Below are 103,686 nucleotides of genomic sequence, written 5' to 3'. Positions count from 1 at the left end.
GTAGCGTTCCCGCCTCGCCTCGCACATAAGACCCCGACTCGCGTACTCCACGCCCTCGAAAACCCACCTGCCCATACATGACTCCCGCCACCCGGCCAAGCGTTGCAACGATCACTAGAACCCGCCCCTCGTCGTGAGACGACTGAGGGGGGGAGCTCCAACCGGAAAACTCCCCTCAGTCTCACTTCGCTCGACAGCTCCCCTCAGCGAGGGGAGCCGATTCATATCGGAAAGCTGTCGGCGGGGAATAGGTGGGTCACGACCGTAGGCTTGGCCGAACGGCCTTGAGTGTGTCGAGACCCACCTATTCCCCGCCGACAGCGCCAGCTACGCAACAGCGCCAGCTACGCAACGAAGTCAATTACGCAAATCAATCAGCTCCACAACGACACAATCACCATGTAGATGGCGACCATATGGCAGGCGTATCCGGCGACGGTGCCGCAGTGGAAGATCTCATGGAATCCGAAGATGCGCGGCCAGGGATCGGGCTTGCGCAGTGCGTAGACGATGGCTCCGAGGATGTAGCACGCCCCGCCCGAGCACAGCAGGATCACCACGGCCGGACCGGCATACGGGGAGTTCCAGAACAGCATCATGAACGCCAGGCCGTAGATGCCGAAGACGATGTAGACCACCGTGTACAGCCATCGCGGCGCATTGATCCAGATCACATGGATGATGAGCGCCACCAGGGTGCACGTCCACATCGAGATGATGATGAAATTGCGCCAGAACGGCTCCAATGCGAACGAGACCGGCGTATAGGTGCCCGCGATGAGCAGGAAGATGTTCACATGGTCGATGCGGCGCAGCACGTCCGTCACGCGCGGGCTCCAATCGCCCAGATGGTAGGCTGCGGAATTGGTGAACAGCACCAGCGAGGCGGTCATGAACACCGCGCACGCCCACTTGAGCCCCGCGCCCTGCGCCAGGCAGATGAGCACGATGCCGGCCGCCAGGGACAGGGGAGAGGCTATCGCGTGGATCCAGCCGCGCATGAGCGGCTTCGGCCGGCCATGCACGTCCAGACGGATCTTGCGCTCCACTTCCGCGGGGGCGATGCCCTCGACCTTCAATGCATGGTTCTCCGCCTTGGACAATGCATGCCGGGCCTTCACCTCGGCCTTGGCGCGGATGGCCTCGGCCTTGAACTGTCCCCTGGCACGAATCGCGTCCGCCTTGGCCTTGAGCGCCTGCTCGCGCGCCTCGATGGCCGCCTGGCGCTTCGCCTCGATCTCCGGATCGGACCAGTGGGGGCGTCCGTCCGTCGCGGTCCGTCTGTCATCGTTCGTTGATGCCATTGTTCCCCCAATCGTCAGGACTCGCGGAGCGTTGCTTACGCTACCGTAACCTACGTTAACGTAACTTATCTGTTTGTCAATAGCGACTCACGTGAACCCTATCACCTCCGTGAACACTTCGGCCGCTCCCGCCGGCGGTGGCGATACGATGGAGCCAGGAGAGAACCGAAGAAGAACCAAGGGGTTTGACATGGTGTATTGCACCGAATGCGGCTTCGCCAACAACGACGGCGACGCCTTCTGCACCCAATGCGGCACGCCGCTGGAGCATCCGGACGCCGGTGCGGCACCGTCCGCGGCGGCCGCGCCGGATCGCACGCTGGTGGAGCCCGCCGCCGCACCGCAGCGATACGCCGCTCCCGCACCGCAGGCCGCCGCCCCAGCGCCCGGCGTGGTCCCGGCCCCGCCCGTGGTCGGCGCGCCCACCGGACCCATCAACGGCACCACCGCACCCACCGTGCCGGCAGCCGCCGTACCCGGCGCTCCGGTCCCGCCCGCCAACGGCGCGCCGGCCCAGCCTCAACGCAAACGCTCCACGGCCATCATCGTCATCCTCATCGCGCTGATCTGCGTGGTATCGCTGGTCATCGGCCTGTTCGTCACCCACAGCATGGGACTGTGGGGAGCAAACCAGTCCGCGCAGACCACCCAGACCGCGAGCGGAACCGATGACCAATCCAAGGGCGGCACCTCCTCCAAAAGCAAGAAGCAGTCCGAAAGCGAGGCGGACAAGACCAAGGACGGCGAAGACAAGCAGGACACGAAGAGCGAGGAAGCGGAGGAGACCGGGCCGGTCATCACCTCCAGCCAGCTTTCCGAAATCGCCGACTCCTACTCTTCCTCGGACGTGGCCGTCTCCGCCGTGGTGATCGACGACAAGGTCGCCAAGGCCAAGTCCTCCGAGGACGCGGTGATCGCCACCACCGCGCAGTCCGGCAAACAGTTCGTGGCCGCCGGCCTCTACCTGCCCGTCTACCTGGCCGCCATGGACAGCGGCAACGACGACGCCAAGGCGCAGGCCGCCACCATGATGAGCACGATGGACAACGCCTCCGGCAACAACGCCGCCGCCGCGCTCGGCGGATGGGACGCCGTCAACTCGTGGGCCTCCTCCCACGGCTACAGCGGCACCACGTTCTCCCGCAACTACGGCGACGTGGCCGCCAGCAACAACGGCTACGAGAATTACAGCTCCTCGCGCGACGCCGCGCTCATGCTCGCCTCCGTGGACGCCAAGGGCGGCGCCTCGCTCATGAACGTGGACATCGCATCCGAAGGCGTGACCATCCCGTCCGGCATGACCGTGCACGCCCACCGCGGCCAGGGCATCCAGGACACATGGAACTACTTCGCCATCGTGGAGGCCAACGGGCACAAGGCCGCCGTGGCCGTCACCACCCAATACCAGGGCAAGGCGGTGGCCGCCGAACTGATGAGCAAGGTGCTCGCCAGCGTGGACGCCACCCTGAAGCAGTGACCGCCATGGCACGTCATCAACGTCACCGCGCGCCACGTCCGGCGCGATCCAAGGCCGTGACGATCGGAGCCGCCGTGGCGGTCGTGGCCGTCATCGTGGCTCTCGCCGTCACCTTCGGATGGTGGCTGCCGAACAGACGGACGGCCGGCGGCGACGGGGGAGTGCGATCATCGCAGACCCTTGGAGCCATGTCCGCAACATCCGGCACATCCGCGGCCGCGGACGCCGCGACGGGCGCAACCGCGAAGCCTGCCCACGGCACGCTCGACCGCGAGTCCACGCCCCGGCCTGATACGCGCGATCTTGAGGCCGAGACCCGCATCGCCAATGTCAAGTCCGCCCTTGAATCGACGATGCCGGCGAGCGGCGGCACCTGGTCCGCATACGTCGAGGACCTCGGCACCGGCAAGACCGTGAGTCTCAACGAACAGCCGATGGTGGCCGCCTCGGAGATCAAGCTATACGTGATGCTCACCGTGTACGACCGGCTGGCCGCCGGCACCCTCAACGCCGGCGGACAGAACACGGATGTACTCCTCAACCAGATGATCACGGTCAGCTCGAACGCCGCCACCAACCAGCTCGTGCAGATGATCGGCGACGGCGACATGGCCACCGGCATCAATCGGGTCACGGAAACGGCCGCGAAATACGGGTACGCCTCCTCCAAACAGCTGCGCGCGCTCTCCGACTCGGGCGCGGACGGCACCGGCACCGAGAACTGGACCTCCTCGGCCGACTGCGGCAAACTCCTCGCCGCCATCTACCGCGGCGAGCTGGTCTCGCCCGAGGCCAGCCAGGCCATGCTCGGACTGCTCGAAGGCCAGACCCGGCGCAACAAGATCCCTTCAGGCCTGCCCGCAGGCGTCCAGGTGGCCAACAAGACCGGCGAACTGGCCGGCGTGGAGAACGACGCCGCCATCATCTGGGGCAAGGCCTCCGATGGGTCCGCACGCGACTACGTGCTCGTGGTCATGACCTCCGGCGTGAACTCGGCGACCGCGCAGCAGGCCATCGTCGAAGCCTCCTCCGCGGTCTATGCGGCGATGACCTCCTGACGCGCGTCCGACGGCCGTATCCTGCGTATTATGGTGCGCATGGCAGATTTCTCTCATATCCTCGCAACGCGCCCCGATTTCGATGACGAAGACCGCGAATGGCTCCACCATCTGGTGGCCGACTGGCAGGTGATCGCCGACCTCAGCTTCGCCGACCTGCTGCTGCTCGTGCAGGATGGTTCCGGCAGGTACGTGGTGGCCGAACAGTGCCGTCCCTCCACCGTGATGACGCTCCGTGGAGAGGACGTGGTGGGTGAGGTCATGCCCGAGGACATGGCCGGCGAACTGGACGCCGCCATGCAGTCCAGCGTGGTGTTCCGCTCCACCGTGCTCAGGACCGTGGGCAAGGCCACCGTCTGCAACGTGTACGCGCCGGTGCGTCACAACGGCAAGACCCTGGGCCTGGTGGTGCGCGAGACCAACATGGCCACACGGGAATCCAACGGCCGATACGAGTCCGAAAGCATCAACGCCGGCAAGCAGCTCTACGAGATGATCCCGCGCGGCCAGTTCCCGTACCAGGACTCCGTGATGAGCCAGCGCCACATCGCGCGCGTGGCGGACGGCTTCATCGTCCTGACCATCGACGGCGTGGTGCGCTACGCCTCGCCCAACGCCATCAGCTGCTTCCGCCGACTGGGCCTGCTGACCACCATGCCCGGCCAGTACCTGAGCGAACTGGGCACCCAGCTCATCAAGGAGAACGATTCCGTGCCCGAGACGCTGCCGCTGGTGCTTTCCGGCAAGGCCGCGGTCGATTCCGAACTCAGCGCGAACCGTTCCGCCGTCTCCATGCGATCGCTGCCGCTGTTCGACAACAACGGCCGTGTGGGTGCCATCGTCCTGTGCCGCGACGTGACCGAGCTGCGCCGCCGCGAGCAGGAGCTGCAGACCAAGAACGCCACGATCTCCGAGATCCACCATCGCGTGAAGAACAACCTGCAGGCCGTCTCCGCATTGCTGCGTCTTCAGGCGCGCAAGACCAAGTCCGAGGAGGTCAAGAAGGAGCTGCAGGAGGCGCAGCGCCGCGTGCAGACCATCGCCATGGTGCACGAGGGGCTGAGCCAGACCGCGGACGAGATCGTGGACTTCGACAAGGTGATCTCCAACCTGCTGCGCATGGCCGTGGACCTGGCCACCATGAAGGACCAGCAGATCGACATCAACTTCATGGGCAAGTTCGGCATGATGCCCGCCCAGGACGCCACGCCGCTGTCGCTGGTGCTCACCGAGCTCATCACCAATTCCGTGGAGCACGGTTTCGAGGGCCGCAAGGAGGGCCACATCGTCATCTCCGTGGGCCGTTCCGGCTCCAACCTCAACGTGGTGGTGGAGGATGACGGCACCGGCCTCGGCTCCGAGGAGCACAACGGCATGGCCCGCTCCTCCGGCTCGGGCCTCGGCACGCAGATCATCAACACGTTCGTGACCAACGACTTCGGCGGTTCCGTGCATTGGGAGCCGCGTCGCGAGGGCGGCACCCGCGTGGTCCTCGACATGAAGCTGCGCGCCGCCCAGGACGAGTAGGCATTCCGTCGTGGCTCTCCGGCTCCTCTCTCCGGAGGGGAGCCGTCGCCCTTCGAATGGGGGAGCGGCACGGCGTGTGACATGCCGTTGAAGAGGCGAAAATGACCGGCACTCCACATATGCGAAGACCCTCCCGATCAGGGGAGGGTCTTCGCATATAAACCTTTGGAATACGTTCGCCGATCAGATCTGCATCTGCATGGCCTGGGAACGGCGGGCACGCATGGCGCGGCGCTTCAGGGCGCGGCGCTCGTCCTCGCTCAGGCCGCCCCACACGCCGTAATCCTGATTGGTGTCCAGCGCGCACTTCAGGCATGCGTCAATCACCTTGCAGGTACGGCACACGGCCTTGGCCTCTTCGATCTGCTGGTAGGCTGCCCCGGTGTTGCCCACCGGGAAGAAAAGCTCCGGATCCTTGTCACGACATGCGGCCTTGGCTCGCCAATCAAAAGCGCTGCTCAATGCTTGCCTCCTTGTTTAAAGCCTCTGGCTGTTGTTGTTTCTATAAGCCCAGATACAAGGTAACCACGAACCATACCGTTTTTCAAGAGTTTTCGCCCAGAAAGTGACGACACGCCACGCCCTGCGACGCCGGTCCGCGACGCCGTCGCATCAGGCGGCGCACTGCACCAGACAGGCCGCGGCTCCCGTGACCAGCACCGCCCTGCCCGGCGTGTCCAGATCGCGCTGGCCGAGCGAGGACAGCAGATTCGAGGGGATGCCCGCCGTCAGATCCGCCGTCCGTTCGCCGCAGGGGAACACGATGCGCGTCACGCAATGCTCGGGCACCCGTACGTGACGGGCGGTCGTCACCGCGAACACCACGGTGACGGCGGCATCCGCCAACGCCTTGCGGAATACGTCCGCCTCATCGCCGACGTTGAACGGGTCGAACAGCTCGTCGGCGTCATCGACCACCCACACCAGTCGCGGCGGATGCGGTGCGTCCGGCCTTTCCGCGGCCGCCGCGCCGAAGCCGTCGCCGCCCCGCAGCAGTTCGGTGACCCGCTCGCCGCGCCGCATCATGCTGTGCCTCACCATCAGACCGTCCATGCCGGCGGCGGAACGGGCGAGCATGGTCAGCACCGTGGTCTTGCCGCGACCGTGCGCGCCGATCACGCCGATGTTGCCTCCCGCAACCGGGACCGTGGCGTCGTGCAGGGCGATGCCGTCATCCGCAAGGCCGAACCACAGCCGATCAGGGAACCGGTTGCGCGCATGCCCCACGCGGACGGGAGCCGGCACCCGCATGGGCAGCGGCGCGGTGAACAGGGCAGGGGTGGGCGCGAATCCCATGAACCGTTGCGCCAGCGACACCTGCCGGCAGCAGCGGGCGATATCCCCCACCGGGGCGCAACGCAATGCCGTGACCTGTTCGCCGTCGTTGCAGTACGCCGAACCGGGCAGCGTGGGCGGGATGGACGCGGCCCTGCCATCGCCCAGAAGCTCCGTGGACTGCATCGTGTCGCGCACCCGCAGGCAGATGTTGATGGCCATGTTCGCCTTCATGTCCGCGTTGACCTGACCGAGCGGGTTCTGCGTGCAGGCGATGAGATGCATGCCGAGCGAGCGACCCAGCGAGGCGATGCGCACCAGACGGCCGATGTAGTCCGGCAGCTGGTCCTTCAATGCGTGGAACTCGTCGATGACCACCATCAGGCGCGGCGGCGGCAGCGGCATGTCCCCGATATGCGCGGCGTGATGTTCGGCGGCCAACCGTTCGCGCCGGGTCAGCTCCGCCTCCAACGCGCGCAGGGCGCGGGCCGCATGCGCCAGGTCGAGGTCGCACACGTTGCCCACGGTATGCGGCAGCTGTTCGAGTGCGCGGAACGCGGAGCCGCCCTTGAAATCAAGGAACACGAAATTGAGCCGGTCCGGGCCGTTGCACGCGGCCAACGCCAAGCACCAGCTCTGCAGCAGCACCGACTTTCCGGAACCGGTGGTGCCCGCCACCAGCGCGTGCGGCCCCTGACGGACCAGATCGAGATCGAAGCGGCCCTGCGCGGCGACGCCGAGCGGTACATTGAGATCCGCCGGGCCTATCCAATGGTTGACGATGGTGCGCCAGGGCAGCCGGTCGAAGCCGAGCATCGCCTCGATGGGCTGCGAGGTCATCGTATGGAAGGCCACGGTGCCGCCGGTGTCGTCATCGACGGCGGTGGGGCGTGGCGAGGCCGCGGATATGGATGGTGATGCGGTTCCGGCTGGGTCCGGCGATCCCCAGGGCAGGGCGATGAGTACCGAGGCCAGGCAGCCGATGGCACCGGGCACCACCATCATGGCGAACATCCACTGGCCCTGGACGATCATCACCATGATCATCATGATCTGGGCGAACAGGGGCGCCGCCATGGCGAAGACCATGAGTTTGGCGCGCGGGTCCTGGACGGTGCCGTTGCGTGCAGTGGAGCCGGGACGATTGGAGCGTCGGCCGGAACCGTGACGGTTGCGCCGTTCATGGCGAGGGAAGGGGGTGCGTCGTTGCTGTGCATGTCTTGACATGCCTTCCAGCGTGAACCGATTCAGGCGTTCCGCGCAAGCCGAACCGGCCTATGTGGTTCCAGCTTCCGCGCTGTTTTTGTTCTGGCTCCCTTCTCCGAGGGGAGCTGGCAGCGAAGCTGACTGAGGAGGAGGCCTACGCGGGATGATGAGCTCCCCTCAGTCGCCTACGGCGACAGCTCCCCTCAAAGAGGGGAGCCAAGAATGGGGGCGTGCCAATCTTGACCTAACCGAGTCGAAAGAGCGCCCCTTAGCTCCACTCCGTTCGCTCAAAGAGGGGGCCGGAAACTCCTACTGGCAGAAGCCGTGCGTCAGCTTTCGGCGAGGGTGCCGACGGTACCGGCGGCATGCGTGCCGGCCGCGAGCTCGCTGAACAGTTCGGTGTTCTTCGCGTCATCCAGCAACACGGAGGAGCCCACGCCGTCCACGTAGTAGTCGGGATCGGACCAGTACACGCTGCCGGAGATGCCGTTGCTGCCGGTGGCGGCCTTGAACGCCAGTGCCATGGACAGCAGGGTGAACGGCGTGGTCTTGTTGTCCACGGTCAGCGAATCCAGTCCGGCGCTGGCCAGCTTGGAGACCTTCGCCGGGTTCGTCAGCGTCTGCGCGCTGGATGCCTTCTTGACGATGGCCGCGATGACCTGCCGTTGGCGCGCGTTGCGGCCAAAGTCGCCCTGCGCATCCGCATAACGCATGCGGGAGAAGGACAGAGCGGTGGCGCCGTCCGCCGTATGGCAGCCGGCCTGCCAGTTGAGGCCGGAGTAGGCGTCCTGAACGTCCTGGTCGTAGCACAGTTCGATGCCGCCCAGCGCGTTGACCACTTCCTGCAGTCCGCCGAACTTGATCTGCGCCACATGGTCGATGCGCTGACTGGTCAGGGTCTCGATCTCGCCCACCAGCGCCTTGTTGCCGGCGAACTGGGCCACGGAATTGATCTTCATATACTGGCCGTCCACGTTCATCAGCGAGTCGCGGGGGATGGAGATCAGCGAGCTCGCGCCGCTCTTGGGCTTGGTGAGCACCAGGATCGTATCCGTGCGGTAACCGGAGACATCGTCCACGCCGCCGTAATCGGTGGAACCGTCGCGCTCGTCCGAACCCAGGATCAGCCATGTGGAGGCGGGCGTGTCGGCGGAGTCGGTCAGCCAATCGGCCTTGTTCAACCGGCCATTGACCCACGTCCAGGCGCCGAACACGGACACCACGAGCGCCGCGACGAGCACGGCCACGGCGATGGCCGCGATACGACCGGCACGGTGACGGGGGCGCACGGCGCGGGCCATGCCGGCGCCGGGGGAGATGGACCCACGCCCTGCGCGCAGGGAAGCCGCGGCCGGACGGCTCATCTGAGGATCGGCCGGAGTGGATGCCGGGCGCACGGCGTTACGGGAGGAACCGGAGGAGCGGCGCGCCCGAGTCGGGGCGATGCTCTGCGGCATGGCGTCGCCCGGCGTGCTGCGGCGGGCCGCACGACGCGCGTTGGGGGAGAAGCTGGGCGGCGGGGTCGCCGCACCCACGGCATGCTGTGAGGAAGACGTCACGGAATCGGCGGAACCGCCGTTGTCGGGTGTGATGGAACGTGCGGAAGAGGCCTCGGCGGCATCGTCGCCGCTTCGACGTGCGCCGGAGGACCCGGTCGCACGAGAACGCGCCGGAGCGAAGGACTGCGGTGCGGAGGCGGAGGGGCGCTGACGGCGACCGGCGGAGGGAACGAAGCTCGGCGGATTGATATTCTGGTCCGCTCCACTTGTTTCCTGCGTCATGCAATCCTCCACATACCGTCGAAAATGTCTGAAAGCCACTTTGACACAGTGCCCGGCGAACAGGCCAGACGGGTGCGGTTCCTTCGCATGACCGGCACATACACGGCACATACCTGGCGCATATCTCACGCATGCCCGCCATGGAACCCGCCCCGCCGTCCGCCGCGGCCAAGGCCCGGACGCAACCGAACCCGCGCCCGGCGGCACAGTGCGGACAGTCACACGCTTATAGCACAATTTCTCATAAACAGGCGTAATGACACGAGACACCATTTGACAAAAACACGGCGGCATGAGTGTAATGTAACCGTCAAATTTTGAAATGCTCGAAGGCAAGGAGAGTCGCATGTGGGGTGTGGTCGACGATTCCGCCGAAGAGCAGTGGAACGAGCTATGGGGCCTGTTCAAGCCGGACGGCGACGTCTCATGGCAGCACAAGGCGCTGTGCGCGCAGACCGATCCCGAAGCGTTCTTCCCCGAAAAAGGCGGCTCCACCCGTGACGCCAAGCGCGTGTGCGCCAAGTGCGAGGTGCGCGAGCAGTGCCTCAAGTGGGCCATCGACCATGACGAACGCTTCGGCATCTGGGGCGGCATGAGCGAACGCGAACGCCGCCGGTACAAGAAGAGCCACCGCGAACAGGCGTAAGACGCGGGGTGGATCATCCTGCGGTTGCGTGCCCTGCATGGCATGCGTCCATATCCGGTTCGTCCCTGACGGGCTTCACGGTGATGCCGTATCCCGTGGTCGGCCGCATCGGTCAGGTTCCGGCGTCTCCTGGCGTCTCCTGGCGTCGAATGTGAGCAAATCAAGGAATATGAAGGCATTTGCCGCCATTCACGGATACTCGGCGGTGGTGCCTATTACTCTGGGGGTTTATGAGTCCGACAGGTAACAGCGATATTCAGCAGGCTCTGGCCGAAGCCATGGCATCCAGGCCGTACACGCACCGGCAGGATGTCGACGCCGGCATAGCGGCCGTGATCACCGTCGAGGAGGACGCCCGTTTCCTTGCGGCCACACTGCGGGCCCTGCTCACCCAGAACGTGCTGCCGGGCGTCATCATCATCGCCGACGCCACCGACGCCACCGGCGCCACCGGACAGCCCGTCAGAACGTCCTTCGAGGTGATCCCCTCGCCGGCCGGCCCGGTCATGGCCATGCCGCAGGCCAAGGAGGTCAGCGTGCAGATCGTGCGGGCCAAGGGTGCCCGTTCGTTCGGCGACGCCGTGGACAAGTCTCTCGATTACGCCGAACTCGACCCCGCGACCCGTGCGCTGTGGCTGCTGCACGACGATTCGCGCCCCGCGGACGACACCTGTCTGGAACGGCTGCTGGAATCCTGGCGCAACACGCCGGGCGCCAACGTGCTCGGCTGCAAGCAGTGCGACTGGGACGGCAAGCAGCTGCACAACGTGGGCATGTATGCGGGCCGCCACACCGTCCACTCCCTTGTGGTGGACGGCGAACCCGATCAGGAGCAGTACGACGGCCGCCAGGACGTGTACGCCGTATCCCTGGCCGGCGCGCTCGTCTCGCTGAGCACGTTCAAGCGGCTCAAAGGCATCAATCCCTGGTTCACCACCTACGGCGAATCCCTGGACTTTTGCCGTCGCGTCTGCCAGAGCGGCGGCCGCGTGGTGATCGTACCGCAGGCGCAGATCGCCCATCGCCGCGCCCGCTACGAAGGCGTGCGCACCCGCGGCGGCGAGGCGCTCAACTCCCACCACACCATCAGCCACGCCATGACCGTGGCCCGCGCCCAGCAGCGCTACCTATACACGGACATGGCCATGTCCTCGTGGATCCCGGTATGGCTGTGGCGCTTCATCCGCAGTTTCGGCATGGCACTCGCCATGCTGTTCGGCAAGAAACCATACGGCGCGTGGATCGAGCTGTGCCTGCCGTGGCTGGCACTGACCTCCATCCCCGGAGCCATGCGCTCGCGCAGGCTGGTGGCCCGCCAGTCGAAGGTGCCGATGTCCTCGTTGCAGGTGCTCGCCGCCGACCGCCGGCAGATCGCCCAGTTCCACGACCGGCGCGACGCCTTCATTGCCCAGCAGGGCGTGGTGCTGCTGAGCCCGCTCGAACGCGCTCATCTGCGCAGCCGCATCATCCGCCGATGGTCGTGGGCCATGATCATGGCGCTCGTCTCGTTCCTGGGCATCATGGCCATCCACTGGCCGGTGTTCCGCGCCGTGTTCTCGGACGGTTCGCTGTATTCGAACGCGCTGCTGCCCACCGGCGCGAGCTTCCACCAGCTGGCGCAGGCCGCCACCACACCGTGGGTGTTCGGCTCCGGCATCGGCATCCCCGCGCCTCCCACACCGTGGCTGCTTGTACTGATGGTGGCCTCCCTGTTCACCATCGGCCATGTGGGCGCGGCACTGTCGCTCATGCTGTTCGCCGCGGCCCCGCTCGCCGCCCTGTCCTTCTGGGCGTTGGCGGGCATCTTCACCCGTTCGGACGTGGTCCGCGTGCTCGGCGGCCTCCTGTGGGCCTCCTCGGGCATCATGTTCGGCTGGTACGCCGGCGCCGACCTGCCGATGCTCACCGTGCTGGTCTTCCTGCCCGCCGCCTTCGCGTTCGTGTTCCGCGCCGTGGGCATGTACCACACCGAGGATCCGTTGAAGCCGCGCCCCTCCGTGCAGGCGGCGGCGTTGTCCGCCCTGTGCTTCATCCCCGTGGTGGCCGCCGAACCGCAGCTCCTGCTGGCCCTCGTCGTGGCGTTCGTGGCGTTCCTCATGTTCGTGCGCCGCAAGCGCGCCACGCTCCTGCTCATCCCCGTGCCCGCCGCGTTCGCCGTGGCCCCCACCCTCGTCAACTCGGTCCGGTACGCGCATCTGGGCTCATGGCGTCAGCTGTTCGGCGACATCATGGTGCCCTCCACGGCATCCAACGGTTCCCCCGAGGCGTTGAGCCTGCTGCAGGTGGCCCAGCGCGCGCTCGGATGGAACCCCCTGTCCCCGCACATGCTCGACCTGGCCATGGCGCTCCTGTTCCTCATCGTGACCGTGCTCGCCATCGCCTCGCTCGTGTTGCCGTTCGCCCTGCGCGCCTCCCGACTCATGTGGGTGGTCATCGTCTGCGGCGCGGCGCTCGCGCTCGTCTCCTCGCGCGTGGCCATCGACGTGGACGCCGGCGGCCCGGTGGCCGGCTCGGCCGAACCCGGCATGCTCCTGATGATGATGGGCTTCCTGGCCTGCGTGTGCCTGGTGGCCGGCGGCGCGGTGAAACGCTTCCACCCCCTGCACTCGAACGCGCAAGGCGAGATCGAGGCGCCGGCGCGCGACCGTCTGCGTCCGCTGATCGTATCCGGCCGCATGGTGCTCGCCGTGGTGCTCGCCGGGTGCGTGGCCATCCAATGCTGGTACGGCCTCGAACGCCACCACAGCGAGGGACTGGGCGTCTCCCGCTCCGGCCTGCCCATGGTCACCACCGACTACCTGGCCTCCGGCGAGGACCACCGCGTGCTGGCCATCAGCGCCCAGACCCGCAACGTGGTCGATTACTCGGTGATGCGCACCTCCCGTGGCGACCTCATCGACAGCTCCCCGGCCCAGCGCGTACGCCTGCTGGACGGTGAGCATGACGAGATCGACCAGACGCTCGCCAAAGCGTGCGCCACACTGCTGTCCAATCCGGACGAGGATGCCATCGCCACCATCAGCCAGCTCGGTTTCGGCGGCATCTACGTGGTCTCGGACGGCGAATCGGCCACCACGGCCACGCCCTACGAACAGCTGAGCGCCAACATCGCCGCGTCCAACGGCACCCAGGCGCTGGTCAGCACCGACGCCGGCACCTATTACCGTCTCACCCTGCGCTCCGCCGCATCCCAGAACGTGGACACCTCATGGCAGCAGCGCACCCAGAACAGCAGCTGGCGACGCGCCTGGCTCATCTGCCTCGCGGTCGTGCTTGCCCTGTACTGCCTGGTGGCCCTGCCGCGCCGACGCATCATGGACGGCTTGGAGGAGGAAGCATGAGCCGCAAAGCAAGGAAATCAACGTCATCCGTCCCCAGGCGCGTCATGCGCGTGGTGACCGGCATCATCACCATGATCGTGCTCATCGCCCTGTTCGCGGCCCTAATGGTTCTGCCCGGCCCGAAGTCGCTGATCGACCGCGTCCAGGCCACCACCGACGCCATCGACCAGACGGTCAGCCCCACCCAATCCGAAACGTACTGCCCGGCACCCATGGCGCTCGCCGATTCCGGCACCTACGGCGACAGCGAATTCCAGGCCACCGTGGGCAATCTCGCCACCCAGGCCCGCTATGCGGCGTTCGGCTCGGTGTACAGTGCCTCCGTCGCCGCGTTCGGGGACGATTCGGCGTCCGCCTCCGGCACCGTGACGCTCAAGGACGACGATGCCACCGACGAGGATCAGGTGAAGACCGGTTCCGAAAAGATCAGCCAGGGCTCCCGCCTCATCGACACGCACATGCTCACGGCCGAGGCCGGCACCGGCGCCGCCGGCTCCATCGCCTCCTGGGCCAGCGACGGCGACCTCAAGGGCGTCTCCGCGGCCTCCTGCGTGGCCACGGCCCTGCGCCAGTCGTTCCTCCTGCCGTCCACCGCCACCGGCACCACGCAGCAGCTCATCGTGGCCAACCCCTCCACCAAGCCCACCACCGTGGACGTGTCCGTGTGGGGCTCCAAGTCCGCCGGCAAACTCACCATGTCCACCCAATCCACGCTGACCGTGCCAGCCGGCGGCGAAAGCACGCTGGAACTCTCCGCGGCCGCCACCGCCCAGGACGGCCTGTACGCGACGGTCTCCAGCAAGGAGACGCCGATCGCCGCCGTGGTGCGCGTGGTGAGCATGGACGGCCTGACCTCCAAGGGCTCCGACTTCGCCATGCCGCTGGGATCCGCCTCCAACGCGGCCGTGGCCCCCTCGGTGAACGAGGGGGCCACGGCCACTGCCTACCTGTTCGCGCACGTCGATACACGCACCGAACTGTCCTGGATCACCGCAAGTGGTCTGGTACGCGCCCAGGATGTGACGGTCAAGGCGGGCCAGGTGTCCGTCGTGGATCTGGGCGACGCCCCCAAGGGAGCGTTGGGCGTGATGTCCACCGCCGAGGACAAGTTGTTCCTCACCGTCAAGACCACCCGCTCCGGCGACGGCGAACAGGCCGATTTCGCGCTCGTCAACGCCTCCCAGCCAGCGGCATACGCCGGACTGGCATTGCCGGACGACGTGACCGGAACCATCACCCTGGCCAACCTGTCCAACAAGGAGACGAAGGTGACGATCCGCGCGTACGACGCCAAGGGGCACGCGGTCAAAAGCCGTGACGTGACGCTTGGGGCGAACGCCGCGCAAGCCGTCAAGGCCTCCGATCTGTCCGACGGCGACGATGCCGCGGTCGTGCTGATGGTCGAGGATCAGAGCGAGCAGGTGGGCTGGAACGTGCGGCTAACCCACGACGATCTGGGCGACGGCAAGGTAGCCGGCCTTGCCGCCCTTGGTCCGACCGCGCTCGTGCCGTCCATCGCCCACGTCTGGGCCCGCAACGACTCCACCATCGTGCGGTAACGGGCGGATCACAGGCCCCAGTCGGGGTCGATCTCCTCGGGACGACGCCCGTACAGTTCCGCCAGACGCGAGACCAGCTCGTCTCGGATCGCCAACTGAAGTTCCATCTTGGTCGGCGCCTCCGTCTGCAACGGCATGCGATACAGCACGATGCGCGCCGGAATGCCATGGCTGGCGGGGAAGCACTGCGACGTGAAATTCGGCTCCGTCTGCCAGGGCGTCGGGTCGGAAGGCGGCACATCCTCCACCGCGAACTGCAGCGGGCGCACCAACTGCGGCCACGCCTCACCGAGACGGCGCACCTGCGCGGCCACCATGTCGTCGAACATGCCGGTGCGGGTGCGGTAACGGGGCAGACGAGTGCCGAACATCGGGGTGCGGGTGCCGCGTCCGTGCCGGTTCCGGTACACGCGGGCGTTCCAAGGCGGTTGAAGCATGGTTCCCACCATAGGCCAAGGCGGCGGCAATATGCGTTAGAATCGGTGCATTGGATACTCGCGTGAGGAGGACACGGGGATGATGGTGCGCTCCTGGACCGAATGCGATCTCGACGAACTGTGCTCGCGGGCCAAGGTGTTCGGCTTCGACCTGGACAACACGCTCGCCAGTTCCAAACAGCCCATGAAACCGCCGATGATCGAACGGTTCAGCGCCCTGACCTCATGCGCCACGGTGGCGCTCATCTCCGGAGGCAGCATGGCCGTGGTCACCTCCCAGGTGCTCGACGTGCTCGCCCCCACAGCGAACCGCGCCAATCTCCACGTCATGCCCACCTCGGGCTCGCGCTACTACCGGTGGGACGCGGCCGAATCCCGATGGGGACTGGTCTACTCGCACGACCTCGACCCCGAAACCGTGGCCGCCATCGAATCCAGCCTCGAACGGCACGCCCGTGAACTCGGCCTATGGGAGGCCAAGACATGGGGGCCGCGCATCGAGAACCGCGGCAGCCAGATCACCTTCTCCGCATGCGGCCAATACGCGCCGGTCGAGGTCAAGCAGGCGTGGGATCCGGACAACACCCGCAAGCACGCGCTCGCCGAAGCCGTGCGCGCCGACCTGCCCGACCTGAAGATCCGCGCGGGCGGATACTCCAGCGTGGACGTCAGCAAGCACGGCATGGACAAGGCCTATGCCGTGCGCTCGCTCGCCGCCGCCCTGAACATCGACCCCGGCCGGATACTGTTCACCGGCGACCGCATGGGACCGGGCGGCAACGACTATCCCGCCGTCGAGGCCGGAGCCATGGGCATGCGCGTGACCGACCCCCAGGACGCCCTGGGACTGATGGACGCACTGCTCGCCCGACTGCATCCGGGCCACGGCTTGTCATCGTCGAGATAACGGCGTCAGGTCAGAACCATGGTCACGCGGGCAGACGGAAGACGACATCGCCGGATGCGGGGGAGCGGCGGGGTGCTGCCGCATGTCTGGCCCGCGATACGGGACGTGCTCCTGCCCCGCGGATGCGCCGGATGCGACAGGCCCGACGAGGTGCTCTGCCCCGATTGCCGCGCGTTGTTCGACGGCTGTCACGAACGGGAACTGCAAGGCCGCACGTCCGGTTCGGCCTATGCCGCCGCCATCTATCAGGGATTCGCCCGTCACGCCATCCTCGACTGGAAGGACCACGACGACGTGGAACTGGACGGGCCCTTCGCCGAGATCATCGTGGATCTGCTGGGAAGGTCGGGTCTGCCGGAAACACTGTCCGAAACGTTGCGGCATGCCGCATCCCACGGCCCCGTACTGGTGGTTCCCGCGCCATCCTCCCGCCAATCCACGCGGCGGCGTGGCAGGCGCCATCTCATGCCGCTGGCCGAGGCGCTCGCCGACGCCCTGTGCGGCATGGGGGTGGACGCCGTGCCGGCTCGGGTGCTGGCCAGCACCGCGGGCGGCGGCCGATCGGTGCAGCAGGTCTCCTCGGCCCAGCGCGCCCAGCGCATCGGCGGGCACGTCGAAGCCATTCCCCTCCCGGACAGGCCGTTGCGGGGCGCGGTGGCGGTATTGGTGGACGACATCATCACCACGGGTTCCACATTGCGTCAGTGCATGGCCTCGTTACGTGGGGCCGGTGCCGTGCCGGTCGGCGCGCTGGCCCTGGCCCACGCCGTGGTACGCTACGGATCCGATGAGGAGGACGATCCGTATACCTCTGGAACATCCGGGGACTCCCGCACGGGAAACGCATCGACCGCCACGCCCCAGATGGGTGGACATAGCCCGTTCGGCGCCATGTAATCGGGGAAACGTAGGTTGTCGGCGTGCAGAATGGTGCGTGAGCCGCGTATCAGCAGCCGTTTGACGGCCAGCTCGCCGTCCAGCACGGCCACCACCACATCGCCGGGCAGGGGAGTGCGCGACCGGTCCACGATGAGCAAGTCGCCATCCCGGATGCCGCCGTCTCGCAGATTATTGCCATCGTCGGCATCCGCATTTTCGGGAATGCGCATGGAATCACCCGCCATCTGCACCACGAACAGCGAATCCCGCACATCGGACGTCCCCGACACCACACACCCCCAAAATCGAACGTATGTTCGATTCTATCGGAAAGCATGTATAAACACAGTGGCTCTGTCAAACCGGTATTGACAGAGCCACTGTGCTGGTGCTTCGCAACGGGTGTCTCACCCTTCGGCGATGTGGTATTTCGGCAGGGTGATCTCGAAATCGGCGCCGCGCACGTCATCCACCACCTTGACGGTGCCGCCGTGGAGCTGCGCCGCCCAGCGTGCGATGGACAGGCCCAATCCGGTGCCTCCCGACTCCGTGCCGGGGCCGGTCTTGCCCTTGACGAACCGGCGGAAGATGGCGGAACGGTCGGCGGGGGCGATCTGTGAGCCGAAGTTGACCGCATTGGTCACGATGGTGCCCATCGTCTCGTCCTCATGGGCCTCGACCAGTACGGTGGTGCCGTCCGCGGAATGCTTGAGCGCGTTGGCGATGATATTGGTGAACAGCTGGCGCAGGCGGTCCTGGTCGCCCTCCATGGTGATGTCGTTCGGCACGTGGACCAGGATGTCGTGCGCGTGGCCGCCGTCCGCGATCTCCAACGGTTCGATGGTCTCGTCCAGGAAGTCGGCGAAGTTGAACCGCTCGACGTTGAGACTCGCGGCGCCGGCCTCCATGCGGCTCAGATCGAGCAGGAATGCGATCAGGTCGGACAGGCGCTTGGTCTGGGTGAGGATGCTTTCGAGATTGGCCGGCGTCGGCTCGGTGACGCCGTCGGCCATGTTCTCCACCATCGCCTGCAATGCTGAGACGGGCGTGCGCAGCTCGTGGCTCACGTTGGCGATCATGTCCATGCGCATCTGGTTGGCGTGTTCGAGCTCGCCGGCCATTTCGTTGAACGAACGGGCGAGCTGGCCCACCTCGTCATGACGGACCTGGTCGATGTCCACGCGCACGCTGTAGTCGCCGTCGGCCATGGCCTCGGCCACGTCGCGCATCTGGCGCAGCGGAGCGGTGATGCCGCGGGAGAACACATAGGTGATGCTCAGGGCCACCACCAGCGTCAGCGGCATGGCGATCCAGCCGGACCAGCCGTATTTGAGCAGGATCCAGCACATCGCGAAGGCGATGGCGGTGGCCACCACGATGAGCGCGCTGAGCTCGAGTTTCAGGGAGGAGAAAAAATCAACCGGTTTGGTGTAGCGCTTCAGCGCGTCAAGCCGGGATTTCGGTGTTTGCTTTGCCATGGATAAATCGAATCAGCCGTTTCGTCGTACAACAGAATGCACCGGGCCCGTCGGCGAGGACGAACCCGGTGCATCATCGAATCACAATAGGGAGGCAGGCGCCGTCGTTCATGCGGCGGGCGGCTCGAAGGCGTAGCCCACGCCGTGCACGGTGCGGATGGTGTCTGCGCCGAGCTTGTGACGCAGGGCCTTGACGTGGCTGTCCACCGTACGGGTGCCGGAGGCATCCACCCAATCCCACACCTCTTCGAGCAGCTTCTCGCGGGTGAGCACGGACTTCGGGCGGCGGGCCAGCGTGGCCAGCAGATCGAACTCCGTGGGGGTCAGATGCACCTGCTGGCCGTTGACGGTCACGATGCGCTGGGCCGGATCGATCACCATGGACCCGAAATCGAGGATCTTCTCGTTCTCGGAGTTCTTGGCGATGACCTTGGCGCGCTCCACGCGGCGCAACAGCGCCTTGCAGCGGGCGATAAGCTCGCGCATGGAGAACGGCTTGGTCATGTAATCGTCCGCACCGGCGCCAAGGCCGATGACCTTGTCCGCCTCGTCGTCACGGGCGGTCAGAATCAGCACCGGCACCGGACGTTCGGCCACGATGCGCTTGGTGGCCTCCAGACCGTCCATCACCGGCAACATGATGTCCATGATCACCAGATCGGGACGCAGCTGGTTCGCTGCCTGCACGGCGGACGCACCGTCGCCGGCCACGCGGGCCGTCCACCCCTCGGCGGTGATGCGCTGGGCGATGGCCGTGGCGAGCGTGGGCTCGTCCTCGACCACCAGCACCGTGTGCGGTGCCGAATTCTGACGCGCTGTGGTGTTGAGCATAAAACCGGTTACCTTTGTCCTTTCGGTGTTGCCCTATCAGTCCTCTTCCGGTTTCAAGAATACAACTCCGAGGGCCGGCACGGTGATGTTCACGGAGAACGGACGGGAGTGGTACTCGCCCTCGACCGCCTCGACGGTGCCGTTGTGGATGCCGGAGCCGCCGTACTGGGCGTCGTCGGTGGTGAACACCTCGGTCCACTTGCCGCCGGAGGGCAGGGCCACCTTGTAGTCGGACCAGGCCTCGCCGGAGAAGTTGACCACCACGGCCAGGGTCTCGCCCTTGGAACCGATCCTGAGGAAGCTCAGTGTGTTGTGGTCGGCGTCATCGCTGGTGAGCCACTGGAAGCCGGCCGGATCGAAGTCCTGGCTCCACAGGGCCGGGTTGGCCTTGTAGAAGGCGTTGAGGTCGCCCACGAAGTGCTGGATCTGGCGGTGCTCCTCCCAGTTGAGGCAATCCCAGTCGATGGAGGCGTCGTGGTTCCACTCGCCCCACTGGGCCAGCTCGTTGCCCATGAAGGACAGCTTCTTGCCCGGGTGGGCCCACTGGTAGGCGAACAGGGAGCGCACGCCGGCCATCTTCTGCCAGCCGTCGCCCGGCATCTTGCCGTACACGGAACCCTTGCCGTACACGACCTCGTCGTGGCTGATCGGCAGCACGTAATGCTCGGAGTAGGCGTACACCATGGAGAAGGTGATCTCGTTGTGGTGCCACTTGCGGTTGATGGGCTCCTCATGCAGGTACTGGAGGGTGTCGTGCATCCAGCCCATGTTCCACTTGAGGCCGAAACCGATGCCGCCGGCGGAGGTGGGGGCGGTGATGCCCGGCCATGCGGTGGACTCCTCGGCGATCATCATGATGCCGGGGTTGTTCTTGTAAGCCGTGGCCGTGGCCTCCTTGAGGAAGTCGATGGCCTCGAGGTTCTCGCGGCCGCCGTAGATGTTCGGCCTCCACTGGCCGGGCTCGCGGCTGTAGTCGAGGTAGAGCATGGAGCTGACGGCGTCCACGCGCAGGGCGTCGATGTGCAGGTCCTCAAGCCAGAACAGGGCGTTGGCCACCAGGAAGTTGCGCACCTCGTGGCGTCCGAAGTTGAACACGTAGGTACCCCAGTCCGGGTGCTCGCCGCGCAGCGGATCCGGATCCTCGTACAGCGGGGTGCCGTCGAAGCGGCCGAGCGCGAAGCCATCCTTCGGGAAGTGGGCGGGCACCCAGTCCATGATCACGCCGATGCCGGCCTGGTGGAACTTGTCCACGAGGTAGCGGAAGTCGTCCGGGGAGCCGAGGCGGGAGTCCACGGCGTAGTAGCCGGTGACCTGGTAGCCCCACGAACCGGAGAACGGATGCTGGGCCAGCGGCATGAACTCCACGTGCGTGAAGCCCTCCTGCTTGACGTAGTCCACCAACTCGTCGGCCAGCTCGCGGTAGGTCAGGCCCTTGCGCCAGCTGCCGGCGTGGACCTCGTAGATGGAGACCGGGCCGTTGTTCGGGTCGGTGGTGCGACGGTGGTTCATCCAGGCGTCGTCCTGCCACTCGTAGTCCGATTCGGTCACGATGGAGGCCGTGTTCGGCGGGACCTCGTGCTGGCGTTCCATCGGGTCGGCCTTCATCTCCCACTGGGAGTTGGCGTTGAGGATGTGGAACTTGTAGTGCTCGCCGGCGCCGATGCCCGGAATGAAGATCTCCCACACGCCGGAGGAGCCGAGCGCGCGCATGGCGTGGCGGCGGCCGTCCCAGCCGTTGAAGTCGCCCACCACGCGCACGGCGTGGGCGTTCGGGGCCCACACGGAGAACGCGGTGCCCACCACCTGCTCGCCGGGGGTGCCGTCGGCGCCGCCCATCGGATCGTCATAGCGCAGCACGTGGGCGCCGAGCACCTCCCACAGCTTCTCGTGGCGGCCTTCGCCGAACAGGTAGGTGTCCATGTCGCCGAGGGTGGGCAGGTAGCGGTAGGGGTCGTCCTCGACGATGGTCTCGCCGTCCTCCCACTCGGTGCGCACGCGGTAGTCCGGGACTCCGGGCTCGTCGGGGGTGCCGGCGGCGGGCACGGTGGTCACGAACACGCCGTTGTGCTCATGGTGCATGGGATACTCGCCGTCCTGGGTCAGGACGGTCACGGCCTTGGCGAGAGGACGCAGCACGCGGATGGTGACGGTGTCGGCATGCTTGCCGATGCCGAGGTGCCCGCCGAGCACCGCGTGGGGGTTATAGAATTCAGCATTGCTCACCGAGTCCAGTTCGCCGGAGGCGACAGGCACGATGACGGTATCTTCTTTGATCGTTTCTTTAGCCATGCCCCAAAGTGTACTTGTGTTAACGAAGGAAACGCTACATTGGCGCGTCGGGGAATGGCGTGTTGCCGCCGTTTTTTCGTTTTCCCCCGAATGTGAGCGTTCTCAAAGGCGAGGTCCAGGGCTTCTGGCAAAATTATTCGAGTTTTTGTGTGTAAGCCGATCAGTTCTCGGAGGATACATGTCTTACAAAGTCGGCGATATGGTCGTCTATCCGCGTCATGGTGCAGCCAAGGTGGAGGCCATCACCGAACGGACCGTCAAGGGAGTCACCCGTCAGTACCTGCAGCTGTCCGTGCTGTCCTCGGACGGTCTGGTCATCAACGTCCCGGTCGACAACGCCAAGAAGGTCGGCGTGCGCGACATCGTCTCCGCATCCGAGGTGGCCAAGGTCTTCGAGATCCTGCGCACCCCGATCGTCGAGAAGGAAATGAACTGGTCCCGCCGTTACAAGCTGAACGTCGAGAAGATCGCCACCGGCGACGTCAACAAGATCGCCGAGGTGGTGCGTGACCTCGCCCAGCGCGACGTGGACGAGCACGGCCTGTCCGCCGGCGAGAAGCGCATGCTCACCAAGGCCCGCTCCATCCTGACCTCCGAGATCGCGCTGTCCGAGAAGATCGACGAGACCGAGGCCCAGCGCCTGCTGGACGTGAACCTGGGATACGAGCCCGCCCAGCCCGGTGACGAAAAGCACCACACCGAGGAGCCCGAGGAGGCCGCCGCCGATACGCTGGCCCGCATCGAGTCCCAGAAGAAGTCCAAGAAGAAGTGAGCAGTGATCGCTTTGACCCGGTTCCGCGCATTGCGGGCCGGGTTTTTGCTTTTCGGAGAACCGCGCCGTCGAGAGGAAAATGTCCATGGACAACATCAATCCGATGATTCCGGCGATCCCGATGATCGGCCAGGGATTCGACGCCCACCGTTTCGCCGAACCTGGTTCGGGACGCCCGTTGTGGCTGGCCGGCCTGTTCTGGCCGGTGCCGGAGGGTGCCGATGCCGCACAGGCCGCACGTTACGAGGGCATCGAGGGTGATTCGGATGGCGACGTGGCCGCCCATGCCCTTATCGATGCACTGCTGTCCGCGGCCGGACTGGGGGATATCGGCTCGCTGTTCGGCGTGGGCTCCGGTGCCCATGGTGCCGGCATGCATGGCACCGATATGCTGCGGGAGACGGCGGATCATCTGAAGGAGCGCGGATTCACGCCGGTATCGGCGTCCGTGGCCGTGATCGGCAACCGGCCGAAGATCGGTACCCGGCGTGCCGAGGCGGAGACCGCATTGTCGGAGGCCGTCGGCTGCCGTGTGTCCGTGACCGCCACCACCACGGACCGCATGGGTTTCACCGGCCGGGGTGAAGGCATCGCCGCCATCGCCAGCGCCCTGGTCGTTCGCGGCTGATCGGCGACATACCGAATACGAGGGTGTCCCGCTGAATCGATGTCAGCGGGACACCCTGGCATGTGTCGGTGGTTCGGGACTGTTCGTTCAGCGCGCCTTCAGTGCGGCGGCGCCCTTGGCGATGGCCCAGAACAGGGTGGACAGCGTCACGATGATGAAGCTCGGGGGAGCGGGGAACATCGCGGACAGCACCAGTCCCAGCCAGATCGCGGCGAGGCACAGGACGCTCGCGATGACCATGGCCTTGAACGGCGAACCCGCCAGGATGTTGGCGGTGGCAGCCGGCGTGATGACCAGCGCGAAAATCAGCAATGTACCCACGGCCGGCACCGCGATGGTGATCACGCCGGCCATGATAGCCATGAACGCCACGTTCATCACGCCGATCGGCACGCCCTTGGCCTGCGCCACCTGCTCGTCCAGCGAGCTGAACAGCAGCGGACGGTAGATCACTGCCAGCAGCACGAGCAGCAGCACGTTGAAGATGGCGAATCCGATGATCTGATCGGTGGTGATGGTCAGGATCGAACCGAACAGGATCGACTGCATCTGCTGGGATGCGGAGCTGGACAGTCGCGCGAAGAACAGGCCCAGACCGGTCGCGAAGGCCAGCACGGTGCCGGTGGCGATCTCGCGTTCGGAGACGCGCTTGCCCAACGCTCCGATGACCAGTGCACCGCCCAATGCGAACACACCCATGCCCAACGAGACCGGCAGTCCCAGCAGCACCGCACCGGTGGCTCCCGGCAGGCCGATGTGGGCCAAGGCGTGCGCGGCGAATGTGGAATGGCGCGCAATCGTGAAGTAGCCCATGACGCCCGCGGCCAAGGCGATGAACAGCCCGGCCACGAAGGCATTGGTCATGAACGGGGCCGTGAGCGTGCCCATCCATTCGGGATCGAACGAGAAATCGATGGTGCTCATCGTGCGCCTGCCTTTCCCGCGCCGGGCGCGGATGCCGCGGAATCATGGGAATGATGATGCATTTGCGCCACCTCGGTGGCCGAATGCATGTCCTGCACCTGGTCGAGCGGCTCGTCCGGGGTGGGGGTCACGAACATGTCACCCTGCGGGGTGGTGACCACCTGCACCTGCGTGCCGTACAGGTGGGTGAGCAGATCGGAATCAAGCACCTTGCCCATGTCCGCGTAATGCGGGTGGCCATCCAGCAGGTAGACGGCTCCGGTCAGGATCGGCAGCAGCATGTTGAGGTCATGCGCCACCACCTGAATGGTCATGCCGAGCTCGCGGTTGAGCTTGGCGAGCACATGCACGGCGGCGCGCTGGCTGGCCAGATCGAGGTTCGCAAGCGGCTCGTCCAGCATGAGCAGCTTGGGATCGCACACGAGCGCCTGGGCGATGGCCACGCGCTGGCGCAGGCCGCCGGACAGTTCGGAGAGACGGTATTTGGCCTTGTCCGCGATGCCGGTGAACTCCATGGCCTCACGCACCTTGGCCTTCTGTGCCTTGGTGACCAGGTGGATGCCGAAGCGCGTGCCGGTCAGGCCCAGCAACACCGACTGCTCGGCGGTGAGATTGGAGTCGATGTCCGAGGCGTAGCTCTGCGGCACATAGCCGATCTGCGCGTTGCGTTCGCCGGCCGGACGGCCCAGCACGGTCAGCGAGCCGGCGGCCAGCGGCAGCAGGCCCAGCTCGGCCTTCATCATGGTGGTTTTGCCGGTGCCGTTGGTGCCCACGATGGCGGTGACCGATCCGGTGGGGATGGCGAAGGTGCCATGCTGCCAGATGATACGGTCGCCTCGACGCACGGCGGCGTCACGGAAGACGATGCAATCGGATGATTCGCTCATAAGGCCGATTGTGGCAAATGATGCTGACAATCGTTCTCAATATCGGTTTGACGGAGGCCAACAAAAAAGCTCCCCTCGGCTTGACGAGGGGAGCTTGCGAGTCGGACACGGGCTACTTGCCCGGATCGGTTTGACCTTCGTTGGAAGGCACCTGCGAATCGGCGGAGGAGTCCGTGTTGTTCTGCGAATCGTCCGTGGACTGGTCGTCCTTGGAGGTGTCGGACTTCGTGGCCTTGCATTCGCGGATGTAGGTGCGGGTCTTCGAATCGGTGCTGGAGGAGTCCGAATCGGTCGACTCGCCGGAGGAATCGGTGCTGTCGCCGGCATCGGTGCCGTCGCTCGATTCGCCGTTCGTGGAGGCATCCGCGCCATCGCCATCGGAGGAATCGGTCTCGTCCTCCGAGGTGTCCTCGCAGCCGTAGCTCGGATCCACGGCATCGATGATCGTGTTGACGAGCTGGTTGATCCAGTCGTCCAACGTCTCGGAGTCCGTGGGCATCTGCTCGGTGACATCCACCACCGGCACGTCGGAACGGCCGGCTGTGCCCGTGATCATGTTGGTCGCGTCACTGGTCTCCTGCGTGTTGTTGAGCAGCACATCCACCTTGCGACCCTCGATGATCTTCTGGAACGACTGCAGATCGGCCGGGGCCACCTCGCCGCCGGAGGCCTGCGACTGCGCATAGCCCTTGGGGGTGGAGTCCTCGAAACCGAGGTCCGCCATGAGGTAGTAGGCCACGGGTTCGGTGGCCGCGTAGGTCAGGTCGTCATGGGTCTTGGTGAAGTCCTCGGCCCAGCTTTCCAGCTGTTTCTCGCCGGCCTGCCATTCCTTGAGACGCTTCTGGAAATCGGCCTTCTTGCTGGGCAGCGCCTTGATGTAGGCCTCGGTGATCTCCGTCGCCATGCCGGAGCGGGCGTCCTTGGAGAACCACAGATGCGGGTTGTCGCCCTCCATCGCGCCCACCACGGATGCGGCGGAGACGATGGTGGTGGACTTGGTGAGCGACTTGGTGGCCCAGGCATCGTAGCCAGCGCCGTTGGCCACCACGATCTGCGCCTTGGACAGCTTGGCCACGTCCGAGGTCTTCGGCTCGAAATCGTGGGCGTCCACGTTGGTGGAGCTCATGATGGACGTGACGTTCACGTCGTCGCCGCCCAGTTCGGACGCCAGGGAGCCCCACTGGTTGATGGAGGCCACCACGTTGATCGGTCCGGTGGCCTTGGAGGAGGTGTCCGGGTCGGACTTGGTCTCGGTGTCGGCGGTGTTCTGGGTGCCGCATGCGGCGGCGGTGAACAGCAGTGCCGCGCCCGCGGCGGCGGCCGCAAGTCGCGTAAGTCGAGTGAATCGGATACCCATGGCGTGCCTTCTTCGTTGAGCTGCGAAACAAAACGGACTTGTTTCAACAGTAGCCTATCGTTGCGAATAATCACCGAAAACCTACAGGAAGGGTACCGATGTCCACAAAAATCGACGGCAAGCAGGTTGCGGCGGATATCAAGGCGAATCTCGCCGAGCGAGTGGCCAAGCTCAAGGCTCAGGGCGTGACGCCGGGCCTCGGCACGCTGCTAGTGGGGGAGGATCCCGGCTCGGTCAAGTACGTCGCCGGCAAGCATGCGGATTGCGCCGAAGTGGGCATCAACTCCGTCAAGAAGGAACTGCCCGCCACCGCCACGTTCGAGGACATCGCGCAGGCGGTCAAGGAACTCAATGAGGATCCGGCGTGCAACGGCTTCATCGTGCAGCTGCCGCTGCCCAAGGGCATCGACCAGAACGCCATCATCGACCTCATCGACCCGGCCAAGGACGCCGACGGCATGCACCCGTACAACCTCGGCGAACTGGTGCTCCACGTGCGCGGCGACATCACCACGCCGCTGCCCTGCACGCCGCGCGGCGTCATCGAGCTGCTGGGCGCCTACGACATCGACCTGAACGGCAAGGAGGTGTGCGTGCTCGGCCGCGGCATCACCATCGGCCGCACCATCGGCCTGATGCTCACGCGCAACGCCGTGAATGCCACCGTGACCCTGTGCCATACCGGCACGAAGGACGTGGTCGATCACATGCGCCGTGCGGACGTGATCGTGGCCGCCATGGGCTCCGCCGGGTTCGTCACGCCGGACAAGATCAAGGACGGCGCCGTGCTGGTGGACGTTGGTGTCAGCCGCGTCTTCGACGAGGAGGCCGGCCGTTACCGCATCAAGGGCGACGTTGACAAGGCCTGCTACGAGAAGGCCTCCGCCTACACGCCGAACCCCGGCGGCGTGGGCCCGATGACCCGTGCCATGCTCCTGGCCAACGTCGTCGAAATGGCCGAGCGCTCGCTGTGATGCGTGATTAATCAAAACGGGATGCGGAGGCAGAGGTGCAGGGTATGCGTGTCTCGACCGTAAGCAGCGAAGGCGTGCGCTACGCTGTGCGAGCGTACGCCGGAGCGATGGCTGCTGAGCCGTGAAGTGGACAATCCTGTGGACTGTCCATAGGCGAAGTGAGCAGCTATGCTGCGAAGCCGACGGAGTCGGTGCCTTGAGTGTGTCGAGACACGCATACCCTGCACCTCTGGCGGTCAGAATGCTTGTCCAGCCGCGACACACCCGGATTCCTCTAGGAAATTTGGCCATAGATGCCTGTAATCTAGATATTTGTGCGCCCGAAAGGTGCGCAGATAACTTAATACCGAGCAATTATCCATCCATCTATTAGAAACCATATATTTACATGGCAGAGAACAACACTGAAGTCGCCAAGGTCGCCATCAACGACATCGGCACCGAAGAGGACTTCATCAAGGCAGTCGATTCCACCATCAAGAACTTCGATGATGGTGATCTGGTCGAGGGTACCGTCGTCAAGATTGATCACGACGAGGTCCTGGTCGACATCGGCTACAAGACCGAGGGTGTGATCCCCTCCCGCGAGCTTTCCATCAAGAAGGACGTCGATCCCGACGAGGTCGTCAAGGTTGGCGATCCGATTGAGGCCCTTGTCGTCACCAAGGAAGACAAGGAAGGCCGTCTGATTCTGTCCAAGAAGCGTGCTCAGTACGAGCGTGCCTGGGGCGACATCGAGAAGATCAAGGAAGCTGACGGCGTTGTTGAGGGCACCGTCATCGAAGCCGTCAAGGGCGGCCTCATCGTGGACATCGGTCTGCGTGGCTTCCTGCCTGCTTCCCTGGTCGAGATGCGTCGCGTCCGCGACCTCTCCCCGTACATCGGCCAGAAGATCAAGGCCAAGATCCTTGAGCTCGACAAGAACCGCAACAACGTGGTCCTGTCCCGTCGCCAGTACCTCGAGGAGACCCAGTCCGAGGTTCGCGAGACCTTCCTGTCCCAGCTCAAGAAGGGCCAGATCCGTGAGGGCGTGGTGTCCTCCATCGTCAACTTCGGCGCCTTCGTCGATCTGGGCGGTGTTGACGGCCTGATCCACGTCTCCGAGCTGTCCTGGAAGCACATCGACCACCCGTCCGAGGTCGTCAAGGTCGGCGACAAGGTCACCGTCGAGGTGCTCGACGTCGATCTCGACCGTGAGCGCATCTCCCTGTCCCTGAAGGCCACCCAGGAGGATCCGTGGCAGCGCTTCGCTCGCACCCACGTCCCCGGCCAGATCGTCAAGGGCAAGGTCACCAAGATCGTGCAGTTCGGTGTCTTCATCTCCGTCGAGGACGGCATCGAGGGCCTGGTGCACATCTCCGAGCTCGCCAACCGTCACGTCGAGAACCCGGAGACCGTGGTCAAGCCGGGCGAGACCGTGTTCGTCAAGGTGATCGACGTCGATCTCGATCGTCGCCGCATCTCCCTGTCCCTCAAGCAGGCCAACGACTCCGTTGACCCGGCTTCCGAGGACTTCGATCCGGCTCTGTACGGCATGCCGGCCGAGTACGACGAGCAGGGCAACTACAAGTACCCCGAAGGCTTCGACCCGAACACCAACGAGTGGATCGCTGGCTACGAGAAGCAGCGCGAGGAGTGGGAGGCCCAGTACGCCGCCGCTCACGAGCTGTGGGAGGAGCACAAGGAGTTCGTGGCCAAGGAGCTGGAGAACGCTGCCGAGTCCGCAGCCGCCGACGGCCAGGGCCCGAAGGAAGAGAAGCCGGTCGAGGAGACCTCCAACTACTCTTCCGCCGCGCCGACCACCGGTACCCTCGCCGATTCCGATCAGCTCGCCGCCCTGCGCGACCAGCTGCTCGGCAAGTGAGTTGCCGCTGGCATAACGCCTAGCCTGTGAATGAAACCCGGTCCGTATGGGCCGGGTTTCTTCGTATTAGCATGGCACTTATGCTGAGAATCGGATTGACGGGCGGCATCGCCGCAGGCAAGAGCACGGTGGCGGCGCGATGGCGCGAACTGGGTGCGGTGCATATCGACTACGACGCGCTGGCCCGGCGGGTGGTGGAACCCGGGGGAGAGGCACTGCCCCGCATCGCCGAGGTGTTCGGGGCCGATGCCCTGAACCCGGACGGCACGCTGAACCGGCCATGGATCGCCGACCATATCTTCGGGCGCGGGGCGGAACCGGGTGCCCGCGAACGGCTTGACGCCATCGAACACCCGTTGATCTACGACGAGGCACGGTGGCTCGAGGCGAATGCCGTCGTAGGTGCGGAACGCAGCGAAACGGATACGCCCGGTTCGCTGATCGTGGTGCATGACGTGCCGTTGCTCGCGGAAGTCATCAATACGATTCCCTTTGATTTCGACCACATCGTCACCGTCGAGGCACCCGTCGACGTGCGTGTCGAGCGCATGGTCACCGATCGCGGCATGACCCGCGAACAGGCCCAGGACCGCATCCTTCACCAGTCGAGCGAGGAGGACCGCCGCGCCATCGCCGACGTCGTCATCGACGCCACGCGCCCCTTGCCGGACATGCTGGCACAGGCGGATGCCCTCTACCGGGTTTGGGCTTTGTCCATGCGATGACGGCCGTGCCATACCACGCCGGCCACCGGCCACCGGTCGAGTAGACGAACACATGTTCGAAGCCTCGCGTAAGATAGGGCCCATGGGATTCAATATCGAGCGCGCCGACCGGCCCTTCGTCGTCAAGTCACCGTATGAGCCGTCCGGCGACCAGCCGCAGGCCATCGCCGAACTCGCCGAACGCATCGAGAACGGCGAGAACGACGTGGTGCTCATGGGTGCTACCGGCACCGGCAAGACGGCCACCACCGCCTGGCTCATCGAGAAGCTGCAGCGCCCGACCCTCATCATCGAGCCCAACAAGACCTTGGCCGCGCAGCTGTGCGCCGAATTCCGCGAGCTCATGCCGGACAACGCCGTGAGCTATTTCGTCTCCTACTACGACTACTACCAGCCTGAAGCGTACATCCCGCAGACGGACACGTACATCGAGAAGGACTCCAACATCAACGACGATGTGGAGCGCCTGCGCCACCAAGCCACCGCGAACCTGCTCACCCGACGCGACTGCGTGGTGGTGGCCACCGTCTCCTGCATCTACGGTCTCGGCACGCCGGAGGAGTACGCCGGCCGCATGCTCTTCCTCAAGGAAGGCCAGGAAATCAACCGCGACGACCTGCTGCGCCAGTTCGTGGCCATGCAGTACAAGCGCAACGACATCGCCTTCACCCGTGGCACCTTCCGCGTACGCGGCGATACGGTCGAAATCATCCCCGTATATGAGGAACTGGCCGTGCGCATCGAGTTCTTCGGCGACGAGATCGACCGCATCTCCACCCTTCATCCGCTGACCGGCGACGAGATCGCCCACGAAACCGAGGTCCACATCTTCCCGGCATCCCATTACGTGGCCGGTCCCGCACGCATGGAACGCGCGCTCAAGACCATCCGCGAGGAGCTGGACGAGCGCGTGGCCGAACTGCGCAAGCAGGGCAAGGAGCTTGAGGCCCAACGGCTCAACATGCGCACCACGTACGACCTCGAAATGCTCACCCAGGTGGGCGTGTGCTCCGGCGTGGAGAACTATTCGCGGCATTTCGACGGTCGTGCGTCCGGCACCCCGCCGCACACCCTGCTCGACTTCTTCCCCGACGATTTCCTGCTCGTCATCGATGAATCACACGTCACGGTGCCGCAGATCGGCGCGATGTACGAGGGTGACGCCTCCCGCAAGCGCACGCTGGTGGAGCACGGCTTCCGTCTGCCCTCCGCGATGGACAACCGCCCGCTCAAATGGCCCGAATTCCTCCAGCGCGTGGGTCAGACCGTATACCTGTCCGCCACTCCCGGCGACTATGAGCTGGGACTTTCGGACGGCGTGGTGGAGCAGATCATCCGCCCGACCGGCCTGCTCGATCCGAAGATCGACGTGCGTCCGGTCGAAGGCCAGATTGACGACCTGCTCGCCGAAATCAAGGAGCGCGTGGCCCGCAACGAGCGTGCGCTGGTGACCACGCTCACCAAGAAGATGGCCGAGGACCTGACCGACTACCTGCTGGAACGCGGCATCAAGGTGGAGTACCTGCACTCCGACGTGGACACGTTGCGCCGCGTGGAGCTGCTGCGCATGCTGCGCGAAGGCAAGATCGACGTGATCGTGGGCATCAACCTGCTGCGCGAGGGCCTCGACCTGCCCGAGGTCTCGCTGGTGGCGATCCTCGACGCGGACAAGGAAGGCTTCCTGCGCTCGTACCGCTCGCTCATCCAGACCATCGGCCGTGCGGCCCGCAACGTGTCCGGTATGGTGATCATGTACGCCGACGAGACCACCGAGGCCATGCGCAAGGCCATCGACGAAACGGACCGCCGCCGCGCCAAGCAGATGGCGTACAACCAGGAGCATCACATGGACCCCAAGCCGCTCATCAAGAAGATCAGCGACGTCAACGACATGCTCGCCAAGGAGGACGTGGACACCCAGACCCTGCTGGAAGGCGGCTACCGCAACGCCGGCAAGGCAGGCAACACGCATCTGGGCGTGCCCACGCTCGACCCTGCGGAGGCGGACAAGCGCCACGAGGAGATTCTCAAGGCCGGCCTGCCGGCGCAGGACCTGGCCGACCTCATCCGCCAGCTCTCCGAGCAGATGCACACCGCCGCCGAACAGCTCCAGTTCGAGCTCGCCGCCCGTCTGCGCGACGAGATCCGCGACCTCAAAAAGGAACTCCGCCAAATGACCGAAGCGAATAAGTGACGCCCGTCAACTCCATAAATTAGGGTAGTGAGGCATGGCAGAAACCCCTCTTGCATTTGAAATCATTACCTTTGTAGTGCTCGCGCTGTTCTTCATCGTGGACCTGTTCATCATCGGACGCAGGCCCCACGTGCCCTCCACCAAGGAGTGCGTGCAGCACATCGCCTTCTTCGTGGTGATGGCGTTGATCTTCGGCGGATGCATCTGGTTCTTCGCCGGATCGAAGCCGGCCATCGAATTCTATTCCGGCTGGCTCACCGAATACTCGCTGTCCATCGACAACCTCTTCGTGTTCGTCATCATCATGTCGAACTTCGCCGTGCCCAAGCAGATCCAGAAGTACGTGCTGTCCGTGGGCATCACCATCGCCCTGATCTTCCGCGGCATCTTCATCCTCATCGGCGCGGCCCTGATCACCCGCTTCACCTGGGTGTTCTTCATCTTCGGTGCATTCCTCATCTACACCGCCCTGAAGCTGGTCATCGGCGGCGACGAGGACGAGGAATACCATGAGAACGGCCTGATCCGCACGCTGCGCAAGGTCATCAAGATCTCCAACGACTACGATGGCGAGAAGCTCAGGACCACCAAGAACGGCATCCGCTACTGGACCCCGATGCTCATCGTGTTCCTGACCATCGGCACCACCGACGTGATGTTCGCCTTCGACTCCATCCCGGCCATCTTCGGCCTGACCAAGGATCCGTTCCTGGTGTTCACCTCCAACGTGTTCGCCCTGCTCGGTCTGCAGCAGCTCTACTTCCTGCTCGGCGCCCTGCTGGACAAGCTGGTCTACCTGCCGGTGGGCCTGTCCGTGGTGCTCGGCTTCATCGGCGTCAAGCTCATCATGGAGGCGCTGCACGGCAACACCCTGCCGTTCATCAACGGCGGCGAGGGCATCCACTGGGTGCCCGAGGTGCCCACCTGGCTGTCCCTCGCGGTGATCGTGGTGGCAATCGGCGGCGCGGCGCTGGCTTCCGTGATCAAGATGAAGAGCATGAACGAAGTCGAAAAAGCCTGAAAACGCAAAGGAAACTGCGGGCCAAAACCTAGCCGCCGCAACAATGTGAGCGCTCACAACACACCGGGCGAAAAATTTGTCATGCGGCGGCCTGCGCTAGTAAACTGTATTGCGGCAAGTGAGGCATTCAGCCTCGGAACCACAATGAAAGAATAGGCAGGCATTCATGCGTAAAGCCAAGATCGTTGATACCATCGGTCCCGCTACCGAGGATTACGACAACCTTCTCAAGCTCGTCGAAGCCGGTATGGACGTTGCTCGTCTGAACCGCTCCCACGGCACTCCTGAGGATCACCTCCGCGTCTACAACAACGTGCGCAAGGCCGGCAAGGAGACTGGTCGCAACGTCGCCGCTCTGGTCGACCTCCAGGGCCCGAAGATCCGTTGCGGTTGGTTCAAGAAGAACGCCGAGGGTGAGGACAAGGTTCAGCTGCAGCTTGGCCAGGAGTTCATCATCACCACCGATGACATCGAGGGTGACGAGCACATCACCTCCACCACCTTCAAGGGCCTGCCGGGCGATTGCCACCCGGGCGACCCGATCCTCATCGACGACGGCAAGGTCCGTCTTGAGGTGACCAAGGTCGAGGGCAACAACGTGCACACCAAGGTCGTCGTGGCCGGTCCGGTGTCCTCCCACAAGGGCATCAACCTGCCGGGCGTGGCCGTCTCCCTGCCGGCCCTGACCGAGAAGGATGAGGCCGACCTTCGTTGGGCCATCCGCACCGGTGCCGACATCATCGCCATGTCCTTCGTGCGTTTCGCCACCGATATCGACCGCGCCCACGAGATCATGGACGAGGAAGGCCGTCGCATCCCGATCGTTGCCAAGATCGAGAAGCCGCAGGCCCTCGAGAACCTCGAGGAGATCGTCAAGACCTTCGACGGCGTCATGGCCGCCCGTGGCGACATGGCCGTCGAGTGCCCGCTGGAAGAGGTCCCGCTGGCCACCAAGCGCATCATCGAGCTGGCCCGCCAGTACGCCAAGCCGGTCATCGTGGCCACCGAGGTCCTCGGCTCCATGGTGAACTCCCCGGTTCCGACCCGTGCAGAGGCCTCCGACTGCGCCAACGCCGTCCTCGACGGCGCCGACGCCACCATGACCTCCAACGAGACCGCCGTCGGCAAGTACCCGGATGTGACCGTGAACACCATGGCCCGTATCTCCGGCTACGCCACCGACCACGGCTTCGACCGCATCCCGGAGCTCAAGAACCTCGACATGTCCTCCACCGGCGCCGTCTCCTCCGCTGCCGTGGACCTGGCCGACAAGCTCAACGCCAAGGCCATCGTCGCCTACACCCAGACCGGTTCCACCGTGCACCGCGTCTCCCGTGAGCGTCCGGCCGCCCCGATTTACGGCATCACCAACAACGAGCACACCTACCACTGGCTTGCTCTGTCCTGGGGTACCGAGGCCTTCTACGTCACCGAGGACTACCACGACAAGTCCCGCAAGGACCTCATGATCTACACCGACAAGGTCCTCAAGGACGCCGGCAAGGTTGCCGACGGCGACAAGATCGTCATCCTGAGCTCCGCCCAGGGCGATCACCAGCCGGGCCGCACCGACTCCATCTACGTCCACACCGTCGGCGCCTGCGACTGATTTCGGTTGCAAGTCCCACGGCTTTAGACCGTAGGTAACAGGAAGCCTCCTATCCGATCGGGTAGGAGGCTTCCTTTGTATGCGACCGCGTGTGATGCGGCTTTGGCATTGTTTTTTGGGCATTCCTTCCTCGGCTCGGTCCCGTTCTGTTCGACAGGGGAGTGCGGGGAGGAATGCCGGAGACGTCAGTCGTTCAGCTGCATCAGGCTGCCGCTCTTGAGACGCAGGATGGCGATGATCGTCTTCGCGTCCACGATCGTGCCGTTGAGCACCATCTGATAGGCGTCGTCCACCGACGTCAGACGGACCTCGGAGCGCGGCGTCTCCGGGCCGATCTCCTGACGCTTGGCCGGCGTCAGATCGGTGGCCAGATACAGCGAGGTGTGCTGCGTGGAATAGCTGGGCGTATTGAGGAAGCGAGCGAACTGCGTTATCCGGCCCGCCTCGTATCCGCCCTCCTCGACGAGCTTGCGCTTGGCCAGATCCTGGGTCGGCTCGGCGGAATCCACCGCATGACCGCCGGGAATCTCCAAAGTCCAGCGATGGCTGGCCAGACGGTACTGCTCCACCAGCGGAATCATGCCATCCTCGGTCAGGGCGAGCACGCCCACGGTGTCGCCGACATTGCCGTAGAGGCAATACCTGTCGAACTCACCTCCGTCATTCGACTCGTAGGAGACACGGTCGATGCTGAAGTAATGCGTCTTCGCGATCTGATGGCGTGAAGTCTCCTTGACGGGAGAGGGACGCCACGGGTCGAACTGACGGTACGTTTCGTTGCTCATATGCCCTCCTCATGACAGCATTGCGTGAAACCACCTTCATTGTAGGTCCACGAACGGTTACGGGAACGGACAACACTCAGGCCGTATGACCGGATGATGCCGGCCGGAAACCCGAGGACGACCCCGCCGGACCGGAGCTGACACGCCGCGCAAACCCGCCCGGCACAGGCCCGCGCACGCAAAGCGTGTCATTACCGGCGCAGGTCCTCTTGATATGCTAAGCTCTCCAAAGTGCCTTGGGCAATGCCCCCGTATCCCAATTGGTAGAGGAAGCAGCCTCAAAATCTGCGCAGTGTGGGTTCGAGTCCCACCGGGGGCACATTTCAATGTCAGATTTACCGGTAAGCCTTGGTGGGCGTGTGTCCGTTGGGGCTAAGGAAAGAGGTTGGTATGGCTGCAAGGAAGAAGTCCGAGGAACCGAGCATCAACGTCGATGAGGTGTTGACTGACGCGGAACTCAAGGCCGCCGCGGGCGTGGAGGATGAGGCCGAGCCGGCCCCCGCCAAGTCCGAGGACGGTCCCCGCACCGTGGTGGTGGCCGAGGACGAGGCCGTGAACCGTATGGATCTGGTCGCCATGCTCGAGGACAACGGCTACGAGGTCGTCGGTCAGGCCGCCAACGGCGAGGAGGCTGTGGAGCTCACCCGCAAGTACCGTCCGGACGTGGTGTGCATGGACGTCAAGATGCCGCGCATGGACGGCATCGCCGCCGCCGGCATCATCTGCGACGAGAACATCGCCCCCGTGGTCATGCTCACCGCCTTCTCCCAGACCGATCTGGTCAAGAAGGCCACCGGCGCCGGCGCCATGGCGTACGTGACCAAGCCGTACGAGGAATCCAAGCTGCTGCCCACCCTTGAAGTGGCCATGGGCCGTTTCGCCGAAATCAACGACCTGCTGGACACCGTGGAGCGTGGCGAGCGCAAGCTCAAGGAAGCCAACGAGCAGCTCAAGGAGACCGAGGAGAAGCTCAAGAAGGCCGAGGACACCCTCGAGGAGCGCAAGCTCGTGGATCGCGCCAAGGGCCTGCTGATGGACAAGGCCGACTTCTCCGAGCAGGGCGCCTTCCGCTGGATTCAGAAGACCTCCATGGACCAGCGCATCCCGAAGAAGCGTCTGGCCATGGCCATCATCGCCAAGTACGGCGATCCGAAGCCCTCCGATTCGGATGAGCGCTGATCGATCGTTGACCGTACAGCACAACGTCGAGCCGTCCATCACCCGCACCCTGCTGGTGGTGGACGGCCATTCTTTGGCCTTCCGCGCGTTCTTCGCCCTGCCTGTCGATAACTTCAGCACCGAAGCCGGGCAGGCCACCAACGCCGTATGGGGCTTCGCCAGTATGCTCGCCCAGGTGGTCGACGCCGAGAAGCCGGACCATCTCGCCGTTGCCTTCGATGTGAAGGGCGGCACCTTCCGCAACGAGATGCTGCCGCAGTACAAGGGCACCCGCGACGCTGCCCCCGAGGAACTGCTCACCCAGCTGCCGCTCATCCAGCGCATGTTGACGGCGCTCGGCATCACCTACATCGAAAAGCCGGGATACGAAGGCGACGACGTCATCGCCACGCTCGCCACCATGGGCGATCATGACGGCTACCATACGCTCGTGCTGTCCGGCGACCGTGACGCCTTCCAGCTCATCGACGACAACGTCACCGTGCTCTATCCGGGGCATCACTTCAAGGATCTGAAGCACATGACCCCGCAGGCCGTGGTGGACAAGTACAAGGTCACGCCTGCGCAATACCCCGATCTGGCGGCCCTGCGCGGCGAAACCGCGGACAACATCCCCGGCGTGCCCGGCGTGGGCGACGGCTTCGCGGCCAAGTGGATCAACCAGTTCGGCTCCCTTGACGCCATCTGCGAGCACGCCGACGAAATCGGAGGCAAGAAGGGCGAGGCGCTGCGGGCCAGCATCGACCAGGTCAAGCTCAACCGCAAGGTCAACGCCCTGGTACGGGACGTGGATCTCGGCGTCGAGGTCAAGGACCTGACGTTCGGCAACGTGGACACCACCGCATTGGACGAGCTGTTCAAGGAGCTCGAGTTCGGCGGCCGCACCCGCACCCGCATGCTCAAGACCTTCAACAACGGCGTCTCCGCCGCTCAGGCCGCGTCCGGTGCCGATACCGGAGCGGATGATGATGAATCCGTCGTTTCGCTGAACCCGCCCGAAGCCACGGTGATCAATTCGCCGGAGGCCTTCGACGCATGGATCGCCGGCCATCGCGCTTCGGTGAACGTGCCGGATGAGGTGGCCGATTTCACCGTCGCCGACGCCGACTATCAGGGCGCCGACCGCCATACCGTCTGCGGCGATGCCGTCAACCATGCCTGGACCGTGACCGCGTGGGGCGACGTGCGCCCCGGACGCGCCACGATGCAGTCGTTGGCCATCTGCGTGGGGGACCAGGCCGCAGTCGTCAACGCGCCGATTGACGAACCGTTGCGCCAGGCCGTGCAGACCTTCCTGGACGGAGAGCACCAGCGTGCCATCGTCCACGGTTACAAGGAGCTCCTGCATCTGCTGGGTGCCGCGGGCCTCGACATGGACCTGCCGATGTTCGACACCAAGCTCGCCGGATACCTGGCCGAGCCGGACTTCCATGCGGATTCCCTCGCCCAGGCCGCCGAACACTTCCTCGACTTCCATGCGGACGAATCCGCCGAACCCGAACAGGGCACGCTCGACTTCGCCGACGAGACGGCCGAATCGGATGCAACGGACGACGGACAGCCGGACGAGAGCCGCTTGCGTGACCTCGCCGTCATCAGGGGATTGACGCACCTGCTGGGCCCGATCATCGACGAACGCGAACAGTGCTGGCTCATGCGCGCGGTGGAACTGCCCGTATCCCGCGTGCTGCACGGCATGGAGCACACCGGAGCCGCCGTTGACCTGGGACGCATCACCGGCATCCGCGACCAGTTCGCCGCCGACGCCGGCATGGCGCAGAACATGGCATGGCAGTTCGCCGGCTCGCAGATCAACCTGCAAAGCCCCAAGCAGCTGCAGAAGGTGCTGTTCGAGGACATGGGCCTGAAACCCACCAAGCGCACCAAAACCGGTTCATACACCACCAACGCCGCCGCACTGCAGACCCTGTACCTGAAGTCCATCGACAACGAGCAGGCCAACGGGTTCCTCGGCGCGCTGCTCAGGCACCGTGAGACCAACAAGCTCAAGCAGATCGTGCAGACGCTGATCGATGCCGTGAACCGCAAGGACACGCGCATCCACACCACGTACGAGCAGACCGTGGCCGCCACCGGCCGACTGAGCTCCACCGACCCGAACCTGCAGAACATCCCCAACCGCAACGCCGCCGGCCGCGAGATCCGCAGCGCGTTCGTACCGGGGGAGGGGTACGAGTCCCTGATGAGCTGCGACTACTCGCAGGTCGAGCTGCGCATCATGGCCGACCTGTCCGGCGACGAGGCGCTCATCGAGGCGTTCCGTTCCGGCGCCGATTTCCACAAGTACGTGGCCTCGATGGTCTACAAGGTGCCGGTCGACGAGATCACCAGCGACCAGCGCACCCATGTGAAGGCCATGAGCTACGGTCTGGCCTACGGCCTGAGCACCTACGGTCTCGCCCAACAGCTGGGCATCGCCCCGCGCGAGGCCGAGGCGCTCAAGAACCGCTACTTCGACACCTTCGGCAAGGTGCACGACTATCTGGAATCGCTCGTGTCCTCCGCCCGCAAGGAAGGGTACACGGAGACCATCTTCGGCCGCCGCCGCTACTTCCCGGCATTGCGTTCCACGAACCGCGTGGCCAGGGAAGCCGCCGAACGCGCCGCGCTCAACGCGCCGATCCAGGGCTCCGCCGCCGACATCATGAAGATCGCCATGATCCGGGCCGACCAGGCGCTGCGCGAGGCCGGCGTGAAAAGCCGCATCATCCTGCAGATCCACGACGAACTCGTGGTCGAAATCGCACCGGGGGAGGGCGAACGGGTGACCGCGCTGGTCAGCGACGCCATGGAACACGCCGTGCACCTCGCCGTGCCGCTGGACGTCTCCTGCGGCATCGGTGCCGACTGGCAGCTCGCCGCCCACTGATCTTCGGACGGGTGCCGACGAAAATCGAAGGACGCTATCAAATTTCGGCCGCGGAATCACCTTTTCGCGGTCGAAACTTGCCAGAGGCCCGCCGTGTCCAGCAGGTTTCGGACGGTCGGGTACGGCAATGCCGGTGTCGGCGGCTTGAGAACGTTACAATGAAACGTATGCCGAATCTGAAGCAAGTCATCGACGCCTTGGAAGCCCTCTACCCGCTGCGCTACGCCGAATCATGGGACGAGCCCGGCCTCATCGTGGGCGACCTGAGCCAGAGCATCGGCAAGATCGTGTTCGCGGCCGACCCGACCTCAGCCATCATCGACCAGGCCATCGAGGCGGGAGCCGACCTGCTCGTCACCCATCATCCGCTGTACTTCCGGGCCGTACACGAAACGGGCGGACTCGGCTTCCGCGGCGACATCGTACGCAGGCTCTACCAGCACGGTTGCGCGCTCTGGGTGGGGCACACCAACGCCGACTCCGCATGGCGCGGCGTGGGACAGGCCGCGGCCGACCATTTCGGTCTCATCGACCAGAAGCCACTCGTACCCATCGCCGATCCGGACGCCGAACGTGCCGGACATCCCGTGGGCCTGGGCCGCGTGGGACGCCTGCCTGAACCCATCGCCCTCGGTGACTTCGCGCAGCGCGTGTTCGACGAGGTGAACGACCACGGCATGGCCACCGCACTCGGCGTACAGGTGTGCGGCGATCTGGACGCGCCGGTCGAAACCGTGGCCGTGCTGCCCGGCTCCGGCGATTCCCTGTTCGACGAGGTGCGCGCCGCCGGCGTGGACGTGTACGTGACCAGCGACCTGCGCCATCATCCGACGACCGACGCCATCGAACAGGCCCGCTACGAGGCCCGCATGCGCGCCGCCGGCATCGCGCTGGGACAGGGCGATGCAAGAACCCGCCCGTACCTCATCAACACGCCGCACGCGGCCATCGAATCGATGTGGTTCAACTACGCGATCGAAGACGTGCCGGCAGCCATCGAAACGGCCACCGGCCAGCGTCCCGACGTCGCATGGCTGCATACCACCACCGACCCGTGGACCCTGTCCATCACCTCGCACCGGCAGTGAACCGGGCGCCGGGCCCGAACGGGCTCGGCGTAGGACCCGGCATCGGGCCGACGGCACATCGCCCGCGAAAATCCGCCGCGCACGCGACGCACCCCTTACAAGGAGGCCTCACAGGAGTGTTTGGCAACAACAAACCAAGCAAACAGGAACAGCTCGAACACCGGCTCGACCGCAAGCTCAACGCCAGCTCGGACGGCATCGACATGGACGTGCCGGCCAAGGTGATCAGCAGCGAGACCGTGTACACCGGCCGCATCTTCCACGTGGACGACATGCGGCTCGCCCTGACCGACAAGCAGGGCCGGGAACACGAGATCAGCCGTCAGGTACTGCGTCACGCGCCCTGCGTGGTGATGCTCGTGCACGACATGTCCACCGACCGCTACCTCATCGAACGCGAATACCGCGCCGGCTCGGACATGTTCGCCTACGGACTGCCCGCAGGCCTCATGGACGAAGGCGAGGACATGATGGACGCCGCCCTGCGCGAACTCGCCGAGGAGACCGGCGTGGTGCCGGACCGCGACGTGATGGGCGTGGACTACGTGGGCGACTTCTACTCCTCCGAGGGCATGACCGACGAACTGGCGCACATCATGGTGCTGCACCTCGGCCCGTTCACACGGGAGGAACGCCACTTCGACCCGGACGAGCACGTGGAATCCGCATGGATCCCCTGGAGCGACCTGGTGGCCACACGCATCACCGCCTCCAATTCGATGATCGCCATCCAACACGAGGCGCTGCGCCGTCTCATCGCCCAGCGCAAGGACCCGGACACGCACGACAAGTCGCTGTTCGCCTGACGTTCACTCCACCGGTACACCGGTAACAAGAAAGGTGGGATACTGGAAACATGCAGATCAGACCTGGATCAATGTACCCTCTGGGTGCCAGCTATGACGGCGCCGGAGTCAACTTCGCCCTTTACTCGCAGGTTGCGCAGAAGGTCGAACTGTGCCTCTTCGACGACAACGACGTCGAGACGCGCATCGAAATGACCGAGCAGAACTCGTATGTGTGGCACAACTACATCCCCGGCCTCCAGCCCGGACAGCGCTACGGCTACCGCGTCTACGGCCCGTACGACCCGGTGCACGGCCTGCGGTGCAACCCCAACAAGCTGCTGCTCGACCCGTACGCCAAGGCCATCGAAGGCAACATCGACGGCGACGAAAGCCTCTTCTCCTACTGGTTCAGGAGCCCAGACGACCTCTCGTCCATGAACACGCTCGACTCGGCCGCCCACACCATGAAGTCGGCCGTGATCAACCCCTACTTCGACTGGGGCAACGACCAGCACCCGTACATCCCGTACCACGATTCCGTGATCTACGAGGCCCACGTGCGCGGCATGACCAACCTCAACCGCGACGTGCCGCCGGACATCCGAGGCACCTACGCCGGCCTGGCGTACCCGAGCGTCATCGAATACCTGAAGAAGCTCGGCGTCACCGCCATCGAGCTCATGCCGATCCACCAGTTCGTCAACGACTCGTTCCTCCAGGAGAAGGGCCTGTCCAACTACTGGGGATACAACACCATCGGCTTCTTCGCCCCGCACAACGCCTACTCCAGCTCCGGCGAACGCGGCCAGCAGGTCAACGAGTTCAAGTGCATGGTCAAGGCCTACCATCGCGCCGGCATGGAGGTCATCCTCGACGTGGTGTACAACCACACCGCCGAAGGCAACCACATGGGCCCCACGCTGAGCTTCAAGGGCATCGACAACCAGTCGTACTACCGTCTGGTGGACGGCGACCAGATGCACTACTTCGACACCACCGGCACCGGCAACTCGCTGCTCATGCGCTCGCCGCACGCCCTGCAGCTCATCACCGACTCCCTGCGCTACTGGGTCACCGAAATGCACGTGGACGGCTTCCGCTTCGATCTGGCCGCCACGCTGGCCCGCCAGTTCCAGGAAGTCGACAAGCTCTCCGCGTTCTTCGACATCGTGGAGCAGGATCCGGTGATCAGCCGCGTCAAGCTCATCGCCGAACCATGGGATCTGGGCTCCGGCGGCTATCAGGTGGGCGGCTTCCCGTCCAGCTGGTCCGAATGGAACGGACGCTACCGCGACACCGTACGCGACTTCTGGCGCTCGCAGCCGTCCACGCTGCCCGAGTTCGCCTCGCGCCTCATGGGCAGCTCCGACCTGTACCAGGTCAACGGCCGTCGCCCGGTGGCCTCCGTGAACTTCATCACCGCGCACGACGGCTTCACCCTGAACGACCTCGTGAGCTACAACGAGAAGCACAACGAGGCCAACGGCGAAGGCAACCGGGACGGCGAATCCAACAACCGCTCCTGGAACTGCGGCGTGGAAGGCCCCACCAACATCCGGGACGTCAACGACCTGCGCCAGCGTCAGATCCGCAACATGTTCTCCACGCTGCTGTTCAGCCAGGGCATCCCGATGATCTGCGCCGGCGACGAGGTGGAACGCACCCAGCAGGGCAACAACAACGCCTACTGCCAGGACAACGAGATCTCCTGGACCAACTGGGACCTCAACAGGGACCAGAAGGACATGCTGGCGTTCGTCTCCAAGCTCATCCACCTGCGACTCAACCATCCTGTCCTGCACCGCCGTCGTTTCTTCACCGGACGCGAGCCCGGAGACGATTCGAACAAGATCCCGCAGGTCGAATGGTTCGACCACACCGGTTCCATCATGGACATGGAGGATTGGCAGAACACCCACGCCTTCTCCATGATGATCTACCTGAACGGTTCGGACATCCCCGAAGTGGACTGGTACGGCAACCGGATGGTCGACAACGACTTCATCCTCATCTTCAACGCCCACTACGAGCCCATCATGTTCACGCTGCCGGACGAACGGTACGGCCGCAAGTGGCAGCTCATCGTGGACACACACAATCCCAAGGGCCCCGAGCTGAGCTACGAGGCCGGGTTCGTGATCACCGCGCAGGCGCGCAGCTTCCTGATGCTCATCAGCGCCAAGAAGCCCAAGCGCCCGTTCGAGCCGACCGAGGGCTGAGGATACTGAGTCTTAGCCAAATACACGATGGGCCGCTTCCCTGCTTTCGCTGGGGGAGCGGCCCATCGTGATACCAAGGTTCTTTGGCTCCCCCTGTCAGGGGGAGCTGTCAGCCGTAGATGCCGTAGGTTGAATGAGGGGTGGTTCCGAAGAATTCAACCGGTATTGAGACGACGTCACTTGTCCGCGGCGATGCGGGATTCGATATGCTCGGATTCGTCGTCCTTGTCGAGCCCACCCTCGACCATCTGCGCATGCAGCAGCTGCGCGGCCACGCGATCGGCCTCGATGGCGGCGATCTGCCGCGAGAACACGATGAACCAGCCCAGGAACATGAGACCGGCCAACGCCTCAACGTTGGTGAGCGTGTTGTGTCCCATCATCATGTTGGCCCAGAACCCCGCGCACACCAGCGCGGCCAGATCGGAGGCCACCATCACCGCCTTGGACAGGCGCGGGGCGAGCCAGGGCAGGCAGACGAACAGCACCAGCATCACGAACGGCAGGCCCTTGGCGCACACGTTGTGCATGAGATTATGCGGCGTGTAACGGAATGCGCCGATGCCGATGAACGCCAGGCCCGAGATGGTCAGCAGCGCGGACAGGATGGTGATGCGCGCCATGAAGTGCGGGATGTCGTAGCCGCGGTTCGGGTCCTTGTTGGTGCGGTCGTGCCACAGTCGCTGCAGACGCTCGGTGGTCACCAGCTCGGAGATGGCGAAGTAGCTGACGATGATGATGCACGTGCCCGCCAGCATGAGCGTGGAGTTGAACATGCGGGCGGCGAAGGTGGTGCGGTCGCCGAGCTGGGAGAAGTTGTTGTGATACCAGTACGGGTCGTCGGTGGTCATGCCGGCGGTCACCACGCCGGAGATCACGAAGAACGGCAGCAGGCTCGCAATGGTCTTGGCGTTCATCAGCTCGGCCTGCACGAAGGTCATGTATCCCACCACGCCGGCGAATCCGGCGCAGACGCTGGAGATGTAGCCGGAGAAGATGGCGTTGCCCATCATGTCGTTCGCGGCGCCGATCAGGGCGAACGAGGAGAGGAATATCGTGGATGCGTACACCACTGAGAGGGCCACGATCTCCACGATGCGGCGAATCGGCGCGAACCAGCCGTGATTGAGGTTCAGCGAGCGTGACTTGCTGGCGTATCCGATGATGAAGGAGATGACGCCGCAGCCGGCCACGATGCCCGAACACACCATGAACCGGCGCTGGGTGAGCTGCCAGATGGCCGGCGCGTATTCCATGTAGATGTTCATGGACACGGCGCCCACCACGGCGCAGATCAGGAAGGAGATCAGGCCGGAGGTCTCCGCGCGCTGATGACGTCCCATGGGTGCTCCTTCCGTTTATGGTTCCGCTGCCGGTAACGCTTCGCGGACGAATCTTGCCAAATCTTCATTGTATCCCGTGTCCCGGTCCGGATATGCGATACAATGTCTTCTTGTGCCGTCGCCGCATGTGCCCATGCCGGCGATGCAACGGCATGACGGGCTATAGCGCAGCTTGGTAGCGCGCCTGCTTTGGGAGCAGGATGTCGCCGGTTCAAATCCGGCTAGCCCGACAGAAACGGCGGAATTCCAAGGGTTTGAGACCTTCGGATTCCGCCTTCTGCGTATGGGGGTACACGCGGGGTACATGACTGGTGCTTCCCGTCACTCTTTGAGCGGGGGCACGGTGTGCTCCCCGACCCATGTATCGAGGTCCGTCCGGCGGTATCGGACCAGCTTCCCGACCTTGACATACGGCAGCTCCCGGCGTTCGCTGCGCCAGCGGGCGAGCGTGGAGACAGGCACGTTGAGAATGCCGGCCGTCTGCGCGGGCGTGAGCAGTCGCATCGGATCTTCTTCGAATATGTTCATGCCTTCCCCTATGTGCGGATCGCGGCGAGAGGCATAGGCGCGGTCATGGCACGGGCATGGATACAGGATCGCTGGCTGCGCGGCACGGAGAAGACCTTGGCGGACGGCACGGTGGTGAGGATCGATCCGCCGGCCGGGGCGAAACGCTCCCTTGCCATGAACATCGACCACCCCGAGAGGGCCAACGTGCCCGACGAGTTCCGAACCTCCGAGTTCGGCAGGGGACGACGGTGGATGGTGTTCTGGCAGGCGGACGAGGGACGGAAGCGCCGCAGCTTCAAGGACTACCAGTCCGCCGAGGCATTCAGGGCCTCCATCGAGGACGATATCCGCTCCGGCAAGTACGTGAATCCGAAAGACTTGGAACGCACCTTCGGAGACGTCGCCGACCTATGGAGGCAGACCCTGACAGGGACGATCAAGGGAGCAACAGAGAGCCGGTACGTGCGCGAGCTGCGCGTATGGGTCCTGCCCAGATGGGGCAAGGTGCCGTTGGGGCGTATCACGACGGGCTCGATACAGACATGGGTGGCGCAGCTGGCGGAAGGCAAGGCGCCATACGCCGGACGGCGGGGAACGCCACGGCCTTTGGCGCCCAAATCGATCAGATCGATCGTCACGATCGTCATGGGCGCCGTGCTCAAATTCGCCGTCGAATCCGGTTGGATGCAGCACAATCCCATGGGCAAGGTGAAGATGCCCAGAATGACCGTCGCCCAGCCTCGCGTGTATCTCGTACCAGCCGAGATCAAGGCCATCGCCGATGGGATGAGCGAGGCCGACGCGACCGTCGTGTACGTACTCGCCTACACGGGAATCCGCATCGGCGAGGCCTTCGCGTTGCGGTGCGGGGACGTCGATTTCGACGCGCGCACGCTCGCAATCACGAAAACGCAGTCGGTGGACAGGGAGGGCCATATAACGGAGACCTTACCCAAAGGCAATCGGAGCCGTCGCGTGCCCATCCCCTCCAGCCTGATGCCACGGCTCGGGGAACTCGTCCGGGAATGCGATGACGGAGGTTACCTGTTCCGAGCCCCGAGAGGCGGGGCGAACAACACCCAGAACTGGAGAGTCCGCACCTGGTTCCCGGCCCTACGGGCCGCGGGCATGGACGAGATCCCAGGATTGGTGATCCACTCGCTCCGGCACACGTACGCATCCATAGCCATCAAATCGGGAGCAGATGTGAAGACGGTCCAGAAGGTGATGGGGCATGCCAGCGCCGCCGAAACCCTTGACACGTACGCCGACCTGTGGCCCGACCGTACCGGCGATGTGGCGGCCGCCGTGGACAGGGACATCATCATGTGACCCGCGCAATGACAATGTGACATGTGTGACGGGACTTTCCCAAGATTATGCCACTCAGTCAATGACAGTCCTTTTCTTTTCCGGGAACAGAAGAAGGCTCGTCACACATGTCATAACGTCATACGCCTTTCCAGCCGTGTCGGGAACGCATATAGGGGTTACACGAAAAACTACTTATATATAAGGAAAGGTGGAATCCTATGCCGCTGCTTTCGCTGGATAACCTGGGCTGGGACGACGAGGATCTGGAACTGTGGGACGAGGACGAGGGCCTTCCCGATCGGTATATGCCCGACAAGGGCGATATCCTATGGCTTTTAGACCAGTCGCTGCGCCGACGCAGAAAGACGATGGAACGGCTCCTGAACGACCGTGCGCCCCTGCCAACCCCGGATAGGCCGCTCACCCGCCGCGAACTGGATGAGATCCATCGGAAGAACATGATCTGGAGCATGGTCTCCTTCTACCCCGAGGCGAAACGCCTGGCGGACAAGGGGCAGTGGAAGAAGTTCGCGAACCGGGTGGTCTCCGCCTACGCGCTGATGCTCGTGGTCTTCGACCGCGAATACCACAACATGCCCGACGAGATGAAGCCCGCCTTCGCGCTGGACTGCTACAGCTACCACGGCGACGGCATGCTCGCCGTGCGGGAGGCCGTCAAGCAGCTGCCGAAACAAGGACCAGCCTGCCTTCCCGCTCCCTATTCCGGCCAGGAGGAGCTCACGGTCTATAGGGCCGGCGCCGAAGCGATTGAACTGGCCGCCGATTCCTTCTCCTGGACCTGGGACAGGAAGGTCGCCGAATGGTTCCTCCGCGAGTATCAATCACGCCACGCCCGCTACCTGTACCAGGCAAGAATCAAGACCGCCGATGTGATCGGCTGCATCCTGGACCGCAATGAATCCGAGGTCGTGCAGTTCCGAAGCGTCTATGATCTCCAGCTGATAGACACCCTCGGCTGACTCCTCACGCGGCATTAACCGCGTATATATACCGAGCCGCCGCCTCGCGCTTGGGCCTACGGCCCCGCGCGGGCGGCTCGGCCGCGCCGTCGGCGCGGCCACCACCAGCACCGAAGGCATATCAGCATAATTCCCCCACATGTCCATCGCAGTGCGGGCATGCAGGCAACGGAGCCGGCTACGCCGGCGCGTCGATCGGGACGCCCGGCTCACGCCGTGCGACTGGTCATCCATTCTTCCCGGGCCGCTCCGGCGGCCGCATTTCCCCGTTCTTCGCGGAGGCCACCCTAACGGACAGGGCGCGGGAGGGCAAGCCATCCACACACGACCACGGAGTGTCCGGCTTGCCCTCCCGCGCCCCGTCCGCCAGTCCAGCATCCGCCGAAGACGGCGAAAAAACAAATCACTCAACATCCGGGAGAACACCATGAACGGCAATACCGAAGCCATCGCCATCCACACCACGCTCACGCAGGACGAGCCCGACACCACATTCGTCTGCGATTTCATCGAATCCGACATACATCGTCGTGACGCGGCCATCGCCATCACGCTCGACCCGGCACTCACCATCAGCTCCATCGAAACCCTCATGGACGAGCCGCGCACACCGGCCGCACGACACATCATGACAACCGTCCTCAACCGGGCCATCCGCGAACCGATGATCCTGGACACGCCAAGAATCCGCGACACCGCCGACCGCATCGCCCATGAGGCATGTCATAGGACGAGCGCGCCCCTGCATGCCACCGCCGCATACCTCTACTGGACGATACGGGACGACCGTCAGGCCTCGGAACAGGCGATCACCGCGCTGGCCATCGACGAAGGCACGAATCTGGCCATTCTCGTGGTCGCCGCCATCGACCGCGGCGTCGCGCGGCATTAACCGCGTATATATACGGACGCATGTCCCATGGGCGTCCGCGGAGAGACGACAGCCCCGCCGGTGCCGACGGATGCGAATCTCACCGGTCTTCCGGTCCGGCGATCGCCTCCGCGCGGGTGAAGAGGATCGAGGGCGTGACCCGCAGCACGTCGCAGATCGCCCAGATCTTGTCCAGGCTCACGCTCTGCTCGCCACGTTCGACCCGGCCCATGAACGACCGGTCCATGCCCGCGGCCAACGCCAGCGCCTCCTGGGACAGGCCGCGCTCCCTGCGCATCCCCGCGACCGCCATGCCGAACGCCCGCCGGCGCGCCATTTTCCTCGTCTCGTCATCCACGTGTCGAGTGTCAGATGGCACGCACGGGCAGTCCACGGCTTATAATCCGCATTTAGGAGGGCCCGTTCGTGCCCTCCGCGGCGACCGGCCGGCGGTATCAAGGACGGACGCCGAACAACGCTCCATTGAAGAGACAGAGACAAGAGAGTCATCATGGCCAGACACGCAAGCGGCCGCAGGATCAACGAACGCGCCGCATACCAGAAGGACATCATCAAGGGCACCATGGCCGGGGTCGCCGCCATGGCGGCAATGGCCACCATGGTCCCCGGCGCCATCGCCCAGGACGTCAACCCCGGCCCGCAGGCGCAGGCGGTGGCCGAGGCCAGCAACACGCTCGCCGAGGCCCAAGCCAAGCTCGAGACCGCGCAGAAGGACGTGGCCGCCAAGCAGGCCGCACTGGACAAGGCCAAGCAGCTCACAGCCGCCGACTTCAAGGACGACCAGGACGTCCAGAAGGCCCAAGCCGACCTGGACGCGGCCCTCAAGACGCAGCAGCAGGCCGAGACCCAGCTCGAGGCCGCGCAGAAGGCGTACGACGACAAGGTCAAAGAACTCGGCATCGACCCCGACAAGCTCGCGGCCGCCGACAAGGCCGCCACCGACACGAAGACCGCGTACGACAAGGCCAAGGACGCCGCGGACGAGAAGAACGGCGAGGTCGACGCGAAACAGGCCGAGGCCGATCAGCTCGCCAAGGACAAGACCGGCATCGACCAGAAGGTCACGGACGCCAAAACCGCCCAGGAGAAGGCGGACCAGGCCGCGAAGGACAAGGCCGACGAACTCGCCAAGGCCCAGCAGGCCGAAAAGGACGCCAAGGCCGCCAAGGACAAGGCCGACGAACTCGTCCAGCAGCTCGAATCCGGCCAGGACCCCACCACTACGCTGAAGAACGCGCTCGACCAGGCCAAGCAGGCCCAGGCCCAGGCCGAACAGGCCCAGCGGGACGCGCAGACCGCGGCCGACAACGCCGCCAAGGCCCTCACGGACGCCCAGGCCGAAGCCAAGACCAAGCAGGAGACCGCCAACCAGCTCAAGACCACCGCCGACGAGGCCAAGAAGAAGGCCGAAACCGCCACCGAACAACTCAAGAAAGGTAGCCTCGGCTTCTTCGAGAGCAAGGGCGCGACCGACGCCGCGGACAGGATCACCGGCAAGCAGTCCGAATCCTGGCTCAAGCTCGGCGACCAGAACTCCTCCACGAGCCTGGACAACATGCTCACCGCCCTCGACCGCCTGGAGAAGGGCAACGAGCTCCGCAGGAAGCTCGGCCTGACCGAGTGGAAGGTCAACGACGTGCAGACCGCCCTGGCCCAGCTCGCCGCCGACTACAACACCTACTCGGGCGACCGCCAGCACCTGCCGGGCACCTACACCCAGTCGCAGAACCTGTCCTGGGGCTACACCGACCCGTACGTCGGCTGGTACGACGAGGAGAAGGTCATCTACGACAAGGCGGTGGCCGCCGACCCGTCCATCAAGAACATGACGGCCTACGAGCTCATGACCAAGAACTACGACCTGTACGAGCAGGTCGGCCACTACCTGAACGTCATCGACCCGGACACGAAAATCACCGGATACGGCTACGCCGTCGGTGGCCACTACGGCCACACCGACGCGCAGAACACCGCTAGCTTCGGCTCCGGCGTAACCGTCGCCGAGTACCGCAAGCAGATCCAGGAGTATAAGAGCGACCTGGAGAACGCGGGTCAGGCATATCAGGAGGCCCTGGCGGAATCCGAGCAAGCTACCCAGGACGCGCAGACCGCCACGGACACGGTGAAGACCCTGCAGACCCAATCCGAACAGGCCGCCGCGGCACTGGCCGCGGCCAAGCAGACCGCACAGTCTCGCGCCAAGGAGACGGAGGCCGCGCAGGCCGCGTACGACAAGGCCGTCGCCGATCACGGCGACCCCGCCAAGCAGCTCGAGGAGGCCCGGAAGGACGCCGAAACCAAGAACAAGGCGTACGAGACCGCCAAGACGACGGCCGCCGACGCGCTCGATGCGGCCCACAAGGCCGACAAGGCGGCATCCGAGGCGACCACGACCCTGGCCTCCTTGGAGACCGAACAGCAGCGGATTTCGACGGCGCTCAAGGATGCCGAGACCATGCTGGCCTCGCTCAAGCAGGAGCTCACGGTCCTCATCGCGGACCGGGACGCGAAGCTGGGTGCCTACCAGCGGGCCCAGGAAGCCTACGACCGTCTGATCGCCGCGTCCGGCAGCCAGGAGGTCAAGACCCTCAAGCAGGCCCTGGACAAGGCGCGCGAGGACGCCGACACCGCCAAGGACGCGACGGGCAGCGCCCGGACCGCGTTGGACGAGATCGTCAAGCAGAAGAAGGCTGCCGCGGTCGAACAGGCCCGGAAGGACCTGGACGCCGCGGTCAAGACCCGCGACGACGCCCAGAAACTCGTGGACGAGCTCACCCCCGACCCCACGCCGACGCCTACTCCGACGCCGACCCCCACGCCCAAGCCGACACCGAAACCGGAACCGCAGGTCGAGACGCATGATGTGTACCGCCTGTACAACCCGAAGACCGGCGAGCACCTGCTCACCTCCGGCACCAAGGAACGCGACGCGCTCGCTTCCGGCACATGGAAGGTGGAGGGCGTCGGATTCAAGGGCGTCAAGACCGGAGGCGTGGAGGTCAAGCGCTACTACAGGCCCGGCGGTAAGCACATGCTCACCACGAATCCGGTCGAGCAGGCCGCCTTGGTGAAGGGCGGCTGGAAGTACGAGGGCGTCGCGTTCCTCGCGCCCGAGGACAGCGAGGACACGATCGACGTGTACCGCCTGTACAACCCGCGCAACGGCGACCACCTGTTCACCACCAACGAGACCGAGAAGAACGTGATCAGCCAACACGGCTGGCGCTACGAAGGCATCGCGTTCCAAACCCTGAAGTAACCATCAGGCACGTCCGGAAGAACATCAGGAGGGCTGCATCCGTACTAGGATGCAACCCTCCTCGTATATGCAATGCGTATGACCTAAAGCGGATACTGGGTGTCTCCCACATCCGCCTGCATCCCAATGTTGAAGTCGAAGAGCAGTTCAAAGGCGAGTCTTCAATAGATACGTCGTCAATTGAAGGATGTCAAGGTCATATGAGCGTAACTTCAGCGGGAGGATTCGGGCATAGGAGACGAGTGTTCGGAAATACCGAATGTGATAGAGAAAGGATGTTGACGATGTATCGTTATCCGATCGATCAACGCCAGCTCGGCGAGAAGAAGCTCGTTTCCACGGAAACCGTGGAGTACGACGGAGAGGTCATGAAGCGGGATGGTGTGCCGGTTCGTCGGTGCAGCGTGCTGGTCACCCCGCCGAACGACAGGCCCGAGGTGATGGAAATCGAGATTCCCAGCGAGGATCCCATCGAAATGGCGCAGCTGACGCCGGTCGTGCTTGACAATCTGACGGTTCGTTCGCGTGTCAATCAGGTTGGCCGTCTCGTGATCAAACTGGAAGCCGATGCCATCCGAATCGACCAGGAAGCCGCCAAGGCCGAGCAGGTGGCCAAGCATGGCGAAACGCCGAAGCCGGAAAGCCCGGCCGTTAAGCCGTTCGCCGTTAAGTAGTTGAGGGAACTGATCAGATGATTCGGACATATTGAGTGCCGGATCATCCGATTACTCCGGAGGGGGTTCAACATGAATGGGTTACTCGAATGGCTGATGGTGCCGGGTAATCTGGTGCCTGTCCTGTGCTTCGTGCTGCTGCTGGTCGCCGCTGCCGGTGTCGTTCGTTTGGCGTTGATCACCGATGATATGTGGCATACGATTGCTGCGATCACCGGTGGCAGGTCGCACATAGCGCGGATCTGGGTGACGTATGGCTGGCTGCATCTGCCGGTGACGTTCGGCAGGCCACGCAGCATCCATGTGCGGGCGCCGGTGAGGGAGGTCGCGCATGTGCGCGACGAGGAGCAGGCCGCCGAGTTGGGGCGGCAGCTTCGCGATACCTATGATATGGACGGCGTGGAGACCTGGGTATCCCAGGGCGTCAGGTATTGGGAGCTGTCACGGTGAGGCTGCTTGACAAGCTGCTACATAGGGGCGATGCCGAATCGCCCCTATGTTTTTATGACGTGCTTCACCGGAGATGGATCAACCTCACCCCGGGACAGCATCTCGCCGTGATCGGGGTCACGGGAGCCGGGAAATCGGCCCTGATCGGCGGTATTCTGACGAACCTGGAGGCATACGTGACCAGCGGCGAAGCGGTCATTTACGGCATCGACCTGAAACAGGGAATAGAGTTGAACCGGTACGGGGGATATATTAGGCAGGTCGCATCCACCTTGGAACAGACCGTGGAGCTGCTGCGGACGCTCAATGATGAGATGGACCGTAGGGCGCGGATCCTGCTTGACGGTTACAGGAACCAGACCGAGACCTCCCGGGACATGCCGATGATTCTCGTTATCGTGGATGAGGCCGCCGAACTCACGGGAGCCACGGACAAGGCCTTGAAGCAGCTGCAAGAGGAAGCCAGAAATCTTCTTGATAGGATACTCCGTCTGGGGCGCGCGCTTGGCTTCACGGCGGTGCTGGCCTCCCAGGATCCCCGGAAGGAGAGCCTGTCGTTGAGGGACCGGTGCCCCGTGCGTCTGGGTCTGCGGCTCAACAGCCGCGAGGAGACCGGCATGGCGTTAGGAGACACTGCCATCCGGGCGGGCGCCGCCTGCTGGCTCATCGGAATTCGACAGCCGGGTACTGGGTACATGTTCGATGCCGATACCGGACGGGTCCTGCGTTTCCGTACGCCGACGCCCATGAGCGACGAGGAGCTCGCCCGATTGCGTGCGCGCCATCCGCGCATAGATGTAGCGCATGCAACAGGACAGGGATGTCGAGCGGACGCCGCGGGAGACATGGGAGAGCCGCAGGCGATGGAGGCAACGACAATGGGAACGGCGTCTCCGGAGCAGCGGTTGGCTGATCGGTGAGGCGCTCCTGCACGCTCAGGATGAGGGCGTGACAGGGTTCGTCAAGCCGGATCGGATCGCGAGATGCGGTTGGCCCATCGGCATGCCGGTCGTCCAACTCGTCGACGGCAAGGCCGGTTTCAGGAATCTGGAGCATTGCTGTTCGCCATGGGCGTGCAGCATATGTTCCACGATCATCCGGGCCCACCGAGCAGGGGAACTTCGGCAGGTCGTGACGGCATGGACGGAGCAGGGTCATGGCCTTGCTTTTTTGACGGTGACCCGGCCCCATACCATCAGCGAGCCCCTGGAAGTCGGTCTGGATCGGGTCCAATCCGGTTGGCGTGAACTGGGAGCGAGCCAGAAGTGGCGAACCCTCAAACAGGTCTATGGCATCCGGCATTGGGTCCGTTCCACCGAAATCACCTGGAATCTAAGCCATGGATGGCATGCTCATATTCATGCCTTGCTGTTTCTGGAGGATCCGGACGCCGACGTCAATGGGCTGGGCCGGGAGATCCGTGAATTATGGTCCGGGTTGTTGTCACGGGATGGCGGACGTCCGATATCGAGACGTCATGGCGTGACCTGCCTGCCGGTTGCCACTACGCCGGAGCAGGTCGCCTCATACCTCTCCAAGTCGTCGGACGGTATAAGTGCCGAACTCATGCGCATGGACGCCAAGCGCGGGCGCAAAGCCAGCCTCTCCCCATTTCAGCTCCTCGACCAGGAGACCATCGACCAGCTCGGCCCCGGAACGGCCAGACGCTTATGGCTGGAATACGTCGCGGCCACCCACGGCCGCCGATCGGTGACATGGAGCCGCAAGCTTCGCGGGGAACTCATGCCCACTCGCGAGCGGACCGATCAGGAAATCATCGAGGCCACCATCGGAGGTCAGGATGTCATCGACATGCCGGCCGCCCAATACCGGGAACTCCGGCAGGCGCCAAACCTGCTTGCGCATGTACTCGGCCTCGTGGAAACCGGCGAGATTCCTCTTGCTCTTGATCTGCTCAATACGGTCCATGACGAATGACGGGAATGACATGCCTCCACACTTCTTCTCTGTTGAAGAAGTTAATGGTAGTAGCCCTCGGAAGAAGAAGACGGAAGCGCCAAATGGCATGTCATTATGTCATTGACGTCACAAGGAGGAATCGGGCCTCCTCCGATCAACGGAAGAGGCCCGACTTGGATGCTATCCGATAACGGATTCGAGATCCTTGCCCTGGCGAATCTCCTCAAGTCGCTTGTGCAGGCGACTGATTCGCCCGGCGGCCATCTCACCGCCATGTTCCCAGATCTCCCGCAACCCCGCAGAAACCGGCACCGGAGCCGGCCTGCCGTGCCTGATGATGTTCGCCAGTAGGATTGCGTCATAGTCGTCCAAACCAGCGCGCGCCAGATTCGCCGTCCGCCCGTCCAATGCCGGCCTGACAGGCCGGTGAGGCATGTCCGAGGCTGCCTCAGTCTCCGCCGTGGCCAGGACCTCGTCCCAATCGGGGTTCAGACTATTCCGGAACCGCCATGTCAGGCAGGGATCCACCAGGATGCCGGCATGTTCCGGCACGTGTTCCCATGCCCACCGGTACATGCTCCTGGCCTCGGCCGTGGCCTCGTCGCTGGATGCCCTATCGGAGATGACCCGTGGATATTCGGCTATGATCTCCTTGGCTGCCGCGACCGCGCCGACGTGTCCTCCGGCATCCAGGAACGCGAGGGTTCTCACCGCCTTGAGGGTGCCGTCATGACGACAGGATTGGTCGCCGTATGTCGGGTTTTTCTCCCATTTCTTGACCACGGTCGCGCATGCTCTGCAAGTGCGCCCAAGTGAGCGCCGAGTAGGCGTGAACACGGGTCCGGAAGCAGCAGCAGTCGCAGGGCCGCTGGTGGGCTTGCGGTCTTTCTCCGGACCGGTATCGGTGACGGGGTTCCGCATCGCCTCGATCCATGCCGGTGGCAGCATCGGGAAGTCGTTCGGCGAGGGGATCTCGCCGGGGTCGGCCCTGCTGCCGTCCGGCCGGAGCCAGTAATACACCTCGCCGGATGGGTGGATGCTCGGGGGTGCGACGACGAACCGGTGCGTGCGCCTGATGAGATCCACGCCCTCGCAAATCGCGTGCAACGGGATGTCAGGCGGCACGCGGAAGAACCGGTGCCGGTAAGGACTGCCCGGATTGCCATGACCCGAGGTCCACGTGGGAGGCAAAGCACCAAGCTCCCGCTCCTTGGCCGCCAGGGCAGGCGCGCCATCCTCCTTCCGCGTATGACCGTCGGGCGAATCGACATCCAGACAGATGACCTCCGCCGGCATCACCAGCCCGAAGTTCATGCTGTAGCCGAGATACTTCTCCATGGCCGCCCGGCGGTCGTAATCGATTTCGTCATGAGGCACTTGGGAATACCCCGTGAAACGCTCTTCAGGTGGCCTCTTACCGTGGTGGGGAAGAAGGGTCAGCTGGTGCCACCCGGCGTTGTAGTACGGGTACCACCAGCTACCGAAGATCGAATCGGTCATGATCGATCAGTCGTCCATCCGCGGGAACGGGGCCACCAGCTGCTCGGGATCGTCCCCGTCCGGAGCCTGGATGGTCCAGCCACGCTTGGTGCTGGTGCGGGACGATTCGACGATCCAGCCACGACGCGTCAGCGAGTCCGCGACCATGGACAGTTCACGGCCGAACGCCTGCGGCGACGCCAGCTTCCGGGCGTCCGAGGAATCCATGAACATCCGAAGCCGCTCGTACAGCTCGCTGGCGGACAGCGTCACGGTCATTCCCCGGAACAGATCAGCCTTGGCGAGCATCGTGCGTCCGACGACGTTGTCGAGGGCCGCATCGGAAACCTCGTTCCGCAGCAGCTGCTCGTACACGTCGTACGCGTTCGTGTCCATGTACCGGTCGCAGGCGCGCAACCAGCGCCGCCAATCGGTGAACGTGCCACCGGCCTCCTGAATGGTGGGCAGGATGGCCAACGCCCCCGCGGCGAGATCCAGGATTCCGCCGACGGCGGCCGGCAGCTGGCGGGCACGCCACTCCGCCATGCTTTCCCCAGTCTGCCGGTCGTCGGGCGGAATCGGGTCGACCGCCTCGATATGGATCGTGCGTCGGGCGACATCCGGTTCGAAGCCGGTCGGATTGACGCCGTTGAGTATGGCAGGATGCTGCAAACTGGTGACGCTAGTGCCCTTGTTCGTGTAGAGCTCCCTCTTCTTCCAGATACGTCCGGTTGCCAGAGCCGTGATGATATCGCTCATGGACTTGGTGATCTTACTCATGTTGTCCACGTACAGCAGGAGCACATCGGAGCCGGCCACGGCCAAGTCGTCTTCCTTCTTCGGCATCTGGATGCCAGGTGAACCCTCTTTGTCCGGAGACGCGGTCGACACCGGATCGGTCAGCCACAGGATCGTGTCGCCGATCCAAGATTTGCCTTGGCCCGGCTTGCCGGTGGCCAGCAGCAGCGGAAGCTGGGTGTTGGACAGAGCCCAGATCGCCGCCGTGTAGGCCATCAGCAGCGGGACCACCGACTCCTCAACCGGCATATGCCGGAACAACGGGAACGCATCCTGCCACGTCGCGTCCGCAACCGGTGTGGGCAGCGGCGCGAACTGGGCGCCGCGATAGAAGGCGACGCCTTTGGGCGGACGGCTGACCATGCGCCATGCGCCGTCCTCGACGATGACATACCGGTTCTCGACCAGATTCGGATTCAGGTTCCCGTCATCGGACGGCACCGGCCCGAAATCGATCACGAGCCGCGACCCGTCGCGCCATGCGCGGCGGGCCACCTTCCTCCAATCACCGCGCAGCACGGCCCAGGCCTGGCACTGGGCGATGATTTCGTTCACCTGGGTGATGCTGATCGCCCGCCCGGTTTCCGCCATGCAATGTAGCTTGACCCAGTCGGGCAACACGGCATCGAGCGGCGCCGCCTGCCCCGCCAGCATGCCCGTCAGAGGCGTCGCGATGATCGCACCGGTCTCGACGTCCTTGCCCAGTTCGAAGGACTGCGTGACCTTCGTAAGGCCGGTCTCGACGTTCCAAGGGGCGGGCCCCTTCTTAGGATCGTCATAAGTCAACAGCTTGATGACCGTCTGAGTCATAGTTAGCTCCTTTGATCGTATTGAACCTTTCGGAGCCCGTCTATGCGCGTGAGTTTTTCCTCAACACGAGAAAAGCAACGCTTAAATGCAGAAACATGCAGAAAAAAAGAACGCCCGGAAACCGGCCCAAAACCGAACGGCAGGAGCTAGGAACCGTATCGGCGATGGACGATCTCCGGACAAAACCCATCTATGCAGGCAGGACTTGCCGAAGGTCTCAATGCTGTCTGACTGCCAGCGGAGATAGCACCAGCGAATGTGTCCGTCTACGCGAACCCGCCGGCTTCATACTCATATATACAGCTTGCAACATGTCATTCAAATGGATATTCAGGAAGGCGAAAAGGGATGCCTGTCCCGGACGGACAGCCATGATGAGATGATTCTCCCGTGGCGTGCGAATCTCGATGACGGGCACGCGCCGTACTCCAGGTTCGGGCCAAACGGCCTTCAAAAAATCATTGTCCCGACCAGAACAACCGGTTCTCGAAAAAAGGAGGAGGAACATGCCTAGAATCCGCGTAAGACACGCTGATCGACTCCGGCTTGGCGGACAATAACTTAAATCGTCTCTCGCAGAAGAACTCCTCCGCCAGACACTCTACGGGCACCGGCCAACTCTCATGCAACCGGAAAACCCTAATCAGCTCATCAAGCTCCGTATCGGACGGACGCAGCAGAACCACGCCATCCGCCCGCTGAATGTCGAATCGGTCACGGGCAAGTTTCATGATGATAACCCAGCGAAAGCGCGCACTCAATCAATAGACCGATGCCAGCTCGACGACTCATCCTGGCCAATGTCATCAGTCGTTCATCGCGAATTTCCGCAAAGGGTCTCTTACGGCAGGTCAAGACGGCACCCTCCGCTAAATGCTTCGGCTGCAGGTGATAGCTGATGCGGGCCAGGAAGAAATCCTCACGTTTTCCAATTCGGATAGAGGTGGGATCACACAAGAGGACATTCGGCGGCACATGCCGATCCCCAGACAGAACAATCGTGTCTCCTTCGGGACGAAGAATCTCAAGTACAGCCGTTGCCCTCTGGAAATCCTCGCTGAAAACAGTATCCACGCACCTATTCTACGGGGTACATTCGGGGTACATGGCTACGCGAACCTACGCAAAACATCGCGTCCCAACGCAACGCTATAATAGCCACAAAACGTTGGAAACAAGCCAAAAAGGTGGTCAACGCATGCTAACGCAAAGCAACGCAAAAACCCACCTCATACAGCAGGATGTCGCCGGTTCAAATCCGGCTAGCCCGACAGAAACGGCGGAATTCCAGGGGTTTTGGACCTTGGGATTCCGCCGTTCTGCGTATCGGGCACTAATCGGGTACATGGCTGAAGACTATGGCTTCCGAAAATCATGTGCTCGATACGTACGAATGGCCGGGGAGTCCGGTGTCTGGCATGACGCGACGCGAAGGGTTGGCTCACCAATCGGGGTTGACGATCTGCATGGCCACGCCGTCGTCCATCACATGGAAGCCGTGTCCCTCGTAGAACGATGCGTTCTTGCTTTCCTCGGGCATGACCTCAATATAGAAGTAGTCGCGGTATTTGTCCTTGAGCATCTCGATCATATGGCCGGCGATGCCATTGCCCTGATATTCCGGGTCGACCAGCACGTAATGCACGTAGGTGAGCATCGAACCGTCATCCAGGGCGCGCACCAGGCCGACCAGTCGGTCGCCGTCCCATGCGGAGATCACGGTGGACGATCCCATAAGCGCCTGATACAGGCGCTCGGGGTATTGTGCGGACACCCATCCGACCGAACGGAACAGATCCCTTGCCTGCTCCTTGGTGAAGTGTCGCTCTTCGGTGAACGTAATGGCCATGGTCCCCTCCTTGCTGATTGATGATTCCGGGTCCCAGTCGGACGCTGGCCGGAAAACACTGACAGCATACCCACTCTGCGACCACTATGGGTTTTGGAATGCAAGATATGAACGGCGCGGCAGCCATTCATCGGCGATGGCAAATACGACGAAACCCCGCACGAATGCGGGGTTTCGATAGTGCCCGAGACGGGACTTGAACCCGTACGCCTGTATAAAATAGGCACTAGCACCTCAAGCTAGCGCGTCTACCATTCCGCCACCCGGGCAGGTGTCGTTTAGGACAACGGATAGGCACTTTATCCGGGATTCGCGTCGGAGTCAAATCGCGCCACTTCATGAGATGATTCATGAGACAATGCAACCCCATCGTCCACGAACCGGAAAATCAAACGGATACGGTAACGGTCTTCCCATGCGGAAAGGGACCCGATCAGTCCCGCGTGTCACTGACGCTCGGGATCCGTATTGCAATCCCAGAACTGCCGGGCACCCGATTTGTCATAGTCGGGATTGGGATTGCCGTCGGGCAGGAATTCCATATAGTCGGCGAAGAAGGCGTTCCAGCGTTGCATGGCCTGGGTCAGCTCGTCCTGCGTCGCGCCGGTCCCCACCGTGAAGGAGCGGACGTATTCGTCCTCGCTGATCGGCTCTGGCAACAGATCGTGCTTGACGAAACACCGGTAGATATCTCGGTCGAGGGCTTCGTCATCCTGATTGGAGGGATTGTTCCGCGTGCGTGAGTATAGGCCGGCTATGCGCATCGCGCCGGTCCGGGACTGACAGTTCTTCCAGACCTTGCTCTCCTCCTCGTCGGACAGCGAGCCGCGGAACTTCGTCATGGTCTCACCGCCGTCCGGGGAATAGTCCGACTGCAGCCCGTACGGTTGGAGGCAGCGGTTGAGGTCGGCATACAGTTCTTGGATTTCCGCTTCGGTGATTGTGCCGTCACGGAGTATGTCACGTGTCAGATCGGTCGGTGCCTGTTCGTATTCCGTACTGAAATCGTCGGCGTATGGGCCGGAGAATGTCGGCGTGCTTCCGTCAATCCCGGCCTGCTGTGCGTTCGTGCCCCCGCCGGGACCGCATGCGGCAAGCGCGAGACATACGGTCATCATTCCCAACAGCCCGGCGATTCGGATGATGCCCCGTCGCCGTCGTGTGGCATCAATGTGCGGCTTGGCCATGACGGGCTCCTTCCTCGCAGCAATCGCCTGCCTCCAGCATATGCAGGTGTCCGTCGAGCCCATAGCGGCCGTGTCATCCTTGGGATGACACGGATGGGGCACATGGCATGGCGTGTCCTGTGATGCCACTGGAGAGAGCCGTCGCACAGCGATGGACGGGCTGCGGTCGGCTACCGGAGCCTGGCCGCGTCTTGAGCGTGAAGCCAGACAGGTTCGGACCGGACCGACTTGAGCAAAACACCGTTTCCGCCGGGCAATCCTGATAGATTGGCGGTATGACCGAACAATCGAATCTTTGGCCGGCACCGCTCGCCGACAAGCCGCTGGACGCCACGGTGACCGTGCCCGGCAGCAAATCGCTCTCGAACCGCTACCTTATCCTCGCCGCGCTCGGCTCCCGACCGGTCACGTTGGTCGGCTTGCTGCGCTCGCGTGACACCGACCTCATGATGGGGGCGCTTGAAGCCCTGGGCGTCCGCTGCGAGGTGGATCCCCAGATCGATACCACGGTGACGGTGACGCCGCCCGCCAGCGGTCGTTTCCATGGCAACGTCGACCTGTTCTGCGGTTTGGCCGGCACAGTGATGCGTTTCGTGCCCGGTCTTGCTCTGTTCGCCGACGGCCCGGTCCGTTTCGATGGCGACGAGCAGGCCTACGCCCGTCCGATGAAGCCGGTGCTCGACGGTCTGGAACAGCTGGGTGCCACTGTGGAGTATCGCGGCGAGGTGGGACGTCTGCCGTTCACCATCACGCCGCCCGCAAGTCTGCCGGGAGCCCAAGCCGAGGTGAGCATCGACTCGTCCGGTTCCTCCCAGTTCATCTCCGGACTGCTGCTCATCGGCTCCCGTCTGCCGGGTGGTCTCGTGCTGCGGCACACGGGGGAGAAGACCCCGAGCCTGCCGCACATCCGCATGACCGTGGCCGATGTGACCGGTGCCGGCGGCGCCATCGAGGCCGATGAATCCGCACGCATGTGGACGGTCGAATCGCGCGCCCTGCAGCTGCCGGATAAGGTCACGGTCGAACCCGACCTGTCGAACGCTGCGCCGTTCCTGGGTGCGGCCCTCATCGCCGGCGGGACCGTGCGTGTGCCGCATTGGCCGGTCGAAACGACCCAGCCCGGTGGCCTGCTGCCGGGATATCTGGAACACATGGGAGCCAAGGTCTCGTTCCCGGAGATTGGTGGCGTGCGCTACTGCGAGGTGACCGGCGACGGCACCGTGCATGGGCTTGGCACGTTCGATCTGACCGCAGCGGGGGAGATCGCGCCTTCGCTGGCGGCAATTCTGGTGTTCGCCGATGCGCCGACCGACATGGTGGGTATCGGCCATCTGCGTGGCCATGAGACGAACCGTCTGGCCGCGCTGGTCAATGAGATCACCCGCGTGGGCGGCAAGGCCGAGGAACTGACGGACGGCCTGCGCATCGAACCGGTGCCGGTCGGCGAGCTGCATGGCGCCGACATGGAGACCTACGCCGATCACCGCATGGCGACCTTCGCCGCGATGCTCGGCCTGCGCATCCCCGGTATCCAGGTGATCAACGTGGCCACCACCCGCAAGACCCTGCCCGATTTCGTCGGCATGTGGAACGGCACGCTGGGGGAGTAGCGCCGGGTTCCCGACTATGGCGATACGAGATCAAGGTGTTTTTCTGGCTCCCCTCTCCGAGGGGAGCTGTCAGCGAAGCTGACTGAGGGGAGTACTACGGCACAATGCGATGCGGTGCTCCCCTCAGTCGTCTACGACGACAGCTCCCCTCAGAGAGGGGAGCCAGAAAAACACAAACTCCGTCATATACGCAAATACGCAAGGAGGGTGTGACGACCGTTGTGATCGTCACACCCTCCTTATCGTGAATGAATCAGCGATTCAGACTCACTTGGCGAACTTGTTGCCGTAGGTGTCCTCGCCGGCTTCCGCGATGGCGGCGGACTTGCGGGCGATGGCCAGCTCCTCGTTGGTCGGGATCACGGCGATGATCACGGAGGAGTCCGGGGTGGAGATGATGCGCGGCTCCTTGGAACGCTTGGCGTTCTTCTCCTCGTCCAGCTTGACGCCGAACGGAGCGAGCTTGTCGCACACCATCTTGCGCACGATGTCGTCGTTCTCGCCCACACCGGCGGTGAAGGTGATCACGTCGCAGCCACCCATCTGGTAGGTGTAGTTGCCGATGTAGCTCACGATGCGGTGCACGTAGACATCCAGGGCCAGCTTGGCGTCCTCGTTGCCCTCGGCCACCAGACGGTGGACCTCGCGCAGATCGCCGAAGCCGGTCATACCGGTCATGCCGGAGCGCTTGTTGAACAGGGCATCCAGCTCGTCCACGTTCATGTGGGCGTTGCGGATCAGGTGGAAGACCACGGCCGGGTCGATGTCGCCCGTACGGCCGCCCATGACCAGACCCTCAAGCGGGGTCAGACCCATGGAGGTCTCGACCGGCTTGCCGGAGACCTCGGCGGAGGCGGAAGCGCCGTTGCCGATGTGCAGGACGATCTGCTTGAGGCCCTCGGCCGGCTTGCCGACGACTTCCGGCACCACGGAGGAGATGAACTCGTGGGAGGTGCCGTGGGCGCCGTAGCGGCGGATGTGGTACTGCTCGGCGATCTCCTTGTTCAGCGCGTAGGTGCTGGCGGCCTTCGGCAGCTGGAAGAAGAAGGAGGAGTCGAAGACGAAGATCTGCGGCACGTCCGGCAGCAGGGCGCGCATGACCTCGGCGCCCTTGGCCTCCGGGCCGTTGTGCAGCGGGGCGAGGACGGCCAGATCCTTGACGGCGTTGATGGTCTTGTCGTTGACCAGGGCCGGCTTCGGGAAGAGAGAGCCGCCCTGCACCACGCGGTGGCCGACGGCCACGATGCCCGCATCGGACAGCTTCGGGCCGTACTCCTCGAAGAAGCCGAGCACGCGCTTCAGACCCTGCTCGTGGTCGTGAATCGGCTCCTCGAGCTCATGCTTCTCGCCGTTGTACTCGTGCTTGTAGTGGCCGTCGATCGGCTCGCCGATCTTCTCCACCAGGCCGGAAGCGAGGCCTTCGCCGGATTCGAGGTCCACCAGCTGGTACTTGATCGAGCTGGAGCCGGAATTGATGACAAGGACGGTTTTCGCCATTGTGGGCATCCTCCATTGTGATATGTTGCGTCCCGCCGAACGAAGCGGGTTACCGTTGATTAGATTACTCGTTGCTTGCTACAAAATGCGGCTCCCCGCAGAGCGAAGAGCCGCATTCCGATTCATGGCTACTGCGCCTCGATGGCGGTCAGGGCGATCGTGTTGATGATGTCCTGCACCAGGGCGCCGCGGGACAGGTCGTTCACCGGCTTGTTGAGGCCCTGCAGCACCGGGCCGATGGCGAGGGCGCCGGAGGAGCGCTGCACGGCCTTGTAGGCGATGTTGCCGGCGCACAGATCCGGGAAGACGAACACGTTGACGTGTCCGGCCACATCGTTGCCCTTGGCCTTGGTGGCGGCCACGGTGGGGGACCAGGCGGCGTCGAACTGGATGGAGCCGACCACCGGCAGATCCGGGGCCTTCTCCTTGAGGAGCTTCGTCGCCTCCTCGACCACGTCCACATCCGGGCCCTTGCCGGAGCCGAGGGTGGAGTACGAGAGCATGCCGACCTTCGGGTCGATGCCGAACGCGCGGGCGGTCTCGGCGGACTGCAGGGCGATTTCGGAGAGCTGCTCGGCGTCCGGGTTGAGGTTGATGGCGCAGTCGGCGAACACGGCCACATGGTCCTTGAAGCACATGAGGAACGCGCCGGAGACCAGCTTCTGGCCGGGCTTGGTCTTGATGACCTGCAGGGCCGGGCGCACGGTGTTGGCGGTGGAGTTCACGGAACCGGAGACCAAGCCATCGGCGTAGCCGAGCACCACGAGCATGGTGCCGAAGTAGCTGGCGTCCGTGAGCTGCTTGCGGGCCTGCTCCTCGGTCATGCCCTTCTTGGCGCGCAGCTCGCACAGCTTGGCCACCATGGGCTTGAGGATGTTCTCGTCGTCCATGGCCTGGAAGCGGGCGCGTTCCAGGTAGTTGAGGCCGAGTTCCTTGCCGCGGGCCAGGATGGCGTCCTTGTCGCCCACGATGATGAGGTTCACGATTTCGCGCTCGAGCAGGTAGTCGGCCGCCTTGATGATGCGGTCCTCCTCGCCCTCGGGCAGCACGATGGTCTTCTTGTTGCTCTTGGCCTTGCCGAGCAGGCCGAACTGGAAGGCGTACGGGGTGATGGGGGCCTCGATGTCCACGTTGAGGGCGGCGAGCACCTCCTCGGTGGGGGCGTTCTTGCGGAAGGTCTCCAGGGCGAGTTCCTTGGTGGATTCGTCGGTGAAGGGCACCTGCGGCAGCGTCCAGACAGGCAGGCCGTACTTGGCCAGCGTCTCCTTGACGGATACGGCGTGACGCGGCTCACAACCGGTCACGAAGATGCCGAGCACCTTGTTGCCGGCCGCTTCCATGCCTTCGATGGACAGCTTGACGGTCTCGTCCAGCTCATGCGGCCAACGGTCGATGGTGCAGACGGCCAGGAACACGCCGGCTTGCAGATCGGCGGCCACGTTGGCGTTGAACTCGTAACTGGTCGGGTCGTTCACGTGGGACTTGTCGGTGCCCACGATCAGTGCGGCGTCCGCTCGGGCCACGTCCATCGCGTCGTTGAACGCGCCGATGATGTCGCCGCGCGCGGTGTCCTTGTCCTGACGCACCTTGTGCACGTCGAGGCCGGTGGACAGTGCCACGCCGAGGCCCGAGTTCGAGGCGGACAGCAGGACGGGCGTGAAGTCGTCGTGGTTGGACACGGCCGGACGGAACACGATGGTCTTGTACTTCGAGGTCAGTGCGTTGAGCACGCCGTAGGCCACGACGTTGCGGCCATTGGCGCCTTCGGGACTTGCGATGTATACGCGGGTAACGGTCACTTTGGTCTGTCTCCTTTGATGATCAACAATGATTGGGACCACACATCATTGTACTTGCCCTTGTTATCGATCACGTCCAAGACACCGGGACGTTTGCTGATGGAACGTCAGGGTCGTGATGGCGGAGACAGGGGAGAGCGGCGGCCATGGGGGAGCGCCCGTACGCATACGAAAAGGGCTCGGGACGAATCCCGAGCCCTTTCCTAAGCCGTTAGGCTAAACCGTGGAGTGGCTAAATCACTCGTTGTCGCCAGCGGTGGCGGCGGTGGCGGTGACGGCGCCCTTCTCTGCGGTGTTCAGGCCGGAGTACACCCAGTCGGTGTAGTCCGGGTGATCGTAGCCGTTGTCGACGGCGAACTGGAAGGCTTCCTGACGGAAGGCCTCGAGCTCGTTGATCTTGTCGGCGTACTTGTCGGCGTCGATCATGCGCAGGGCCTCGGCGGTCAGCTCGTAACGATCGATCTCGTTCACGCGAACCATGTCGTACGGGGTGGTGGTGGAGCCCTCCTCCTCGTAGCCGTGGACGTTGAAGTTGTCGTGGTTCGGGCGATCGTAGATCAGGCCGCGCACGTCGTGAGCGTAGGAGTGGTACGCGAACAGCACCGGCTTGTCGGCGGTGAAGATGTCGGCGAACTCCTCGTCGGACAGGGCCTCGTCGTTCTCCTTGGCGGACTGCAGAGCGAGCAGGTCAACCACGTTGACGACCTTGAACTTGATGCCCATGGCCTTCAGCTTGTCGGAAGCGGCCATGATCTCCTGGGTCGGGACATCGCCGGCGGCGGCAAGTACGATCTCGGCCTCATCGTTGGACTTCGCGGTGGAGGCCCAATCCCAAGCGGCGGCACCCTTCTCGAGCTCGGCGCGAGCCTCGTCCAGGGACAGCCAAGTGGCGGCCGGCTGCTTGCCGGCGATGATGGCGTTGATCTTGTTGGTGGACTTGTAGCACTTCTCGGCGATGGCCAGCAGCATGTTCGCATCGGTGGCGAAGTAGATGCCGATGACGTGATCGTTGTGGAAGCACTTGTTCAGCAGCAGGGAGGTGACACCCGGATCCTGGTGGGAGAAGCCGTTGTGGTCCTGACGCCAGACGTGGGAGGAGACCAGCAGGTTCATGGAGGCGATCGGCTTGCGCCACGGAATCTCGCGGACGGTAGCCTCAAGCCACTTGGCGTGCTGGTTCAGCATGGAGTCGATCACGTGCACGAAGGACTCGTAGGAGCTCCAGATGCCGTGACGACCGGTCAGCAGGTAGCCCTCGAGGAAGCCTTCCATCTGGTGCTCGGACAGCTGCTCGACGACCTGGCCGGAGACGTGCATGTGCTCGTCGACCTCGTCGGAGATGTAGCCGGCATCCCACTGCTTGTTGGTGACCTCGTAGGAAGCCTGCAGACGGTTGGAAGCGGTCTCATCCGGTCCGAAGATGCGGAAGTCGTGCATGTTGTTCTTGATGATGTCGCGGGTGTAGACACCGAGACGACGGGTGGCCTCGAGCTGGCCCCAGCCGTGGCCGTACTTCTCGACTTCCTTGACGGCGTAGTCCTCGAGGTTCGGCAGCTTCAGGTCGTCGCGGATCAGACCACCGTTGGCGTTCGGGTTGGCACCGATACGCAGCTCACCGGTCGGCATGAAGGCGGTGACGTCGGCCTTGACGGCGCCGTTCTCGTCGAACAGCTCCTCCGGCTTGTAGGACTCCAGCCAGTTCTTCAGGACCTCGAAGTGGGCCTCGGTATCGCGGGCGGAAGCCAGCGGCACCTGGTGAGAACGCCAGGAGCCCTCGGTCTTCTTGCCGTCGATGTACTTCGGGCAGGTCCAGCCCTTCGGGGTGCGGAAAATCAGCATCGGGTAGAACGGACGGTGGACGTTGTCCGTCTGAGCGGTGGCCTTGATGTCGCAGATCTCGTCCCAGATGGTCTCCCACAGCTCGGCGAAGCGACGGTGGATGGACATGTGGTCCTCATCGTCGAAGCCGGCGACGAACTCGTACGGCTCGTAGCCCATGCCGTGGAAGAACTCGTGCAGCTCTTCGTCGGAAATGCGGGACAGGATGGTCGGGTTGGCGATCTTGTAGCCGTTGAGGTGCAGGATCGGCAGCACGATACCATCGGTGCGCGGGTTCACGAGCTTGTTGGACTGCCAACCGGTGGCCAGCGGGCCGGTCTCGGCCTCGCCATCACCGACGATGGCCGGCACGAACAGGGACGGGTTGTCCATGATGGCGCCGTAGGCGTGGGACAGGGCGTAACCCAGCTCGCCACCCTCGTGGATGGAGCCCGGGGTCTCCGGAGCGAAGTGGGACGGGATGCCGCCCGGGTAGGAGAACTGACGGAAGAACTTCTGCAGACCAGCCTCGTCCTTGGTGATCTTCGGGAAGGTCTCGGTGTAGGTGCCGTCCAGGTAGGACTGGGAGGTACCGGCCGGGCCGCCGTGGCCCGGGCCCATGATGATCACGGTGTTCTGGCCGTGGTCGGCGATGAAGCGGTTGATGTGGCCGATGAGGAAGTTCAGGCCCGGGGTGGTTCCCCAGTGACCCACCAGGCGGTGCTTCACATCTTCGCGGGTGAAGGGCTCCTTCATCAGCGGGTTGCTGCGCAGATAAATCTGGCCGATGGAAAGGTAGTTGGCGGCGCGCCAGTACTTGTCAACGCCTTCGAGGGCTTCCTCGGAAACCGGAGCGTTGAGCTTCTTCCAAGGGGTGCCAATAACAGGACTCGTCATGTGTACTCCTGTACTCCTGCACGTATCCGTGCGATTGATTATTTCTGTTCGGTCACGGGCCCTGATTCCTTGCGGTATCAAGGCTTTCCGTTCCCAATCACTCGTCATGGTACGAGGACAACACGACTTTTGAACGATTTCTTGCGGGTGTGTTCGAAAATGTTATGGGAATAGCACTATTTGTGCGGTTTGCCGGTTTGATTGTCACAATCGATTTTTCCTGCGAGGAACCTGAAAATGGCGGAAAATAGCGCCAAAACAGGATTGGCTCCGGGAGTGTCGCGTTCGATTTAACGAAGTTAATACCGGCGTGTTGTTGCTTACGCGCCTGTAGTTTGTGCGTATTCCGAACATGCCCCGCGCGTGTCGGTCTTGTCTGCTTGACCGGTGATAATCGGTGTGTTGCAACCCACGTAAAATCCCAATGAACGTTAGGGGAATATCAATGGCAAACGGTCCTGTGCTCGTCGTCGACTTCGGCGCCCAGTATGCCCAGCTCATCGCCCGCCGCGTGCGTGAGGCCGGCGTGTACTCGGAGTTGGTGCCGCACTCCATGCCGATCGACGAGATCCTGGCCAAGGATCCGAAGGCGATCATCCTTTCCGGCGGCCCGGCCTCCGTGTTCGAGCCCGGCGCGCCCTCCATAGATACTAAGGTGTTCGAGGCCGGCGTCCCGGTGCTCGGCATCTGCTACGGCTTCCAGGTCATGGCCTACGAACTCGGCGGCAAGGTGGATAAGGCCGCCCTGGGCGAATACGGAAAGACCTCCGCGGTGGTGGACGAGGCCGAGGGCATCCTCGCCGGATCCCCGGCCGAGCAGACCACGTGGATGAGCCACGGCGTGGCCGTCGAGCAGGCCCCGGCCGGCTTCGAGGTGCTCGCCCACACCGAAGGCGCCCCGGTGGCCGCCATGGCGGACGAATCCCGCAAGCTCTACGGCGTGCAGTGGCACCCCGAGGTCAAGCACTCCCCGCTCGGCCAGCAGCTCATCGAGAACTTCCTGCACCGTTGCGCCGCTCTGCCCAACGACTGGAACGCCTCGAACATCATCGAGACCGAGGTCAAGAAGATCCGCGAGAAGGTCGGCGACGCCGAGGTGATCTGCGGCCTGTCCGGCGGCGTGGACTCCGCCGTGGCCGCCGCCCTCGTGCACAAGGCCATCGGCGACCAGCTCACCTGCGTGTTCGTGGATCACGGCCTGCTGCGCAAGGGCGAGGTCGAGCAGGTCAAGCACGACTTCGTGGCCGCCACCGGCATCAAGCTCATCACCGTGGACGCGGCCGACGACTTCCTGACCGCCCTGAAGGGCGTCTCCGAGCCGGAGCGCAAGCGCAAGATCATCGGCGAGAAGTTCATCCGCACCTTCGAGAAGGCCCAGCAGCAGGTGCTCGAAGAGGCCGGCGCCCGCGGCAAGGAAGTCAAGTTCCTTGTGCAGGGCACCCTCTACCCGGACGTCGTCGAGTCCGGCGGCGGCGACGGCGCGGCCAACATCAAGTCCCACCACAACGTGGGCGGCCTGCCCAAGGACATCAAGTTCCAGCTCATCGAGCCGCTGCGTACCCTGTTCAAGGACGAGGTGCGCGCCATCGGCACCGAGCTCGGCCTGCCCGACGAGATCGTCTGGCGCCAGCCGTTCCCCGGTCCGGGCCTGGGCATCCGCATCATCGGCGAGATCACCAAGGAGCGCCTCGACCTGCTGCGCGAGGCCGACGCCATCGCCCGCGAGGAGCTTTCCAAGGCCGGTCTCGACCGCGACATCTGGCAGTGCCCCGTCGTGCTCCTCGCCGACGTCCACTCGGTCGGCGTCCAGGGCGACGAGCGCACCTACGGCTCGCCGATCGTCCTGCGCCCCGTCTCCTCCGAGGACGCCATGACCGCCGACTGGGCCCGCGTCCCCTACGACGTGCTCGCCACCATCTCCACGCGCATCACCAACGAATGCCGCCAGATCAACCGCGTGGTGCTGGATTGCACTTCGAAGCCCCCGGCAACCATCGAATGGGAGTAATCGAATGATGGAGCGTCCTCGTCGTTGCTCCTCGGTCGACGTACCTTCGTACGCCTTCCCTCGGTGCGCCTAGAGGCCGCACACATCATTCGATTACTCCGGAGTGAAATCCGGCGATGGAGCGTATACCGCCTTTCCTCAGGCTCGACGTACCTTCGTACGCCTTCGCCTTCAGACGGCGGTCTCCGCACACATCGCCGAATTTCACTGAATGACGGATATTGGATTATTTGATCCGAGACTCGTTCATTCAAGGCGACGTATAACAGATAAGTAAGAGCATGCTCGTCTGGTCGCAGGCCACTGAATTGTCCATAGCAATTCAGTGGCCTTGTTGTATTGATTGATAGGGTATGTGATATAAGACAAGGAAGCCCATGAGTGATTATTATTGCCCGTATTGTGGCGCCGATATCGGAAACCAGTTTGGCTTTGATCCTACCGGCAGCACGTGGAAGTGTGCTTCATGTCGGAATCTTCTCTACGGAGACGTATACTCTGGAAGCATCTATCCGGGTACAATGTGGTACTGCGATAGTTGCAGGGCACTGCTCAATAGACAAACAGGTTTCGCGGATTATTACGATTATTGGACGTGTACTCAATGCGGATATTCGAACCATATTGCATCGGATGAAATTTATAACTCCCAAGAAGAATATGAGAATAGCTCGCAGAGCTCGGCTACTGACGATTTGCTGTATAAAGTCGTCTCCGGCTTGGTGAGAGGTGCGGTCCAGGGAATCAAAGAAAGTCTCTCCGAAGCAAATTCGGAATCGGATGAGGAGGGCAACGGGGAGGATCCTTGCTCTGCGACACCGACTCCGCCGGATGCGAGTGCTAGGTCGGAGAGCGTGCAGGAAGAGAATGCGCAACATTATTTAGGAGTGAATGCCTGGCAAGAGGCTGCCGTTCCTCGGGAATCAAGGGTTTCATATTTTCAACGAAAGGCAGCATTATTTGGTCTAGGAAAGGTTACATTACAAGGTAATTTTGATGCTTTTGTTGGCAGAAATTATCGAGAAGTGCTTGATATAGTTTCTCAGTCAGGTTTTAAGCAAGTAACAGCGACTCCTGTTAACGACTTAACTGTTGACAGAATTGCTGAAGCTGGTCGTATATCCCAAATTATGATAAACGGTGTGCCCTATTCTGCTTTAGGGGATACATTTTCACCCAATGATTATATAGATATTGTATATCATGATATTTATCAATTGTCGGTTCCATGGTCCTCTGAAAAGCTTCGTAATATGGGATACTATGAGGTGGTTGGAAAGCTTAGATCCCTTGGCTTTATGAATATTACTGGAGTTCCTATTCCTGATTTAATTACAGGATGGCTGAAAAGGGAAGGAACTGTGGAGGAAATTATCATCGATGGTATATCCTCCTTTAAAAAGAAACAGAACTTTAGGTACAATAGTAATATTGTGATTACCTATCATACTTTTCAAAGGTAATAACAGATTGTTATTTTTATATGCCTAGCCACTTTCCGGTATGGCCACTGGACAAATATGATTTGAGTCATCGGAGCTGAGGTGGGATTTTTCGTTCTGGTTCCCGGCTGGTTTGATTCTGCGCGACATTGGCGTGGGAAGTGCTCTGAATAAATATGAGTGCTGTCGTTACTTCGCGATCGTAGAGATCCTTCCTTTTGTGACGGCTGAGAGCCAAGAGATGGCAGCAGACAGTCGCATACGAACGGTTCCGTCATTTTCCCGCCATTGCTTGGCTGGAATCCGCCGCTTAAAAGGTTTTCGACGGCGGTTCCCAGCCAAAGAATGGTTGGGAACCGGCGGAGGAGTTCCTGGGCGTCGTATGTTCGCCATTCGTTGGCCGGCTGCCGACGCATCAGCCCATTCTGTGGATTTGATGATTCGGAACGATTGTGTGGCATGGCGTGGTAATTGATTCGTCGCAAACATTCGGTCTGAAGCCGTTGGGGTTTTCCGGTATAATTTTTTAGTTTTACGACGACGTTCGGAAAGGGATGCCGACCCATGCGACAGGGATTCGACAACGATAAGTACATCGCTCTGCAGGCCGACAACATCAGGAAGCGCATCGCCCAATTCGGTGGCAAGCTGTATCTGGAATTCGGTGGCAAGCTCTTCGACGACTACCACGCCTCCCGCGTGCTGCCCGGCTTCGCACCGGATGTCAAGTTCCGCATGCTCGAAAGCATGAAGGCGGACGTGGAGATCGTCATCGCCATCAACGCCAACCACATCCAGCAGGGCAAGACCCGCGGCGACCTCGGCATCCCCTATGACGAGGATGTGCTGCGACTCATCGACATCTTCCGCTCCCGCGGCTTCCTTGCGAAGTCCGTGGTGCTCACCCAGTACGCCGGGCAGCCGGCCGCCGACGCCTACCGTCACCGCCTCGAACAGCTGGGCGTCACCTGCTACCTGCATTACCCGATCGCCGGCTACCCGCACGACATCGAACGCATTGTCTCCGAGGACGGCTATGGCAGGAACGACTACGTCGAAACCAGCCGCCCGCTCGTCGTGGTCACCGCGCCCGGCCCCGGCTCCGGCAAGCTCGCCACCTGCCTGAGCCAGCTCTACCACGAGCACCGCCGCGGCATCCAGGCCGGATACGCCAAATACGAGACCTTCCCGATCTGGAACCTGCCGCTGAACCATCCGGTCAACATCGCATACGAGGCCGCCACCGTGGATCTCGATGACGCCAACATCATCGACCCGTTCCACCTCGAGGCGCACGGCGAGACCACCGTCAACTACAACCGCGACGTCGAGGCGTTCCCCGTGCTCAAGGCCATGATGGAGCGCATCATGGGCGAAAGCCCCTACCAGAGCCCCACCGACATGGGCGTGAACATGGCCGGCTACGCGATCAGCGACGACGAGGCCTGCCGCGAGGCCGCCAAGCTCGAAATCGTGCGTCGCTACTTCACCGCCTGCGTGAACCTGAAGCGCACCGGCACCGGCGAGGAACAGGTCGAACGTCTGCGTTCCATCATGAAGAAGGCCGGCGTGGACGAGGACCTTTCGCCCGCACGCGCGGCGGCGCTCGCCAAGGAACAGATGACCGGAGCCCCGGTGGGCGCGATGGTCCTGCCCGACGGCCGTCTCGTCACCGGCAAGACCGGCGTGCTGCTCGGCGCGGCCAGCGCCTTGCTCATGAACGCGCTCAAGAAGGTCACCGGCGTGGACGACGATCTGCCGGTGATCGATGACGCCGCCATCGAACCCATCTGCAAGCTCAAGACAGAACATCTCAACAGCGCCAACCGTCGCTTGCATTCCGATGAGACGCTCATCGCCCTGTCCATCACCAGCGCAACCAGCCCGCTGGCCGCCCGCGTGATCGCCGGTCTCGAACAGCTGCGCGGCGCCGACGCCTTCTTCTCCGTGATCATCTCCTCCACGGACGAGGCCCTGTACCGCAAGCTCGGCATCAACGTGTGCTGCGAACCCAAGTACGAGCGCGTGAGCCTGTACCACAAGTAAGGCCCGCCACGCTCCGACCGGCCGGTGCCGCTCCCGCGCGGGACACGGCACCGGTTTCGGGGCCGAAGTGTCGCCGTCTGTTGCTGTAATACCAAGCGAGAAACGAGTGGTACGAGAGCAAGAGAAGTGACAGTGGCAACAACGGTGCGCAGACAGTTCGTCGGGCATTACATAGGACTGGACGGTATCAAGGGACTGGCGCTCATCGCCATCGTGCTGTATCACTGCATGCAGCAGGCGTTGCCGGGCGGATTCTACGGCGTGGACGTGTTCTTCACCGTCTCCGGATTCCTCATCGGCGTGAGCCTGTTCCGTTCGCTGGCCCGCAGCGGCTCGCTGAACCTCGCCCGGTACATCCCCAAACGCGCCGTGCGTCTCTATCCGGCGTTGTTCCTGCTCATCCCGGTCATCGTCTCGGCCGGATGGCTGTTCGACCATGACCTTCTGGTCGGCGTGCGGGACCAGATCATCACCGTGCTGCTCGGCTGCTATAACTGGTACGCCATCGCAGGGGGCCAAAGCTACTTCGACCAGATGAACCCTCAGGTGTTCCGCCACCTATGGTTCATCGGCGTGCTCATGCAGTTCTACGTGGTGGTGCCCCTACTCGCATGGGTCATGTGGAAGATCCGCCGCAGCCATCTCGCCGCGCTCATCCCGCTGGCCCTGGCGGCCAGCAGCGGCTACGGCATGTGGGCCCTGTACCGTCCCGGCGGCGACCCCACCCGCGTCTACTTCGGCACCGACACCCACGGCCTCGGCCTGATGCTCGGCCTGGCTCTGGCCTGGTGGGTCACCGCGTCCGAACGCAGCCACCCCCGTCCCAAGCCTGTGCCCCGTTCGGTCCGGTCCGCCCGACCCGATGGGGGAGCGGTTCCGGTTCCGCCGGTGCCCATGCCCGTATCCGTGCCGCTGCCGGACGACGTCACCCAACAACCGGACACGCTGCATGTGCCCGAACCGTTGCGTGTGCGCATCTGGCGTGCAGTCGCGCCGGTCCTCGCCTTCCTGAGCCTCATCGCCCTGGTGACCATGGCCGTGATCGGCAAGCAGGACGACTTCGCCTTCCGCGGCGGCATCATCATCTCCAGCCTGCTGTCCGTACTGCTCATCGCCGGCACGATCTGCCAGGACTCCTGGATGCAGGATCTCATGGTCTTCCTTCCGCTCAAGGCGCTCGGCACCTACTCCTACGGCATCTACCTGTGGCACTGGCCGCTGTGGCTGCTCGCCCGCGCGCTGGCGCCGAAACTGTTCCCCGTGCCCGGCCCCTGGCCGCTGGCCATGGCGGCCGTGCTCACCGCGGTGGCCGTGACGATTTCGTGGCTCATGGTCGAGAAGCCCGCCGCGTCCCGTTCCGCGCTGTTCGTCATCCTGCCGCTTCGCAAGCCCGGCGCCGCGCACATCATCCGCGCGGTCATCGTGGATGTGCTGCTGGTCGCCTCGGTGTTCGGAGCGGCCCAGGGCGTGGCGAACGCGCCTGCCAAGACCGCCATGCAGATGCAGCTGGAGGAACAGGCGCGCCAGTTGGAGGCGACCCAGAAGAAGGAACACGTGCTGATCCGCCATCACGTGCCGCAGCCGCCCAAGCCCAAGTTCGCCATGCCCACGGGCGATGAGATCACCGCCATTGGCGACTCGGTGATGCTGGCCTCCTCTGAGGGCCTGTCCAGCGTGTTCCCCGGCATCCAGACCGACGCCGAGGTCTCCCGCTCCATCATGGTGGCCCCCGAACTGATCCAGAACGACCTGGCCGCCGGAACGCTGCGCCAGTGGGTGCTGGTGGGTCTGGGCACCAACTCCGCCATCACCGCCGACCAGCTGGACCAGATCCATGACCTGATCGGCCCGGACCGCGTGCTCGTGCTGGTCAACGCGCACGGCGACCGCACATGGATCCCGCCCACCAACCAGGTGCTTGCCGACTACGCCGCCGCGCACCCGGACAACGTGGTGCTGGTGGACTGGGACGCCGCCGCGAACGCCAACCCGCAGGTGCTCGGCTCGGACGGCATCCACCCGAGCATAGGCAGCGACATCTACGCCCAGGCCGTCAAGCAGACCCTGAAACGCTGGACCAGCGAAAGCCGCTGATATCCTCCTCCGGCCCGCGTCGGACGCGGCGGGCAACGCAGCGATACCCCATGGTCTTCAAGAACAGCTAGACTGAAGAACTGCACTAACGAGACCACACGTTGGGAGTAATGGTGAGCGCAATCCTCGAAGGGAAGCCCGATAAGAATCTGATTCTCGTCACGGGAAGGATTCATCCGAAACTAGCCGAAGATGTCGCCGAACAGCTGGGAATCGACCTGCTGGAGACCACGGCCTACGACTTCGCCAACGGCGAGATGTACGTGCGATACACCGAATCGGTGCGCGGCGCCGACGTGTTCGTGCTCCAGAGCCACTACCAGCCGATCAACAAGGCGATTATGGAGCAGCTCATCATGATCGACGCGCTCAAGCGCGCCTCCGCCCGCTCCGTCACCGCCGTGTGCCCGCTGCTCGGCTATTCCCGTCAGGACAAGAAGCACCGCGGCCGCGAGCCCATCTCCTGCCGCCTCATCTTCGACCTGCTCAAGACCGCAGGCGCCGACCGCATCATGTCCGTGGACCTGCACGCGGCCCAGTCCCAGGGCTTCTTCGACGGCCCGGTGGATCACCTCATCGCCATGCCGGTGCTGGTCGACTACATCCGCGACCGTTTCCAGGGCCATCTGGACAACGTCGCCGTCGTCTCCCCGGACGCCGGCCGCATCCGCGTGGCCGAGCAGTGGGCCCAGCGCCTCGGCGGCGGCCCGCTCGCCTTCGTGCACAAGACCCGTGACATCACCCGCCCGAACCAGGCCGTCGCCAACCGTGTGGTCGGCGACGTGGTCGGCAAGGACTGCGTGCTCGTGGACGACCTCATCGACACGGCCGGCACCATCGCCGGAGCCTGCCGCGTGCTGCAGGAGGCCGGTGCCAAGTCCGTGACCGTGGTCGCCACCCACGGCGTGCTCTCCGGTCCCGCGGTCGAGCGCCTCAAGAACTGCGGCGCGCGCGAGGTGGTCCTCACCGACACCGTGCCGATCCCCGAGGAGAAGCGCTGGGACGGCCTGACGGTCCTGTCCATCGCGCCGCTGCTGGCCAGCGCCATCCGCGCCGTGTTCGAGGACGGTTCGGTGGCCGAGCTGTTCGATACCTACCCCGAACACCACGGCCAGGGCTTCCTCTTCGCGTGACGTCCCTCTGACGCCCGCGGAAGGACCGTGTCGGGGCGGCGGATTGCGCCGACTCCGAATCGTATGGTATAAATGAACACTTGTGGGCCAAGCGCCCACGATTCCCCCATGGTGTAATGGCAGCACACGGGTCTTTGGAACCCTTTGTCTTGGTTCGAGTCCAGGTGGGGGAGCGGTCAGACGGTCGTCCGGACATCCGGGCGGCCGTCTATTGTTTTCTGCAGTGACACGGCCCGAAAACAGGCCGCGTCGAATCCTCACGAACGAAGGGAAACACGTCAGTTATGGCACTCTCCGCAGCCATCGTCCTCGCAGCCGGCGAGGGCACCCGCATGCGTTCCAACAAGCCGAAGGTACTGCACACGTTCGCAGGCAAAACCTTCCTGAACAGGGTCATGGATTCGGTGGCCGCGCTGGATCCCGCCACGCTGGCCGTGGTGGTGCACTTCCAGGCCGAGCGCGTGGCCGAGGCCGCCCGCTCCTACGACGAGCACGTCACCATCGTCAACCAGGACGACATCCCCGGCACCGGTCGCGCCGTGCAGTGCGCGATGGCCCAGCTCGCCGAAAACGGCGGCATCGAGGGCCCCGTGCTCATCGCCGCGTCCGACATGCCGCTGCTCGACAGCGACACCCTGCGCAAGCTCGTGGAATTCCACACCGCCTCCGGCAACGGCGCCACCGTGCTCACCACCATCCTCGACGACCCGACCGGCTACGGCCGCATCATCCGCGACCGCGAAGGCAACGTGCTGCGCATCGTGGAGCAGAAGGACGCCAACCGCAGCGAACTGGCCGTGCAGGAAGTGAACACCTCCGTCTACGTGTTCGACGCCGAGCTGCTGGCCCGCGCCATCGCCGACCTCAAGTCCAACAACGCGCAGGGCGAGTTCTACCTGACCGACGCGCTGGAAACCGCCCGTTCCGCCGGCAAGGTCGGCGCGTTCACCGCCCCCGACCCGCTCACCGTGGAAGGCGTGAACGACCGCGTGCAGCTGGCCGCGCTGGCCCGCACCTACAACCGCCGTGTCTGCGAGCACTGGATGCGCGAGGGCGTGACCATTCTCGACCCGGAGACCACCTGGATCGAGGACGACGTCACCATCGGCCGCGACGCCACCATCCTGCCCGGCTCCTTCCTTCAGGGCCGCACGGTCATCGGCGAGGACGCCGTCGTGGGCCCGTACACCACCCTCATCGACGCCGTGGTGGACGACGGTGCGACGGTCGAACGCTCCCGTGTGCAGGAATCGCACATCGGCGCCCGCACGAACATCGGCCCGTGGACCTACCTGCGCCCCGGCAACGAGTTCGGCGAGGACGCCAAGGCCGGCGCGTTCGTGGAGATGAAGAAGGCGCACATCGGCAACGGCACCAAGGTGCCGCACCTGAGCTACGTGGGCGACGCCCAGCTCGGCGACCACACCAACATCGGCGGCGGCACCATCACCGCCAACTACGACGGCGTGCACAAGAACCGCACCGTAATCGGCTCCGGCTGCCATGTGGGCGCCGGCAACCTGTTCGTGGCCCCGGTCGAGGTGGGCGACAACGTCACCACCGGCGCTGGCTCCGTGGTGCGCCACGCCGTGCCCAGCGACACGATGGTCTACTCCGAGAACACGCAGCACAACGTCGAGGGCTGGAAGCCCGCCTGGGAGCGCTGATCATGCCGGCACTACAGGACTCCATCAACGCCGTCCGCATGGCCGCCGAGGCCGCCGACCGCATCAAGGCCACGGACATCGTGGCCTTCGACGTGGCCGACCTGCTCGGCATCACCGACATCATGATGATCGCCGGCGCCTCCAACGAACGCCAGGTGCTGGCCGTGGCCGAGGAGATCGAAAAGGACCTCTACCTCAAGTGCGACGGCCGCCAGCCCCGCTCCCGCGAAGGCCTGACCGAAGGCCAGTGGGTGCTGCTCGACTACGGCGACTTCGTGATCCACGTCATGCATGAGGAATCCCGCGAATTCTACGGGCTGGAACGCCTGTGGAAGGATTGCGAGACCATCGACCTGCAGCTGGCGCACCCCGAAACGGCCGCGGTGCCGGTCGACTGACGCGAAAGGTACGAATCCCATGGCTACCCGTCATGTCCGCTCCATCTTCCTGATCCGCCACGGCCGCACGTCCTACAACGCGGCCCACAAACTGCAGGGACAGGTGGATATCCCGCTCGACGCCGTCGGCCAGTGGCAGGTGCGTCAGACCGCCGCCGCGCTGAAGGACCTCTACGTGGACCGCAGGCCGGAGACGAGCGACCGCATCATCGTATGCTCCGACCTTTCCCGCGCGCACGCCACCGCACAGGCCTTCGCGGACGTGCTGGGCGGCGCCGAGGTGCACGACGACGAACGTGTGCGCGAACGCAGCTTCGGCGATTGGGACGGTCACGCCGTGTCCGAACTGGCCGAACGGTACCCCGAGGACTTCCGCTCCTGGATGGAACACCGCGGCGGCGAACTCAAATACGGCGCCGAGCCCAAGGAACATGTGGGCGCGCGTGGCGTGGCGGCCCTTGAGGACTGGTCCACGCGGGCCGGGGAGGACACGGACCTGTTCGTGTTCTCGCACGGTGCATGGATCGCCCAGACCCTGCAGACGCTGCTGGGGCTGAGCCAGGTGGATCCCTCGTTCGCGTCCGTGGTCTCCATGCGCAACGCCCATTGGGTGCGGTTGGTGCCGATGGATCTGCCGGACGGGTCGGTGCGCTGGCGTCTGCTGGAATACAACCACGGACCGGCCATCGCGGACACCGACGAATGGGAACGCGAACGCTGAACCGGAATGAGTCGGAATGAGCCGGAATTGGTTTCCCTCATGGGGCATGCCGATTCCGGTTCATTCGATCTTTCGGGCAACATAACTGAATAATGTGCCAAAACCGTTGGAATTCCGGGCGAAATCAACGTGAATTCAACACTGCGACACGCCGAATGTTGCCTTATTCGCAAACTCGTCGTAATGTATACGAGGTCCAAAACGGACCGCACAAATGAAAAACGGGGCTATAGCGCAGCTGGTAGCGCATCTCCATGGCATGGAGAGGGTCGGGGGTTCGAATCCCCCTAGCTCCACGAAGAAGCCGTCAGCGGCCAGTGTTGATGGTTTCCTGTTGATTCATGTGAGTGAGTCAAAACCCGTTTGGGGCTATAGCGCAGCTGGTAGCGCATCTCCATGGCATGGAGAGGGTCAGGGGTTCGAATCCCCTTAGCTCCACAGACAAGGCCGGTGCATTGCGCGCCGGCCTTTTGCGTTTCCGCCGGACAGACTGGTTGGACGTCCCCGCCGGACGAGCCGGCAGGGGCGCCGGGAAGGGACTCACAGCACGCCGAAGTGCAGCAGGGCGTTGAGCACGCCGTCATGATCCACGTCGTCGGTCACGTAATCCGCGGCGGCCTTCGGCTCGTCGGTGGCGTTGCCCATCGCGACGCCGATGCCGGCGTAGGCGAGCATGGCCGTGTCGTTGCCGCCATCGCCGAACGCCATCGTCTGCTCGCGTGTGATGCCGTAATGGGCCATGAACCGCTGGATGCCACGTGGCTTGCCGCCGTCGGCCGGAATGAGGTCGGTGAAGTCCGGGTGCCAGCGCACGCCGCGCACGTTGCGGCACAGGGAGACCAGCTCGGCCTCCTCGTCCGGGCCGATGAACGGGCTGATCTGGAAGGTCTCGTGCGCGGCCGTACGCTCGTGCGGGTCGTCGAAATACCGTGTGGGCGCGGTCTTGCCGAGTTGGGCCCATGTGGCCTGCAGCGCCTCGTTGGTGTGGTTGAAGTACACGTAGTCCCTCTCGCCGAAGTTGGCCACCACATCCGGGTGCCTGTCCAGCCAGTCGAGGATCACCTTGATGTCCGATGGTTCGATGGCCTGCGAGGCGAAGAATCCGGTGTCGTCGAAGCAGTACTGGCCGTTGAACGCCACGATGCCGTCGAACGTTACCGGCATGGTGTCCAGCACCACGCCCATCTGCGAGGGCGCGCGACCCGTGCAGATGAGCACCTTGACGCCCTTGGCCTGCAGACGGTGGATCGCGTCCACGGCGGAATCGGGCACCTTGTGCGTGGCGAAGCTGGTGAGCGTGCCGTCGATGTCGAAGAACACGGCCCTGATGTCGTTCCCGCGTGCGGTGGAGGGAACGCCGGAGTCGCGGGCGGGGGAGGGGAAGGAATCGTCGCCGATGATGTTGTTCATGTCTTCATTGTCCGTGTTGGGCGGACGTGACTGTGCGAATGGACGTGTCCATACCGGGCGGACGCGACCGCGAGAACGGATGTGTCCGTGCTGCGCCGATCCAAGCGAATGCCGAGCCCGTGGGCCGGTTGAAGCCCTGATGAAGTCCGCATAATGGTCATTCCCGGCTCAAGTACGCCGCGAACCCGTCTCGAACCGGTCTTATAGCGGGCTATCAAACCGTGTGATTCCGGCCGCTTATACACCCGTCATAAGCAACACCTATACGGCAATCGGCCATTTTCCGCCATTTTCTGGCTGCCGGGACGCTATGGTTAAGACCGTCAACAACGCGAAGGGCCGAACGGAAGAGAACCGGCCCGGCCCGCACAGGGCCAAACCGAACCAACAGAGAGAGGAAACCAATGACCGCAGCAACCCAGCCGGCCACTCCGGCCAACAACAACGAACCGGTGCGCGTGAACCACACCGTCCGCAACATCATCATCACCATCGTGGTGGTCGCCATCGTCGCCGTGGGCGCGTTCTTCGGCTATCGCTCCTTCGCCGGCGCCGGCGAGTCGGCCGCCAAGGGCACCAAGGACAACCCGGTCAAGATCGGCGTGGTGGGCGCCACCAACCCCGAATGGGTCAAGTTCAAGCAGAAGGCCGAGGCCGCGGGCATCTACGTGGACATCATCGACTTCCAGGACTACACCTCCGAGAACCCGGCCCTTGACTCCGGTGAGCTCGACCTCAACGAGTTCCAGCACCTGCTCTACCTGGCCAACTACAACGTGAGCAACAACAAGGACCTCCAGCCCATCGGCGGCACCGCCATCTACCCGCTCGGCGTGTACTCCACCAAGGTCAAGAGCATCGACGACATCAAGCAGGGCGACACCGTCACCATCCCGAACGACGAGACCAACCAGGCCCGCGCCATCGGCGTGCTCAAGGCCGCCGGTCTCGTGACCCTCAAGGGCGACTGGACCGCCTTCTCCACCCCGGCCGACATCGATGAGGCCAAGAGCAAGGTCAAGGTGACCCCGCTGAAGGCCGAGCAGGTGGCCACCACCCTCAAGGATCCGACCATCGCCGCCGGCGTGATCAACAACGACTACGTCGCCGACGCCGGCCTCGACCCGAAGGACGCCATCTACCAGGACAACGCCGAATCCGAGGAGGCCCGCCCGTACATCAACGTGTGGGTGGCCCGCAAGGCGGACGTGAACAACGAGACCTACAAGAAGCTCATCGACATCTTCCACGAGAAGGACGTGCTCGCCGCCCTTCAGGAGAACTCCGGCGGCACCGCGGTCTTCGCCGACAAGTTCAGCGCCGAGGAGCTGCAGGGCTTCCTCAAGGACATCGAGAAGGACGCCAAGGCACAGCAGTGACCGGCGGTCGGTAGGATTCATACGGATCCGTACGGCCGGTGATGCCGGGCGGGGAGGAACGGAGGGTTCCGCCCCGCCCGGCATCACGCCGTAGCGCAAACGGCAAAACGACATACGACAATCAGGAGAACCCATGAGCGACCCCATCATCACGTTCGACCATGTGGTCAAGGAATTCAAGGTCCGTGGCCTCAAGGCCGGCGTGGCCCGCGCCGTGGACGACGTGAGCCTGACCATCAACCGAGGCGACATCTTCGGCATCATCGGCTATTCCGGTGCCGGCAAATCCACGCTGGTCCGACTCATCAACGCCCTCGAGCGGCCCACTGGCGGTTCGGTGAGCGTGCTCGGCACGGACATCACCTCCCTGAGCGAATCCAAGCTCAGGCCCATCCGCCAGAAGATCGGCATGATCTTCCAGCAGTTCAACCTGTTCTCCACCAAGACCGTGGCGCAGAACATCGCCTACCCGCTCCAGCTCGACCATTGGCGCAAGGACTACCAGGACCGTCGCGTGGCCGAACTGCTCGACTTCGTCGGCCTGTCAGAGCACGCGGACAAGTACCCCTCCCAGCTGTCCGGCGGCCAGAAGCAGCGCGTCGGCATCGCACGCGCCCTGGCCACCAACCCCGAGATCCTGCTCGCCGACGAGGCCACCAGCGCCCTCGACCCCGAGACCACCACCGAGGTGCTCGCGCTCCTCAAGCGCGTGAACAAGGAATTCGGCATCACCATCGTGCTCATCACCCACCAGATGAACGTGGTCCAGCAGATCGCGGACCGTGTGGCCGTGATGAGCGCCGGCCGCGTGGTCGAATCCGGCGACGTGTACGACGTGTTCGCCGCGCCCCAGCAGCCGGTCACCAAGCGGTTCATCGCCACCGCGCTGTCCGGACTGCCCGAGGAGGACCGCGTCGAACGTCTCCACACCGAATGGTCCGGCCGCATCGTCACCGTGCTCATCCGCCAGAAGGATGTCTCCGACAGCCACGGCCGCGAGGTGGCCGCCTCCGGACAGAACATCTCCGAACTCATCGCCAAGCACGGCATCGAATCCGGCCTGCTGTACGGCGGCATCGACACCGTGCGCGGTTCCGCGATCGGCGCCATCACCTACGAATTCAAGGGCGACGACGCGCGCGTGAACGCCTTCCTTTCCGAACTCGCCGAAAACAGCGACGTCATCGACTTCGGCACCGCCGCGAACCCCGTACCGTACGACGAGGCCGTTTCGGGGTACACGCCGGAGCATGCGCCGATCGCCCCGGCCGCCAATGACGCCGATGCCGGCAGGACGGACGCCGCCGGCCAGAACAACGAAGGAGCCCAATCATGATCGTCCTCGCCAACCCGCGCAGCGACTGGAGCGTCCTCAAGCCCCTGCTGTTCCAGTCCATCGGCCAGACCCTGACCATGGTGCTCATCACCCTCGTGGTGGGCGGCTTCCTGGGCCTCATCCTCGGCGTGGTGCTCTACGGCACCCGCCCGGGCAACCTGTTCGAGAACGCCGTGGTCTACCGCATCCTTGACATCATCGTCAACATCGTGCGGCCCATCCCGTTCATCATCTTCCTGGCGGCCATGCAGCCGCTGACCATCGTGGTGGTCGGCACATCCATCGGCACCGTGGCGGCCATCTTCCCGATGGTCGTGATGTGCACCTTCGCCACCTCGCGCCTGGTGGAACAGAACCTCGTGCCCGTGGACCCCGGCATGATCGAGGCCGCCCGTTCTATGGGCGCCGGCAAGCTCACCATCATCCGCACGGTTCTTATCCCCGAAGCGCTCGCCCCGCTCATCCTGGCCTACGCCTTCCTGTTCATCGGCGTGCTCGACATGTCCGCCATGGCCGGCTACATCGGCGGCGGCGGCCTTGGTAACTTCGCCATCGCCTACGGCTACCAGAAGTTCGACCAGACCGTCACCTGGACGGCCGTGATCATCATGATCGTGCTGGTCCAGGTGGTTCAGGGCATCGCCAACGCCATCGCCAAGCGACTGCTCAAGCGCCAGCAGTAGCCGTTCGGCCAACCCATCCGGCGCACCCGCTGCGCCCATGCGAGGATCTCCCGCCGACATCCACTTGGCGGGAGATCCTCGCGCAATTTCGCGCGATACGGGCGCATTCCCGTACTTTTCACCCGCCTTACTAGAATCGGCAACCATGAGCGAACATATCGAGATCGACCCCGAACTCACCACCATCCGTCACTACCTGCACGCCCACCCCGAACGCAGCTTCAAGGAATTCGACACCAGCATCTACCTCGCCGACCAGCTCAAGGCGCACGGCATCGAAATCCTCGACAACCCGCTGGAAACCGGCGTCGTCGGCCTCATCCAGGGCGAGGCCGGCCCGGGCCCGCGCATTGGCCTGCGGGCCGACATCGACGGCCTGCCAATCGTGGAGGATTCCGGACTGGAGTTCAGCTCGGTCAACCACGGCGTGATGCACGGCTGCGGCCACGACCTGCATATGACCGGCCTGTTGGGCGCCGTCTTCTGGCTCGCCGAGCACCGCGACCGCTTCGCCGGCTCGATTAAGATCCTGTTCCAGCCCAGCGAGGAGACCGGCAGGGGAGCGCGCGCCATGATCGACGCCGGTCTCGTGGACGATGTGGACGCCATCATCGGCACGCACAACAACCCCAACTACGCTCCCGGCCAGCTCGCCATCGGCGTGGAACCCATGATGGCCGGCTGCGTGAAGTTCCACGTGGACCTGCACGCGCAGGGCACCCACGCCGCCTACCCGTACAAGGGCACCGGCCCGCTCGAGGCGCTCGCCAGCATGATCCTGAGCCTGCAGACCATTGTGAGCCGCAATGTGACGCCCTTCCATCCGCTGGTCCTGTCCGTGACCGAGGTTCACGGCGGCGACGTGTGGAACGTGGTGCCTGCCGAGGCCGGATTCCAGGGCACCGTGCGCTACTTCCACAAGGAGGACGGCAACCTGGTGGGCCGTCGCTTCAAGGAGGTCGTGCAGCACACCGCCGAGGCGTACGGCATCAGGGCCGACGTGGACTGGGACGACTTCCAGGACCCGCTCGTCTCCGACCCCTCGCTCGCCAAGGTCGTGGCCGCCGACGTGAACGACTACGCGCAGCTTGAGCCGATCCGCCCGTCCATGGCGGGGGAGGACTTCTGCGAGTTCGCCAAGGTGACCCTGCCCGTGTTCGCCTTCGTGGGCTCCAACGGCCAGGAAGGCTGCGCCGACTGGCACAGCCCGAACTTCGTGGGCCTCGACGAATCCATCCCCACGTTCGTCAACTTCTACGTCAACGCCGCCCTGCGCGTGCTCAACGAACTGAGCTGACCTTATCGGCTCCCCTCTTTGAGGGGAGCCGTCACCATAGGTGACTGAGGGGAGTATCCGTAAACCAGTACAAGCTCCAAGAACAGGTGCCGACCTGAGTACACTGAAGACCATGACACAGCTTCGCTTCGCACTCGCCCAGATCGATACCTGCGTCGGCGCGCTCGACGCCAACGCCGACAAGGTGCTCGACTACTCCCGCAAGGCCGCCGAAGGCCACGCCCAGGTGGTGGTCTTCCCCGAAATGACCCTGACCGGCTACCCGATCGAGGATCTCGCCCTGCGCCGCACCTTCCGCCAGGCCGCATGGGACAAGGCCAACGACCTCGCCGCGAGCCTCGCCGCCGAAGGCCTGGGCTCCCTGTTCGTGGTGGTCGGCACCGTGGGCACCGACCGCGCCACCTCCAAGCCGCGCAACCGCCTCGTGGTCCTGCACGAGGGCGTGGTCTGGGCCGGCTACGACAAGCACTTCCTGCCCAACTACGGCGTCTTCGACGAATTCCGCATCTTCTCCGCCGGCGACCGTTCCGTCACCCTCGACGTGGACGGTGCCCGCATCGGCGTGGCCATCTGCGAAGACATCTGGCAGGACGGCGGGCCGGTGGCCGAGCTGGCCGGCAAGGGCATCGATCTGCTGCTGACCATCAACGGCTCCCCGTACGAGGAGGGCAAGACCCACACGCGCCTCGAACTCGCGCAGCGCCGCGCCGCCGAGGTCAAGGCCCCGGTCATCTACCTGAACCAGGTGGGCGGCCAGGATGACCTCGTCTTCGACGGCGGCAGCTTCGTGGTGGACGCCGACGGCGCACTGCTCGAACGCAGCCCCATGTTCATGGAGGACCTCACCTTCTGGGACTTCGACCCGGCCGCCGAACACCAGGCCAAGGCCGACATCGCCGACCTGCCCGACCCGGACGAGGAGATCTACACCGCCTGCGTGCTCGGCCTCAAGGACTACATGGCCAAGAACCACTTCAAGGGCGTGACCCTCGGCCTGTCGGGCGGCATCGACTCCGCGCTCGTGGCCGCCATGGCCGCCGACGCCTGCGGCGGCGAGAACGTCTGGGGCATCTCCATGCCCTCCATGTACTCCTCGGACGGTTCCAAGGACGACGCAGCCGATCTGGCCGCCAACATCGGCGCCCACTATGAGGTCCAGCCCATCGAACCGCTGTTCAACGCCTACCAGGACCAGCTGCACCTCGAAGGCGTGTCCGCCGAGAACCTGCAGGCCCGCATCCGCGGCGTGATCGTGATGGCCAGCTCCAACTCGCGCGGCCTGCTCGCCGTGGCCACCGGCAACAAGTCCGAGCTCGCCTGCGGCTACTCCACCATCTACGGCGATGCCGTGGGCGGCTACGCGCCGATCAAGGACCTCCTCAAGACCCGCGTGTGGGAGGTGAGCCGCTGGCGCAACAGGGCCGCGGCCGCAGGCGTGGGCATCGGCGGCCTGAAGATCGTGGGCAACGAGGCCGGAGACCCCGGCATCCAGCTCAAGGACGGTGTGATGATCCCGGTCTCCTCCATCGAGAAGGCCCCCTCCGCCGAGCTGCGCCCCGGACAGAAGGACTCCGACTCACTGCCCGAATACGCGCTGCTCGACAAGGTGCTCGCCGCGTACATCGAGCACGCGCACGGACGCGCCGACCTGCTCGCCGACGGCTTCGACGAGGCCACCGTGGACACGGTGATGCGTCTGGTGGACCGTGCCGAATGGAAGCGTCGCCAGTATCCGCTCGGCCCCAAGGTCACGGCCCTCGCCTTCGGCCGAGACCGCCGCCTGCCCGTGACCAACGCCTTCCGTGAGTAGTCGTTTCATTCGGATCGGAAAGGAAGCCGAAAAGACATGACCGACAACGACAAGCAGTGGTACTTCAATACCGTCAAAGGCAAGGCCGAGCTCGGCCCGATCTCACCCATCGACCAGCGCATGGGCCCCTACAAGACCAAGGAGGACGCCGAACACGCCTGGGACATCGTGGTGGACCGCAATGCCAAATGGGAGGAGCAGGACCGCCAGTGGAACGGCGAAGGCTACCGTCGCTGATCCGATAATTCTCATATAGTGAAAAACCGCTCATGCGCACACCGACGCATGAGCGGTTTTTCATGTGACGAACACCACAACATGAAGGGAATCGCCGCGAAAAAGCCCTAGAAACCATTGGAATGATAGCGTTCACAAACGAATGTGAGATAGCTCACTTCCGATTTCAGCTTTTCCCAAGCATGCGCAAACTACACTAAGTAACCAACGATTCCGTGAAGATGCGAAATCGACAACCCCATTTAAAGGAGTGACATGACCGCAGTAGAAAATGCAGCTGTCTCCCAGGAGGAGCTCGAAGCAAAGGCGTGGGCCGGCTTCACCGAAGGCAACTGGCAGAAGGACATTGATGTCCGCGACTTCATCCAGAAGAACTACACCCCGTACGAGGGCGATGAATCCTTCCTGGCTCCGGCTACCGAGAAGACCAAGCACCTGTGGAAGTACCTTGACGACAACTACCTGGCCGTGGAGCGCAAGCAGCGCGTCTACGACGTGGACACCCACACCCCGGCCGACATCGACGCCTTCCCGGCCGGCTACATCGACTCCCCGGAGGTCGACAACGTGATCGTCGGTCTGCAGACCGACGTCCCCTGCAAGCGCGCCATGATGCCGAACGGCGGCTGGCGTATGGTCGAGCAGGCCATCAAGGAGGCCGGCAAGGAGCCGGATCCGGAGATCAAGAAGATTTTCACCAAGTACCGCAAGACCCACAACGACGGCGTCTTCGGCGTGTACACCAAGCAGATCAAGGTCGCCCGCCACAACAAGATCCTCACCGGCCTGCCGGATGCCTACGGCCGTGGCCGCATCATCGGCGACTACCGCCGCGTGGCCCTGTACGGCGTCAACAAGCTGATCGCCTTCAAGAAGCGCGACAAGGACTCCGTGCCGTACCGCAACGACTTCACCGAGCCGGAGATCGAGCACTGGATCCGCTTCCGCGAGGAGCATGACGAGCAGATCAAGGCCCTGAAGAAGCTCATCAACCTCGGCAACGAGTACGGCCTCGACCTGTCCCGCCCGGCCCAGACCGCCCAGGAAGCCGTGCAGTGGACCTACATGGGCTACCTGGCCTCCATCAAGTCCCAGGACGGCGCCGCCATGTCCTTCGGCCGTAACTCCGCCTTCCTTGACTGCTACATCGAGCGCGACCTCAAGGCCGGCAAGATCACCGAGACCGACGCCCAGGAGCTCATCGACAACATCGTCATGAAGCTGCGCATCGTCCGCTTCCTGCGCACCAAGGACTACGACGCCATCTTCTCCGGCGATCCGTACTGGGCGACCTGGTCCGACGCCGGCTTCGGCGACGACGGCCGTCCGCTGGTCACCAAGACCTCCTTCCGTCTGCTCAACACCCTGACCCTTGAGCACCTCGGACCTGGCCCGGAGCCGAACATCACCATCTTCTGGGATCCGAAGCTGCCGGAAGGCTACAAGCGCTTCTGCGCCAAGATCTCCATCGACACCTCCGCCATCCAGTACGAGTCCGATAAGGAGATTCGTTCTCACTGGGGCGACGACGCCGCCATCGCCTGCTGCGTCTCCCCGATGCGCGTGGGCAAGCAGATGCAGTTCTTCGCCGCCCGCGTGAACTCCGCCAAGGCCCTGCTGTACGCCATCAACGGCGGCCGCGACGAGATGACCGGCATGCAGGTCATCGACAAGGGCGTGATCGCCCCGATCAAGCCCGAGGCCGACGGCTCCCTGGACTACGAGAAGGTCAAGAACAACTACGAGAAGGCTCTTGAGTGGCTGTCCGAGACCTACGTCATGGCCCTGAACATCATCCACTACATGCACGATAAGTACGCCTACGAGTCCATCGAGATGGCTCTGCACGACAAGGAGGTGTACCGCACCCTCGGTTGCGGCATGTCCGGCCTGTCCATCGCCGCCGACTCCCTGGCCGCCATCAAGTACGCCAAGGTGTACCCGATCACCAACGCCGAGGCCAAGAACCTCGAGGGCCACGAGTACGAGTACGTCGAGGGCGCCGATGACGATCTGGTCGTGGGCTACCGCACCGACGGCGAGTTCCCGATCTACGGCAACGACGACGACCGCGCCGATGACATCGCCAAGTGGGTCGTGTCCACCGTGATGGGCCAGGTCAAGCGCTTGCCCGTCTACCGTGGCGCCGTCCCGACCCAGTCCATCCTGACCATCACCTCCAACGTGGAGTACGGCAAGAACACCGGTTCCTTCCCGTCCGGCCACAAGAAGGGCACCCCGTACGCCCCGGGCGCCAACCCGGAGAACGGCATGGACTCCCACGGCATGCTGCCGTCCATGTTCTCCGTCGGCAAGATCGACTACAACGACGCTCTTGACGGCATCTCGCTGACCAACACCATCACCCCCGATGGCCTGGGCCGCGACGAGGAGGAGCGCATCGGCAACCTGGTCGGCATCCTGGACGCCGGCAACGGCCACGGCCTCTACCACGCCAACATCAACGTGCTGCGCAAGGAGACCATGGAGGACGCCGTCGAGCACCCGGAGAAGTACCCGCACCTGACCGTGCGCGTCTCCGGCTACGCGGTGAACTTCGTCAAGCTCACCAAGGAACAGCAGCTCGACGTGATCTCCCGTACCTTCCACCAGGGCGCCGTCACCGACTGATACGTCGATGAACGCGACCGTGTGAAACGGTAGAACGATGAAGGGGTGGGCTTCGTCCCACCCCTTCCTTATGACTTCGGCATTTCCTTCCTTGACTCTCCTCGGGAGAGAAACCGCCGCACAATAACCGAGGGGAGATTGGGGCTCCGGTTCCGATTGGTCGGCAAACGCCGATAATCGAACAGAGTCCGTCGCATCACTTGCAGGAACAGGAGGACAATGATGCCCGACAACCAGTTCCGTACCACCACGCGCCACATGCTGCGCGAATCCAAGACGTACGCCTCACAGACCCTCATGGGCGGTCTGTCCGGCTTTGAATCACCCATCGGCCTCGATCGCCGCGACCGCATCGCCGCGCTCAAGTCAGGCGACATCGGCTTCGTCCACTCCTGGGACATCAACACCTCCGTGGACGGTCCGGGCACGCGCATGACCGTGTTCATGTCCGGTTGCCCGCTGCGCTGCCAGTACTGCCAGAATCCGGACACCTGGAAGATGCGCGACGGCAAGCCCGTGTACCTCGACGCCATGATCAAGAAAGTGGACCGCTACAAGGACCTGTTCAAGGCCACGCATGGCGGCATCACGTTCTCCGGCGGCGAATCCATGATGCAGCCCGCCTTCGTCTCGCGCGTGTTCCATGCCGCCAAGGAGATGGGCGTGCACACCTGCCTCGACACCTCCGGCTTCCTCAACACCAACTACACCGACGAGATGCTCGAGGACATCGATCTGTGCCTGCTTGACGTCAAGTCCGGCAACGAGGAGACCTACCACAAGGTCACCGGCGGCACGCTGCAGCCCACCATCGACTTCGGCCAGCGACTGGCCAAGGCCGGCAAGAAGATCTGGGTGCGCTTCGTACTGGTGCCGGGACTCACGGACTCCGAGGAGAACGTGGAGCAGGTGGCCGAGATCTGCGAGACCTTCGGCGACGCCGTGGAACACATTGACGTGCTCGGCTTCCACCAGCTCGGCCGCCCGAAGTGGCACGAGCTGCGCATCCCGTACCCGCTGGAGAACCAGAAGGGCCCGAACGCCGCCACCCGCGAGCGCGTGGCCAACCAGTTCAAGGCCCACGGTTTTACGGTGTATTAAACATATAAGGCTCTGTGACGCCAAGATTGACCTATTTCTCGGCTCCCCTTGTCAGGGGAGCTGGCGGCAAAGCCGACTGAGGGGTAGTTCTAATGCAGTAATGTCAATCTTGGCTTACAGAGCGTTATCAGTTGTTTTCGGCGACGGTCAGCGTGATTGCCCTGCCGCCGTAACCCGCGTTGGCCGCGCTGATGGTGTACTGACCTGAACCATGTGCGGAGACGACCCGTTCGAAATCGGCCTGCGGATTCTCTATTGGGTGAATATACAGTATTGCTCCTACACTTCCCAGTGCATTCATAGCCCAGTAAGCATCCTTGCCGACCAGAGCGGGAATGTCGCCGTTATCGAACGGGAAGTTGGCCTCGACGTACTCCTTCATACTTTCTTCCGTGTCGCCAGGGTCGGTCGGTTTAGTAGAGGGCATGTCTGCCGTATCGCTAGATTCCGTCTCTGTCTCGTCCGATTCGGGAGTGTTGTTGTCAGAACCCGTTTCCGTTGAGTCCCCCGACTTTTCATCACCTTCCGTCTGGGAAGATGCCTCCTGTTGTTGTGCTATATCGCTGGAGGACGTGGCAGAACCGCAGCCGGCGAGAGGGAAAGCTGCGAGGGCTAAGGCAAACAGAAGAGCGGGAAAGCTGCGCATGTGAGACATGGGATTCCTTTCGGTGATTGCAATTTCCGTTCAGGCTAGAAGAATGTTCGGACTGACGTGGACGGCAGTCGGACAGGGATTATGCGTAGAGGGATTCCGGTATGTTAGCGATTTCCAAAACGGTAATTATCGCCTCTATGTGATTATGAAATGACATTGACCATAGGATAGCGTCTTCCTCATTTTCAAGAGTTCTCAAAAGTCAAAGAATTGCGTCATTGGCGGACGGACTCTCCGTTTAGAAAAATGCAATCCTTTGCATTGCGCGAAACCCATGCGAAAGCTGTTTGGGCGGCGAGTTCCGTTTGACGAAATCGTGTTGGGGGGGGTATTAGTGGCTAATGGAGGGCGTTATGGAAGACGCTCGATGGGGTTTCTGATTCCGGTTGTTTTCGAAATCAGGGATTTCCTCGGCCGCGATTGTGAGCGGTAACGGAAAGTATGGAAGAGGATTTCTTGATGATGAAGTTCAGGAAGGTCATGGCCGGTCTGGCCGCCGCGGCGACGTTGTTCGCCGGCATGGCGTTCGGTGCGGGCACGGCGAACGCCGCTGATGCCGCGGACGCACTGTCTGATACGCAGATTCGTATCACGGCATCCAACGCCGACCAGTTCAAGACCAGTGTTGGTATCCGTCAGTTCAAGTACGCGAAGCTCGCCGACTACAATTTCGACGGGAACGGCAAGCCGTACCTGACCACAACCAATGGGGTGAGCAAGGACACCGTCAAGGGTGCATTGACGGCTGCCGGCATGACTCCCGCCGATTCTCCTGATGATCCATTCACTTGGCTTGGCTCACAATCTGTCTCTACCATCAGCGGAACGGACTGGCGCAAATTCGTCGAGAACCAAACGCTCAGGGGCCTGGCTACGAATTCTATTACCCCGGATGTCAGCGCGGACGGCAAGACCCTGACGTTCGACTTTGCCGTCGATAAGGTGACGGCTGGCCAGCCGAGTGGCCGTGGCTTGTACCTGATTATCGATCAGAGTGGCGATTACACCATAGACAATGCCTCGACTGATTCCAAGTGCACGTTCGTGTACAAGCAGATGCAGGCCATCCTCATCGGCACAAAACTCAGCGGTGTGGAAAACGGCAGTGGAGAGCTGAATATCCAGGGCATCGTGTTCGGTGACTTGGCGACTGGCACGGCTGAGCAGAAGCAGACCGGCACCGAGTCCTGCGTGCCTCAGGGCGGTTTCACCAAGGTCGGCGATGACGGAACAACCGGACTCCGGGGAGCCGAATTCTCCGTATACACGCCTAAGGCCGGTGCCACGGACGATGATTTCAAGAACGGTGCCCTCTCCGCGACCCCTTCTATTCCTACTGACAAGTTCGACGCATACGACGAGTTCGGTTCCACTGATCAGAAGACCAACATCCTGACCTCCGATCAGAACGGCCACGTGGATTTCGGCACCCTGCCGGCGGGCACGTACTACGTGTACGAGAGCAAGATGCCGACCGTCGCCGATAACAGCGGCAAGCAGTATCTGACCGACTTCCGCGCGGTCCTCAAGGTCGAAGTGACGGCGGGCGAATCCGGCAAGTCCGGTACTTTCACCATCACTGATCTCAACGACCATGGTCTGCTCACGGGCGATGCCACTAATGGATACAAGTACAGGAACATCACGTCCATCGTGCACTTGCCGTTGACGGGTGCGGCTGGTACGGCATTGTTCGCGGTGGTGGCCGTGCTGCTCGCGGCGGGTGCGGGCGTCACGTTCGTGCGCTCCCGTTCCGTCAAGCGCGCGCTGCGCTGAACCGATGGCCGTCGGCGGTCGATTGAAGTGATTGAGGCATGCGCCCCGACCCCTGGTGTGGGGCTTGGGGCGCATGCCCGTACCTGAAGGTGGAGTGGAATAGACATGATGCGGAACGTGGACGTGGCGCGTCGGATGCGCGCCGGTGCGGCGGCGGTGGCGTGCTCGGCGATGCTGGCGGGCGGTCTGGCCGTGGCGGCGAACGCGGCTGATCCGGTGGCCTGCACGGCGGACAGCTGGGAGACGCTGAGGACGTGCGTCGGGACGGAGGGCGACGTGACGGTGTCGGTCACGGCGATGATCCAGGCGGGCGACGATACGCTGCAGGTCGCGGCGGGCGCGAAGACCCTGAGCGCGGCGGACGGCATGGGCGTCGAGGGTGCAGCCGGGCGGGAGCGTGCGGATTCCGTGTTCAGCGTGCCGGCGGGCGCGTCCCTGACGATCGAGGGCGGCACGTACCGGAATCTGACGGCCGTGGGCGCGAACAATCTGGGCGGCAACGGCGCGCTTGTCTACTCCGAGGGGAACGTGACCGTCAAGGGTGGCACGTTCGAGCATAATACGGCGCGCAACGGCGGCGTGTTCTTCATGCAGTCCGGCGATCTGGCCATCGAAGACGGCAAGTTCGAGAACAACACGGCGACCGCGTTCGTCAACGACAAGGATACGACGAAGGGCGGCGGCGTGGCGTACGCGAAGGGCGGGCTGACCGTCTCGGGCGGCTCGTTCACCGGCAACACGGCGGCCGGCAACGGTGGCGTGCTCTATAACACCGGTAGCACCACCACGATTTCGGGCGGCTCGTTCACCGGCAATTCGACCACGGGCTCCTCCGGCCAGGGCGGCGGCGTCCTGTACGCGGCCGCGGGCTCGACGACCGTCTTGGACGGCGACTTCGAGGACAACACGACGGCCAAGCGCGGCGGCGGCGCCCTGTATCAGGCGGCAGGGAGTATGACGGTCTCCGCCGGCACATTCAAGGGCAATTCGACGACCAACACGGGAAGCCGAGGCGGCGGCGCGATTCTCATGGAGGGCGAGCTGAAGATTTCGGGCGGCACGTTCGAGGGGAACAGCACGGCCACGAATCGCCGGTTCTCCGGCGGCGGCGCCGTGTATTCGCAGGGCAGGCTCACCGTGCAGGACGAGCCGGTCTTCAAGGACAACTGGGCGCATCAGGGCGCATACGGCGAACTCGCGAAGACGGCGGGTGGTTCCGGCGGCGCGGGCGGCGCGATCTTCCTGCAGGAGAACTCGACCGCGTTCCTGCTGGGCGGCTCGTTCACGGGCAACGAGTCCGGGTATCTGGGCGGCGCGGTGTACACGGAGGAGCATTCGCTCTCGTACATCGGCAAGGCGGTCGCCACCGGCAACACGGCGGGCCATTTCGGCGGCGGCCTGTGGCTGTGCCCCTCGGGCGTGGGCTCGGCGTCGAAGTCGGGCAACATCGCCCTGTACAACAACAGCCTCGACCCGTCCCTGGACGCGAACCGTGAGTCCGGCGGCAAGGCTGGTTCGGATTTCGCGATGATGAACCCGAGCAACAAGAAGATCGACCAGACGACGTTCGAGCTGATGGACTCGTGGTTCACGGACCGCAACAACCCGGCCGTCAAGTGGCGGTGGGACGGCGAGCCCGCCCGGGACGCGGACGGATTCACCGCCGGCACGTTCAAGCTCAACGCGGATCCGACGCATAAGACCGGCGACGTGCAGAAGGCCGGCACCATCGAGCTCAACGGTACCGACAACTTCGGCATCGCCCTGAAGGCCGAGGTGCTCCCGACAACCTCGACCGACAATGCGTACAGAACGGCGGCCCTGACGTTCACGGGCAACAAGTCGCAGTGGTCCGGCGGCGCGATCGGCAGCAACGGCACGCTGTCGTTCTCCTCGCCGTACACGGCCGCGTGGAACAAGGTCGACACCGACGCCACGTCCACGTACCTGGCCGGCTCGTCGTGGCGACTCACCACGAAGGATCCCACGAAGACTGACGACAAGGTCGGCGGCGGCGACCTTACCTCGGGCCTCAGCGAAGGGTGCGACGCGGCCGCGAAGGGCGAACAGAACCTGTGCTGGATCCACCGCGACGGTGACGCGGCCGATGAGATGTCGCTGATCATCGTGGACAACGGCCCGCGCGACAACAATTCGGATGACGGCCGTTTCAGCGTGGACAACCTCAAGCCGGCCCAGTACTGGCTGACCGAGGAGAGCCAGCCGGCCAACCATGCGAAGAGCACGGCCGTGTACACGTTCACCATCACCGAGGGCCAGACGAAGACCCCGGCGCTGTCCGTCGTGGACGGCAAGGCGGACGCGAACGCGCCTCTCGTGGCCGATCCGAACGGGGAGAAGCGTTCCATCGGCAACAAGGCCATCGGCGGCCTCAACTGGATCAAGGTCAAGACCGGCACCTCCGAGCGGCTCGCCGGATCCGAATGGACCATCAAGGGCGCGGAGGATTCCAACAAGGACTACAGCCTGACGGTAACGGACTGCGTCGCCTCCCAGACCGTGAAGTGCGACGGCACGGACGATTCGCATGACACGGACGGCGACATGGGCGAGTTTGCGGTGTCAGGACTGGCCGCGGGCGAGTACACGCTCACGGAATCGAAGGCCCCCGACGGGTACGTGCTCGACCAGACCGCCTACACGTTCGACATCACCAACGATCCGGACACGGTCGTCAAGCTGAAGGTCAACGGCACGGAGATGACGACGAACGCGATCGGCAACAAGCCCACTGAGGTGTCGTGGACGAAGGTCGGCTCCGACAATGCGAACAAGGCGCTGCCCGGCAGCACGTGGAAGCTCACCCGCACCAACGCCGATGACACGAGCGAGACCGTGTATAAGAACATCGTGGACTGCGCGCCCGGCGAGGACGGCAAGGCCCCGACCTGCGAGGGTTCCGACATGGACGGCGCGGCCGGCAAGTTCAAGCTGACCGGTCTGACGGCCGGCTCGTACACGCTGACCGAGACCAAAGCCCCGGACGGGTTCGTGAAGTCGGACACGTCGTACACGTTCACCATCTCCGATGAGGGCGTTGTCTCGGTCATCACCGGCGCGAACGACAACAAGATCATCAACACGAAGATGGTGACCGCATTGCCGCTGACCGGCGGCAGTGCCCTGGACTGGCTGGTGACCGGCGGCGTGCTTGCGATCCTGGCCCTGGCCTCCGCCCTGGTCATGAGCCGGATGCGTGGACAGGCCGATGCCCGATAGCTGCGGGTTCGATTCCGGGCAGGTCGCTTATCTGAACGGCCTGCCCGCCGTGGCCCGCGCTGATGCTAGACGCATCGTGTACGCGGACTGGTTCCGCGACGAGGTCATGCGCCGCTATGGGGAGGGCGTGCCGCCGACCGTCGTGTTCCGCGAGGCCGGGCTTGCGCCCGAGCTCATCGGCAGCAAACGCATCGAGCGGTGCGTGGCCCGATGGCGGTGCGAGACGAGCATATCTCCGATGCGTCGCGGTCGGCCTCAAGTCCCGGCCGCGACAGAGAAACGGACGGAATCGGTCGGCCAACAGCTTACGGAAATCGCCGAGCTGGAACATCGTATTGCCGATTTCGGGTCTCGTCTCGGTCTTGACCAAGACGATATCGACATGGACCGTCGGCAAGCGATTATCATCGCACTCGAACAACTTTCAGACGATTACGAGACTCGGCTGGGGGAGATGTTTGGCGGAAAAGCGCGCCGATACCGGGAAACGGGCGCCGCTGCCTTACCCTGATGGTATGGCTGAGATCTTCGCTTTTCCGGCGGGTACTCCTGCGGCAACGAGGCCTGGCGATGGAGCCGGTGCGCCGCAGCATCCCGTGCGCCCGCGCGGCGTGCCGGACGACGTGTGGGCGGCCGTCGAATCCGTCCGAACCATGCGACGCCTCGACGGCGTGCGCTACCGCGAGATTCCCGTGCCCTCAACGCTGGCCGACTTCGGCATCGGCGTGGAGCTCGAATCGGAAACCCCGGATCAAGGGGAGAGCCGGCTCCGACTCGCCACCGGCTGGATCATGATGCTCTACGCCCATGAGCCGCGTATCGGATGGGATTCGAACTGGCGGTGCGTGGCGTTCGCGAGGCTGCCACTGGAAGCGGGGGAGAACGACCCGCTCGCCCCTGGCATGTACTGGGACGGCATGTGCGATTATGTGGGATTCGCCGAGCCGGACACCGTTTCCGGCACCGTGACCGTGACCCGCAACACCGCGTTCGGCGGGCTCGACGAGGCGCCCAGCTCCGGTTGCGAGATGCGCGTATCCTGGACGCCGCTTGACGGGACCGGTCCGGACGGTACGATGGACGCCGGCGCTCAAGTGAATTCGTGGGCCGCCTTCATCAGATCTACCGTCCGTCCAGAGGAGGATGACTGCAGGTGAGCGACGTCCGTGAGACCGAACCCCGGTTGCTCAAGGAACCCCGTGGGGGAGTGCCCAACGTCACCTCCACACTCGCCGACTATCACCGGTACTGCGAGGCGCTGGCCGCCGCGGACGGTCCGTTGGCGGCGGACGCCGAACGTGCCTCCGGCTTCCGGTACGGCCACGAGGATTGGCTCATCCAATTCAAACGCGAAGGCGCCGGCATCGCCCTGCTCGACCCGGTGGCCCTGACCGAAGTCGGGGCCGATTGGAACGAATTCAACGACGCGGTGGGCGATGCCGTCTGGATCCTGCACGATTCGCTGATGGACCTGCCCGGCTTCGCGGACATCGGCCTGAAACCCCGTGCCCTGTTCGACACGGAGATCGCCGCGCGACTGCTCGGCCTGCACCGCTTCGGCCTGGCCGCGGTGACCGAACACTACCTTGGCATCACGCTGGCCAAGGAGCATTCCGCCGCCGACTGGTCCTACCGTCCGCTGCCGCGCGACTGGCGTAACTACGCGGCGTTGGACGTGGAAGTGCTCATCGAGCTTGAGGAACTCATGCGCCGGGACCTGAAAGCCCACGGCAAGGACGAATGGGCCGCCGAGGAATTCTCGCACGCCCTGAACGAGGGGCTGGCTCCAAGGAAGCCCCATCCGATCCCATGGCTCAGGGTCTCGCGCATCACACAGCTCAGCCGCGACCCGCGCGGGCTCGCCATCGCCAAGTCGTTGTGGGAGGAACGCGACCGGCTCGCCAGGCGATACGACATCGCCCCCACGCTGCTGCTGGCCGACGCCTCGATCATCGAGGCCGCCACGGCCAAGCCACACAACGCCGCCCAGTTCCGGGCCTTGCGCTCCCTGAACGAGCGGGTGCGCATCCGCACCGGCACCGAACAGGACAAGATGTTCGAGCGGTACGCGCCCATCCAACGTGAGGTCAAGCCGAAGGTGTGGAAGGCCGCCATCGACCGGGCCATGGCGTTGAAGCCCTCGCAATGGCCGTCCATGCCCTCGCCCGACCAGGACGAGAACGGCATGGTGGTCAATGCGCCGCGTTCCATGCGACTGTGGCAGCAGCGGCATCCCGACCGCTACGACCGCCTGCAGCGCGTGCGCAAGGTGATCAACGGCATCGCCGAGGACACGCGCACCCCGGCCGAGATGATCGTCAAGCCGCAGATCCTGCGCAACCTGTGCTGGACCGAGGACCTCGCCGGAATCGACGTGGAGGCATTCCTCGCCGGCCAGGGCGCGAGAAACTGGCAGGTGCGCCTTATTGCACCGTCCGTAAGTAGCGCTATCATGTAGAGGTTGCCTTACGGCAGATTGTTAAGAACATACGACTTTTGAGGAGTCATTCGTGAAGATCAGCGTTCGTAACCTCGAGCCCACCAAGGTGAAGCTCACCATCACCGCCGACCCGGAAGAGCTTGACCCGTTCCTGGATAAGGCTCGCAAGGAAATCGCCAAGCAGGTGAACGTTCCCGGCTTCCGTAAGGGCCACGTGCCCGGCAAGATCATCGACCAGCGCTTCGGTTTCGCCGCCGTTGCCGGCGAGGCCGTGAACGACGCCGTGCCGGAGCTGTACTCCAAGGCTCTGGAGGAGAAGAAGATCCAGCCGATGGATCAGCCGGAGTTCGACGTTCAGGAAGTGCCGCAGTCCGCCAAGGACGAGACCAAGCTGAAGTTCACCGCCACCGTGGAGCGTCGCCCCGACTTCGAGCTGCCGGAGGTCGATGGCATGGAGATCGCCATCGCCAAGCCGGAAGTCAAGGACGAGGACGTGGAGAAGCGTCTCGAGGCCCTGCGCCAGCGCTTCGGCACCCTGGTGGGCGTGGATCGTCCGGCCGCCAAGGGCGACTTCGCCAACATCGACCTGACCGCCGAGATCGACGGCGAGACCGTTGACTCCCAGGAGGGCGTGAGCTACGAGCTCGGCTCCAACACCATGCTCGACGGCATGGATGAGGCCCTGGAAGGCCTGTCCGCCGGCGAGGAGACCACCTTCGAGGGCACGCTGGAAGCCGGCGAGCACGAGGGCGAGAAGGCCACCATCAAGGTCAAGGTCAACTCCGTCAAGGCCGAGGAGCTGCCGGAGCTGAACGACGAGTTCGCTTCCGAGGCTTCCGAGTTCGACACCCTGGACGAGCTCAAGGCCGACATCCGCAAGGCCGCCTCCCAGGACGCCGAGGGCCGTCAGGCCACCGAGGCCCGCGATGCCTTCATCGCCAAGCTGCAGGAAGGCCTGGAGATCCCGGTGCCGAAGGGCGTCAAGGCCAAGATGGTCGAGGAGCAGCTCAAGGGCATGACCCCGGATCCGGAGAAGGCCACCGACGAGCAGAAGGCCGAGGCCGAGAAGAACGTCGAGAAGGACCTGCGCGATCAGATGGTCCTCGACGCCCTGGCCCAGAAGCTGGACGTCAAGGTCTCTCAGGCCGACGTGTTCAACTTCCTCGCCTCCATCGCCCAGCAGTACGGCATGGACCCGAACGCCTTCATCCAGGCCATCATCAAGAACGGCCAGCTCGGTTCTGCCGTGCAGGAAGTCGGCCGCTCCAAGGGCCTGCTCGCCGGTATGCGCGCCGTGAAGTTCACCGCCGACGGCGAGGTCGTGGACCTCTCCAACTTCCTGGGCGAGGCCGCCGAGGATGAGGAGGCCGAGTCCGTCGAGGCCGCTTCCGCTGCCGCCGCCGTGGCCGACGAGCTGTCCAAGTCCGATGAGGGCGAGGCTGCCGACGCCGAGTGAGCGCGGTGAGTCGCCGTCGCGCCTGCCTTGCGCTGGTGCGATGACATGACTGTAGGCCCGGGACCGATATGGTTCCGGGCCTTTTCGTTTGCCGGTTACGGTGAATGACAGGGGAGATGCGATGGAAAACGTTGTGCGGAACGCCGATGCGAGGCGTCTGGGGTGGCTTGCCGCCGCGACCGTGGTATTGGGAGCGCTGATCGGTGCGGGAGCCGGTCTGCTGACCCTCCTGCTGTATGGCGTCGAGCGGGTGATGCTCGGCTATGTGGAAGGTTCCGGGCTGCCCGGCCCGTTCGGCGTGCCAGCCGTGCGCCGCGCCATTTCGGTGACGATTGGCCTGTCCATCGCCGGCGTGATCTGGTATCTGCTGCGCGCCAAGACCACCAAGGTGCCGTCGGTCAAGAAGGCCGTCGGGGGAGCGCGGATGCCCATCTGGCAGACCGTGCTGCACGTGGTGTTGCAGATCTTCATCGTGGGCACCGGCGCCTCCATCGGCCGAGAAGTGGCCCCGCGCGAATTGGGTGCCATGCTGGCCCAACGGTTCTGCGACCTGTTCCATATCGACGGCGAACACGGCATCGACCGACGCATGGTGGTGGCCGTGGCGGCCGGAGCGGGCCTCGGCGGCGTGTACAATGCCCCGTTGGCCGGCATGTTCTTCGCCGTGGAGATCCTGCTCACGGACGTGACCCTGGAGAAAGTGGCATTCGGACTGGGCATGTCCTCGGTGGCCGCATTCACGGCGGCGCTGGTCAAAGGCCATCACACGTTCTACGACATCACCGCCATGCAGCCCGAATCGACGCCAAGCCTCATGCTGTTCGCCCTGCTGTGCGGTGCGGCGGCAGGTGCGGCGGGTGCGCTGTTCCGCAAGGGCTCGTCCTGGGCGGAATCGCACAAGCCCGCCGGTAAGGGGATACTCTGGCAGATGCCGCTTGCCGGTCTGATCACGGGTCTGGTGGCCGTATTCGTGCCACAGGTCATGGGCAACGGTCGTGCCGCCGCGCAGCTCGGGTTCAGCACGTTCGTCTCGGACACCGCCGCCGCTTCTGGGGCCGCGCAGTCCGGAGCCTCGGCCGCCGCCTCGCCGTGGACGCTGTTGGCGAGCGGGACCGCCGATTCGGGCGCGGCCTCCGCCGGTGCGGGTACGGGCGCTGGTTCGTGGCTGAATGCCCTAGGCCTCGGGTTCGCGCCCAATGCCGGTTCGACGCTTACCCTATCGCACGCCGGACTGATACTCGGCGTGCTGTTGCTGACGTTCGCGGCGAAAGCCGTCGTCACGCTGATGACCATTCGCTCCGGCGCATCCGGCGGCGTGCTGCAGCCGGGCATCGCCCTGGGCGCGACGCTGGGCGCGATGCTGGGGGTCCTGTGGATGTTCGCGTTCCCGATGGACACGGTGACGGCGTGCGCCCTGATCGGCGCCGCCGCGCTGCTCGCCGCCTCCCAGCAGGCGCCTTTGATGGCCATGTGCCTGGTCATGGAGCTGACCGAAGCGCCGATCACGTTTTTCGTGCCGGTCGGACTGGCGGTGGCCGTGTCCGCATTGGTCTCCAAGTGGATGCTGGGGCGATTGAAGTAGCAATAAGGCTCCCCTCTTTGAGGGGAGCTGTCGGGCGGGTTCTAGTGATCGTTGCAACGCTTGGCCGGGTGGCGGGAGTCATGTATGGGCAGGTGGGTTTTCGAGGGCGTGGAGTACGCGAGTCGGGGTCTTATGTGCGAGGCGAGGCGGGAACGCTAC

General features: G+C 63.9%; 78 protein-coding genes, 6 tRNA genes and 1 pseudogene. 58 read left to right on the top strand and 27 right to left on the bottom strand.

The features are described 5' to 3' along the window. Positions 1-374: 374 nt before the first annotated feature. Entirely contained in the window at positions 375-1,304 is a 930-nt protein-coding gene (locus JS536_RS07885) for a hemolysin III family protein (protein WP_214356480.1), read from the bottom strand. Positions 1,305-1,494: 190 nt separating this feature from the next. Between JS536_RS07885 and JS536_RS11975 the strand changes: the two genes are divergently transcribed. The 3 genes from JS536_RS11975 to JS536_RS07870 are packed head-to-tail and all read left to right on the top strand — an operon-like array spanning position 1,495 to position 5,366. After that, positions 1,495-2,781, top strand: coding sequence for a serine hydrolase (locus JS536_RS11975; protein ID WP_214356479.1), 1,287 nt, complete (start codon positions 1,495-1,497; stop codon positions 2,779-2,781). 5 nt (positions 2,782-2,786) lie between these two features. Beyond that, complete coding sequence (locus tag JS536_RS07875; RefSeq protein WP_240544312.1) at positions 2,787-3,839, top strand: serine hydrolase; 1,053 nt, start codon at positions 2,787-2,789, stop codon at positions 3,837-3,839. Between the two features lie 39 nt (positions 3,840-3,878). Next, positions 3,879-5,366, top strand: a complete 1,488-nt coding sequence (locus JS536_RS07870) for a PAS domain-containing sensor histidine kinase (protein WP_214303663.1) — start codon at positions 3,879-3,881, stop codon at positions 5,364-5,366. Between the two features lie 183 nt (positions 5,367-5,549). Here the strand turns inward: JS536_RS07870 and JS536_RS07865 are convergent, their stop codons facing one another. The 3 genes from JS536_RS07865 to JS536_RS07855 form a co-directional block, all read right to left on the bottom strand. Then, the gene (locus JS536_RS07865) at positions 5,550-5,828 is read right to left on the bottom strand and encodes a WhiB family transcriptional regulator (protein ID WP_003835265.1); all 279 of its coding nucleotides are present in this window, start codon (positions 5,826-5,828) and stop codon (positions 5,550-5,552) included. Between the two features lie 150 nt (positions 5,829-5,978). After that, positions 5,979-7,730: an FtsK/SpoIIIE domain-containing protein gene (locus tag JS536_RS07860; RefSeq protein ID WP_214356484.1), complete on the bottom strand. Its 1,752-nt coding sequence runs from the start codon at positions 7,728-7,730 to the stop codon at positions 5,979-5,981. Between the two features lie 446 nt (positions 7,731-8,176). Next, positions 8,177-9,628, bottom strand: a complete 1,452-nt coding sequence (locus JS536_RS07855; RefSeq protein WP_214356478.1) for an LCP family protein — start codon at positions 9,626-9,628, stop codon at positions 8,177-8,179. A 346-nt stretch (positions 9,629-9,974) separates the two neighbouring features. Here JS536_RS07855 and JS536_RS07850 point away from each other — a divergent pair, with 346 nt between their 5' ends. The 3 genes from JS536_RS07850 to JS536_RS07840 all read left to right on the top strand — a co-directional run bounded on the left by JS536_RS07850 (position 9,975) and on the right by JS536_RS07840 (position 15,174). After that, positions 9,975-10,274: a WhiB family transcriptional regulator gene (locus tag JS536_RS07850; protein ID WP_109057181.1), complete on the top strand. Its 300-nt coding sequence runs from the start codon at positions 9,975-9,977 to the stop codon at positions 10,272-10,274. A 230-nt stretch (positions 10,275-10,504) separates the two neighbouring features. Beyond that, positions 10,505-13,615 (top strand): glycosyltransferase family 2 protein, encoded by a 3,111-nt coding sequence (locus tag JS536_RS07845; protein ID WP_214356477.1) that lies wholly within the window; start codon positions 10,505-10,507, stop codon positions 13,613-13,615. Then, positions 13,612-15,174, top strand: coding sequence for a DUF5719 family protein (locus JS536_RS07840; protein WP_214356476.1), 1,563 nt, complete (start codon positions 13,612-13,614; stop codon positions 15,172-15,174). The genes JS536_RS07845 and JS536_RS07840 overlap by 4 nt, the downstream gene beginning before the upstream one ends. An 8-nt stretch (positions 15,175-15,182) precedes the next feature. Here the strand turns inward: JS536_RS07840 and JS536_RS07835 are convergent, their stop codons facing one another. Continuing rightward, positions 15,183-15,545, bottom strand: coding sequence for a metallopeptidase family protein (locus JS536_RS07835; protein WP_170115010.1), 363 nt, complete (start codon positions 15,543-15,545; stop codon positions 15,183-15,185). A gap of 145 nt (positions 15,546-15,690) precedes the next feature. Here JS536_RS07835 and JS536_RS07830 point away from each other — a divergent pair, with 145 nt between their 5' ends. Both JS536_RS07830 and JS536_RS07825 read left to right on the top strand, forming a co-directional pair. Then, positions 15,691-16,518, top strand: a complete 828-nt coding sequence (locus tag JS536_RS07830; RefSeq protein ID WP_214356475.1) for an HAD-IIB family hydrolase — start codon at positions 15,691-15,693, stop codon at positions 16,516-16,518. Positions 16,519-16,590: 72 nt separating this feature from the next. Beyond that, positions 16,591-17,415: a phosphoribosyltransferase family protein gene (locus JS536_RS07825; RefSeq protein WP_346427471.1), complete on the top strand. Its 825-nt coding sequence runs from the start codon at positions 16,591-16,593 to the stop codon at positions 17,413-17,415. 44 nt (positions 17,416-17,459) lie between these two features. Here JS536_RS07825 and JS536_RS11850 read toward each other — a convergent pair. The 4 genes and pseudogenes from JS536_RS11850 to glgB form a co-directional block, all read right to left on the bottom strand. Next, positions 17,460-17,627 (bottom strand): annotated as a pseudogene (locus JS536_RS11850) (S24 family peptidase); the annotation flags it as partial. A gap of 177 nt (positions 17,628-17,804) precedes the next feature. After that, a complete protein-coding gene (locus JS536_RS07820) occupies positions 17,805-18,875 on the bottom strand; it encodes a HAMP domain-containing sensor histidine kinase (RefSeq protein ID WP_214356473.1) in 1,071 nt (356 codons plus the stop codon). A 108-nt stretch (positions 18,876-18,983) separates the two neighbouring features. Next, positions 18,984-19,706 (bottom strand): response regulator transcription factor, encoded by a 723-nt coding sequence (locus JS536_RS07815; RefSeq protein WP_109057174.1) that lies wholly within the window; start codon positions 19,704-19,706, stop codon positions 18,984-18,986. A gap of 36 nt (positions 19,707-19,742) precedes the next feature. Next, complete coding sequence (gene glgB / locus JS536_RS07810) at positions 19,743-21,995, bottom strand: 1,4-alpha-glucan branching protein GlgB (protein WP_214356472.1); 2,253 nt, start codon at positions 21,993-21,995, stop codon at positions 19,743-19,745. Positions 21,996-22,173: 178 nt separating this feature from the next. On the opposite strand from glgB, the gene JS536_RS07805 reads away from it, so the two are divergent. Together JS536_RS07805 and ispF are read left to right on the top strand one after the other, a co-directional pair. Further along, positions 22,174-22,767: a CarD family transcriptional regulator gene (locus JS536_RS07805; protein WP_214303655.1), complete on the top strand. Its 594-nt coding sequence runs from the start codon at positions 22,174-22,176 to the stop codon at positions 22,765-22,767. A gap of 121 nt (positions 22,768-22,888) precedes the next feature. After that, on the top strand, positions 22,889-23,395 hold the full coding sequence (ispF, locus tag JS536_RS07800; protein ID WP_214356483.1) for a 2-C-methyl-D-erythritol 2,4-cyclodiphosphate synthase: 507 nt from the start codon (positions 22,889-22,891) through the stop codon (positions 23,393-23,395). A gap of 87 nt (positions 23,396-23,482) precedes the next feature. Here ispF and JS536_RS07795 read toward each other — a convergent pair whose 3' ends face one another. The 3 genes from JS536_RS07795 to JS536_RS07785 all read right to left on the bottom strand — a co-directional run bounded on the left by JS536_RS07795 (position 23,483) and on the right by JS536_RS07785 (position 26,563). Continuing rightward, positions 23,483-24,319, bottom strand: a complete 837-nt coding sequence (locus JS536_RS07795) for a metal ABC transporter permease (RefSeq protein WP_214356471.1) — start codon at positions 24,317-24,319, stop codon at positions 23,483-23,485. After that, entirely contained in the window at positions 24,316-25,206 is an 891-nt protein-coding gene (locus JS536_RS07790; protein WP_214303653.1) for an ABC transporter ATP-binding protein, read from the bottom strand. Before JS536_RS07790 ends, JS536_RS07795 begins: the two co-directional genes overlap by 4 nt. A gap of 112 nt (positions 25,207-25,318) precedes the next feature. Beyond that, positions 25,319-26,563 (bottom strand): metal ABC transporter solute-binding protein, encoded by a 1,245-nt coding sequence (locus JS536_RS07785; protein WP_214356470.1) that lies wholly within the window; start codon positions 26,561-26,563, stop codon positions 25,319-25,321. 98 nt (positions 26,564-26,661) lie between these two features. Here JS536_RS07785 and JS536_RS07780 point away from each other — a divergent pair, with 98 nt between their 5' ends. The 6 genes from JS536_RS07780 (at position 26,662) to pyk (ending at position 34,950) form a co-directional block, all read left to right on the top strand. Beyond that, the gene (locus JS536_RS07780) at positions 26,662-27,537 is read left to right on the top strand and encodes a bifunctional methylenetetrahydrofolate dehydrogenase/methenyltetrahydrofolate cyclohydrolase (protein WP_214303651.1); all 876 of its coding nucleotides are present in this window, start codon (positions 26,662-26,664) and stop codon (positions 27,535-27,537) included. A gap of 388 nt (positions 27,538-27,925) precedes the next feature. Then, complete coding sequence (gene rpsA, locus JS536_RS07775; RefSeq protein WP_109057167.1) at positions 27,926-29,401, top strand: 30S ribosomal protein S1; 1,476 nt, start codon at positions 27,926-27,928, stop codon at positions 29,399-29,401. A 71-nt stretch (positions 29,402-29,472) separates the two neighbouring features. Further along, complete coding sequence (gene coaE, locus JS536_RS07770; protein ID WP_214356469.1) at positions 29,473-30,126, top strand: dephospho-CoA kinase; 654 nt, start codon at positions 29,473-29,475, stop codon at positions 30,124-30,126. A gap of 82 nt (positions 30,127-30,208) precedes the next feature. Continuing rightward, positions 30,209-32,320: an excinuclease ABC subunit UvrB gene (gene uvrB / locus JS536_RS07765; protein ID WP_214356468.1), complete on the top strand. Its 2,112-nt coding sequence runs from the start codon at positions 30,209-30,211 to the stop codon at positions 32,318-32,320. Positions 32,321-32,354: 34 nt separating this feature from the next. Next, on the top strand, positions 32,355-33,341 hold the full coding sequence (locus JS536_RS07760) for a TerC family protein (protein WP_214303648.1): 987 nt from the start codon (positions 32,355-32,357) through the stop codon (positions 33,339-33,341). A 166-nt stretch (positions 33,342-33,507) separates the two neighbouring features. Then, a complete protein-coding gene (pyk, locus tag JS536_RS07755; protein WP_214356467.1) occupies positions 33,508-34,950 on the top strand; it encodes a pyruvate kinase in 1,443 nt (480 codons plus the stop codon). A gap of 185 nt (positions 34,951-35,135) precedes the next feature. Here pyk and JS536_RS07750 read toward each other — a convergent pair whose 3' ends face one another. Continuing rightward, positions 35,136-35,735, bottom strand: a complete 600-nt coding sequence (locus JS536_RS07750) for an NUDIX hydrolase (RefSeq protein ID WP_214356466.1) — start codon at positions 35,733-35,735, stop codon at positions 35,136-35,138. 245 nt (positions 35,736-35,980) lie between these two features. Between JS536_RS07750 and JS536_RS07745 the strand changes: the two genes are divergently transcribed. The 6 genes from JS536_RS07745 to glgX all read left to right on the top strand — a co-directional run bounded on the left by JS536_RS07745 (position 35,981) and on the right by glgX (position 43,899). Beyond that, a tRNA-Leu gene (locus tag JS536_RS07745) sits at positions 35,981-36,054 on the top strand. A 71-nt stretch (positions 36,055-36,125) separates the two neighbouring features. Then, positions 36,126-36,914 (top strand): response regulator, encoded by a 789-nt coding sequence (locus JS536_RS07740; protein ID WP_109058138.1) that lies wholly within the window; start codon positions 36,126-36,128, stop codon positions 36,912-36,914. Continuing rightward, positions 36,904-39,804 (top strand): DNA polymerase I, encoded by a 2,901-nt coding sequence (polA, locus tag JS536_RS07735; RefSeq protein ID WP_214356465.1) that lies wholly within the window; start codon positions 36,904-36,906, stop codon positions 39,802-39,804. Before JS536_RS07740 ends, polA begins: the two co-directional genes overlap by 11 nt. A 167-nt stretch (positions 39,805-39,971) precedes the next feature. Further along, a complete protein-coding gene (locus JS536_RS07730; RefSeq protein WP_214356464.1) occupies positions 39,972-40,892 on the top strand; it encodes a Nif3-like dinuclear metal center hexameric protein in 921 nt (306 codons plus the stop codon). Positions 40,893-41,095: 203 nt separating this feature from the next. Then, positions 41,096-41,698, top strand: coding sequence for an NUDIX hydrolase (locus JS536_RS07725; RefSeq protein ID WP_217625130.1), 603 nt, complete (start codon positions 41,096-41,098; stop codon positions 41,696-41,698). Positions 41,699-41,769: 71 nt separating this feature from the next. Beyond that, entirely contained in the window at positions 41,770-43,899 is a 2,130-nt protein-coding gene (gene glgX / locus JS536_RS07720; RefSeq protein ID WP_214356482.1) for a glycogen debranching protein GlgX, read from the top strand. Positions 43,900-44,075: 176 nt separating this feature from the next. On the opposite strand, the gene JS536_RS07715 is transcribed toward glgX, so the two are convergent. Then, the gene (locus JS536_RS07715) at positions 44,076-45,242 is read right to left on the bottom strand and encodes an ABC transporter permease (protein ID WP_214303586.1); all 1,167 of its coding nucleotides are present in this window, start codon (positions 45,240-45,242) and stop codon (positions 44,076-44,078) included. A gap of 156 nt (positions 45,243-45,398) precedes the next feature. On the opposite strand from JS536_RS07715, the gene JS536_RS07710 reads away from it, so the two are divergent. Further along, positions 45,399-45,472: transfer RNA gene (locus JS536_RS07710), tRNA-Pro, on the top strand. Between the two features lie 91 nt (positions 45,473-45,563). Here the strand turns inward: JS536_RS07710 and JS536_RS07705 are convergent. Continuing rightward, positions 45,564-45,770: a helix-turn-helix domain-containing protein gene (locus tag JS536_RS07705; RefSeq protein WP_214356462.1), complete on the bottom strand. Its 207-nt coding sequence runs from the start codon at positions 45,768-45,770 to the stop codon at positions 45,564-45,566. A gap of 45 nt (positions 45,771-45,815) precedes the next feature. Between JS536_RS07705 and JS536_RS07700 the strand changes: the two genes are divergently transcribed. The 3 genes from JS536_RS07700 to JS536_RS07690 all read left to right on the top strand — a co-directional run bounded on the left by JS536_RS07700 (position 45,816) and on the right by JS536_RS07690 (position 48,938). Then, entirely contained in the window at positions 45,816-47,084 is a 1,269-nt protein-coding gene (locus JS536_RS07700) for a site-specific integrase (protein WP_214356461.1), read from the top strand. A 200-nt stretch (positions 47,085-47,284) separates the two neighbouring features. Continuing rightward, the gene (locus JS536_RS07695; RefSeq protein ID WP_214356460.1) at positions 47,285-48,046 is read left to right on the top strand and encodes a hypothetical protein; all 762 of its coding nucleotides are present in this window, start codon (positions 47,285-47,287) and stop codon (positions 48,044-48,046) included. A 427-nt stretch (positions 48,047-48,473) separates the two neighbouring features. Further along, the gene (locus JS536_RS07690) at positions 48,474-48,938 is read left to right on the top strand and encodes a hypothetical protein (protein WP_214356459.1); all 465 of its coding nucleotides are present in this window, start codon (positions 48,474-48,476) and stop codon (positions 48,936-48,938) included. Positions 48,939-49,017: 79 nt separating this feature from the next. Here the strand turns inward: JS536_RS07690 and JS536_RS07685 are convergent, their stop codons facing one another. Beyond that, positions 49,018-49,275, bottom strand: a complete 258-nt coding sequence (locus JS536_RS07685) for a helix-turn-helix domain-containing protein (RefSeq protein WP_214356458.1) — start codon at positions 49,273-49,275, stop codon at positions 49,018-49,020. A 153-nt stretch (positions 49,276-49,428) separates the two neighbouring features. Between JS536_RS07685 and JS536_RS07680 the strand changes: the two genes are divergently transcribed. The 5 genes from JS536_RS07680 to JS536_RS07660 all read left to right on the top strand — a co-directional run bounded on the left by JS536_RS07680 (position 49,429) and on the right by JS536_RS07660 (position 55,259). After that, entirely contained in the window at positions 49,429-52,197 is a 2,769-nt protein-coding gene (locus JS536_RS07680) for a CAP domain-containing protein (protein WP_214356457.1), read from the top strand. Between the two features lie 242 nt (positions 52,198-52,439). After that, on the top strand, positions 52,440-52,871 hold the full coding sequence (locus tag JS536_RS07675) for a hypothetical protein (protein ID WP_214356456.1): 432 nt from the start codon (positions 52,440-52,442) through the stop codon (positions 52,869-52,871). Positions 52,872-52,943: 72 nt separating this feature from the next. After that, the gene (locus tag JS536_RS07670) at positions 52,944-53,321 is read left to right on the top strand and encodes a hypothetical protein (RefSeq protein WP_214356455.1); all 378 of its coding nucleotides are present in this window, start codon (positions 52,944-52,946) and stop codon (positions 53,319-53,321) included. Next, positions 53,303-54,241: an FtsK/SpoIIIE domain-containing protein gene (locus JS536_RS07665; RefSeq protein ID WP_214356454.1), complete on the top strand. Its 939-nt coding sequence runs from the start codon at positions 53,303-53,305 to the stop codon at positions 54,239-54,241. The genes JS536_RS07670 and JS536_RS07665 overlap by 19 nt, the downstream gene beginning before the upstream one ends. Before the next feature lie 28 nt (positions 54,242-54,269). Beyond that, entirely contained in the window at positions 54,270-55,259 is a 990-nt protein-coding gene (locus tag JS536_RS07660; protein ID WP_214356453.1) for a protein rep, read from the top strand. A 162-nt stretch (positions 55,260-55,421) separates the two neighbouring features. Here JS536_RS07660 and JS536_RS07655 read toward each other — a convergent pair whose 3' ends face one another. The 6 genes from JS536_RS07655 to JS536_RS07630 form a co-directional block, all read right to left on the bottom strand. Next, a complete protein-coding gene (locus JS536_RS07655; RefSeq protein WP_214356452.1) occupies positions 55,422-56,741 on the bottom strand; it encodes a bifunctional DNA primase/polymerase in 1,320 nt (439 codons plus the stop codon). Between the two features lie 6 nt (positions 56,742-56,747). Next, positions 56,748-58,328 carry a hypothetical protein gene (locus tag JS536_RS07650; protein WP_214356451.1) on the bottom strand — a complete coding sequence of 527 codons (1,581 nt, stop codon included), beginning with the start codon at positions 58,326-58,328 and terminating at the stop codon, positions 56,748-56,750. A gap of 714 nt (positions 58,329-59,042) precedes the next feature. Continuing rightward, a complete protein-coding gene (locus JS536_RS07645) occupies positions 59,043-59,402 on the bottom strand; it encodes a hypothetical protein (protein ID WP_214356450.1) in 360 nt (119 codons plus the stop codon). Between the two features lie 367 nt (positions 59,403-59,769). After that, a complete protein-coding gene (locus JS536_RS07640; RefSeq protein WP_214356449.1) occupies positions 59,770-60,177 on the bottom strand; it encodes a GNAT family N-acetyltransferase in 408 nt (135 codons plus the stop codon). 181 nt (positions 60,178-60,358) lie between these two features. Then, positions 60,359-60,446: transfer RNA gene (locus JS536_RS07635), tRNA-Leu, on the bottom strand. Between the two features lie 177 nt (positions 60,447-60,623). Next, a complete protein-coding gene (locus tag JS536_RS07630) occupies positions 60,624-61,364 on the bottom strand; it encodes a hypothetical protein (protein ID WP_214356448.1) in 741 nt (246 codons plus the stop codon). A gap of 275 nt (positions 61,365-61,639) precedes the next feature. Here JS536_RS07630 and aroA point away from each other — a divergent pair, with 275 nt between their 5' ends. Continuing rightward, positions 61,640-62,974 carry a 3-phosphoshikimate 1-carboxyvinyltransferase gene (gene aroA / locus JS536_RS07625; RefSeq protein ID WP_214356447.1) on the top strand — a complete coding sequence of 445 codons (1,335 nt, stop codon included), beginning with the start codon at positions 61,640-61,642 and terminating at the stop codon, positions 62,972-62,974. A 267-nt stretch (positions 62,975-63,241) separates the two neighbouring features. Here aroA and JS536_RS07620 read toward each other — a convergent pair whose 3' ends face one another. The 3 genes from JS536_RS07620 to JS536_RS07610 all read right to left on the bottom strand — a co-directional run bounded on the left by JS536_RS07620 (position 63,242) and on the right by JS536_RS07610 (position 68,985). Next, on the bottom strand, positions 63,242-64,471 hold the full coding sequence (locus JS536_RS07620) for an acetate kinase (protein ID WP_214303578.1): 1,230 nt from the start codon (positions 64,469-64,471) through the stop codon (positions 63,242-63,244). A gap of 128 nt (positions 64,472-64,599) precedes the next feature. Next, positions 64,600-66,270: a phosphate acetyltransferase gene (pta, locus tag JS536_RS07615; RefSeq protein WP_214356446.1), complete on the bottom strand. Its 1,671-nt coding sequence runs from the start codon at positions 66,268-66,270 to the stop codon at positions 64,600-64,602. A 237-nt stretch (positions 66,271-66,507) separates the two neighbouring features. After that, positions 66,508-68,985, bottom strand: a complete 2,478-nt coding sequence (locus JS536_RS07610) for a phosphoketolase (protein ID WP_109056723.1) — start codon at positions 68,983-68,985, stop codon at positions 66,508-66,510. Positions 68,986-69,430: 445 nt separating this feature from the next. Between JS536_RS07610 and guaA the strand changes: the two genes are divergently transcribed. The 11 genes from guaA (at position 69,431) to JS536_RS07555 (ending at position 80,932) form a co-directional block, all read left to right on the top strand. After that, positions 69,431-70,993 (top strand): glutamine-hydrolyzing GMP synthase, encoded by a 1,563-nt coding sequence (gene guaA, locus JS536_RS07605; RefSeq protein WP_214303575.1) that lies wholly within the window; start codon positions 69,431-69,433, stop codon positions 70,991-70,993. Between the two features lie 377 nt (positions 70,994-71,370). Continuing rightward, complete coding sequence (locus JS536_RS07600) at positions 71,371-72,456, top strand: hypothetical protein (protein ID WP_214356445.1); 1,086 nt, start codon at positions 71,371-71,373, stop codon at positions 72,454-72,456. A 543-nt stretch (positions 72,457-72,999) separates the two neighbouring features. Then, on the top strand, positions 73,000-74,481 hold the full coding sequence (locus JS536_RS07595) for a DUF1846 domain-containing protein (RefSeq protein WP_214356444.1): 1,482 nt from the start codon (positions 73,000-73,002) through the stop codon (positions 74,479-74,481). A gap of 132 nt (positions 74,482-74,613) precedes the next feature. Further along, positions 74,614-76,575 carry an acyltransferase family protein gene (locus JS536_RS07590; protein ID WP_346427470.1) on the top strand — a complete coding sequence of 654 codons (1,962 nt, stop codon included), beginning with the start codon at positions 74,614-74,616 and terminating at the stop codon, positions 76,573-76,575. Between the two features lie 110 nt (positions 76,576-76,685). After that, entirely contained in the window at positions 76,686-77,708 is a 1,023-nt protein-coding gene (locus JS536_RS07585; protein WP_214303571.1) for a ribose-phosphate diphosphokinase, read from the top strand. A 102-nt stretch (positions 77,709-77,810) separates the two neighbouring features. After that, positions 77,811-77,881, top strand: a tRNA-Gln gene (locus tag JS536_RS07580). A 111-nt stretch (positions 77,882-77,992) separates the two neighbouring features. Next, on the top strand, positions 77,993-79,375 hold the full coding sequence (glmU, locus tag JS536_RS07575; protein ID WP_214356443.1) for a bifunctional UDP-N-acetylglucosamine diphosphorylase/glucosamine-1-phosphate N-acetyltransferase GlmU: 1,383 nt from the start codon (positions 77,993-77,995) through the stop codon (positions 79,373-79,375). A 2-nt stretch (positions 79,376-79,377) separates the two neighbouring features. Continuing rightward, positions 79,378-79,773, top strand: coding sequence for a ribosome silencing factor (rsfS, locus tag JS536_RS07570; protein ID WP_214356442.1), 396 nt, complete (start codon positions 79,378-79,380; stop codon positions 79,771-79,773). 19 nt (positions 79,774-79,792) lie between these two features. Further along, positions 79,793-80,494, top strand: a complete 702-nt coding sequence (locus tag JS536_RS07565; protein ID WP_214356441.1) for a histidine phosphatase family protein — start codon at positions 79,793-79,795, stop codon at positions 80,492-80,494. 223 nt (positions 80,495-80,717) lie between these two features. Beyond that, positions 80,718-80,790 (top strand) — tRNA-Ala (locus JS536_RS07560). A 69-nt stretch (positions 80,791-80,859) separates the two neighbouring features. Further along, positions 80,860-80,932, top strand: a tRNA-Ala gene (locus tag JS536_RS07555). A gap of 102 nt (positions 80,933-81,034) precedes the next feature. Here JS536_RS07555 and JS536_RS07550 read toward each other — a convergent pair. After that, on the bottom strand, positions 81,035-81,904 hold the full coding sequence (locus JS536_RS07550; RefSeq protein ID WP_214356440.1) for a Cof-type HAD-IIB family hydrolase: 870 nt from the start codon (positions 81,902-81,904) through the stop codon (positions 81,035-81,037). A 404-nt stretch (positions 81,905-82,308) separates the two neighbouring features. Here JS536_RS07550 and JS536_RS07545 point away from each other — a divergent pair, with 404 nt between their 5' ends. The 8 genes from JS536_RS07545 to pflA all read left to right on the top strand — a co-directional run bounded on the left by JS536_RS07545 (position 82,309) and on the right by pflA (position 92,378). Beyond that, a complete protein-coding gene (locus JS536_RS07545; protein WP_214356439.1) occupies positions 82,309-83,283 on the top strand; it encodes a MetQ/NlpA family ABC transporter substrate-binding protein in 975 nt (324 codons plus the stop codon). Between the two features lie 133 nt (positions 83,284-83,416). Further along, positions 83,417-84,619: a methionine ABC transporter ATP-binding protein gene (locus JS536_RS07540; protein WP_214356438.1), complete on the top strand. Its 1,203-nt coding sequence runs from the start codon at positions 83,417-83,419 to the stop codon at positions 84,617-84,619. Then, complete coding sequence (locus JS536_RS07535) at positions 84,616-85,302, top strand: methionine ABC transporter permease (protein ID WP_109056711.1); 687 nt, start codon at positions 84,616-84,618, stop codon at positions 85,300-85,302. Before JS536_RS07540 ends, JS536_RS07535 begins: the two co-directional genes overlap by 4 nt. A 145-nt stretch (positions 85,303-85,447) precedes the next feature. Continuing rightward, the gene (locus tag JS536_RS07530; protein ID WP_214356437.1) at positions 85,448-86,599 is read left to right on the top strand and encodes an amidohydrolase; all 1,152 of its coding nucleotides are present in this window, start codon (positions 85,448-85,450) and stop codon (positions 86,597-86,599) included. 112 nt (positions 86,600-86,711) lie between these two features. Further along, positions 86,712-88,409 (top strand): NAD+ synthase, encoded by a 1,698-nt coding sequence (locus JS536_RS07525; protein WP_214356436.1) that lies wholly within the window; start codon positions 86,712-86,714, stop codon positions 88,407-88,409. A gap of 36 nt (positions 88,410-88,445) precedes the next feature. After that, complete coding sequence (locus JS536_RS07520; protein WP_214356435.1) at positions 88,446-88,646, top strand: hypothetical protein; 201 nt, start codon at positions 88,446-88,448, stop codon at positions 88,644-88,646. A gap of 255 nt (positions 88,647-88,901) precedes the next feature. Beyond that, positions 88,902-91,277: a formate C-acetyltransferase gene (gene pflB, locus JS536_RS07515; RefSeq protein WP_214356434.1), complete on the top strand. Its 2,376-nt coding sequence runs from the start codon at positions 88,902-88,904 to the stop codon at positions 91,275-91,277. Positions 91,278-91,496: 219 nt separating this feature from the next. Continuing rightward, a complete protein-coding gene (pflA, locus tag JS536_RS07510) occupies positions 91,497-92,378 on the top strand; it encodes a pyruvate formate-lyase-activating protein (RefSeq protein ID WP_214356433.1) in 882 nt (293 codons plus the stop codon). A gap of 127 nt (positions 92,379-92,505) precedes the next feature. Here the strand turns inward: pflA and JS536_RS07505 are convergent, their stop codons facing one another. Beyond that, complete coding sequence (locus JS536_RS07505; protein ID WP_214356432.1) at positions 92,506-93,033, bottom strand: hypothetical protein; 528 nt, start codon at positions 93,031-93,033, stop codon at positions 92,506-92,508. 459 nt (positions 93,034-93,492) lie between these two features. On the opposite strand from JS536_RS07505, the gene JS536_RS07500 reads away from it, so the two are divergent. The 7 genes from JS536_RS07500 (at position 93,493) to JS536_RS07470 (ending at position 103,527) form a co-directional block, all read left to right on the top strand. Next, positions 93,493-94,809: a SpaA isopeptide-forming pilin-related protein gene (locus JS536_RS07500; protein WP_214356431.1), complete on the top strand. Its 1,317-nt coding sequence runs from the start codon at positions 93,493-93,495 to the stop codon at positions 94,807-94,809. 105 nt (positions 94,810-94,914) lie between these two features. Further along, on the top strand, positions 94,915-98,049 hold the full coding sequence (locus tag JS536_RS07495; RefSeq protein WP_214356430.1) for a right-handed parallel beta-helix repeat-containing protein: 3,135 nt from the start codon (positions 94,915-94,917) through the stop codon (positions 98,047-98,049). After that, positions 98,039-98,560 (top strand): hypothetical protein, encoded by a 522-nt coding sequence (locus JS536_RS07490; RefSeq protein WP_214356429.1) that lies wholly within the window; start codon positions 98,039-98,041, stop codon positions 98,558-98,560. Before JS536_RS07495 ends, JS536_RS07490 begins: the two co-directional genes overlap by 11 nt. 4 nt (positions 98,561-98,564) lie before the next feature. Next, the gene (locus tag JS536_RS07485) at positions 98,565-99,206 is read left to right on the top strand and encodes a DUF3000 family protein (RefSeq protein WP_214356428.1); all 642 of its coding nucleotides are present in this window, start codon (positions 98,565-98,567) and stop codon (positions 99,204-99,206) included. Continuing rightward, the gene (locus tag JS536_RS07480; RefSeq protein WP_214356427.1) at positions 99,203-100,507 is read left to right on the top strand and encodes an HRDC domain-containing protein; all 1,305 of its coding nucleotides are present in this window, start codon (positions 99,203-99,205) and stop codon (positions 100,505-100,507) included. Before JS536_RS07485 ends, JS536_RS07480 begins: the two co-directional genes overlap by 4 nt. 52 nt (positions 100,508-100,559) lie before the next feature. Then, positions 100,560-101,945 (top strand): trigger factor, encoded by a 1,386-nt coding sequence (gene tig / locus JS536_RS07475; RefSeq protein WP_214356426.1) that lies wholly within the window; start codon positions 100,560-100,562, stop codon positions 101,943-101,945. 121 nt (positions 101,946-102,066) lie between these two features. Further along, positions 102,067-103,527, top strand: a complete 1,461-nt coding sequence (locus tag JS536_RS07470; protein ID WP_214356425.1) for a chloride channel protein — start codon at positions 102,067-102,069, stop codon at positions 103,525-103,527. Positions 103,528-103,686: the final 159 nt, after the last annotated feature.

Source organism: Bifidobacterium sp. SO4 (assembly GCF_018555355.1).
In the GTDB taxonomy this organism is placed as follows: Bacteria; Actinomycetota; Actinomycetes; order Actinomycetales; family Bifidobacteriaceae; genus Bifidobacterium; species Bifidobacterium miconisargentati.
Note: the sequence above shows the minus strand (reverse complement) of the source record. Positions and strands in the feature narration are given on the sequence as shown.

Coding starts and splice junctions, on each gene's coding strand:
- uvrB (WP_214356468.1), top strand. CDS start 30,209: ATGGGATTCAATATCGAGCGCGCCGACCGGCCCTTCGTCGTCAAGTCA.
- glmU (WP_214356443.1), top strand. CDS start 77,993: ATGGCACTCTCCGCAGCCATCGTCCTCGCAGCCGGCGAGGGCACCCGC.
- JS536_RS07725 (WP_217625130.1), top strand. CDS start 41,096: ATGGACGTGCCGGCCAAGGTGATCAGCAGCGAGACCGTGTACACCGGC.
- aroA (WP_214356447.1), top strand. CDS start 61,640: ATGACCGAACAATCGAATCTTTGGCCGGCACCGCTCGCCGACAAGCCG.
- JS536_RS07785 (WP_214356470.1), bottom strand. CDS start 26,563: ATGGGTATCCGATTCACTCGACTTACGCGACTTGCGGCCGCCGCCGCG.
- JS536_RS07830 (WP_214356475.1), top strand. CDS start 15,691: ATGATGGTGCGCTCCTGGACCGAATGCGATCTCGACGAACTGTGCTCG.
- JS536_RS07545 (WP_214356439.1), top strand. CDS start 82,309: ATGACCGCAGCAACCCAGCCGGCCACTCCGGCCAACAACAACGAACCG.
- JS536_RS07780 (WP_214303651.1), top strand. CDS start 26,662: ATGTCCACAAAAATCGACGGCAAGCAGGTTGCGGCGGATATCAAGGCG.
- JS536_RS07875 (WP_240544312.1), top strand. CDS start 2,787: ATGGCACGTCATCAACGTCACCGCGCGCCACGTCCGGCGCGATCCAAG.
- JS536_RS07795 (WP_214356471.1), bottom strand. CDS start 24,319: ATGAGCACCATCGATTTCTCGTTCGATCCCGAATGGATGGGCACGCTC.
- JS536_RS07750 (WP_214356466.1), bottom strand. CDS start 35,735: ATGAGCAACGAAACGTACCGTCAGTTCGACCCGTGGCGTCCCTCTCCC.
- JS536_RS07565 (WP_214356441.1), top strand. CDS start 79,793: ATGGCTACCCGTCATGTCCGCTCCATCTTCCTGATCCGCCACGGCCGC.
- JS536_RS07535 (WP_109056711.1), top strand. CDS start 84,616: ATGATCGTCCTCGCCAACCCGCGCAGCGACTGGAGCGTCCTCAAGCCC.
- JS536_RS07680 (WP_214356457.1), top strand. CDS start 49,429: ATGGCCAGACACGCAAGCGGCCGCAGGATCAACGAACGCGCCGCATAC.
- JS536_RS07870 (WP_214303663.1), top strand. CDS start 3,879: ATGGCAGATTTCTCTCATATCCTCGCAACGCGCCCCGATTTCGATGAC.
- JS536_RS07740 (WP_109058138.1), top strand. CDS start 36,126: ATGGCTGCAAGGAAGAAGTCCGAGGAACCGAGCATCAACGTCGATGAG.
- JS536_RS07595 (WP_214356444.1), top strand. CDS start 73,000: ATGCGACAGGGATTCGACAACGATAAGTACATCGCTCTGCAGGCCGAC.
- JS536_RS07495 (WP_214356430.1), top strand. CDS start 94,915: ATGATGCGGAACGTGGACGTGGCGCGTCGGATGCGCGCCGGTGCGGCG.
- JS536_RS07730 (WP_214356464.1), top strand. CDS start 39,972: ATGCCGAATCTGAAGCAAGTCATCGACGCCTTGGAAGCCCTCTACCCG.
- JS536_RS07695 (WP_214356460.1), top strand. CDS start 47,285: ATGCCGCTGCTTTCGCTGGATAACCTGGGCTGGGACGACGAGGATCTG.
- JS536_RS07845 (WP_214356477.1), top strand. CDS start 10,505: ATGAGTCCGACAGGTAACAGCGATATTCAGCAGGCTCTGGCCGAAGCC.
- JS536_RS07520 (WP_214356435.1), top strand. CDS start 88,446: ATGACCGACAACGACAAGCAGTGGTACTTCAATACCGTCAAAGGCAAG.
- coaE (WP_214356469.1), top strand. CDS start 29,473: ATGGCACTTATGCTGAGAATCGGATTGACGGGCGGCATCGCCGCAGGC.
- JS536_RS07705 (WP_214356462.1), bottom strand. CDS start 45,770: ATGAACATATTCGAAGAAGATCCGATGCGACTGCTCACGCCCGCGCAG.
- JS536_RS07860 (WP_214356484.1), bottom strand. CDS start 7,730: ATGGTCTTCGCCATGGCGGCGCCCCTGTTCGCCCAGATCATGATGATC.
- JS536_RS07650 (WP_214356451.1), bottom strand. CDS start 58,328: ATGACTCAGACGGTCATCAAGCTGTTGACTTATGACGATCCTAAGAAG.
- glgB (WP_214356472.1), bottom strand. CDS start 21,995: ATGGCTAAAGAAACGATCAAAGAAGATACCGTCATCGTGCCTGTCGCC.
- JS536_RS07585 (WP_214303571.1), top strand. CDS start 76,686: ATGGTGAGCGCAATCCTCGAAGGGAAGCCCGATAAGAATCTGATTCTC.
- JS536_RS07490 (WP_214356429.1), top strand. CDS start 98,039: ATGCCCGATAGCTGCGGGTTCGATTCCGGGCAGGTCGCTTATCTGAAC.
- JS536_RS07820 (WP_214356473.1), bottom strand. CDS start 18,875: ATGGCAAAGCAAACACCGAAATCCCGGCTTGACGCGCTGAAGCGCTAC.
- JS536_RS07540 (WP_214356438.1), top strand. CDS start 83,417: ATGAGCGACCCCATCATCACGTTCGACCATGTGGTCAAGGAATTCAAG.
- JS536_RS07505 (WP_214356432.1), bottom strand. CDS start 93,033: ATGTCTCACATGCGCAGCTTTCCCGCTCTTCTGTTTGCCTTAGCCCTC.
- JS536_RS07630 (WP_214356448.1), bottom strand. CDS start 61,364: ATGGCCAAGCCGCACATTGATGCCACACGACGGCGACGGGGCATCATC.
- JS536_RS07855 (WP_214356478.1), bottom strand. CDS start 9,628: ATGACGCAGGAAACAAGTGGAGCGGACCAGAATATCAATCCGCCGAGC.
- JS536_RS07525 (WP_214356436.1), top strand. CDS start 86,712: ATGACACAGCTTCGCTTCGCACTCGCCCAGATCGATACCTGCGTCGGC.
- JS536_RS11975 (WP_214356479.1), top strand. CDS start 1,495: ATGGTGTATTGCACCGAATGCGGCTTCGCCAACAACGACGGCGACGCC.
- ispF (WP_214356483.1), top strand. CDS start 22,889: ATGATCGGCCAGGGATTCGACGCCCACCGTTTCGCCGAACCTGGTTCG.
- JS536_RS07620 (WP_214303578.1), bottom strand. CDS start 64,471: ATGGCGAAAACCGTCCTTGTCATCAATTCCGGCTCCAGCTCGATCAAG.
- JS536_RS07715 (WP_214303586.1), bottom strand. CDS start 45,242: ATGGGACGTCATCAGCGCGCGGAGACCTCCGGCCTGATCTCCTTCCTG.
- JS536_RS07530 (WP_214356437.1), top strand. CDS start 85,448: ATGAGCGAACATATCGAGATCGACCCCGAACTCACCACCATCCGTCAC.
- JS536_RS07815 (WP_109057174.1), bottom strand. CDS start 19,706: ATGCTCAACACCACAGCGCGTCAGAATTCGGCACCGCACACGGTGCTG.
- glgX (WP_214356482.1), top strand. CDS start 41,770: ATGTACCCTCTGGGTGCCAGCTATGACGGCGCCGGAGTCAACTTCGCC.
- JS536_RS07790 (WP_214303653.1), bottom strand. CDS start 25,206: ATGAGCGAATCATCCGATTGCATCGTCTTCCGTGACGCCGCCGTGCGT.
- JS536_RS07805 (WP_214303655.1), top strand. CDS start 22,174: ATGTCTTACAAAGTCGGCGATATGGTCGTCTATCCGCGTCATGGTGCA.
- pflB (WP_214356434.1), top strand. CDS start 88,902: ATGACCGCAGTAGAAAATGCAGCTGTCTCCCAGGAGGAGCTCGAAGCA.
- JS536_RS07700 (WP_214356461.1), top strand. CDS start 45,816: ATGGCACGGGCATGGATACAGGATCGCTGGCTGCGCGGCACGGAGAAG.
- JS536_RS07485 (WP_214356428.1), top strand. CDS start 98,565: ATGGCTGAGATCTTCGCTTTTCCGGCGGGTACTCCTGCGGCAACGAGG.
- JS536_RS07670 (WP_214356455.1), top strand. CDS start 52,944: ATGAATGGGTTACTCGAATGGCTGATGGTGCCGGGTAATCTGGTGCCT.
- JS536_RS07500 (WP_214356431.1), top strand. CDS start 93,493: ATGATGAAGTTCAGGAAGGTCATGGCCGGTCTGGCCGCCGCGGCGACG.
- pflA (WP_214356433.1), top strand. CDS start 91,497: ATGATGCCCGACAACCAGTTCCGTACCACCACGCGCCACATGCTGCGC.
- polA (WP_214356465.1), top strand. CDS start 36,904: ATGAGCGCTGATCGATCGTTGACCGTACAGCACAACGTCGAGCCGTCC.
- JS536_RS07600 (WP_214356445.1), top strand. CDS start 71,371: ATGAGTGATTATTATTGCCCGTATTGTGGCGCCGATATCGGAAACCAG.
- rsfS (WP_214356442.1), top strand. CDS start 79,378: ATGCCGGCACTACAGGACTCCATCAACGCCGTCCGCATGGCCGCCGAG.
- JS536_RS07840 (WP_214356476.1), top strand. CDS start 13,612: ATGAGCCGCAAAGCAAGGAAATCAACGTCATCCGTCCCCAGGCGCGTC.
- JS536_RS07885 (WP_214356480.1), bottom strand. CDS start 1,304: ATGGCATCAACGAACGATGACAGACGGACCGCGACGGACGGACGCCCC.
- JS536_RS07610 (WP_109056723.1), bottom strand. CDS start 68,985: ATGACGAGTCCTGTTATTGGCACCCCTTGGAAGAAGCTCAACGCTCCG.
- pyk (WP_214356467.1), top strand. CDS start 33,508: ATGCGTAAAGCCAAGATCGTTGATACCATCGGTCCCGCTACCGAGGAT.
- rpsA (WP_109057167.1), top strand. CDS start 27,926: ATGGCAGAGAACAACACTGAAGTCGCCAAGGTCGCCATCAACGACATC.
- JS536_RS07835 (WP_170115010.1), bottom strand. CDS start 15,545: ATGTTCGGCACTCGTCTGCCCCGTTACCGCACCCGCACCGGCATGTTC.
- JS536_RS07470 (WP_214356425.1), top strand. CDS start 102,067: ATGGAAAACGTTGTGCGGAACGCCGATGCGAGGCGTCTGGGGTGGCTT.
- JS536_RS07655 (WP_214356452.1), bottom strand. CDS start 56,741: ATGACCGATTCGATCTTCGGTAGCTGGTGGTACCCGTACTACAACGCC.
- JS536_RS07550 (WP_214356440.1), bottom strand. CDS start 81,904: ATGAACAACATCATCGGCGACGATTCCTTCCCCTCCCCCGCCCGCGAC.
- JS536_RS07690 (WP_214356459.1), top strand. CDS start 48,474: ATGAACGGCAATACCGAAGCCATCGCCATCCACACCACGCTCACGCAG.
- JS536_RS07640 (WP_214356449.1), bottom strand. CDS start 60,177: ATGGCCATTACGTTCACCGAAGAGCGACACTTCACCAAGGAGCAGGCA.
- guaA (WP_214303575.1), top strand. CDS start 69,431: ATGGCAAACGGTCCTGTGCTCGTCGTCGACTTCGGCGCCCAGTATGCC.
- JS536_RS07760 (WP_214303648.1), top strand. CDS start 32,355: ATGGCAGAAACCCCTCTTGCATTTGAAATCATTACCTTTGTAGTGCTC.
- JS536_RS07850 (WP_109057181.1), top strand. CDS start 9,975: ATGTGGGGTGTGGTCGACGATTCCGCCGAAGAGCAGTGGAACGAGCTA.